The 115,343-nt window shown below is 44.0% G+C and carries 122 protein-coding genes and 1 other annotated feature (2 of these 123 running past the window's edge); of the genes, 118 read left to right on the top strand and 4 right to left on the bottom strand.

The genetic code is table 11. From position 1 onward, the window contains the following. On the top strand, positions 1 to 143 hold the end of the coding sequence (locus tag K1I43_RS01170; protein WP_009373503.1) for a SepM family pheromone-processing serine protease. It extends 871 nt beyond the left edge of the window; only the last 143 of its 1,014 coding nucleotides appear in the window; its start codon lies beyond the left edge, outside the window; the stop codon is at positions 141 to 143. Here K1I43_RS01170 and K1I43_RS01165 read toward each other — a convergent pair. Next, positions 135 to 1,340 (bottom strand): nucleotidyltransferase, encoded by a 1,206-nt coding sequence (locus K1I43_RS01165; RefSeq protein ID WP_019418333.1) that lies wholly within the window; start codon positions 1,338 to 1,340, stop codon positions 135 to 137. The genes K1I43_RS01170 and K1I43_RS01165 overlap by 9 nt on opposite strands. Positions 1,341 to 1,481: 141 nt before the next feature. Here K1I43_RS01165 and K1I43_RS01160 point away from each other — a divergent pair, with 141 nt between their 5' ends. The 46 genes from K1I43_RS01160 (at position 1,482) to pyrE (ending at position 47,306) form a co-directional block, all read left to right on the top strand. Continuing rightward, positions 1,482 to 1,997, top strand: coding sequence for a YceD family protein (locus K1I43_RS01160; protein ID WP_009373506.1), 516 nt, complete (start codon positions 1,482 to 1,484; stop codon positions 1,995 to 1,997). Between the two features lie 63 nt (positions 1,998 to 2,060). After that, complete coding sequence (gene rpmF, locus K1I43_RS01155; protein ID WP_003395111.1) at positions 2,061 to 2,234, top strand: 50S ribosomal protein L32; 174 nt, start codon at positions 2,061 to 2,063, stop codon at positions 2,232 to 2,234. Positions 2,235 to 2,339: 105 nt separating this feature from the next. After that, positions 2,340 to 3,092 (top strand): enoyl-CoA hydratase/isomerase family protein, encoded by a 753-nt coding sequence (locus K1I43_RS01150; protein WP_026011800.1) that lies wholly within the window; start codon positions 2,340 to 2,342, stop codon positions 3,090 to 3,092. A 60-nt stretch (positions 3,093 to 3,152) separates the two neighbouring features. After that, positions 3,153 to 3,599 carry an RsfA family transcriptional regulator gene (locus K1I43_RS01145; protein WP_019418335.1) on the top strand — a complete coding sequence of 149 codons (447 nt, stop codon included), beginning with the start codon at positions 3,153 to 3,155 and terminating at the stop codon, positions 3,597 to 3,599. 67 nt (positions 3,600 to 3,666) lie between these two features. Beyond that, positions 3,667 to 4,560, top strand: coding sequence for a 2-dehydropantoate 2-reductase (locus K1I43_RS01140; RefSeq protein WP_019418336.1), 894 nt, complete (start codon positions 3,667 to 3,669; stop codon positions 4,558 to 4,560). Continuing rightward, positions 4,557 to 4,952 (top strand): DUF3397 domain-containing protein, encoded by a 396-nt coding sequence (locus K1I43_RS01135; protein ID WP_019418337.1) that lies wholly within the window; start codon positions 4,557 to 4,559, stop codon positions 4,950 to 4,952. Before K1I43_RS01140 ends, K1I43_RS01135 begins: the two co-directional genes overlap by 4 nt. 19 nt (positions 4,953 to 4,971) lie before the next feature. Beyond that, positions 4,972 to 6,582 (top strand): bacillithiol biosynthesis cysteine-adding enzyme BshC, encoded by a 1,611-nt coding sequence (gene bshC, locus K1I43_RS01130; protein WP_019418338.1) that lies wholly within the window; start codon positions 4,972 to 4,974, stop codon positions 6,580 to 6,582. 155 nt (positions 6,583 to 6,737) lie between these two features. Continuing rightward, positions 6,738 to 7,670 (top strand): 16S rRNA (cytosine(1402)-N(4))-methyltransferase RsmH, encoded by a 933-nt coding sequence (rsmH, locus tag K1I43_RS01125; RefSeq protein WP_026011801.1) that lies wholly within the window; start codon positions 6,738 to 6,740, stop codon positions 7,668 to 7,670. Positions 7,671 to 7,688: 18 nt separating this feature from the next. Continuing rightward, positions 7,689 to 8,045, top strand: a complete 357-nt coding sequence (ftsL, locus tag K1I43_RS01120; protein ID WP_019418340.1) for a cell division protein FtsL — start codon at positions 7,689 to 7,691, stop codon at positions 8,043 to 8,045. Between the two features lie 6 nt (positions 8,046 to 8,051). Beyond that, entirely contained in the window at positions 8,052 to 10,226 is a 2,175-nt protein-coding gene (locus K1I43_RS01115) for a penicillin-binding protein (protein ID WP_220382594.1), read from the top strand. Positions 10,227 to 10,291: 65 nt separating this feature from the next. After that, positions 10,292 to 12,208: a stage V sporulation protein D gene (locus K1I43_RS01110; RefSeq protein ID WP_035065979.1), complete on the top strand. Its 1,917-nt coding sequence runs from the start codon at positions 10,292 to 10,294 to the stop codon at positions 12,206 to 12,208. 68 nt (positions 12,209 to 12,276) lie between these two features. Beyond that, the gene (locus K1I43_RS01105; RefSeq protein ID WP_026011802.1) at positions 12,277 to 13,743 is read left to right on the top strand and encodes a UDP-N-acetylmuramoyl-L-alanyl-D-glutamate--2,6-diaminopimelate ligase; all 1,467 of its coding nucleotides are present in this window, start codon (positions 12,277 to 12,279) and stop codon (positions 13,741 to 13,743) included. Between the two features lie 23 nt (positions 13,744 to 13,766). Continuing rightward, a complete protein-coding gene (mraY, locus tag K1I43_RS01100; RefSeq protein WP_009373526.1) occupies positions 13,767 to 14,741 on the top strand; it encodes a phospho-N-acetylmuramoyl-pentapeptide-transferase in 975 nt (324 codons plus the stop codon). Then, positions 14,741 to 16,075, top strand: coding sequence for a UDP-N-acetylmuramoyl-L-alanine--D-glutamate ligase (murD, locus tag K1I43_RS01095; protein ID WP_026011803.1), 1,335 nt, complete (start codon positions 14,741 to 14,743; stop codon positions 16,073 to 16,075). Before mraY ends, murD begins: the two co-directional genes overlap by 1 nt. A 32-nt stretch (positions 16,076 to 16,107) precedes the next feature. Further along, positions 16,108 to 17,208, top strand: coding sequence for a stage V sporulation protein E (gene spoVE / locus K1I43_RS01090; RefSeq protein WP_009373528.1), 1,101 nt, complete (start codon positions 16,108 to 16,110; stop codon positions 17,206 to 17,208). A gap of 56 nt (positions 17,209 to 17,264) precedes the next feature. After that, the gene (gene murG, locus K1I43_RS01085; protein WP_019418346.1) at positions 17,265 to 18,356 is read left to right on the top strand and encodes an undecaprenyldiphospho-muramoylpentapeptide beta-N-acetylglucosaminyltransferase; all 1,092 of its coding nucleotides are present in this window, start codon (positions 17,265 to 17,267) and stop codon (positions 18,354 to 18,356) included. A 40-nt stretch (positions 18,357 to 18,396) separates the two neighbouring features. Next, positions 18,397 to 19,305: a UDP-N-acetylmuramate dehydrogenase gene (murB, locus tag K1I43_RS01080; protein ID WP_009373530.1), complete on the top strand. Its 909-nt coding sequence runs from the start codon at positions 18,397 to 18,399 to the stop codon at positions 19,303 to 19,305. A gap of 131 nt (positions 19,306 to 19,436) precedes the next feature. Then, complete coding sequence (locus tag K1I43_RS01075) at positions 19,437 to 20,216, top strand: cell division protein FtsQ/DivIB (RefSeq protein ID WP_009373532.1); 780 nt, start codon at positions 19,437 to 19,439, stop codon at positions 20,214 to 20,216. Further along, positions 20,200 to 20,892: a DUF881 domain-containing protein gene (locus K1I43_RS01070; protein ID WP_033383606.1), complete on the top strand. Its 693-nt coding sequence runs from the start codon at positions 20,200 to 20,202 to the stop codon at positions 20,890 to 20,892. Before K1I43_RS01075 ends, K1I43_RS01070 begins: the two co-directional genes overlap by 17 nt. Before the next feature lie 11 nt (positions 20,893 to 20,903). Beyond that, positions 20,904 to 21,620: a DUF881 domain-containing protein gene (locus K1I43_RS01065; RefSeq protein ID WP_019418348.1), complete on the top strand. Its 717-nt coding sequence runs from the start codon at positions 20,904 to 20,906 to the stop codon at positions 21,618 to 21,620. A gap of 5 nt (positions 21,621 to 21,625) precedes the next feature. Further along, the gene (locus tag K1I43_RS01060) at positions 21,626 to 21,985 is read left to right on the top strand and encodes a small basic family protein (RefSeq protein ID WP_019418349.1); all 360 of its coding nucleotides are present in this window, start codon (positions 21,626 to 21,628) and stop codon (positions 21,983 to 21,985) included. Between the two features lie 80 nt (positions 21,986 to 22,065). After that, on the top strand, positions 22,066 to 23,346 hold the full coding sequence (gene ftsA, locus K1I43_RS01055; protein WP_019418350.1) for a cell division protein FtsA: 1,281 nt from the start codon (positions 22,066 to 22,068) through the stop codon (positions 23,344 to 23,346). 28 nt (positions 23,347 to 23,374) lie between these two features. Beyond that, the gene (gene ftsZ, locus K1I43_RS01050; protein ID WP_009373543.1) at positions 23,375 to 24,493 is read left to right on the top strand and encodes a cell division protein FtsZ; all 1,119 of its coding nucleotides are present in this window, start codon (positions 23,375 to 23,377) and stop codon (positions 24,491 to 24,493) included. A 153-nt stretch (positions 24,494 to 24,646) separates the two neighbouring features. Then, a complete protein-coding gene (spoIIGA, locus tag K1I43_RS01045) occupies positions 24,647 to 25,540 on the top strand; it encodes a sigma-E processing peptidase SpoIIGA (RefSeq protein ID WP_019418351.1) in 894 nt (297 codons plus the stop codon). 48 nt (positions 25,541 to 25,588) lie between these two features. Continuing rightward, positions 25,589 to 26,308, top strand: a complete 720-nt coding sequence (gene sigE, locus K1I43_RS01040) for an RNA polymerase sporulation sigma factor SigE (RefSeq protein ID WP_009373545.1) — start codon at positions 25,589 to 25,591, stop codon at positions 26,306 to 26,308. A 65-nt stretch (positions 26,309 to 26,373) separates the two neighbouring features. After that, a complete protein-coding gene (gene sigG / locus K1I43_RS01035; RefSeq protein WP_009373546.1) occupies positions 26,374 to 27,153 on the top strand; it encodes an RNA polymerase sporulation sigma factor SigG in 780 nt (259 codons plus the stop codon). A gap of 103 nt (positions 27,154 to 27,256) precedes the next feature. Further along, on the top strand, positions 27,257 to 27,499 hold the full coding sequence (locus K1I43_RS01030; RefSeq protein WP_009373547.1) for a YlmC/YmxH family sporulation protein: 243 nt from the start codon (positions 27,257 to 27,259) through the stop codon (positions 27,497 to 27,499). A gap of 69 nt (positions 27,500 to 27,568) precedes the next feature. Then, positions 27,569 to 28,372 carry a peptidoglycan editing factor PgeF gene (gene pgeF / locus K1I43_RS01025; RefSeq protein WP_009373548.1) on the top strand — a complete coding sequence of 268 codons (804 nt, stop codon included), beginning with the start codon at positions 27,569 to 27,571 and terminating at the stop codon, positions 28,370 to 28,372. Positions 28,373 to 28,376: 4 nt separating this feature from the next. Then, complete coding sequence (locus tag K1I43_RS01020) at positions 28,377 to 29,060, top strand: YggS family pyridoxal phosphate-dependent enzyme (RefSeq protein ID WP_026011804.1); 684 nt, start codon at positions 28,377 to 28,379, stop codon at positions 29,058 to 29,060. Between the two features lies 1 nt (position 29,061). Continuing rightward, positions 29,062 to 29,484, top strand: a complete 423-nt coding sequence (locus K1I43_RS01015; protein WP_009373550.1) for a cell division protein SepF — start codon at positions 29,062 to 29,064, stop codon at positions 29,482 to 29,484. Positions 29,485 to 29,486: 2 nt separating this feature from the next. Beyond that, positions 29,487 to 29,759 (top strand): YggT family protein, encoded by a 273-nt coding sequence (locus tag K1I43_RS01010; RefSeq protein WP_026011805.1) that lies wholly within the window; start codon positions 29,487 to 29,489, stop codon positions 29,757 to 29,759. Then, positions 29,759 to 30,532 carry a YlmH family RNA-binding protein gene (locus tag K1I43_RS01005; RefSeq protein WP_019418355.1) on the top strand — a complete coding sequence of 258 codons (774 nt, stop codon included), beginning with the start codon at positions 29,759 to 29,761 and terminating at the stop codon, positions 30,530 to 30,532. The genes K1I43_RS01010 and K1I43_RS01005 overlap by 1 nt, the downstream gene beginning before the upstream one ends. A 63-nt stretch (positions 30,533 to 30,595) precedes the next feature. Continuing rightward, positions 30,596 to 31,099: a DivIVA domain-containing protein gene (locus K1I43_RS01000; RefSeq protein ID WP_026011806.1), complete on the top strand. Its 504-nt coding sequence runs from the start codon at positions 30,596 to 30,598 to the stop codon at positions 31,097 to 31,099. A gap of 44 nt (positions 31,100 to 31,143) precedes the next feature. Beyond that, positions 31,144 to 31,359: a binding site (T-box leader), on the top strand. 49 nt (positions 31,360 to 31,408) lie between these two features. Continuing rightward, positions 31,409 to 34,162 carry an isoleucine--tRNA ligase gene (gene ileS / locus K1I43_RS00995; RefSeq protein WP_019418357.1) on the top strand — a complete coding sequence of 918 codons (2,754 nt, stop codon included), beginning with the start codon at positions 31,409 to 31,411 and terminating at the stop codon, positions 34,160 to 34,162. A gap of 74 nt (positions 34,163 to 34,236) precedes the next feature. Further along, positions 34,237 to 34,725 (top strand): signal peptidase II, encoded by a 489-nt coding sequence (gene lspA, locus K1I43_RS00990; protein ID WP_026011807.1) that lies wholly within the window; start codon positions 34,237 to 34,239, stop codon positions 34,723 to 34,725. Beyond that, positions 34,700 to 35,611 (top strand): RluA family pseudouridine synthase, encoded by a 912-nt coding sequence (locus tag K1I43_RS00985; RefSeq protein ID WP_019418359.1) that lies wholly within the window; start codon positions 34,700 to 34,702, stop codon positions 35,609 to 35,611. Before lspA ends, K1I43_RS00985 begins: the two co-directional genes overlap by 26 nt. 153 nt (positions 35,612 to 35,764) lie before the next feature. Beyond that, a complete protein-coding gene (gene pyrR, locus K1I43_RS00980) occupies positions 35,765 to 36,301 on the top strand; it encodes a bifunctional pyr operon transcriptional regulator/uracil phosphoribosyltransferase PyrR (RefSeq protein WP_021094892.1) in 537 nt (178 codons plus the stop codon). 120 nt (positions 36,302 to 36,421) lie between these two features. Further along, the gene (locus K1I43_RS00975) at positions 36,422 to 37,714 is read left to right on the top strand and encodes a solute carrier family 23 protein (protein WP_009373558.1); all 1,293 of its coding nucleotides are present in this window, start codon (positions 36,422 to 36,424) and stop codon (positions 37,712 to 37,714) included. A gap of 143 nt (positions 37,715 to 37,857) precedes the next feature. Continuing rightward, on the top strand, positions 37,858 to 38,784 hold the full coding sequence (locus K1I43_RS00970) for an aspartate carbamoyltransferase catalytic subunit (RefSeq protein ID WP_220382593.1): 927 nt from the start codon (positions 37,858 to 37,860) through the stop codon (positions 38,782 to 38,784). Continuing rightward, positions 38,750 to 40,033 carry a dihydroorotase gene (locus tag K1I43_RS00965; protein WP_019418363.1) on the top strand — a complete coding sequence of 428 codons (1,284 nt, stop codon included), beginning with the start codon at positions 38,750 to 38,752 and terminating at the stop codon, positions 40,031 to 40,033. Before K1I43_RS00970 ends, K1I43_RS00965 begins: the two co-directional genes overlap by 35 nt. Next, positions 40,033 to 41,127 (top strand): carbamoyl phosphate synthase small subunit, encoded by a 1,095-nt coding sequence (locus K1I43_RS00960; protein WP_220382592.1) that lies wholly within the window; start codon positions 40,033 to 40,035, stop codon positions 41,125 to 41,127. The genes K1I43_RS00965 and K1I43_RS00960 overlap by 1 nt, the downstream gene beginning before the upstream one ends. Beyond that, on the top strand, positions 41,120 to 44,311 hold the full coding sequence (carB, locus tag K1I43_RS00955) for a carbamoyl-phosphate synthase large subunit (RefSeq protein ID WP_220382591.1): 3,192 nt from the start codon (positions 41,120 to 41,122) through the stop codon (positions 44,309 to 44,311). The genes K1I43_RS00960 and carB overlap by 8 nt, the downstream gene beginning before the upstream one ends. Continuing rightward, positions 44,308 to 45,072: a dihydroorotate dehydrogenase electron transfer subunit gene (locus K1I43_RS00950; RefSeq protein ID WP_220382590.1), complete on the top strand. Its 765-nt coding sequence runs from the start codon at positions 44,308 to 44,310 to the stop codon at positions 45,070 to 45,072. Before carB ends, K1I43_RS00950 begins: the two co-directional genes overlap by 4 nt. After that, positions 45,069 to 46,007, top strand: a complete 939-nt coding sequence (locus K1I43_RS00945) for a dihydroorotate dehydrogenase (protein ID WP_009373564.1) — start codon at positions 45,069 to 45,071, stop codon at positions 46,005 to 46,007. The genes K1I43_RS00950 and K1I43_RS00945 overlap by 4 nt, the downstream gene beginning before the upstream one ends. Next, the gene (pyrF, locus tag K1I43_RS00940; RefSeq protein ID WP_220382589.1) at positions 45,979 to 46,692 is read left to right on the top strand and encodes an orotidine-5'-phosphate decarboxylase; all 714 of its coding nucleotides are present in this window, start codon (positions 45,979 to 45,981) and stop codon (positions 46,690 to 46,692) included. Before K1I43_RS00945 ends, pyrF begins: the two co-directional genes overlap by 29 nt. Continuing rightward, positions 46,692 to 47,306: an orotate phosphoribosyltransferase gene (gene pyrE / locus K1I43_RS00935; protein WP_026011809.1), complete on the top strand. Its 615-nt coding sequence runs from the start codon at positions 46,692 to 46,694 to the stop codon at positions 47,304 to 47,306. Before pyrF ends, pyrE begins: the two co-directional genes overlap by 1 nt. Positions 47,307 to 47,345: 39 nt before the next feature. Here pyrE and K1I43_RS00930 read toward each other — a convergent pair whose 3' ends face one another. Continuing rightward, entirely contained in the window at positions 47,346 to 47,822 is a 477-nt protein-coding gene (locus K1I43_RS00930) for a hypothetical protein (protein ID WP_019418369.1), read from the bottom strand. A gap of 224 nt (positions 47,823 to 48,046) precedes the next feature. On the opposite strand from K1I43_RS00930, the gene K1I43_RS00925 reads away from it, so the two are divergent. Further along, positions 48,047 to 48,190, top strand: a complete 144-nt coding sequence (locus K1I43_RS00925) for a hypothetical protein (protein ID WP_019418370.1) — start codon at positions 48,047 to 48,049, stop codon at positions 48,188 to 48,190. Positions 48,191 to 48,274: 84 nt separating this feature from the next. On the opposite strand, the gene K1I43_RS00920 is transcribed toward K1I43_RS00925, so the two are convergent. Continuing rightward, on the bottom strand, positions 48,275 to 49,987 hold the full coding sequence (locus K1I43_RS00920) for an Rqc2 family fibronectin-binding protein (RefSeq protein WP_019418371.1): 1,713 nt from the start codon (positions 49,985 to 49,987) through the stop codon (positions 48,275 to 48,277). Between the two features lie 102 nt (positions 49,988 to 50,089). Here K1I43_RS00920 and K1I43_RS00915 point away from each other — a divergent pair, with 102 nt between their 5' ends. From K1I43_RS00915 to spoVM, 16 genes are all read left to right on the top strand, one after another. Then, complete coding sequence (locus K1I43_RS00915) at positions 50,090 to 52,759, top strand: calcium-transporting P-type ATPase, PMR1-type (RefSeq protein WP_019418372.1); 2,670 nt, start codon at positions 50,090 to 50,092, stop codon at positions 52,757 to 52,759. Positions 52,760 to 52,861: 102 nt separating this feature from the next. Then, positions 52,862 to 53,740, top strand: a complete 879-nt coding sequence (locus K1I43_RS00910; protein ID WP_009373571.1) for a YicC/YloC family endoribonuclease — start codon at positions 52,862 to 52,864, stop codon at positions 53,738 to 53,740. A gap of 24 nt (positions 53,741 to 53,764) precedes the next feature. Further along, the gene (gmk, locus tag K1I43_RS00905) at positions 53,765 to 54,385 is read left to right on the top strand and encodes a guanylate kinase (RefSeq protein ID WP_009373572.1); all 621 of its coding nucleotides are present in this window, start codon (positions 53,765 to 53,767) and stop codon (positions 54,383 to 54,385) included. Position 54,386: 1 nt separating this feature from the next. Beyond that, positions 54,387 to 54,593: a DNA-directed RNA polymerase subunit omega gene (gene rpoZ, locus K1I43_RS00900; protein ID WP_026011810.1), complete on the top strand. Its 207-nt coding sequence runs from the start codon at positions 54,387 to 54,389 to the stop codon at positions 54,591 to 54,593. A 69-nt stretch (positions 54,594 to 54,662) separates the two neighbouring features. Next, entirely contained in the window at positions 54,663 to 55,865 is a 1,203-nt protein-coding gene (gene coaBC / locus K1I43_RS00895; protein WP_019418374.1) for a bifunctional phosphopantothenoylcysteine decarboxylase/phosphopantothenate--cysteine ligase CoaBC, read from the top strand. Further along, positions 55,862 to 58,276: a primosomal protein N' gene (gene priA, locus K1I43_RS00890; protein WP_019418375.1), complete on the top strand. Its 2,415-nt coding sequence runs from the start codon at positions 55,862 to 55,864 to the stop codon at positions 58,274 to 58,276. Before coaBC ends, priA begins: the two co-directional genes overlap by 4 nt. Positions 58,277 to 58,293: 17 nt before the next feature. Beyond that, entirely contained in the window at positions 58,294 to 58,767 is a 474-nt protein-coding gene (gene def / locus K1I43_RS00885; protein WP_019418376.1) for a peptide deformylase, read from the top strand. Beyond that, positions 58,764 to 59,708, top strand: coding sequence for a methionyl-tRNA formyltransferase (fmt, locus tag K1I43_RS00880; protein WP_019418377.1), 945 nt, complete (start codon positions 58,764 to 58,766; stop codon positions 59,706 to 59,708). Before def ends, fmt begins: the two co-directional genes overlap by 4 nt. Next, a complete protein-coding gene (gene rsmB, locus K1I43_RS00875) occupies positions 59,701 to 61,047 on the top strand; it encodes a 16S rRNA (cytosine(967)-C(5))-methyltransferase RsmB (RefSeq protein ID WP_019418378.1) in 1,347 nt (448 codons plus the stop codon). Before fmt ends, rsmB begins: the two co-directional genes overlap by 8 nt. Further along, the gene (gene rlmN, locus K1I43_RS00870; RefSeq protein WP_009732843.1) at positions 61,044 to 62,093 is read left to right on the top strand and encodes a dual-specificity RNA methyltransferase RlmN; all 1,050 of its coding nucleotides are present in this window, start codon (positions 61,044 to 61,046) and stop codon (positions 62,091 to 62,093) included. Before rsmB ends, rlmN begins: the two co-directional genes overlap by 4 nt. A 41-nt stretch (positions 62,094 to 62,134) precedes the next feature. Beyond that, positions 62,135 to 62,884 (top strand): Stp1/IreP family PP2C-type Ser/Thr phosphatase, encoded by a 750-nt coding sequence (locus K1I43_RS00865; protein ID WP_019418379.1) that lies wholly within the window; start codon positions 62,135 to 62,137, stop codon positions 62,882 to 62,884. Positions 62,885 to 62,890: 6 nt separating this feature from the next. Next, positions 62,891 to 64,819, top strand: coding sequence for a Stk1 family PASTA domain-containing Ser/Thr kinase (gene pknB, locus K1I43_RS00860; RefSeq protein ID WP_019418380.1), 1,929 nt, complete (start codon positions 62,891 to 62,893; stop codon positions 64,817 to 64,819). Positions 64,820 to 64,832: 13 nt separating this feature from the next. Next, positions 64,833 to 65,714, top strand: a complete 882-nt coding sequence (rsgA, locus tag K1I43_RS00855) for a ribosome small subunit-dependent GTPase A (protein WP_009732846.1) — start codon at positions 64,833 to 64,835, stop codon at positions 65,712 to 65,714. Positions 65,715 to 65,716: 2 nt separating this feature from the next. Next, the gene (gene rpe, locus K1I43_RS00850) at positions 65,717 to 66,373 is read left to right on the top strand and encodes a ribulose-phosphate 3-epimerase (protein WP_020424595.1); all 657 of its coding nucleotides are present in this window, start codon (positions 65,717 to 65,719) and stop codon (positions 66,371 to 66,373) included. Between the two features lie 32 nt (positions 66,374 to 66,405). Next, complete coding sequence (locus tag K1I43_RS00845) at positions 66,406 to 67,044, top strand: thiamine diphosphokinase (RefSeq protein WP_026011811.1); 639 nt, start codon at positions 66,406 to 66,408, stop codon at positions 67,042 to 67,044. 74 nt (positions 67,045 to 67,118) lie between these two features. Further along, positions 67,119 to 67,199: a stage V sporulation protein SpoVM gene (gene spoVM / locus K1I43_RS00840; protein WP_003394991.1), complete on the top strand. Its 81-nt coding sequence runs from the start codon at positions 67,119 to 67,121 to the stop codon at positions 67,197 to 67,199. Positions 67,200 to 67,228: 29 nt separating this feature from the next. On the opposite strand, the gene rpmB is transcribed toward spoVM, so the two are convergent. After that, positions 67,229 to 67,414, bottom strand: a complete 186-nt coding sequence (gene rpmB / locus K1I43_RS00835) for a 50S ribosomal protein L28 (protein WP_003394988.1) — start codon at positions 67,412 to 67,414, stop codon at positions 67,229 to 67,231. A 220-nt stretch (positions 67,415 to 67,634) separates the two neighbouring features. Between rpmB and K1I43_RS00830 the strand changes: the two genes are divergently transcribed. The 54 genes from K1I43_RS00830 to fliP all read left to right on the top strand — a co-directional run. Continuing rightward, positions 67,635 to 67,997, top strand: coding sequence for an Asp23/Gls24 family envelope stress response protein (locus K1I43_RS00830; RefSeq protein WP_006323120.1), 363 nt, complete (start codon positions 67,635 to 67,637; stop codon positions 67,995 to 67,997). Positions 67,998 to 68,014: 17 nt separating this feature from the next. Next, the gene (locus tag K1I43_RS00825) at positions 68,015 to 69,673 is read left to right on the top strand and encodes a DAK2 domain-containing protein (RefSeq protein ID WP_019418385.1); all 1,659 of its coding nucleotides are present in this window, start codon (positions 68,015 to 68,017) and stop codon (positions 69,671 to 69,673) included. Positions 69,674 to 69,757: 84 nt separating this feature from the next. Beyond that, positions 69,758 to 70,420 (top strand): L-serine ammonia-lyase, iron-sulfur-dependent subunit beta, encoded by a 663-nt coding sequence (sdaAB, locus tag K1I43_RS00820; RefSeq protein WP_009732851.1) that lies wholly within the window; start codon positions 69,758 to 69,760, stop codon positions 70,418 to 70,420. Between the two features lie 23 nt (positions 70,421 to 70,443). After that, the gene (gene sdaAA / locus K1I43_RS00815) at positions 70,444 to 71,331 is read left to right on the top strand and encodes an L-serine ammonia-lyase, iron-sulfur-dependent, subunit alpha (protein WP_009732852.1); all 888 of its coding nucleotides are present in this window, start codon (positions 70,444 to 70,446) and stop codon (positions 71,329 to 71,331) included. Continuing rightward, the gene (gene recG / locus K1I43_RS00810; RefSeq protein ID WP_020424596.1) at positions 71,324 to 73,372 is read left to right on the top strand and encodes an ATP-dependent DNA helicase RecG; all 2,049 of its coding nucleotides are present in this window, start codon (positions 71,324 to 71,326) and stop codon (positions 73,370 to 73,372) included. Before sdaAA ends, recG begins: the two co-directional genes overlap by 8 nt. A 75-nt stretch (positions 73,373 to 73,447) precedes the next feature. Continuing rightward, on the top strand, positions 73,448 to 74,032 hold the full coding sequence (gene fapR, locus K1I43_RS00805) for a transcription factor FapR (RefSeq protein ID WP_026011812.1): 585 nt from the start codon (positions 73,448 to 73,450) through the stop codon (positions 74,030 to 74,032). Next, positions 74,029 to 75,018 carry a phosphate acyltransferase PlsX gene (gene plsX / locus K1I43_RS00800; RefSeq protein ID WP_019418389.1) on the top strand — a complete coding sequence of 330 codons (990 nt, stop codon included), beginning with the start codon at positions 74,029 to 74,031 and terminating at the stop codon, positions 75,016 to 75,018. Before fapR ends, plsX begins: the two co-directional genes overlap by 4 nt. A gap of 11 nt (positions 75,019 to 75,029) precedes the next feature. Beyond that, positions 75,030 to 75,971: an ACP S-malonyltransferase gene (fabD, locus tag K1I43_RS00795; protein WP_026011813.1), complete on the top strand. Its 942-nt coding sequence runs from the start codon at positions 75,030 to 75,032 to the stop codon at positions 75,969 to 75,971. Next, positions 75,968 to 76,711: a 3-oxoacyl-[acyl-carrier-protein] reductase gene (gene fabG, locus K1I43_RS00790; RefSeq protein ID WP_009732857.1), complete on the top strand. Its 744-nt coding sequence runs from the start codon at positions 75,968 to 75,970 to the stop codon at positions 76,709 to 76,711. Before fabD ends, fabG begins: the two co-directional genes overlap by 4 nt. A 58-nt stretch (positions 76,712 to 76,769) precedes the next feature. Next, a complete protein-coding gene (gene acpP, locus K1I43_RS00785; RefSeq protein ID WP_003394967.1) occupies positions 76,770 to 77,006 on the top strand; it encodes an acyl carrier protein in 237 nt (78 codons plus the stop codon). A gap of 69 nt (positions 77,007 to 77,075) precedes the next feature. Then, positions 77,076 to 77,792 carry a ribonuclease III gene (gene rnc / locus K1I43_RS00780; RefSeq protein ID WP_009732858.1) on the top strand — a complete coding sequence of 239 codons (717 nt, stop codon included), beginning with the start codon at positions 77,076 to 77,078 and terminating at the stop codon, positions 77,790 to 77,792. A gap of 59 nt (positions 77,793 to 77,851) precedes the next feature. Beyond that, positions 77,852 to 81,412, top strand: coding sequence for a chromosome segregation protein SMC (gene smc / locus K1I43_RS00775; RefSeq protein WP_019418392.1), 3,561 nt, complete (start codon positions 77,852 to 77,854; stop codon positions 81,410 to 81,412). A 6-nt stretch (positions 81,413 to 81,418) separates the two neighbouring features. Continuing rightward, positions 81,419 to 82,417, top strand: a complete 999-nt coding sequence (gene ftsY / locus K1I43_RS00770; RefSeq protein ID WP_019418393.1) for a signal recognition particle-docking protein FtsY — start codon at positions 81,419 to 81,421, stop codon at positions 82,415 to 82,417. A gap of 71 nt (positions 82,418 to 82,488) precedes the next feature. Next, entirely contained in the window at positions 82,489 to 82,821 is a 333-nt protein-coding gene (locus K1I43_RS00765) for a putative DNA-binding protein (protein ID WP_019418394.1), read from the top strand. A 12-nt stretch (positions 82,822 to 82,833) separates the two neighbouring features. Then, positions 82,834 to 84,174, top strand: coding sequence for a signal recognition particle protein (gene ffh, locus K1I43_RS00760; RefSeq protein ID WP_019418395.1), 1,341 nt, complete (start codon positions 82,834 to 82,836; stop codon positions 84,172 to 84,174). Between the two features lie 95 nt (positions 84,175 to 84,269). Then, positions 84,270 to 84,542 (top strand): 30S ribosomal protein S16, encoded by a 273-nt coding sequence (rpsP, locus tag K1I43_RS00755; protein WP_004891099.1) that lies wholly within the window; start codon positions 84,270 to 84,272, stop codon positions 84,540 to 84,542. 3 nt (positions 84,543 to 84,545) lie between these two features. Then, positions 84,546 to 84,773 (top strand): KH domain-containing protein, encoded by a 228-nt coding sequence (locus K1I43_RS00750; RefSeq protein ID WP_009732863.1) that lies wholly within the window; start codon positions 84,546 to 84,548, stop codon positions 84,771 to 84,773. Positions 84,774 to 84,821: 48 nt separating this feature from the next. Beyond that, the gene (locus K1I43_RS00745; protein WP_009732864.1) at positions 84,822 to 85,205 is read left to right on the top strand and encodes a YlqD family protein; all 384 of its coding nucleotides are present in this window, start codon (positions 84,822 to 84,824) and stop codon (positions 85,203 to 85,205) included. Beyond that, a complete protein-coding gene (rimM, locus tag K1I43_RS00740; protein ID WP_284438257.1) occupies positions 85,205 to 85,726 on the top strand; it encodes a ribosome maturation factor RimM in 522 nt (173 codons plus the stop codon). Before K1I43_RS00745 ends, rimM begins: the two co-directional genes overlap by 1 nt. Beyond that, positions 85,723 to 86,460 carry a tRNA (guanosine(37)-N1)-methyltransferase TrmD gene (trmD, locus tag K1I43_RS00735; protein WP_019418397.1) on the top strand — a complete coding sequence of 246 codons (738 nt, stop codon included), beginning with the start codon at positions 85,723 to 85,725 and terminating at the stop codon, positions 86,458 to 86,460. Before rimM ends, trmD begins: the two co-directional genes overlap by 4 nt. Before the next feature lie 125 nt (positions 86,461 to 86,585). Further along, on the top strand, positions 86,586 to 86,930 hold the full coding sequence (gene rplS / locus K1I43_RS00730; protein ID WP_003394943.1) for a 50S ribosomal protein L19: 345 nt from the start codon (positions 86,586 to 86,588) through the stop codon (positions 86,928 to 86,930). 72 nt (positions 86,931 to 87,002) lie between these two features. Continuing rightward, positions 87,003 to 87,554, top strand: a complete 552-nt coding sequence (lepB, locus tag K1I43_RS00725) for a signal peptidase I (protein ID WP_009732867.1) — start codon at positions 87,003 to 87,005, stop codon at positions 87,552 to 87,554. A gap of 15 nt (positions 87,555 to 87,569) precedes the next feature. Next, the gene (gene ylqF, locus K1I43_RS00720; RefSeq protein WP_019418399.1) at positions 87,570 to 88,424 is read left to right on the top strand and encodes a ribosome biogenesis GTPase YlqF; all 855 of its coding nucleotides are present in this window, start codon (positions 87,570 to 87,572) and stop codon (positions 88,422 to 88,424) included. A 73-nt stretch (positions 88,425 to 88,497) separates the two neighbouring features. Next, positions 88,498 to 89,262: a ribonuclease HII gene (locus K1I43_RS00715; RefSeq protein WP_033383618.1), complete on the top strand. Its 765-nt coding sequence runs from the start codon at positions 88,498 to 88,500 to the stop codon at positions 89,260 to 89,262. A 1-nt stretch (position 89,263) separates the two neighbouring features. Continuing rightward, positions 89,264 to 90,430 carry a hypothetical protein gene (locus tag K1I43_RS00710; protein ID WP_019418400.1) on the top strand — a complete coding sequence of 389 codons (1,167 nt, stop codon included), beginning with the start codon at positions 89,264 to 89,266 and terminating at the stop codon, positions 90,428 to 90,430. Next, on the top strand, positions 90,427 to 90,693 hold the full coding sequence (locus K1I43_RS00705; protein ID WP_009732871.1) for an EscU/YscU/HrcU family type III secretion system export apparatus switch protein: 267 nt from the start codon (positions 90,427 to 90,429) through the stop codon (positions 90,691 to 90,693). Before K1I43_RS00710 ends, K1I43_RS00705 begins: the two co-directional genes overlap by 4 nt. Positions 90,694 to 90,816: 123 nt before the next feature. Then, positions 90,817 to 91,977 (top strand): ADP-forming succinate--CoA ligase subunit beta, encoded by a 1,161-nt coding sequence (gene sucC / locus K1I43_RS00700; protein WP_009732872.1) that lies wholly within the window; start codon positions 90,817 to 90,819, stop codon positions 91,975 to 91,977. A 19-nt stretch (positions 91,978 to 91,996) separates the two neighbouring features. After that, positions 91,997 to 92,899 carry a succinate--CoA ligase subunit alpha gene (sucD, locus tag K1I43_RS00695; protein ID WP_019418402.1) on the top strand — a complete coding sequence of 301 codons (903 nt, stop codon included), beginning with the start codon at positions 91,997 to 91,999 and terminating at the stop codon, positions 92,897 to 92,899. A gap of 59 nt (positions 92,900 to 92,958) precedes the next feature. Continuing rightward, entirely contained in the window at positions 92,959 to 93,846 is an 888-nt protein-coding gene (dprA, locus tag K1I43_RS00690) for a DNA-processing protein DprA (protein ID WP_019418403.1), read from the top strand. A 104-nt stretch (positions 93,847 to 93,950) separates the two neighbouring features. Next, positions 93,951 to 96,020, top strand: coding sequence for a type I DNA topoisomerase (gene topA, locus K1I43_RS00685; protein ID WP_019418404.1), 2,070 nt, complete (start codon positions 93,951 to 93,953; stop codon positions 96,018 to 96,020). A gap of 45 nt (positions 96,021 to 96,065) precedes the next feature. Next, the gene (gene trmFO / locus K1I43_RS00680) at positions 96,066 to 97,364 is read left to right on the top strand and encodes an FADH(2)-oxidizing methylenetetrahydrofolate--tRNA-(uracil(54)-C(5))-methyltransferase TrmFO (protein WP_019418405.1); all 1,299 of its coding nucleotides are present in this window, start codon (positions 96,066 to 96,068) and stop codon (positions 97,362 to 97,364) included. A 60-nt stretch (positions 97,365 to 97,424) separates the two neighbouring features. Beyond that, positions 97,425 to 98,327, top strand: a complete 903-nt coding sequence (xerC, locus tag K1I43_RS00675; protein WP_019418406.1) for a tyrosine recombinase XerC — start codon at positions 97,425 to 97,427, stop codon at positions 98,325 to 98,327. A 15-nt stretch (positions 98,328 to 98,342) separates the two neighbouring features. Continuing rightward, positions 98,343 to 98,885, top strand: coding sequence for an ATP-dependent protease subunit HslV (hslV, locus tag K1I43_RS00670; protein WP_009732878.1), 543 nt, complete (start codon positions 98,343 to 98,345; stop codon positions 98,883 to 98,885). A 13-nt stretch (positions 98,886 to 98,898) separates the two neighbouring features. Next, positions 98,899 to 100,281, top strand: coding sequence for an ATP-dependent protease ATPase subunit HslU (gene hslU / locus K1I43_RS00665; RefSeq protein WP_009732879.1), 1,383 nt, complete (start codon positions 98,899 to 98,901; stop codon positions 100,279 to 100,281). A gap of 12 nt (positions 100,282 to 100,293) precedes the next feature. Beyond that, positions 100,294 to 101,073, top strand: coding sequence for a GTP-sensing pleiotropic transcriptional regulator CodY (gene codY / locus K1I43_RS00660; protein WP_019418408.1), 780 nt, complete (start codon positions 100,294 to 100,296; stop codon positions 101,071 to 101,073). 146 nt (positions 101,074 to 101,219) lie between these two features. After that, positions 101,220 to 101,600: a flagellar basal body rod protein FlgB gene (gene flgB / locus K1I43_RS00655; protein WP_019418409.1), complete on the top strand. Its 381-nt coding sequence runs from the start codon at positions 101,220 to 101,222 to the stop codon at positions 101,598 to 101,600. 3 nt (positions 101,601 to 101,603) lie between these two features. Continuing rightward, positions 101,604 to 102,041 carry a flagellar basal body rod protein FlgC gene (flgC, locus tag K1I43_RS00650; protein ID WP_019418410.1) on the top strand — a complete coding sequence of 146 codons (438 nt, stop codon included), beginning with the start codon at positions 101,604 to 101,606 and terminating at the stop codon, positions 102,039 to 102,041. 11 nt (positions 102,042 to 102,052) lie between these two features. Continuing rightward, a complete protein-coding gene (gene fliE / locus K1I43_RS00645; RefSeq protein ID WP_019418411.1) occupies positions 102,053 to 102,340 on the top strand; it encodes a flagellar hook-basal body complex protein FliE in 288 nt (95 codons plus the stop codon). 28 nt (positions 102,341 to 102,368) lie between these two features. Continuing rightward, positions 102,369 to 103,955: a flagellar basal-body MS-ring/collar protein FliF gene (gene fliF, locus K1I43_RS00640; RefSeq protein WP_019418412.1), complete on the top strand. Its 1,587-nt coding sequence runs from the start codon at positions 102,369 to 102,371 to the stop codon at positions 103,953 to 103,955. A gap of 13 nt (positions 103,956 to 103,968) precedes the next feature. Then, positions 103,969 to 104,988 (top strand): flagellar motor switch protein FliG, encoded by a 1,020-nt coding sequence (fliG, locus tag K1I43_RS00635; protein ID WP_019418413.1) that lies wholly within the window; start codon positions 103,969 to 103,971, stop codon positions 104,986 to 104,988. Continuing rightward, entirely contained in the window at positions 104,972 to 105,751 is a 780-nt protein-coding gene (gene fliH / locus K1I43_RS00630) for a flagellar assembly protein FliH (RefSeq protein WP_019418414.1), read from the top strand. The genes fliG and fliH overlap by 17 nt, the downstream gene beginning before the upstream one ends. Beyond that, entirely contained in the window at positions 105,748 to 107,061 is a 1,314-nt protein-coding gene (gene fliI / locus K1I43_RS00625) for a flagellar protein export ATPase FliI (protein WP_019418415.1), read from the top strand. Before fliH ends, fliI begins: the two co-directional genes overlap by 4 nt. 7 nt (positions 107,062 to 107,068) lie before the next feature. Next, entirely contained in the window at positions 107,069 to 107,512 is a 444-nt protein-coding gene (fliJ, locus tag K1I43_RS00620; protein WP_019418416.1) for a flagellar export protein FliJ, read from the top strand. A 6-nt stretch (positions 107,513 to 107,518) separates the two neighbouring features. Further along, the gene (locus K1I43_RS00615; protein WP_019418417.1) at positions 107,519 to 108,121 is read left to right on the top strand and encodes a MotE family protein; all 603 of its coding nucleotides are present in this window, start codon (positions 107,519 to 107,521) and stop codon (positions 108,119 to 108,121) included. 19 nt (positions 108,122 to 108,140) lie between these two features. Further along, positions 108,141 to 109,331 (top strand): flagellar hook-length control protein FliK, encoded by a 1,191-nt coding sequence (locus tag K1I43_RS00610; protein WP_019418418.1) that lies wholly within the window; start codon positions 108,141 to 108,143, stop codon positions 109,329 to 109,331. Between the two features lie 12 nt (positions 109,332 to 109,343). After that, a complete protein-coding gene (locus K1I43_RS00605) occupies positions 109,344 to 109,811 on the top strand; it encodes a FlgD family protein (RefSeq protein ID WP_019418419.1) in 468 nt (155 codons plus the stop codon). A 260-nt stretch (positions 109,812 to 110,071) separates the two neighbouring features. Continuing rightward, positions 110,072 to 110,884 (top strand): flagellar basal body rod protein FlgG, encoded by an 813-nt coding sequence (flgG, locus tag K1I43_RS00600; protein ID WP_019418420.1) that lies wholly within the window; start codon positions 110,072 to 110,074, stop codon positions 110,882 to 110,884. 41 nt (positions 110,885 to 110,925) lie between these two features. Next, on the top strand, positions 110,926 to 111,153 hold the full coding sequence (locus K1I43_RS00595; protein ID WP_019418421.1) for a flagellar FlbD family protein: 228 nt from the start codon (positions 110,926 to 110,928) through the stop codon (positions 111,151 to 111,153). Next, complete coding sequence (fliL, locus tag K1I43_RS00590) at positions 111,122 to 111,568, top strand: flagellar basal body-associated protein FliL (protein ID WP_019418422.1); 447 nt, start codon at positions 111,122 to 111,124, stop codon at positions 111,566 to 111,568. Before K1I43_RS00595 ends, fliL begins: the two co-directional genes overlap by 32 nt. 32 nt (positions 111,569 to 111,600) lie before the next feature. Then, positions 111,601 to 112,599, top strand: coding sequence for a flagellar motor switch protein FliM (fliM, locus tag K1I43_RS00585; RefSeq protein ID WP_026011816.1), 999 nt, complete (start codon positions 111,601 to 111,603; stop codon positions 112,597 to 112,599). Then, on the top strand, positions 112,589 to 113,740 hold the full coding sequence (fliY, locus tag K1I43_RS00580; protein ID WP_019418424.1) for a flagellar motor switch phosphatase FliY: 1,152 nt from the start codon (positions 112,589 to 112,591) through the stop codon (positions 113,738 to 113,740). The genes fliM and fliY overlap by 11 nt, the downstream gene beginning before the upstream one ends. A 17-nt stretch (positions 113,741 to 113,757) precedes the next feature. After that, the gene (locus K1I43_RS00575; protein WP_019418425.1) at positions 113,758 to 114,117 is read left to right on the top strand and encodes a chemotaxis protein CheY; all 360 of its coding nucleotides are present in this window, start codon (positions 113,758 to 113,760) and stop codon (positions 114,115 to 114,117) included. A 12-nt stretch (positions 114,118 to 114,129) separates the two neighbouring features. After that, entirely contained in the window at positions 114,130 to 114,756 is a 627-nt protein-coding gene (gene fliZ / locus K1I43_RS00570) for a flagella biosynthesis regulatory protein FliZ (RefSeq protein ID WP_220382588.1), read from the top strand. Then, positions 114,749 to 115,343: the 5' portion of a flagellar type III secretion system pore protein FliP gene (gene fliP, locus K1I43_RS00565; RefSeq protein ID WP_019418427.1), read on the top strand. Its footprint extends 71 nt past the window's final position; the window shows 595 of its 666 coding nt (coding positions 1-595); its start codon is at positions 114,749 to 114,751; the stop codon falls past the right edge of the window. The genes fliZ and fliP overlap by 8 nt, the downstream gene beginning before the upstream one ends.

Genomic DNA, 115,343 nt, shown 5'->3' with positions numbered 1-115,343 from the left:
TTTTCGCTCCGAACGAACGCGGAGCGAAACGTTCAAACTATAAAGAAGCGGTGAAAACGGCAAAAGACATCGGAACAAAGATGAAAATTGTCCCTGTCGATACGTTCGATGATGCCGTTCAATTTTTGCGAAAGTTATCGTAACGGAGGTGTGGCGTATTCACGTTGCAACGCTTCCGTTCGAAGCGGCTCAGGCAATATACACATATATGCTTGCGCCGCTTTTTTTTCGATATGATATACAGGATCGTCATATATATGTTTCACGTTTGTCACGATCGGCAATGTTGTTTGTTTTTTCACTTTTCGCACATACGCTCTCCCGATTTCATTCATTGCTAGCAGGCGAATGTATGTCGCTTTTTTATTTTTATGCGCTTGCGCCATTTCTTTTTTCGTGACGTTCGTCAATATGTGCGTACATATGCGTTGCAATCGCGTCCACGTATATCGTTTCGTTTTGATCGCCGAAAGAAAACCGTGAAACGATGTCGCATGTGCAATCGCCTTTTGCAACCGATGTTCAATTCCTTCTTCGACTTCGGCGATGTGACGAATATCCTCTCGTTCCATCGTCAATAAACGATATTTTAAAAGCGGAAAATATGTTTCCCAATCGTGCCATATCGTATATGTATGTCGATACGTTTGTAACGTTTCGTATGTCGTTTTAGGAACGTAGCGTACGACATCGTCATGACCGGACTGTAAAAAACGGCGAATGCTCGTGGCACTCGCGATGCTTTCATTTGCAGGGAGCGTCTGATCGTGATAATGGGCAACCGTTCGTTGAATCGTCTCCGGTATCATTTTGCTTTGTTGCTCAATGATCGCTTTGACGTAATGCAGTCCTAAAATGTTGTTTGGTTGCGACATATCAAGTATATCGTGACCGATATCATTCAGCGCTAACGCGTATGCTTTCGCATAGCTCATCCCTTGTTTCATATAATGTTTCACTTTTTCGTCATGTTGCTCTTTTTCATTTATCAGCAATTGAGCGATTTCGATAAATGCATCGATGTTTCCGTGTTCGCTTCCGAAACATAATTGTTCACAAAAAAGAGCATCAAGAATCGAAATGGCGCCATGGGCGAACCATTCGGCCGTTTGTACCGCAAACGGATAAGGAAGTTCGACGACGAGATCGACACCGCCTGCAATCGCCATGCGAGCCCGTTCCCATTTTGGCACGATGGCAGGTTCCCCGCGTTGCGTAAATGAGCTGCTCATGACAGCGATGATGCAATCCGCCTTCGTTTTTTTTCGCGTTTGTTGCACATGATATAAATGCCCGTTATGAAACGGATTGTATTCGACCACGATGCCGACCGCTTTCATTTGTCGTCCACCTTTCTTTTTTGTTTAAAACGTGATACAGTGAGTATAAGTCGATTATAATGGAAGTAGTGTAAAGAAAAAATATTGACAAAACGGGTGTTCAAACGTATAATTTTCTTTGTTGTCTTGAGGTGATTATCATTGAGATGGTCTATTCATCAACTTCATCAGTTGCAGCATAAAGGGCTGACGATTGACGAAATGGCCGATGTGTCCGAGCTAAAAGAAGTGGACGCTTCCATTCGCGACATTTCTCCTGTTCATATTTCTGGACGGGCAGATATAAGCGCGAAAAAATTTACGTTCCACTTAACAATTGAGGGAACGATGAAGCTTCCTTGTTCTCGTACGCTTGTGGACGTATCGTATCCATTCGCGATCGAAAGCACAGAAACGTTTTTTCTAAACGATTATGACGCAACAGATGAAGAGTCGCACATTGTTCAAGGAGAAGCGATCGACTTAATGCCGATCGTCAAAGAACTTATTCTTCTTGAAATTCCAATGCAAGTGTTTAGCGAGCAGCCGGATCATCCCGATGCCGTTCCGCAATCAGGAAAAGATTGGACGGTCCTTTCAGAAGAAGAGTATGAAAATAAAATCGATCCGCGCCTTGCGAAGCTAGCAAAGTTTTTCGAAAACAAAAATGAATCTTAAGGGAAGATCCGGAACTACACCGGCCTCCATATTCGCCTAAATCTCTTTAAGGAGGTGGAAATGATGGCAGTACCTTTTAGAAGAACATCGAAAATGAAAAAGAGACTACGTCGTACGCACTTCAAATTGCGCGTACCTGGTATGGTAGAATGCCCAAACTGCGGTGAAATGAAACTTGCTCATCGCGTATGTAAAGTTTGTGGAACATACAAAGGAAAAGACGTTGTAAACAAATAAGAGAAGCGTAAGGGTCGTTCCCTTGCGCTTTTCTTATTTTTAAAAGGAAAACAGCATAAAAAAGCGAATAAACATGACGTACATGCAATAAAGGGGAGAGAGATGATGATTGAAAAACAACATGGGATTGTTTGGTTTACCATTTGTCGTCCGACAAGACGAAATGCAATTGATTATGCGGTCATGGATGAACTTGAACAGGCACTTCAGCTTGTTGAATTAGATGATGAAGCGAAAGTGCTCGTCATTACTGGCGAAGGGGAAGAGGCATTTTGTGCTGGTGGCGACTTACAAGTATTTCATCAGCTGACGACAAAAGAGGAAGCGCATGCGATGCTATGGAAAATGGGAAACATTTTATATCGTTTATTGACGTTATCGAAGCCAACCGTTGCGCTCATAAACGGTACAGCGATCGGCGGAGGTTGTGAATTGGCGACAGCGTGTGATTTTCGCTTCGCCCGTGCTGGTGCACGCCTAGGATTTGTCCAAGCGAATTTAGCCATTACAACAGGTTGGGGCGGCGCAGCGATGTTATTTGAAAAAATGGCGTATGACAAAGCGCTCGATTTATTGTTACACGCGCAAACGATCACAACTGAGGAGGCGGAGCGCATCGGTTTCGTTCACCGCATTTTCTCTGACTCGTTGCGTGAACGATGCGAAAAACAATTAAGTTGTTATACGAATAAACCGACTGCGGTATTGCGCGCCTATAAAGAAGCGGCGATCGGACGTTGGAAAACAGAGGAGTTTCGCCAACGCTTTTTCGCTGAAATTGAACGATGTGCGTATTTATGGGAAAGCGAAGAGCACGATCGAGCGGTGCAATCATTTTTAGCAAAACGAAACAAATAATCTTCTATCTTCTCTATTAGCTGCATACGCATATAGTAAATGCAGCGAGGAGGGATAGAAATGATGCGTCAAGATGCGTGGACAGAAGAAGAAGATATGTTGCTTGCTGAAACGGTGTTATCTTTTGTGAGAGAAGGTGGCACACAATTACGAGCGTTTGAAGAAGTAGGGAAAAAACTATCGCGAACGGCAGCGGCTTGCGGATTTCGTTGGAACGCGTACGTGCGCAAAAAATATGAACAGGAGCTAGAGCTTGCAAAACAGCAGCGGAAAAAGAAAAAAGAGCCGCAACCCCCCGAGCGCGATATGACGTTACAAGATGTCATTTCTTTTTTACAAACGTTGCAACAGCGCGGAGAAGGGCAACAAGAAATCGAACGATTGCGAGAGCAAGTATGGACGCTCCAAAAAGAAAAAGAAGCGCTTGAAAAACAACTGCAAGCGGTGCAGCAAGAATATCAAGCCGTCATGCACATTTTAGAGCGCGCCCGCCAATTGTCTGTGTAGTAGCTGATAGACGACAGCTACTTTTTTTTATACAATAAAACATAGTAAGAAAAGAGGAGGACGTGCGGTGCGCATCGGAATTGTAGGGGGCGGAGCGATTGGATTGTTGACGGCGGCATATTTTTGTGGCGACCATGACGTCACGATTTATACACGCCGAAATGAGCAAGCGAAAGAGCTATGCACACATGGGCTGACGGTCATATGCGGAAACGAACGGACGACGCACCGCGTACATGCGGAACCGTTCGTTCGTGAAATTGAAGAAGAGATGTTGTTTATCGCAGTGAAACAATACGATTTGGCAAACATATTGCAGACGCGCATACATATGCTTCAAGCCAACGCGATTATGTTTTTACAAAACGGCATGGGACATGTGTCGTATTTGCCGCATGTGCCGCATCATCATATTGCGCTCGCTGTCGTCGAACATGGCGCCTTAAAAATCGATGATACGACCGTTTCTCATACCGGGGTCGGTCAAACGAAATGGAGCGTATGGCGAGGGGAAAAAGAAGCGTTTTCGTTTTTATCATTGACAAACAATCGCTTTCCGTTTCAATATGTCGACGATTGGGAAGCGATGTTGCTTGAAAAATTAATGGTAAACGTAGCGATTAATCCGCTCACCGCTTTATTGCGCGTCCCAAACGGTATGTTAGTGACACATGAACCGTATCGACAAGCGATGAAACAGTTGTTTCAAGAAGTGGCGTCCGTTTTCCAACTCGAACAACGAGAACGCATCTGGAAACATATTGAAACGATCTGTCATCAAACGGCCGCCAATCGTTCGTCAATGTTGCGTGACATCGAGTCGGGGCGAAAGACGGAATTAGACGCGATTTTACGTTATGTGATCGAGCGAGCGAACGAGCGATGCGTCCCAGCGCCCATTAGCACGTTTTTATATGCGCTTGTGAAAGGGAAACAATTAGAGGGGGAGAAGGAGAGATGAAAGATATACTCGCCTCTTTCGTTGCGATCATGATTGTGATGCCGTTTTTTTCGTTTTTTTTTATGTTTACGCTCGCAAAAATCGTGTTTAAGCGGAAAGGAAAGCGTGCGTTTCATCTTGCGGTGAACGGCTCGACCATTTTTTTTATTTTCGCCGTTCACATTCTATTGCAAGCGATTTTTCAACGGTCGTATATCGTTGAACTGCTCGTGTTTTTTATTGTTACATTTATGATTGGGCTCGTTTTATATTGGAAAAAAACAGGCGATGTATCGCTGCCACGAACGTTTAAATTGTATTGGAAAATGCAATTTTTATTATTTACAACCGCTTATATTGGATTGTTCATATATGGGATCATTCATCGTGTCATGATCGCATTTTCATCATGAATCGGAAAGGAAGTTTACAATGGAAGTGATTGAGCTGTCATTGCCAGCAACAAACCGTTTAGCAACGGAATATATCGAGGGGAAGTTTCCTGTAAGCGAAGCGTTTCACCCTTGTTCATTTGAACAACGTTTGCATGAATTGCAAACACGAACGTACGCTCGTGAAGCGATTGTAGACCATTTATTGACATATCACCAAACGTTTCGAGCCAGCCGAGAAACGATCGCAAACATTGAAAAACTGCGTCAGCCAGAAAGTGTCGTTGTCATCGGCGGACAACAAGCAGGGCTTTTAACGGGACCGTTATATACCATATATAAAATCATTTCGATTATCGTATTAGCCAAACAACAAGAACAACAGCTTGGCGTTCCTGTCGTGCCGATGTTTTGGATGGCGTCTGAAGACCATGATATTGCAGAAATGAATTATGTACATATCGCTGAACATGGAAAAGTGAAAAAATATGTATATCCGCCATTAGCGAAAGAAAAGCGAATGGCTGCTCATATTCATATCGATGCGGATGCGTTGAAGCATTGGATTGACGATGTGTTAAAAACGTATGGTGAAACGGATGTGACAAACGAATTGCGCGCATACATACATGAATGTATCGCACAATCCGATACGGTGACGGACTTTTTTGCGGCTATCATTTTAACGTTGTTTGCAAAAGAAGGGATCGTCGTTGTTGATGCTGCTCATCCACAGCTTCGGGCCATTGAGCGCCAATGGTTTATGACGCTCGCTGATGAGCATAAAGCGATTACAAACGCGCTTCAAACCCAACAACGCCATCTTGCACAACTAGGCTATGCACAGGCGATTGATGTATCGCCGCTGTGCGCTCATTTGTTTTATGATGACGGTCAACGGCGGTTATTATATTACGATGATGACAAGCAACATTTTTACACGAAAGATGGGGCATATCGTTTTACGCCAGATGAATTAAGACAACGAATCGAAAGCGAACCGCAATCGATTAGCAACAACGTCGTTACACGACCGATCATGCAAGAGTGGCTATTTCCGACGCTTGCTTTTATTGCTGGTCCGGGCGAAATTGCTTATTGGGCAGAGTTAAAACGTGTGTTTGAGTATTTTCATTGGCATATGCCGCCCATTGTGCCGCGCCTTTCTTTCACGCTTGTTGAGCGCCATATTGCTGCCGATTTAGCGGATGTGCGCATGACGGTAGAAGAGGTGTTGACAAAAGGAACGAAGGAGGTGCTAGACACATGGGTGCGCACAAATCAACCTGCATCATTTGATGAAACATTTTCTGAAGCGAAAAAACAAATGGCCAACATTCATGAACAACTGCGTCAACTCGGCATGCAAATTGATCCTCATCTGGAGGGAGTGATGTTGAAAAATGCCGAACGGATCGAGACACAAATCGATTATCTTCAACAATTGATTACAAGACGCATGTTGCAAAAACATGATGTGCACGTGCGCAAATATGAGCGCATTGAACTGTCGCTTCGCCCGAACAATATGCCACAAGAGCGCGTCTGGAACATCATTTATTATATGAATCGCTATGGACTAGACTTTGCCTCCCGCCTTCTTCATGTCGATTATCATTGGAATGGGATGCATAAAATTGTATATATTTAACTGTTTTCGTCGATAAAAAAATCCTGTCGCGCACAGGATTTTTTTTATGTACAATAGAATAGTTCGGAAGTAAGTAGTGAATTTAGTGAAATGATGGTACAATACAATTGCACTCATTTTTTATAAAGCAAGTGGAATCGAGGTAGGTGACATCGTTGTTTCATCATGTAACGGTATTATTAAAAGAAACGGTTGACGGATTAAATATTAAAAAAGACGGTACATATGTAGATTGTACGCTCGGTGGAGCTGGACATAGCGAATATTTATTATCGCAATTATCGCCAGAAGGAAGATTGTTCGCCTTCGATCAAGACGATGTAGCGATCCGTCATGCACAACAAAAACTTGAACGATATAGCGGTCAGTTTACGATTATTAAAAGCAACTTTCGCTATATGAAACAACAGCTAGCCCTTTACGGTGTGCATGAAGTAGATGGCATTTTGTTTGATCTTGGCGTATCATCTCCGCAGTTAGATATGCCAGAGCGGGGATTTAGTTATCAACATGAAGCGCCGCTTGATATGCGCATGGACCGCGAGCAAACGTTAACGGCGTATGATGTCGTGAACACATGGCCGTATGAGCAGCTTGTAAAAATTTTCTTCGAATATGGCGAAGAAAAGTTTTCAAAAGCGATCGCTCGTAAAATTGAGCAAACGCGCAAGCAAAAGCCGATTGAAACGACGACCGAGCTTGCCGAAATCATTAAAGAAGCCATTCCGGCACCAGCGCGCCGAACGGGAGGACATCCGGCAAAACGGGTGTTTCAAGCGATTCGCATCGCGGTCAACGACGAGTTGCGCGCGTTTGAAGAAGCGATTAAACAAGCGATCGACTTACTCAAACCTGGAGGGCGAATTAGCGTCATTACGTTCCATTCGCTTGAAGACCGCATTTGTAAGCTCGCGTTTAAACAAGCAAGTGAAACGCCGCACTTGCCGCCGGGATTGCCGATCATTCCCGATGAATATAAGCCGAAATTAAAAATCATTACAAAAAAACCGATCGTCCCGTCAGAAGAAGAATTACAACATAATCATCGCGCACGATCTGCCAAATTGCGCATCGCTGAAAAACTGTAAAAAGGAGGAGAAAAAAGAATGGCTGCTGTTCGTATACAACAAAAAGTACAACAACACGAACAACATGTGCAACGCGCGCCGAAGAAAAAGAAAAAACGAAACATACGTTGGACATTCGGGGAAAAAATCGTGTTTGTTTCGTTTCTTGCCTTTGCGTTATATAGTAGCGTCACGATCATCTCTAACCAGTTCACGATTTATCATGTCAATAAAGAAGTGCAACAGTTGCAAGCGGACATTCAAGAGCAACAAAAACAAAACCGCGATTTATACGCACAAGTGCAAGAGTTAAGCACGTATGAGCGCATTTTAGCGAAAGCGAAAGAACTTGGTTTGACATTAAACGAAAACAACGTAAAAGTTGTTCAGGACTGATGCCAAATGAGAAAGCATAAACATACACATAGAGGAGCAGCTATATGTTTCATTTTTTTTAGCTTGCTCTTTTTTACATTGTTTGGGCGTTTCGTTTATTTACAAGCAACAGGCGAAGCGGATGGAAGAGTGTTAGCTGTTGAGGCGCAAAAACGTTATTTAAAAAAGCAAGTGCTTGAAGCGAAGCGAGGAACGATTTTTGATCGGCACGGTGAAGTGATCGCAGAAGACATTCCTTCTTACACGGTCGCTGCCGTTCTTGATCCGAACATGCCGCAACACGTGACCGATCCGGTAGAAACAGCCCGTAAACTAGCCCCGCTATTAAAGATGGATGTAGCAGATGTAGAGCGCATCTTGAAAAAAAAGGCGCATCAAGTCGAGTTCGGTCCGAACGGTCGCAGCATTAGCCAAACGCTTAAGCGAAAAATTGAGTCGTTGCAGCTTCCAGGCATTACGTTTATACGCGATTCAAAACGATTTTATCCGAACGGTACGTTCGCATCATACGTTGTCGGTTATGCGCAAAAAGATGAGGAGACGGGCGAGATTGTCGGAAAAATGGGCATTGAAAAACAGTTTCATGAGCAGTTAAAAGAAAAAGATGGCGAGGTCTATTATAAAGGTGACCAACAAGGGTTTAAGCTGTCTCATTCGGATGAAACCATCGTTCCACCGCAAAACGGAAAAGACGTATATTTGACGATTGATAAAAAAATCCAAACGTTTTTAGAAGATGCGATGAATGCGGTGGAAAAACAATATGCTCCGAAAAAAATGATCGCCATTGTGGCAGATGCGAAAACAGGGGCGATTTTGGCGATGAGCACTCGCCCGAGCTTTAATCCGAACAAAAGAAATATTGAAAACTATTTAAACGATGCCATTGCATATCCGTACGAACCGGGATCGACAATGAAAATTTTTACGCTTGCTGCCGCGGTGAATGAAGGGGTGTTTCAAGCGAATGAGACGTATCAATCCGGTTCTTATCAAATCGGAAGTCACCGCATTCGCGACCATAATAAAGTCGGTTGGGGGAAAATTACGTTTCTTGAAGGGGTGCAACGTTCATCAAACGTGGCATTCGCAAAAATTGTGCGCGAAAAACTAGGAGAAGATCGTTTTTTACAATATTTGCATCGCTTCCATTTTAACGAGCCGACAGGCATTGAATTGCCGGACGAAAAAGTCGGAAACATTTTATATCGTTATCCGATTGAAAAAGTGACGACAGGTTTCGGCCAAGGAACATCGGTGACACCGATCCAACAAATTCAAGCGGCTACGGCGATCGCAAACGGCGGAAAAATGATGAAACCGTACGTTGTCGATCGCATCGTTGATCCAGACAGCGGGAAAACGGTTGTAAAACATGAACCGACCGTTGTCGATACACCGATTTCAAAAGAAACAGCGGAAAAAGTGTTAGATATTTTAGAAACGGTCGTCACATCTGAAAACGGAACAGGGCGCCCGTACCAAATTGAAGGCTATCGCGTAGTAGGAAAAACAGGAACGGCGCAAATTCCAGATCCGAAAGGCGGATATTTAACAGGGCACCAAAACTATATCTTCTCGTTTTTAGGCATGGCACCGCGCGAAAATCCGCGTTTAATTATGTATGTCGCTGTGCAACAACCAAACATTTCATATACGGAAACGGGAGCGGCGCCCGTATCGATGATTTTTAATCCTGTCATGAAAAATAGTTTACAATATTTAAACATTCAACCGACTGTTCAGAAAAAGAGGGAGAAAAAAGATAAAAGCATCGCTCTTCCTTCGTATGTCGGTCAATCGGTTGAACAAGCGGCACAGTCGTTGAAAAAACAAGGATTCAATGTCACGATCATCGGCAAAGGAACAGAAGTGCGTGCGCAGTTTCCGAAAGCAGGGGAACACGTCGTTGCGCCAGATCGCATTTTGTTGCAAACGGACGGACACGCCATGATGCCAGATGTGACCGGCTGGTCGTTGCGCGATGTCATGAAGCTAGCTGACTTGTTGCAGTTGAAGCCGAGCTTTATCGGAAGCGGCTACGTATTTCGCCAAAATATCGCTCCGGGAGCGGTTGTGAAACAACACGACTATATCATTGTCGAGCTTGCGAAGCCGTCACATATCGATGAAAAACAACAAGAAGACTCCGAACAACAAGTAGACGGTCCGGTCGATTAGTTCTATATAGAGCGGTACAAGCATATAGTGGAACGAGCTGAAACATAGTAAGGAGGTTCCGCTATATGCGTGCAGTGACCGTTCGAAAACGATTAACGGCCGTCTTGTTGATCGGATTTCTCATTTTTGCGATTATTGATATACGTCTCGGTTATGTGCAATTCGTTTTAGGAGATATGTTAACGGAACGAGCGAAAGATTTATGGAGCCGAAATATTCCGTTTGAACCTGAGCGCGGAGAAATCGTCGATCGCAACGGGGTGCCGTTAGCGACAAACGTGAGCGCCCCGTCTGTGCTCGTCGTTCCAAGACAAATAGAAAATCCATCTGAAGTCGCGAATGAACTGGCACGCATATTAAATATGCCGGTCGAAAAAGCATATAAACATGTGACGAAAAAAACGTCCATTGAACGCATTCATCCAGAAGGGCGAAAAATTTCAAATGAGAAAGCCAAACAAATTCGCGATTTAGGGATGAAAGGGGTATACATCGCGGAAGACTCGAAACGTTACTATCCGTTTGGAAGCTATTTATCGCACGTACTCGGATTTGCAGGCATTGACAACCAAGGATTAATGGGTCTTGAACTATATTACGATAAACAACTAAGCGGCAAACCGGGGTCGGTCCAATTTTATTCCGATGCAAAAGGAAAGCGCATGCCGGGAATGGCGGACGCATACACGCCACCTGTGGACGGTCTCGATTTAAAATTAACGATCGATACGCGTGTCCAAACGATTTTAGAACGGGAGCTAAGCATCGCCGAAGCGACATATCGCCCAGATGGCATCATTGCGATTGCGATGAACCCGAACAACGGAGAAATTTTAGGGATGGCCAGCCGTCCGACGTTTGACCCTGCCGATTTTCAACACGTTCCTCCTGAAATTTTTAACCGCAATTTACCGATTTGGAGCACGTATGAACCGGGATCGACGTTTAAAATTATTACGCTTGCTGCGGCATTAGAAGAAAAAAAAGTTGATTTATTCAAAGAACATTTTTACGATCCGGGATATGTGAAAGTAGCTGGGGCGACGCTCCATTGTTGGAAGCGTGGCGGTCATGGCGACCAAACGTTTCTCGAAGTTGTGCAAAACTCGTGCAACCCGGGATTCGTTGAACTCGGCGATCGACTAGGCAAAGATAAACTATTTCAATATATTCGCGCGTTCGGTTTCGGTGAAAAAACAGGCATCGATTTACAAGGAGAAGGGAAGGGCATTTTGTTTCCGCTCCATCGCGTCGGACCGGTCGAACAAGCGACGACAGCTTTCGGTCAAGGGGTAGCTGTTACACCGATTCAACAAGTGGCAGCGGTCGCAGCAGCAGTAAACGGTGGCATTTTATATCAACCGTACATTGCAAAAGAATGGCTCGATCCGGTCACAGGAGAGGTTGTGAGCCGTCAAACGCCGAAAGCAAAACGGAGAGTTATTTCCGAGGAAACGTCAAAACAAATTCGTTATGCGCTCGAAAGCGTTGTCGCACAAGGAACAGGTAAGGGAGCGTTTGTCGATGGTTATCGCGTTGGCGGTAAAACAGGTACGGCACAAAAAGCGAAAGATGGTCAATATTTAAAAGATAACCATATCGTTTCATTTATCGGCTTTGCTCCGGCGGACGATCCGCAAATTGTTGTATATGTCGCTGTTGACAATCCGAAAGGAACGGTGCAATTTGGGGGCGTCGTCGCCGCTCCGATTGTTGGAAATATTATGGAAGATAGTTTACGTGCACTCGGGGTAAAACCGCGTAAACAACAAATTGAAAAAGAAACGACGTGGCTCGATGCGCGCTATGTCGAAGTGCCAAATTTAATCGGTTTAACAAAAAAAGATTTGCAACAACAGCTTTTTCACTTAAAATTAGATGGTAGTGGCGAAGGTGATACGGTCATTGAACAGGCGCCGAAGCCTGGAGTCAAAGTAAAAGAAGGAGCGACGATCCGGGTTTATTTTGGAACGAAACGGTAAAGCCTAGAGGAAGTATCCTCATGGCTTCTTTTTCTGTTTATATAAGAAAAAAGAAAGGAACGATCGGCATGAAGTTACAAACGTTGCTTCAATATTTACATAACTTTACACCACGCGTAACAGAAAATCCAACGATTACATCCATTGAGATGGACTCAAGAGAAGTGCAACAAGGTTCGTTGTTTGTATGCATCAAAGGGTTTACTGTAGACGGTCACGATTTTGCTGAACAAGCCGTAGCGCGCGGAGCGGTGGCGATCATTGCGGAACGACCGCTCACATTGCCTGTGCCGGTCATTTATGTGAACGATAGCCGGCGAGCATTAGCGGTATTAGCCGATGCGTTTTACGGTCAGCCGACACATCATCTGCATTTAATCGGTGTAACGGGAACGAACGGAAAAACGTCGACGACGTATTTCATTGAACGCATATGTCGTCACGCGGGAAAAAAAACCGGTCTCATTGGCACAATTCACATGAAAATAGGCGATGAAACGTATGATGTAAACAATACAACACCTGAATCGCTCGTTTTGCAAAAAATGTTTCGTAAAATGGTTGATGCCGATGTGGACGTCGCTGCGATGGAAGTCTCTTCACATGCGCTACATATGGGAAGGGTGCATGGTTGCGATTTTGATGTCGCTGTTTTCACCAATTTGACGCAAGATCATTTAGATTACCATCAAACGATGGACCATTATCGTTGGTCGAAAGGGTTATTGTTTGCACAACTCGGCAACCGTTTTGACCATCAACGGCCAAAATTTGCGATATTAAATGCAGACGATGCGGCTTCCGAAGAGTACAAAAAAAGTACGGCGGCCAATGTTGTCACGTACGGCATTCATCATGAAAGTGACATCATGGCGAAAAACATTGAAATGACAACGAGCGGCACGACGTTTCAGCTCGTTACACCGACCGAAATGGTGGAAGTAAAAACGAAACTCATCGGCATGTTTAACGTGTATAATGTATTAGCGGCTGTGAGCGCTTGTCTCGTCTCGAACATTCCGCTTGCGACGATTGTTGAAGCGATCGCTCATATGGAAGGCGTTCCGGGCCGCTTTGAAGTCGTTGACGCTGGCCAGCCGTTTACGGTCATCGTCGATTACGCCCATACGCCAGATAGTTTAGAAAATGTGTTGCAAACGATTCGGCAGTTTGCGAAAAAGCGCGTATTTGTCGTCGTCGGCTGCGGCGGAGATCGCGATCGGACGAAGCGGCCATTGATGGCACAAATCGCCGTCCAATATAGCGATGTGCCGATTTTTACATCCGATAATCCGCGCTCAGAAGACCCGCTCGCCATTTTAAATGATATGAAACAAGGGGTAACAGAAGACGTCGTATGTATCGTAGATCGAAAAGAGGCGATTACATATGCGATTGAACAAGCTGAAGAAGGCGATGTCGTTTTAATTGCAGGAAAAGGACATGAAACGTATCAAATCATTGGCAAAGACGTGTTATATTTCGATGATCGTGTCGTCGCACGCGAAGCTATTCAACGAAGAAAAGAGAAATAGGAGATGAGGAAGGGGCAACGATCATGAACGAGAAAGTCATTTTGTTTACGGCAGGGCTTGCCTTTATCATTACCGTTGTGTTATCGCCCATTTTCATTCCGTTTTTAAGGCGATTAAAATTTGGGCAAAGCATTCGTGAAGAAGGACCAAAATCACATCAAAAAAAATCAGGGACGCCAACGATGGGCGGACTAATGATTTTACTATCGCTTTCGATCACGACATTTGTCATGAGCGATCTATTTTTTGAACGAACAGCGCAAACGTACTTATTGTTGTTTGTGACGATAGGATACGGATTGCTCGGCTTTGTTGACGATTTCATTAAAGTCGTTATGAAGCGCAACCTTGGCTTAACGAGCAAACAAAAACTAGCCGGACAATTATTCATTGCGCTCGTCTTTTACTTTTTCTTTCAACACTATAGCATCTCAACGGTCGTTTCGATCCCAGGTACAAACGTTTCGATCGATTTAGGCGCTGCGTATATTTTGCTTATTATTTTTATGCTCGTTGGTGGTTCGAACGCCGTCAATTTAACAGACGGCTTAGACGGCTTGCTTGCGGGAACAGCAGCGATCGCGTTTGGTGCATATGCTGTATTGGCGTGGAACCAAGGGCAGTACGATATCGCCATTTTTAGCGTTGCTGTCGTCGGTGCGGTGCTTGGATTTCTCGTATTTAACGCGCACCCTGCGAAAGTGTTTATGGGCGATACCGGCTCACTTGCGCTTGGCGGAGCCATTGTCACCGTTGCGATTTTAACGAAGCTTGAAATATTGTTAGTCATTATCGGCGGTGTATTTGTTATCGAAACGTTATCTGTTATTATTCAAGTCATTTCGTTTAAAACGACAGGAAAACGCGTCTTTCGTATGAGCCCGCTTCACCATCATTACGAATTAATCGGCTGGTCTGAATGGCGCGTCGTTGTGACGTTTTGGGCGGTTGGCTTACTGTTTGCCATCTTAGGAATTTATATTGAGGTGTGGGTATAATGTATAACGGAAAAAAAGTGTTCGTATTAGGTTTAGCAAAAAGCGGATGGGCAGCGGCAAAACGGCTTCGTGAGCTCGGTGCCGATGTCGTCGTCAATGATCGAAATGAACCGAGTGAACAACAAAAACGGGAGCTAGAAGCGCTTGACATTCGTCTCGTATGCGGGGGACATCCGCTTGAACTGCTTGATGAGCCGTTTGATTTCGTTGTAAAAAATCCAGGTATTCCGTACACGAACGAGCTTGTACAAAAAGCGATTGACAAACATATCCCGATCATTACGGAAGTGGAAATTGCGTACGAAACGTCAGAAGCGCCGATTATCGGCATTACAGGTTCAAACGGAAAAACGACGACGACGACGCTCATTTTTCATATGTTGCAAGAAGCGAAACGGCGTCCTTTGATCGCCGGAAATATCGGAACGGTCGCATGCGAAGTCGCGAAACAGGCGACAAAAGATGATGTGATCGTCATGGAATTATCTTCGTTTCAACTGCTTGGGACAATTCGTTTTCGTCCGCACATCGCGGTGTTGTTAAACATTTTCGATGCGCATTTAGACTACCATGGAACGAAAGAAGCGTATGCGGAAGCGAAAGGAAACATCTTTAAAAATCAAACAGAAACCGACTACGCCATCGTCAATGCCGATGATCCCATCGTTATGCAATTGGCGGAGAAAAGCCGCGCGCAAAAAGTGCCGTTTTCCGCTAAAACGCCATTATCATACGGGGCGACAGTGAAAGAAGGAGCCATTTATTTTCACGACGAGCGCATCATCGATATCGCAGATGTGGCGTTGCGAGGAGCGCATAACATAGAAAATATATTAGCAGCTGTTGCGGCAGCAAAACTAGCAGGTGCAGACAACGACTCGATTCGCCGCGTATTGACGACGTTTACAGGCGTACCACATCGATTGCAATTCGTCGCTGAAATCAACGGGCGAAAATTTTATAACGACTCGAAAGCGACAAACATATTAGCGACACAAAAAGCGTTAAGCGCTTTTCATGAACCGGTCATTTTACTGGCGGGCGGCTTAGATCGCGGCAATGAATTTGATGAGCTATTGCCGTACTTAAACCATGTAAAAGCGGTCATTACGTTCGGACAGACGGCACCGAAAATTGAACGCGTTGCGCGCGAAGCAGGAATACAGCAAGTGAAACGTGTCGATAATGTGGAACAAGCAGCTTTTGCCGCATATGAATGGTCGTCACCGGGCGATGTCGTTTTACTCTCGCCAGCTTGTGCAAGTTGGGATCAATATAAAACTTTCGAACAGCGTGGGGACATGTTTGTACATGCGGTGCATAAGCTTAAATAAGACGAATTTTAAGTAAATTGAGGTGTTCCGCATTGCATGGAAAAAAGTCTGCACCTGATTTTTTGTTAATGATCATCACATTTTCGTTGTTGGCGATCGGGCTCATTATGGTGTATAGCGCAAGCGCCATTTGGGCGGACTACAAGTTTCACGATTCGTTTTTCTTTGCTAAGCGCCAGCTGTTGTTTGCAGGGGTTGGCATTGTAGCGATGTTTTTTTTCATGAACATCGACTATTGGACGTGGCGCACGTGGGCGAAAGTGTTGCTTATCGTTTGTTTCATTCTTCTCGTCCTCGTCTTAATTCCAGGCATCGGCATGGTGCGCAACGGTTCGCGAAGTTGGATCGGCGTCGGCGCGTTTTCCATTCAGCCATCTGAATTTATGAAAATGGCGATGATCGCGTTTTTAGCGAAATATTTATCTGAAAATCAAAAAAAAATCGCGTCGTTTAAACAAGGGTTACTCCCATCATTGACGCTCGTCTTTCTCGCTTTTGGCATGATTATGTTGCAGCCCGATTTAGGAACGGGAACGGTCATGGTCGGCACGTGTGTCGTCATGATTTTTGTCGCTGGCGCGCGCATGAGTCATTTTCTCGTTCTCGGTTTGCTTGGATTGGCAGGGTTTGCTGGTCTCGTGTTATCTGCTCCGTATCGCATCAAGCGCATTACGTCGTTTTTAAACCCGTGGGAAGATCCGTTAGGAAGTGGCTTCCAAATCATTCAATCGCTTTATGCGATCGGGCCGGGCGGGCTATTTGGACTCGGGCTAGGGCAAAGCCGACAAAAGTTTTTTTACTTACCTGAGCCCCAAACGGACTTTATTTTTGCTATTTTGGCGGAAGAACTCGGATTTATCGGCGGTTCGCTCGTTTTGCTTTTGTTCAGTTTATTGCTTTGGCGCGGCATTCGTATCGCTTTAGGGGCACCGGACTTGTACGGCAGTTTTTTAGCTGTCGGCATTATTGCAATGGTTGCGATTCAAGTGATGATTAATATCGGAGTGGTGACCGGATTAATGCCGGTGACAGGCATTACGTTGCCGTTTTTAAGCTATGGCGGATCGTCTTTGACGCTTATGCTTATGGCGATTGGCGTCTTGTTAAACATTAGTCGTTACGCGCGATATTAAAGGCTGACTTCCATGAAGTCAGCTTCTTCTGTTACTTTCGATGAGGGGGAAAAACAATGAAAATTGTAGTTAGTGGTGGCGGAACAGGCGGACATATTTATCCTGCTCTTTCATTCATTCATGAAGTAAAAAAACAACATCCAAACGTTGATGTATTATATATCGGAACGGAAAAAGGATTAGAAAGTACGATCGTTCCAAGAGAAAACATTCCGTTTTATGCGATTGACATTAGCGGATTCAAGCGTAGCTTATCTTTTGAAAACGTCAAAACAATTGCTCGCTTTATCAAAAGTGTACGCACGTGTCAAACACTGTTAAAACAATATAAGCCAGATGTTGTGCTCGGAACGGGGGGATACGTGTGCGGACCTGTCGTGTATGCGGCAGCTAAACTAGGTATCCCAACAATCATTCATGAACAAAATAGCATTCCGGGACTGACGAACAAATTTTTAAGCCGTTATGTTCATAAAGTTGCCATTTGCTTTGAAGAAACAAAACAATATTTTCCGCATGAAAAAGTCGTGTTAACAGGAAACCCACGCGCTTCAGAAGTCGTAGGAAAAGATGGGCGAGAGGCGAAACGATCGCTCGGATTAGATGAGAAAAAAAAGACGGTGCTTATTGTTGGAGGCAGCCGTGGGGCGCGCCCAATAAACGAAGCATTTTTACAAGTGCTACAACAAGTCGAACAAAAACCGTACCAATTTTTATATGTTACAGGTGACGTTCATTATGATAAAGTAATAAAAGCAGTGAACGATGTCGGCAATCCTTCAAACGTCATCATTCGTCCGTTTATTCATAATATGCCAGAAGTATTGGCCGGAGTCGATGTCATCGTCGCGCGCGCGGGCGCAACGACGCTAGCAGAAATTACGGCGCTCGGCATCCCGAGCATTTTAATTCCAAGCCCATATGTGACAAATAATCATCAAGAAAAAAATGCACGAGCGCTTGAAAAGAAAGGGGCAGCGATCGTCCGTTTAGAAAGTGAATTGACAGGTGTGCACTTACTGGAAGATATCGATCGCATTTTGCTAGACGAACAAACGTTGGCAAAGATGAAAGAAGCAGCATTTCAATTAGGTATTCGCGATGCGGCAGAACGTTTATATCGCGTCATGGTGGAGATGATTTCATAAGTTGCATACGATATAGGAAAGAGGTAGAGGAGGTAGAACATTGGAAAAACTACGTGAAGAGCTACTTGAAGCAAACGTTGGAACGGTGAAAGAGAACGAACGAATGGCAAATCATACGACAATGAAAATCGGCGGACCAGCTGACTTGTTTGTTGAGCCGAAAAATATAGATGGTTTAAAAAAGACGATGGAAATCGTGAAAAAATATCATGTCCGTTGGCGTGCGATCGGCCGCGGTTCAAATTTGCTCGTATTAGACGAAGGGATCGAAGGCGTCGTTATTAAACTTGGCGAAGGGTTGGACGACTTACAAATCAATGGGACAGAGGTAACCGTTGGCGGTGGCTATTCGCTTATTAAACTAGCGACGGTCATTAGTAAACAAGGATTGTCTGGACTTGAGTTTGCTGGTGGCATTCCGGGATCGGTTGGCGGGGCGGTATATATGAATGCTGGCGCTCACGGTTCCGATATGTCGCGCATCGTCAAAAAAGCACAAATTTTATTTGAAGACGGGACGATCGAATGGTTAACGAATGAAGAAATGGAATTTTCGTATCGCACATCTGTGTTACAAACAAAGCGTAAAGGCATTTGCGTGGCAGCAACACTCGAAATGAAAAAAGGAAACCGCGACGAAATTGTCGCAGCGATGCAAAAAAATAAAGATTATCGCCGCGAAACACAACCGTGGAACTATCCGTGCGCCGGCAGTATTTTCCGCAATCCGCTCCCTCAATACGCCGGACAGTTAATTGAGAAAGCAGGATTAAAAGGCTATACGATCGGTGGAGCGAAAATTTCGGAACAACATGCGAATTTTATTGTGAATGCAGGCGGAGCGACAGCAAAAGATGTGCTCGCGCTCATCGATTACGTGAAAAAAACCATTTACGATTTATACGGTGTTTCGTTGCAAACAGAAGTTGAAATTGTTGGGCGGAAGTAATCCATTTTCCCCATCCTAATTTTTTCTATATTATGCTATAATAAAGTTTGAGACAATGAACTAACGGTCGCTAACGTGCACCGTTAGTTTTCTTGTTATTTTGATTTGGTCCATCGACCGAGGTGGAGTGAATGGAAAAAGGAAAAGTTGTTGTTCTTGAAGAACGTGTACCAAAGTTAAAAGAGCAGCGAAGACAGCGCGCAAACCGCTTGCTCATTGTATATATCTCTATCTTTTTTATGCTTTTGTTAGCCGTCATTTATGCCCAGTCTCCGCTTAGCAACGTTGCCGTCATTCACGTCGAAGGGAATCGGCATATCGCTTCTCAAGATGTCATTCAATTAAGCGGTGTGACGAAAAAAACAAGCTTTTGGAAAGTAAAAAAAGACGACGTCGAACAGCGGATTCAACAACATCCAGAAGTGAAAGAAGTAAGCGTGAAAAAACGCATTCCGAATCGCATTGACATCGTGATCGTCGAACGAAAGCGCATCGCTTACATTTTAGACAAGCATTCGTTTCTGCCGATTTTAGAGAATGGAAAAGTGTTAACGGATGCGAAGCGAGCGATTCCGAGCGATGCCCCCATCTTAATTGGATGGAAAGAAGGAGAGGCTATTCAAGATATGGCTACCCAATTGGCACATACGCCAAGTTCGATTTTAAACCTCATTTCAGAAATTCATTACACCCCGAGCCCGTCTGATCGAAGACATATTACCGTCTATATGAATGATGGCATAGAAGTCAGTGCGACGATTGATCGTTTTGCGGAAAAAATCGTCCATTATCCTTCGATCGTCAGCCAGTTGCAACCGGGGATGAAAGGTGTTCTTCATTTAGAGATGAGCACATATTTCAAGCCATACGAAACGGATGAAGGGGATGAAAAAGATGAAAATGAACGGTAGCCACGTCGTTTTATCGTTCGTTTGTTTAGTTTTAGGCTTTATGCTCGTCCTCTCCTACCAAATGACAAAAAAAGAAGCGGTCAATCGCCAATTAGAGCGCCAATGGAATAAAGAGTACGAATATCGCCAGCAGTTAATCGAGCAACAAGAACAAAACCGTAAACTGCAAGCAGAACTATTTGACAAACAACAACGCGTGCGCGAAATTGAAAAAGAGCTAGCAAACGAAGAACAAGTGTATTTTAACCTCGTCGAAGATGCGGAACGGTTGCGCATGTATCTCGGAAAAGTAAAGGTAAAAGGAAAAGGAGTAGAAGTGACGTTATCCGACGCTTCGTACATCCCTTCTGAAGCGAATGCGACAAACTATATTGTTCATGAGCAACACGTATTTCAGGTTGTAAACGAACTATGGATTGCTGGGGCATCGGCGGTGGCAATTAACGGTCAGCGACTATCGAATCGTTCGTACATCGTTTGTAACGGTCCGGTCATTGAAATTGATGGGACACAGCATCCAGCTCCGTTTGTCATTCAAGCGATCGGCGATCCGAACGTGCTCATTCCAGCGTTAACGATTGCCGGTGGCGTCAAAGACCAATTGACGAGCGATCATATTGTTGTAGATATTGTCGAAAAGTCAGAAGTGACGATGGAACCGATTATGCAAAAATAAAAGGAGGAGCGATGTTGGCGCGAAAAACGATATGGCATTTTACGTTTGTTTCGCTTATTATCGGCTTTATGTTAGCTGTCCAATTTCAAACGAGCCAAGAGCCTGATGTGCGCGATACGCGTGACATATGGGAAATACGACGAGATTTACAAAAAGAACAAGAGTTACATAAGCAACTGTTAAATGAAATTCGAAAATATGAAGAGACGTTAGAAAAATACGAACAGCAACGTTCAGAAAATAAAGGGGCTATTCTTCGCCAAACGGTAGAGGAGTTGAAAAAAGAAGCGGGACTGACAGAAGTTGTCGGCGAAGGGGTCGTGCTTTATATTGAGCAAATGTATGATGAATCATATGTTGGTCCCGTTAGCGATACGATATCCGCAGATTTACTCCGTCGGCTCATGAACCAGTTAAATATGTACGGGGCTCAACATATATCGATTGCCGATCAACGCATCGTTAACACAACGGTCATTCGCGACATTAATGGTGTGACGAAAGTTGATTCGTATCCGCTTCGTTCCTTTCCAATTGAAATAAAAGTGATTGCCCCCGATGCTGAAAAAATGTACAACCGACTAAAAGCATCAACCATTGCTGATGATTTTGCGCTTGAAAATTTGCTCCTTACCGTTTCAGAGCCACAACAACGGGTCGTCATCTCTCCATACGATGGTGCGGTGCGTGTGAAACAAATGGAAGCGGTCGAAGACGCTAGGAGGTGAAAAGAATGTGGCTTCCATTGCTCGGTTTACTGCTAGGCATACTGCTCGGATTTTTGACGGATTGGCGCATTCCGAGCGAATATTCGAGCTATTTGTCGATTGCTGTGCTGGCGGCGTTTGATACGCTCATTGGCGGCATTCGTGCCCATTTACAAAATATTTACGATGAGCACGTATTTGTATCTGGATTTTTTTTTAATATTATTTTAGCAACAAGTTTAGCTTTTCTCGGTGTGCATCTTGGTGTAGACTTGTATTTAGCAGCTGTATTTGCGTTCGGTGTGCGCCTGTTTCAAAACATCGCTGTCATCCGCCGAATTTTGCTGACGAAATGGTTAGAAAACCGCCAAAAAAATCGTTTATAAAAAAGGGAATGCTGTTCGAATGTGGAATATAGTGTTGATATACATAGCAACGTTCATTTTGTAAAGGAGGTGCCACCAGAATGAACAGCAACGATTTTTATGTTAGTCTTGACATCGGTACATCTAGTGTAAAAGTGATCATTGGCGAAATGATCAATGATCAGCTAAACATTATCGGTGTCGGCAATGTGAAATCGCAAGGGCTGAAAAAAGGCTCTATTATTGATATAGATGAAACAGTACAATCAATTAAACGAGCGGTTGAACAAGCAGAACGGATGGTCGGCGTAACGATCAAAGGCGCGATTGTCGGAGTGAATGGCAATCATATTCAACTTCAGCCGTGTAACGGGATTGTTGCTGTATCAAGCGAAAATAAAGAAATTACAAATGAAGATGTGACGCGCGTCATTGAAGCGGCACAAGTCGTTTCCATTCCCCCGGAGCGCGAAATTATCGATGTCATTCCGAAACAATTTATCGTCGATGGGCTTGACGGAATTAACGATCCGCGCGGCATGCTAGGCGTCCGTTTAGAAATGGAAGGCACGATGATTACCGCATCAAAAACCGCTTTACATAACGTGCTTCGTTGCGTAGAACGGGCGGGATTACAAGTGCTTGACGTATGTCTTCAACCGCTAGCGGCAGCTTCGATTGCTCTATCGAAAGATGAGAAAAATTTAGGTGTTGCGCTTGTTGACATCGGTGGCGGTTCGACGACGGTTGCTGTCTTTGAACAAGGATTTTTACAAGCAACGACCGTGCTTCCGGTCGGTGGCGAACATATTACAAAAGACTTATCGATCGGCATGCGCACGTCGACAGAAGATGCAGAACGCATTAAACTAAAACATGGACATGCGTTTTACGATCTCGCTTCTGATGAAGAAGTATTCAGCGTTCCGATCATTGGCACCGATCAACATCAACAATTTACCCAGCTAGAAATTGCCGATATGATTGAGGCACGGGTAGAAGAAATTTTACAAATGGTACAAGCAGAAATTCGAAGACGCGGATTTCGCGACTTGCCTGGCGGATATGTACTGACTGGCGGCACAGCAAATATGCCTGGCGTATTAGAACTGGCGGAAGCGATATTTAACCATACCGTTCGCGTGGCGATGCCAGATTATATTGGCGTGCGCGATCCGCAATATACAAACGGTGTCGGTTTAATTCAATTCGCTTATAAAAATGCGAAGTTGCAAGGAAGAGACGTTCCTGTTCTTTCTTCCGGAGCGGCAAACGATTTCCAAGCGGAAAAAAAGGTGCATAAAGCACCAGCGAAACCGAAACAAAAAGAAGAACATTTAGGACATAAAGTAAAGAAATTTTTCGGGTACTTTTTTGAATGACAATTTGAATGGCTAGGAGGATTATGTCATGTTGGAGTTTGACACGACTGTTGATCAGTTAGCGACAATTAAAGTAATCGGTGTCGGCGGCGGCGGAAACAACGCTGTCAACCGCATGATTGAACATGGGGTACAAGGTGTTGAATTTATCGCGGTCAATACAGATGCCCAAGCATTAAACTTATCAAAAGCGCCAATTAAGCTACAAATTGGAGCGAAATTGACGCGCGGATTAGGTGCGGGGGCAAATCCAGAAGTAGGAAAAAAAGCGGCAGAAGAAAGCAAAGAACAAATTGAAGAAGCGCTCAAAGGTGCTGATATGGTATTCGTCACAGCCGGCATGGGCGGAGGAACAGGAACAGGGGCGGCTCCAGTCATCGCTCAAATTGCGCGCGATTTAGGTGCGCTTACTGTTGGCGTCGTGACGCGGCCGTTTACGTTTGAAGGAAGAAAGCGTGCGATGCAAGCGGCAAGCGGTATAGCAGCGATGAAAGAAGCGGTCGATACGCTCATCGTCATTCCGAACGATCGTTTATTAGAAATTGTTGACAAAAATACGCCGATGTTAGAAGCGTTCCGTGAAGCAGACAACGTGCTTCGTCAAGGCGTACAAGGCATCTCCGACTTAATTGCTGTGCCGGGATTAATTAACTTAGACTTCGCTGATGTGAAAACGATTATGTCAAATAAAGGTTCCGCTCTTATGGGAATCGGCGTAGCGACAGGGGAAAATCGTGCGGCAGAAGCTGCGAAAAAGGCGATTTCAAGCCCGCTATTAGAAACGTCGATCGACGGTGCGCAAGGGGTGTTAATGAACATTACAGGCGGCACGAATTTAAGCTTGTACGAAGTGCAAGAAGCAGCCGACATCGTCGCATCCGCTGCGGACCAAGATGTAAATATGATTTTCGGTTCCGTCATTAACGAAAACTTAAAAGACGAAATTATCGTTACTGTCATCGCGACAGGATTTAACGAAGAAGTTAACCAAGCCAAAGCAACGCGACAAGCAGTTGTCAAACCAACTGTTGGCGTCAAGCGCGAGAAAAAAGAAGAACCAGTCGACTACCCGCCAACACGCGGTCAACAAGTAGAAGATCCGCTTGACATTCCAGCCTTTTTGCGCAACCGCAATCGTCGCCGTTAAAAAAAACGCTCACGACTCGTGGGCGTTTTTTTATGTCTGCTTTTCTTATTCATCATTTGACAAAATCTCTAAAGAAATGACGTCATCGTTTGACACACTTTTCTATTGGAAGTGCTATATACTAGTTTCAAGATGTTTCAAGATAAGGAGGGGATGCCGCTGATTTATGCCGATGTCGTATGGTTATTAAATTTTTGTTTCGATGCGATGTTGCTATGGCTTGCAGCGATCATGCTAAAGCGTCGCGTGCGCTTATGGCGCCTTATGCTTTCTGCGTTATTCGGCTCGTTGCTCGTCTTGCTCGTATTCACTCCTTTTGCTTATATGACATCTCATTTCGTAACGAAACTCGTCATCTCTTTTGTCATCGTTTGGATTTGTTTCGGTTTTCATCGCTTTCGTTTTTTTATCGAAAATGTGCTTGCTTTTTATTTTGCAACGTTTATGCTTGGCGGAGGGATGGTCGCCTTTCACTTTTTGCTGCAAAGTGAAATGACGCCTTATTCATCCGGATGGCTCACACATTCGACTTCCATTAGTTGGTTGTTTGTTATCATCATGTTTCCGATTTTATGGCTACTATCAAAAGTGCAAATGGGAACGATTCGCGAAAAAAAGTTGCGGTTTGAACATGTCATTCCTGTCCGTGTGACATGTTTTGGACAAACGGTATCGTTGCAAGGATTAGTCGATAGCGGAAATCAATTGCGTGACCCGTTAACAAATACACCGGTGATGATTGTTGAATTGCAATCGTTCGCACACATCTTCCCTCCAGCTGTTTTACAAATGATTCAAAAACGGACGTACACAGATGACATCCCGAGCGAATGGGTGAGCCGGATACGTTTCGTCCCGTATCGTGCCGTTGGCGTCGAGCAACAGCTACTAGTAGCGATCAAGCCAGACGAAGTGCAATGGTCGGACGGAAAACAATGGACATCTGTCAAAAAAGTGCTCATTGGCTTTTATCCGTCATCGCTGTCAGCAGACGGTGAGTACAACTGCATCGTTCATCCGCATATTGTGATGTCGCAAGCTTCGTAATTATTATGATTATACGGCCGATCGTGCCGAAATAGAAGGAGGTTTTTTATGAAGTTATTCAAATTACGTCTCACATATGTATGGTACAAACTATTAAAAAAATTAGGGCTTAAAGCGGACGAAATTTATTACATCGGTGGAAGTGAAGCGTTGCCGCCGCCGCTTACAAAAGAGGAAGAAGAAATGTTGCTTCAAAAACTTCCTTCTGGAGATGAAACTGCGCGCTCGCTACTTATTGAACGAAACCTTCGTCTCGTCGTTTACATTGCACGAAAGTTTGAAAATACCGGCATTAACATTGAAGATTTAATTAGCATCGGTACGATCGGATTAATTAAAGCAGTCAATACGTTTAATCCGGAGAAAAAAATTAAACTCGCTACATATGCGTCGCGCTGCATTGAAAATGAAATTTTAATGTATTTACGGCGCAACAATAAAGTGCGCTCCGAAGTGTCATTTGACGAACCGTTAAACATTGACTGGGACGGCAACGAATTGTTATTGTCGGACGTATTGGGGACAGAAGATGACGTCATTACGAAAGATTTAGAAGCGAATATTGACCGCAATTTACTATTTCGCGCACTCGATCAATTAAGCGACAGAGAAAAACAAATTATGGAACTTCGCTTCGGTTTAACCGGAGGAGAAGAAAAAACGCAAAAAGATGTCGCAGACTTACTAGGCATTTCCCAATCATACATTTCCCGTTTAGAAAAGCGAATTATTAAACGATTGCGAAAAGAGTTTAACAAAATGATGTAATGCATATTTTTCCCTTCGAAGGAGATACTGAAAGCTGACAGCATCTCCTGCAAGGAGGGAAAGACATGACAAGAAACAAAGTTGAAATTTGCGGCGTTGATACATCGAAACTTCCCGTGCTGAAAAACGAAGAAATGCGTGAATTATTTCGGCAAATGCAAGCCGGTGACATATCGGCACGCGAAAAGCTCATTAATGGGAATTTACGGCTCGTATTAAGCGTCATTCAACGATTTAACAATCGTGGTGAATATGTCGACGATTTGTTTCAAGTAGGCTGTATCGGACTTATGAAATCAATTGATAACTTTGATTTAAGCCAAAACGTGAAATTTTCCACGTATGCCGTGCCGATGATTATCGGTGAAATTCGCCGATATTTACGTGACAATAATCCGATTCGCGTGTCCCGCTCGCTGCGCGACATTGCGTATAAAGCGCTTCAAGTGCGAGAAAAAATCATGAGCGAAACAGCAAAAGAACCGACGGCAGAAGAAATTGCGAAAATATTAGACGTGCCGCATGAGGACATTGTATTTGCGTTAGATGCGATTCAAGATCCTGTTTCGCTTTTTGAACCGATTTATAACGACGGTGGCGATCCGATTTATGTGATGGATCAGCTAAGCGATGAGAAAAATCGCGATACAAATTGGATTGAAGAAATTGCGTTGAAAGAAGGGCTTCGCCGTTTAAACGAGCGCGAAAAAATGATTATTCGCAAACGATTTTTCCAAGGAAAAACGCAAATGGAAGTCGCTGAAGAAATCGGCATTTCCCAAGCGCAAGTATCCCGTTTAGAAAAAGCCGCCATTAAACAAATGAATAAAAACATTCAATGGTAAACGACGCCTCCACCAAAAACGGTGGGGGCTTTTTATGTCGTGACTACAACAACTCGCTCATGCATACATATAAGTACATAAAATGAAAAAGGAGCGGAGAAACATGGTGAAAATTTCTGAATTACAACAAAAAGATGTCGTCAATGTCGCAAACGGCAAGCGGCTCGGAAATATTGGAGACATCGATATTAACTTAACGACCGGTCAAATTGAAGCAATCATTATTATCGGTACGGGAAAAGTGCTCGGTTTATTTGGACGTGCGGATGAAATCATCATTCCGTGGCGAGATATTGTGAAAGTGGGCGCTGACGTGATTCTCGTTCGATTAGATGGCGAGGAATAATTCACGTTTTCGGCAAGCTGTGATAAAATAGGAAAAAAAGTGATAAAATTGTACAAAGGATGTCGAATCATGAATGATATATTTCGCCAAGCGAGCGAATCATTGCTTTTATTTGATCAATGGGAACATGTCGTCGTCGCCTTTACAACAAAGCGAGGGGGAGTGAGCACCGGACCGTTTGCGACGTTAAACGTCGGCATGCACGTGCAAGATGATCAAACTGTTGTGTATCACAATCGAAAAAAAGTAGCCGACGAACTGAACGTTTCGCTCGATCGTTGGGTATGTGCCGACCAAGTGCATGGCGTGCATATAGAAAAAGTGACGAACGAGCATGCGGGAAAAGGTGTGCGCACGTACGACACCGCTTTGCCGCATACAGACGGGCTGTATACGAACGAGCAAGGAATCATGTTGGCGCTTTGTTTTGCGGATTGTGTTCCGCTTTACTTTTTTGCGCCAAATAAAAAATGGATTGGGGTAGCACACGCCGGTTGGAAAGGAACCGTTCACAACATCGCAGGCGAAATGGTTAAGCGATGGAACGAAGAAGGGGTAGATGCGCGCGATATTCACGTTGTCATCGGTCCATCGATCGGCCGTTGTTGTTACGTCGTCGATGATCGCGTCATTGAATTCGTCCAAAAGGCGCTAGTCAACTCGCCTCAATCTCTTTATAATGAAACAAGTAAGGGACAATATGCGCTCGATTTAAAAGAAATGAATAAACAACTACTGCAACAAGCAGGTGTTCCGAGCGAGCATATCGCTGTTTCATCGTATTGCACGAGCTGTGAGCCGTCATTATTTTTCTCTCACCGTCGCGATGGCGGAAAAACAGGAAGAATGATGGCGCTTATTGGCTGGAGGTGATGATATGACTGTTACACAACGTTTACAAACGATTCAACAACATATTGCTGAAGTGTGTGAAAAAACAGGACGAAACGCATCAGATGTTCAAATTGTGGCAGTAACCAAATACGTAAGCATCGCACGGGCAAAAGAGGCGCTCGAAGCGGGCATCGTTCATTTAGGCGAAAGCCGGGCCGACGGTTTTTTACACAAATACGAAGCGATCGGAAAAGAAGCAACATGGCATTTCATCGGCACATTGCAATCGAGAAAAGTGAAACAAATCATTGATGACGTCGATTACATTCATTCGCTTGACCGTCTGTCGTTAGCGGAAGAAATCGACAAGCGAGCCAATCGGACGATCAAATGTTTCGTGCAAGTGAATGTTTCAGGCGAGCAATCGAAACACGGGTTAGCGCCGGAAGATGTATTGCCGTTTATTGAAACATTATCTGCTTTTTCACGTATTCAAGTTGTCGGGTTGATGACGATGGCGCCGTATACGGATGATGAAGCGACGATTCGTCGTTGTTTTCGGACGCTACGTGAGCTAAAAGAACGCGTGCAAGAAAAACAACTACCGCACGCCCCTTGTACACAATTGTCAATGGGAATGTCAAACGATTATGTGATTGCGGTAGAAGAAGGAGCAACGTTTCTTCGACTCGGTACATGTCTTGTTGGTGAAGAGGAGGTGGAGTAAAATGGGATTTGTGAAAAAAATTCGCGATTTTTTTGATTTAGATGAAGAAAAATGGGAAGAAGATGAGTATGAGCAAGAAGAAGTCGCCCAACAACCGAAAGTAGAACAAAAGCAAAACGTCGTCAGTTTGCAAAGTGTGCAAAAATCGTCCAAGCTCGTTTTATTTGAACCGCGCGCTTATGCCGAAGTACAAGAAATTGCTGACCATTTAAAAAATCGACGTGCCGTTGTTGTCAACGTTCATCGTGTCGATCGTGACCAAGCGCGGCGCATCGTTGACTTTTTAAGCGGAACGGTGTATGCGATTGGCGGAGACATTCAACAAGTTGGATCTACGATTTTTTTATGCACGCCAGATAATGTCGATGTCAGTGGATCCATTTCTATTGTTTCTGACGATGAACCGACGATAAAGAGGTGGTAAATTTGTATACAATTGCAAACTTTTTAGCAACAGTCATTGAAGTATATTCGTATGCGATTATTATTTACATTTTAATGTCTTGGTTTCCGAATGCGCGCGAAACGAAAGTGGGACAGTTTTTCGCCAACATTTGTGAGCCGTATTTAGAGCCGTTTCGCCGCTTTATTCCGCCGATTGGCATGATCGATATTTCTCCGATCGTCGCCTTGCTCGTTTTACGCTTTGCGACGGCAGGAGTTTATGGATTAGTAGATATGGTCAGTCGAGGGTTGTAATGGACATTTATCAACATTTTCGAAAGGAAGAGCATCATTTTATTGATCTCGTTTGCGAATGGAAGCGGCTCGTGACGGAACAATATGCTCCGAAACTCACAGATTTTTTAACTCCGCGTGAACAACAAATTGTCCGCTCGATTGTCGGCAATCACGATGAGGTGCACGTTGCTTTTTTTGGCGGTTCATCGTCTGTAGAGCGAAAGCGTGCACTACTATACCCGCCGTACTTGCAACCGAATGAAGATGATTTTCAATTATCGTTGTTTTCCGTTCGCTATCCGAAAAAGTTTGTGACGCTTGGGCATCGCGATGTGCTTGGTGCCTTGTTGTCGCTCGGTGTAAAGCGCGAGAAGTTTGGCGACATCGTCATCGCTGAAGATGTCATTCAGTTTGTCGTCGCCAAAGAAATTGCGCCGTTTGTAAAAATGAACGTGACTTCGATTGGAAAAGCAAAAGTGTTACTAGAAGAACAACCGCTCTCCAAACTTCTTGATGTGAAAGAAGAATGGGAGGAAGAGACGTTAACCGTTTCTTCTTTGCGGCTTGACGCCATTTTAGCGCAATGTTTCCGCATATCGCGCCAAAAAGCGCAAGCACTTATTGAACAAAGCTTAGCGAAAGTTAATTGGAAAACGGTTGACCAAGCGCATATGGAGTGCCGAGAAGGCGATTTATTGTCGCTGCGCGGGTACGGCCGTTGCCGACTACAAGCGATTGCTGGGCAAACAAAAAAAGAAAAATGGCGCATCGTTGTCGAAAAAGCAAAATAAAAGCAGGATTTTCGCGAGACATGTCGAATGAACACATACGTACATAAGATGGAGGTGGGCCACATGCCGTTAACGCCGTTAGATATTCATAATAAAGAATTTAGCCGAGGCTTTCGCGGATATGATGAAGATGAAGTAAACGAGTTTTTAGATCAAGTCATTAAAGACTATGAAATGATTTTGCGTGAAAAAAAACAGCTTGAAGAAAAGGTGCAAGAGCTGACAGAAAGGCTCAATTATTTTACAAATATTGAAGAAACGTTAAATAAATCGATTTTAATCGCGCAAGAAACAGCGGAAGAAGTGAAGCGAAACGCTCAAAAAGAAGCGAAGCTCATCATTAAAGAAGCGGAGAAAAACGCGGATCGCATCATTAGCGAAGCGCTTGCAAAAACGAGGAAAATTGCGATGGAAGTCGAAGAATTAAAGCGTCAAGCGAAAGTGTTCCGCAATCGTTTTAAAATGTTAATTGAAGCACAGCTTGATATGTTAAACAACGGTGACTGGGACCATTTATTAGATTACAAGCTCGATGATGAAGAGATACAGGAAATAGCAGAGTCTTGACGAGCGGCGTTGTTATTGCCTATAATATCGATTACAGTTATATAAGAAAAACGATGAAGGGGACAGTAGTTCTTTCAACAGCTTATTTCAGCGAGTCGAGGGCGGTGGAAGCTCGGCATAAGCGAAGGAATGAAAATCACCCCAGAGTTCCGTGCTGAACAAATAGTAGGCCACGGCGCGTCATTCCCGTTACGAATGTCGAGTGGACTATGGGAACATAGTCAATAAGGGTGGTACCGCGAGACCTTCTCGTCCCTTTTGGGCATGAGAAGGTTTTTTTATTTTCATACATAAAGGAGGTTAAACATCATGGATTACAAAGATACGTTACTGATGCCAAAAACTGATTTCCCGATGCGTGGCAATCTTCCGCAGCGCGAGCCGGAAATACAAGCGAAATGGGAAGAGATGGACATTTACCGCAAAGTGCAAGAGCGCACGAAAGATCGTCCGCTGTTTGTGCTACATGACGGACCGCCGTATGCGAACGGTGACATTCATATGGGCCATGCGCTCAATAAAATTTTAAAAGATTTCATCGTTCGTTATAAATCGATGAGCGGCTACTGTGCGCCGTACGTGCCAGGGTGGGATACGCACGGGCTGCCAATCGAAACGGCGCTTACGAAAAATAAAGGCGTCAATCGCAAAGAAATGAGCGTTGCTGAATTTCGAAAATTATGTGAGCAATATGCATATGAGCAAATTGACCGCCAGCGCGAGCAATTTAAACGACTTGGCGTGCGCGGCGACTGGGACAACCCTTACATTACATTAACGCCAGAATACGAGGCACAACAAATTAAAGTGTTTGGTGAAATGGCGAAAAAAGGGTTAATTTACAAAGGATTAAAACCGGTATATTGGTCTCCATCAAGCGAATCCGCGCTTGCTGAAGCAGAAATTGAGTATAAAGATAAACGTTCGCCGTCTATTTACGTTGCTTTTCCTGTCAAAGACGGAAAAGGGGTGCTAAATGGTGATGAACATATCGTCATTTGGACGACGACGCCATGGACGATTCCTGCGAACTTAGGCATTGCTGTTCATCCAGAGCTACAATATAGCGTCGTTGAAGCAGACGGTCGTAAATATGTTGTCGCATCCGAGTTGCTTTCATCGGTGCAAAAAGAAATTGGTTGGGAACATGTGACGGTATTAAAAACAGTCAAAGGAAGCGAGCTTGAGTACGTCGTGGCGAAACATCCGTTTTACGACCGCGATTCGCTCGTTATTTGTGGTGAACACGTCACAACGGACGCTGGAACAGGTTGCGTTCATACGGCCCCAGGACACGGGGAAGACGACTTTATTGTCGGCCAAAAATACGGCTTAGGTGTGCTTTGTCCAGTTGACGAGCGCGGCTATATGACAGAAGAAGCGCCAGGGTTTGCCGGCATGTTTTACGATGATGCGAACAAAGCGATTACGGAAAAACTACAAGAAGTCGGAGCCCTGCTAAAACTATCGTTTATTACCCACTCATATCCGCACGATTGGCGGACGAAGCAACCAACGATTTTCCGAGCGACTGCGCAATGGTTTGCATCCATCGATAAAATTCGCGAGCAACTGTTGCAAGCGGTTGAAGAAACGAAATGGGTGCCAGCATGGGGTGAAATTCGCATTCACAACATGATTCGCGATCGCGGTGACTGGTGCATTTCCCGCCAACGCGCATGGGGTGTGCCGATCCCTGTCTTTTATGCGGAAAATGGCGAGCCAATTATTACAGACGAAACGATTGAACATGTATCGAACTTATTCCGCCAATACGGTTCTAACGTTTGGTTTGAACGTGAAGCAAAAGATTTACTTCCAGAAGGGTTTACGCATCCAGGTAGCCCGAACGGACGCTTTACGAAAGAAACGGACATTATGGACGTATGGTTTGACTCCGGTTCTTCTCATCAAGCGGTATTGGAAGAACGCGCGGATTTACAACGTCCAGCCGACCTTTACTTAGAAGGTTCCGACCAATATCGCGGTTGGTTTAACTCATCGCTTTCTACAGCGGTTGCGGTGACGGGAAAAGCGCCGTATAAAGGCGTTTTAAGCCACGGATTCGTATTAGATGGCGAAGGACGGAAAATGAGCAAATCGCTCGGCAACGTCGTCGTGCCGGCAAAAGTGATGGAACAGCTCGGTGCGGACATTTTGCGCCTTTGGGTTGCTTCTGTCGATTATCAAGCAGACGTGCGCATTTCTGATAACATTTTAAAACAAGTCGCCGAAGTGTATCGAAAAATTCGCAATACGTTCCGCTTTATGCTCGGTAACTTATTCGATTTCAATCCGGCAGAACGCGTGGCGATCAATGAATTGCGCGAAGTCGATCGCTATATGCTCATTAAACTGAATCGTTTAATTGAAAAAGTAAAACAAGCGTATGAAACGTATGAGTTTGCGACCATTTACCATGAAGTGAACAACTTCTGTACCGTTGATTTAAGCGCGTTTTACTTCGACTTCTCGAAAGACGTATTGTACATTGAAGCGGCAAATAGCCATGAGCGTCGCTCCATTCAAACGGTGTTGTACGAAACGCTTGTTGCGTTAACGAAACTTGTTGCGCCAATTTTACCGCATACAGCAGATGAAGTATGGTCATACATTCCGTACGTAAAAGAAGAAAGTGTGCAACTTGTCGATATGCCAGAAGCGGTGCGTATGGATGATGAAGATCGCATCGTTAAAAAATGGGATGCATTTATGGAGTTGCGCGACGAAGTGTTAAAAGCGTTAGAAGTGGCGCGCAATGAAAAACTAATCGGTAAGTCACTCACTGCGCACGTCATTTTATATCCGACAGACGAAACGAAAGCGCTCATCGATTCGATTGAAGAAGATATGAAACAACTATTAATCGTTTCAGCATTTTCGATCGGTGGAACGTTTGCGGACGCACCAAGCGAGGCGCAAACATTTACAAAAACAGCGATCGTCGTCAAACAAGCAGAAGGAAAAACGTGTGCGCGTTGCTGGGTTGTGACACCAACGGTCGGCGAAGATGCCAACCACCCAGAGCTATGTCCACGTTGTGCGGCAATTGTCAAGCAATAACCGACATCCCCCCTCTCTTTAAGGGGGGATTGTTTATGATAAAATGAAAAAGAATTTCGCTTTGGAGGGGTATGATGTTATATTATTTGCTTGCTTTTGTCGTCATTATCATCGATCAATGGACGAAATGGCTCATCGTTCGCTATATGGAATTAGGTGAAAGCATTCGTGTCATCGAAAACGTGTTGTACATTACGTCTCATCGCAATCGCGGAGCGGCATGGGGCATGTTGCAAGGGCAATTTTGGTTATTTTATCTCATTACGATTGTCGTCGTCATTGGGATTATCGTATATATTCAGCGCTTGAAGCCGACAGAGCGGTTATTTGGGATCTCTCTAGGGCTCATGCTTGGCGGGGCGATCGGCAACTTTATTGATCGCGTGTTTCGAAAAGAAGTCGTCGATTTTGTACATACGTATATTTTCGATTACAGCTTTCCGATTTTTAACGTCGCCGATGCCGCATTAACGGTTGGTGTGACGCTTTTGTTTATCCAAACATGGATGGAAGAAAAAAAACGAAAGGGAATGAGCGATGGAGCAAATTCAACTAACGATTGAAGAACAACATGATGGGGAACGCATTGATAAAATTATCGCTGGCTTAAATGAACAATGGTCGCGTTCTCAAGTGCAACAATGGCTAAAAGAAGGACACGTGCTCGTCAACGGGAAAGCGGTAAAGCCGAACTACAAATGCCACGTCGATGATGAAGTCGTCATTTCCATTCCAAACCCTGAGCCGTTAGATGTCGAGCCTGAGTCGATTCCGCTCGACATTTATTACGAAGATGCTGATGTATTAGTCGTCAACAAGCCGCGTGGCATGGTCGTTCATCCAGCGCCAGGTCATATGCGCGGAACGCTCGTCAATGCGTTACTTGCTCATTGTCAAGATCTTTCAGGAATTAACGGCGTATTGCGTCCGGGCATCGTTCATCGCATCGATAAAGATACGTCCGGCTTATTAATGGTTGCTAAAAACGATCTCGCCCACGAATCGCTCGTCAATCAGCTTGTTAATAAAACAGTGACGCGGAAATATCATGCGATCGTTCATGGCGTCATTCCGCACGATTACGGGACGATTGATGCGCCAATCGGACGCGACCCGCGCGACCGACAAAGCATGGCGGTTGTTGAAAACGGGAAAGAAGCGGTGACGCATTTTCGCGTCCTTGAACGGTTTGAACATTATACGTACGTCGAATGTCAGCTCGAAACAGGGCGAACGCATCAAATTCGCGTTCATATGAAATATATCGGCTACCCGCTTGCCGGAGATCCGAAATACGGTCCGCGCAAAACGTTGCCGATTGACGGACAAGCGCTTCATGCGGGCGTATTAGGATTCCATCACCCGCGGACAGGCGAATATTTGCAGTTTGAAGCCCCGCTTCCTCATGAATTTGAACGATTGCTCGATATGTTACGAAATAATCGTTGACAAAACAAAAAAAGAAACGTAAAATGAGTTCAAGTGAACAAGACCTTTAAATTCAGTCCCGTGAGGCTGAGAAGGTGTCGGATTTAGGTGACGTATGCCTACATGTACCCTCTCGCCAAACGGTGAGAGGGTTTTTTGTATGGAGGTGAGACGATGCAAAAGGCAGTTGTCCTTGATGAACAAGCGATTCGACGCGCGTTAACGCGCATTGCTCACGAAATTATTGAGCGCAATAAAGGCATTGATGGCTGCGTGCTCGTCGGCATTAAAACGCGCGGCATTTACTTAGCGAAACGATTAGCCGAACGCATTGAACAAATTGAAGGAACATCCATTCCGGTCGGTGAGTTAGATATTACGTTATACCGTGACGATTTAACGGTAAAAACAGAAGATCGTGAACCGCTTGTGAAAGGAACGGACGTCCCGTTTTCCGTTACAAATCAAAAAGTCATTTTAGTCGATGATGTGTTATTTACAGGACGAACGGTGCGCGCAGCGATGGATGCCGTCATGGATCTCGGTCGCCCGGCGCAAATTCAACTAGCCGTTCTCGTTGACCGCGGTCATCGCGAACTACCGATTCGCGCCGATTTCGTCGGCAAAAACATTCCGACATCTAGCGCAGAAATGATCGTCGTCGAATTAAAAGAAGTGGATGACATCGATCAAGTGAGCATACATGAATAAAGCACCCTTTTTAAAGGCAGTCCAGCGAGGCTGACAAAGGGGATTCGTTTCCTATACCCTCTTTGTGCCTTCGTACGGACAAAGAGGGTTTTTTATTAAATATAGAAAGGGAGAGAGAAAATGAACAAACCGGTTTTAGATGTGAAAGATGTCCCTTCTTTTGGGCAGCTCATGACACTTAGTTTACAACATTTATTTGCGATGTTTGGTGCCACGATTTTAGTGCCATACTTAGTCGGATTAAGTCCAGCGATGGCGCTCATTTCAAGCGGACTTGGCACAATCGCCTTTTTAATCGTTACAAAATGGCAAGTGCCTGCTTACCTCGGTTCATCGTTTGCGTTCATTACGCCAATTATTGCAGCAAAAGCAACAGGCGGACCAGGAGCAGCGATGATCGGCAGCTTTTTAGCAGGGCTTGTATACGGCATCGTCGCTTTAGCGATTAAAAAAGCAGGTTATCGTTGGATTATGAATTTACTTCCGCCGATCGTCGTCGGTCCGGTCATTATCGTCATCGGATTAGGATTAGCAAACGTCGCTGTCAGCATGGCGATGAACGGTCCAGATGGAAAATATAGTTTAACGCACTTTTCTGTTGCTGTTGTCACGCTTGCCGCAACAATTATGTTTTCGATTTTATCAAGAGGAATGTTTAGCCTCGTTCCTGTACTCATGGGAATTATCGTCGGTTACGTATACGCGTTAGCCATTGGTGTGGTAGATTTATCCGGGGTTGCGAAAGCAAAATGGATTGAAATGCCAGATTTCTTATTGCCGTTCGTTCATTACGATGTGCGCGTGACGCTCGATATTGTGCTATTAATGGTCCCTGTCGCCATCGTCACGTTATCTGAACATATCGGTCATCAGCTAGTGTTAAGTAAAGTTGTCGGCCGCGACTACATTAAAGAGCCAGGGTTACACCGCTCGATTCTCGGTGACGGATTAGCGACGATGATTTCAGCTCTCATCGGTGGTCCACCGAAGACGACATACGGAGAAAACATCGGTGTATTAGCGATTACGCGCGTATATAGCGTATATGTGTTAGCTGGTGCAGCTGTGCTCGCCATCGCCTTCGGATTTTTAGGAAAAGTGACGGCGCTCATTAGTTCGATTCCGACACCAGTCATGGGTGGCGTATCGATCTTACTGTTCGGCATTATCGCCTCTTCTGGTTTACGCATGCTTGTCGACAGCAACATCGACTTTGGCGACAAGCGAAACTTAGTGATCTCATCCGTCATTCTCGTCATTGGAATTGGCGATGCGGTCGTGAAAGTATCGGAACAATTTGAAGTGCACGGCATGGCGCTTGCCGCTATAACAGGCATCATCTTAAATCTCATCTTGCCAGGTCGTCCGAAAGTGAATGATAGCGTATTTGAACAAACACACGATGTTGCATAACACACCTTTTAAAAGAAGTCCAGCGAGGCTTACAAAGGTGTGAACGAGGAAATCCGTTTCCCCAAACGGTCTCTTTCCTCATGCTTTCAAACACCTTGCCTCGCTTGGCAAGGTGTTTTTTTACTAAAAAGGAGGAATGTTGCATGAACCATTTACTAATGTTAGCAGAGTTATCGATTGATGATGTGCTTGCCATTTTGCATGAAGCGGAACGATTTGCGAACGGGGAAACGTGGAAAGTGAATAAACAAACGTTTGTCGCCAACTTATTTTTTGAGCCGAGCACGCGGACGCGTTGCAGCTTTGAAATGGCGGAACGAAAACTCGGGCTTGAAGTCATTCCGTTTGATGCAGATATGTCGAGCGTCCAAAAAGGAGAAACGTTGTATGATACGATTCGGACGTTGCAAGCAATCGGCGTGGAAGCCGTTGTCATTCGCCACCCATCCGATCATTATTTTGAACCGCTCCGTCATGCGATTGACATTTCGATCATTAACGCAGGCGATGGGTGCGGTCATCATCCGACGCAATCGTTGCTCGACTTAATGACGATTCGTCAACAATTTGGCACATTTATTGGGCTTGATGTGGCGATCGTTGGTGACATTCGTCATAGCCGAGTGGCGCGTTCTAATGCTGAAATATTAACAAGGCTAGGTGCAAACGTCTTATTTTGCAGCCCGCCGGAATGGCAAGATACAGAAAATGGTTATGGCACATACGTCGATCTTGATACGGCAGTAAAAGAGGCGGATGTCGTGATGCTTCTTCGCATTCAACACGAGCGCCATGACGAAAAAATGGGTTGGACAAAAGAGCAATATCACGAGCAATATGGCTTAACGATCGAACGAGAAAAACAAATGAAGAAAACGAGCATCATTTTACATCCTGCCCCTGTGAATCGCGATGTAGAAATCGCAAGCGAACTCGTTGAATGCGAACGGTCTCGCATTTTTAAACAAATGGAAAACGGCGTATACGTGCGCATGGCTGTATTGAAACGCGCATTACAAAAAGGAGGGACACAAAATGGCTACCATATTCAAACGTGCGCGCTTGCTTAACGAACAAGGCGAGTTCATCTCGGCTGATATAAAAATCGATGAAGGCCGTATTACTCATATCGCTTCTCATATGGATGAGGACGATCATGATGAAGTGATTGATGTAAACGGACAGTTTGTCGCTCCGGGGTTTATTGACGTCCACGTTCATTTGCGCGAACCGGGGGGAGAACATAAAGAAACGATTGCGACAGGTACGCTCGCTGCGGCAAAAGGCGGATTTACAACGATTGCGGCGATGCCAAATACAAAACCTGTTCCAGATACGAAACAACAAATGGAATGGCTCGTCCATCGCATTCGCGAAACAGCGCACGTGCGCGTTTTGCCGTATGCGGCGATTACTGTACGCCAAGCCGGAAAACAGCTTGTCGATTTTGCCGCATTAAAAGAAGCAGGGGCATTTGCGTTTACAGACGATGGCGTTGGCGTACAAAGCGCACGCATGATGTATGAAGCGATGCAACAAGCCGCCGCTCTTGATATGCCGATCGTTGCGCATTGCGAAGATGAAACGTTGACGTATAAAGGGTGCGTGCACGATGGGGCATTTGCGAAACGACATGGGCTTTCTGGCATTCCTTCCGTTTGCGAAGCTGTACATATTGCGCGCGATGTGTTATTAGCGGAAGCAACGGGCTGTCATTATCACGTTTGCCATATCAGTACGAAACAGTCGGTACGCATCGTGCGCGAGGCGAAGCGGGCAGGCATTCGCGTCACTGCCGAAGTAACGCCGCACCATTTGTTGCTTTGTGAGGAACATATTCCTTCGCTCGATGCGAATTTTAAAATGAATCCGCCATTGCGAACGAAAGAAGATCAACAAGCGTTAATCGAAGGATTGCTTGATGGAACGATTGATTTCATTGCTACTGACCATGCACCGCATACGGAAGAAGAAAAAAGTGAAGGGATGGTGCTTGCCCCATTTGGAATTGTCGGATTAGAAACGGCCTTCCCGCTTTTATATACACATTTTGTTGAAAAAGGAGTATGTACGTTAAAACAGCTCATCGATTGGTTGTCGAAAAAACCAGCCGAGACGTTTCGTCTCGATGGCGGACAATTAAAAGTTGGCGCAAAAGCAGATTTCGTTGTCATCGATTTACATACAACACAAGTGATTGATCCGGCTACGTTTGTTTCGAAAGGAAAAAATACGCCATTTGCAGGCTGGACGTGTAAAGGGTGGCCGACGATGACAGTCGTCGACGGAAACATTGTTTGGCAGAAAGGGAGAGAGTGATGAAACGACAACTCATTTTAGAAGATGGTACACGTTTTGTTGGAGAAGCGTTCGGAAGTAAAAGGCAAACAGTTGGTGAAGTCGTTTTTAACACAGGGATGACAGGATATCAAGAAATTTTAACTGATCCGTCGTATTGCGGACAAATTGTAACGATGACATATCCGTTGATCGGCAACTACGGCGTAAACCGCGACGATTTCGAATCGATCGAACCGCACGTGTTCGGGTTTGTTGTGAAAGAAGCGTGCCTATCTCCGTCCAATTGGCGAAGTGAAATGACGATTGACGAATATTTACGTATGAAAAACATTCCCGGGTTAGCAGGAGTAGATACGCGCAAGCTGACGCGCATCATTCGTCAACACGGCACGTTAAAAGGGATGATTTGCGACATGGACGTTTCGGTGACAGAGGCGATCGCGTACTTAAAAGAAACAGAGCTTATACGCGATCAAGTGAAGCGCGTATCGACAAAAAGTGCGTACGCTAGTCCGGGGCGCGGTCATCGCGTCGTTTTAATCGACTTTGGCATGAAGCACGGTATTTTGCGCGAGTTAAATAAACGTCATTGTGACGTCATCGTGCTGCCATACAATGCAACGGCAGAAGAAGTGTTGCAGCTACATCCGGATGGAGTCATGTTATCGAACGGGCCGGGGGATCCGAAAGATGTACCAGAGGCGATTCATATGATTCAAGGCATACTCGGTCACGCTCCACTTTTTGGAATTTGTCTCGGTCATCAACTGTTTGCACTCGCTTGCGGGGCGAATACGGAAAAAATGAAGTTCGGTCATCGCGGCTCGAATCATCCGGTTCAACATATCGAAACAGGAAAAGTCGCCATTACTTCACAAAACCATGGCTACACCGTCACGGAGCAGTCGCTTGCACGCACGCGGTTACAAGTGACACATATCGCTTTAAACGACGGAACGATTGAAGGGCTTCGCCATCGCGACGTTCCGGCATTTACGGTGCAATACCACCCAGAAGCGTCACCGGGACCAGAAGATGCAAACGATTTATTTGATGATTTTATTGCGATGATTGAACAGTTTAAAAAAGAAAGAGGGGTCGTTCATGCCTAAACGCCAAGATATTGAAACGATTCTTGTCATCGGTTCAGGACCGATCGTCATCGGTCAGGCAGCAGAGTTTGATTACGCAGGGACGCAAGCATGTTTAGCATTAAAAGAAGAAGGATATAAAGTCATTCTCGTCAACTCCAATCCAGCAACGATTATGACCGATACAGAAATTGCTGACAAAGTGTATATGGAGCCGTTAACGCTTGAATTTGTCTCGCGCGTCATTCGGAAAGAGCGTCCGGATGCGATTTTGCCGACGCTTGGCGGGCAAACGGGGCTAAATTTAGCGGTCGAATTAGCGAAAGCAGGAGTGCTTGAGGAATGTGGCGTTGAAATTCTCGGCACGAAATTAGAAGCGATTGAAAAAGCAGAAGACCGTGAACAATTTCGCGCGCTCATGAACGAACTTGGCGAGCCGGTGCCGGAAAGCGCCATCGTTCATAGTTTACAAGAAGCGTATGCGTTCGTTGAACAAATTGGTTATCCGGTCATCGTCCGCCCAGCATTTACGCTCGGTGGAACAGGTGGAGGCATTTGTACGAACGAAGAAGAGCTTGTCGACATCGTTTCTAGCGGTTTAAAAATGAGTCCGGTTCATCAATGTTTATTAGAAAAAAGTATCGCAGGCTATAAAGAAATTGAGTACGAAGTTATGCGCGATGCAAAAGACAACGCGATCGTCGTTTGCAATATGGAAAATATTGATCCTGTCGGCATTCATACGGGCGATTCCATCGTCGTCGCTCCGAGCCAAACGTTAAGCGATCGCGAATATCAACTGTTGCGAAACGCCTCGCTTCGCATTATTCGCGCGCTCGGTATCGAAGGGGGATGCAACGTCCAGCTCGCTCTTGATCCGCACAGTTTTCAATATTACGTCATTGAAGTAAACCCGCGCGTCAGTCGCTCATCGGCGCTTGCATCTAAAGCGACGGGGTATCCGATTGCCAAACTAGCAGCAAAAATTGCGGTTGGCTTAACGCTGGATGAAATGATGAATCCGGTCACAGGAAAAACGTACGCTTGCTTTGAGCCAACGCTCGATTACGTCGTTACAAAAATTCCGCGCTTTCCGTTCGATAAATTCGAATCAGCGAACCGCCATCTCGGTACGCAAATGAAAGCGACAGGGGAAGTGATGGCGATCGGGCGCACGTTTGAGGAGTCGCTATTAAAAGCGGTCCGCTCGCTCGAAACGAACGTCTATCATCTCGAGTTAAAAGAACAAGTCGACGACGCCTTGCTGCAAAAGCGTATTCGAAAAGCGGGCGATGAGCGTCTATTTTACATCGCCGAAGCGTTTCGCCGCGGCGTAACGGTCGAACAAGTACATGCATGGAGCCAAATCGACCCGTTCTTTTTAACGAAAATCGCCCGTATCGTCGCTTTCGAAACGGTTTTACGCGACCATGTTGGCGATATGACTGTTCTTCAACAAGCAAAAGAAATGGGCTTTTCTGATGTGGCGATCGCTAACTTTTGGCATATGACTGAACGCGACGTATATGAGATGCGTAAGCGCGCCCAAATCACACCGGTATATAAAATGGTCGATACGTGTGCGGCCGAATTTGAATCCGAAACACCGTATTATTACAGCACGTACGAAGAAGAAAACGAATCGATCGTGACTGCCCGTGAAAGTGTCGTCGTCCTCGGCTCTGGTCCGATTCGTATCGGGCAAGGAATTGAGTTTGACTACGCGACCGTTCATTGTGTATGGGCGATTAAAGAAGCGGGATATGAAGCCATCATTATTAACAACAATCCAGAAACCGTTTCAACCGACTTTAGCATTTCCGATAAGTTGTACTTTGAACCGTTAACGATTGAAGATGTGATGCACGTCATCGACTTAGAACAGCCGATTGGCGTCATCGTCCAATTCGGTGGACAAACGGCCATCAACTTAGCGGCGGAATTAGCGGCGCGCGGCGTGCGCATTCTCGGCACATCGCTTGAAGATTTAGATCGTGCGGAAAACCGCGACAAATTTGAACGGACGCTTGCGCAACTCGGCATTCCGCAACCGAAAGGAAAAACAGCATGTTCCGTACAAGAAGCGGTCCATATTGCGAACGAAATCGGTTACCCTGTTCTCGTTCGACCATCGTACGTGCTTGGCGGTCGGGCGATGGAAATCGTGTATAAGGAAGAGGAATTGCTTCATTATATGGAACATGCGGTCAAAGTAAATCCGCAACATCCGGTACTCATCGACCGTTATTTAATCGGAAAAGAAATCGAAGTCGATGCGATTTCGGACGGGGAAGACGTGTTTATCCCAGGCATTATGGAACATATTGAGCGCGCTGGCGTCCATTCTGGCGATTCGATCGCCGTATATCCGCCACAAACGTTATCAAAAGATATTCAACAAAAAATTGTCGATTATACAATTGCGCTCGCGAAAGGGTTGCGCATCGTCGGACTGTTGAACATTCAGTTTGTATTATATGACGGCGAGGTGTACGTACTAGAAGTGAATCCGCGTTCGAGCCGAACCGTTCCGTTTTTAAGTAAAATTACGAACGTGCCAATGGCGAATATAGCGACAAAAGTCATTTTAGGAGAAACGTTGCAAGCGCTTGGCTACAAAACCGGATTAAAAGAAGAAAGCGACGGTGTATATGTGAAAGCTCCGGTCTTTTCGTTTGCGAAGTTGCGCAACGTCGATATTTCGCTCGGACCAGAAATGAAATCGACAGGTGAAGTCATCGGAAAAGATGAAACGTTTGCGAAGGCGCTTTATAAAGGACTTGTCGCTTCAGGCATTCACATTCGTCCACACGGTGCCGTGTTGTTGACGATCGCCGACAAAGATAAAGAAGAAGCGATCGACATCGCCCGCCGCTTTTACCATATCGGTTACCAGTTGCTTGCGACAAACGGTACAGCACAAACGTTACGGGAAGCAAACATTCCGGTCACTGTCGTCAATAAAATTCATACCGGTTCACCAAACATTCTTGATGTGATTCGTCAAGGCAAAGCGCAAGTCGTCATTAACACATTAACAAAAGGAAAAGAAACGGAAAGCGACGGCTTCCGCATTCGTCGCGAAGCAGTCGAAAACGGCATTCCGTGTTTAACGTCGCTCGATACAGCGAAAGCGATGCTTCTCGTCTTAGAAGCGATGACGTTTTCGACAATGGCGATGACAGAAAAGAAGGTGGGCGTATGAAGGAGAATATGACGATCATCTCTAACCGCCAAATCGCCAAAGGCATTTATGAGTTGACGCTCGCAGGTTCGCTCGTTCAGCGCATGCGTACACCAGGACAGTTTGTGCACATGAAGGTGGCAAACAGCGGACCGCTGCTCAGACGTCCGCTCAGCCTTTGCGACATGAATCTAGAAGCGAATGAATGTACAATTATTTACCGCGCGGAAGGGGCAGGAACGACGCTCCTTTCGCAAAAATTGCCCGGAGACACGGTCGATGTGCTCGGTCCGCTCGGAAACGGTTTCCCGGTTTCTGCACTGTCAAGCGGACAACGCGCGCTTCTTGTCGGTGGGGGCATCGGTGTGCCACCGTTATATGAATTAGCGAAACAACTTGTGAAAAAAGGAGTGTTTGTGACGATTGTGCTCGGCTTTCAAACGAAAGATGTCGCATTTTACGAGGAGCGATTCGCATCGTTTGGCGAGACGTACGTTGCGACCGTAGACGGCTCGTACGGCATGAAAGGATTTGTCACCGACGTCATTCATCACTATCGCCTTTCGTTTGATGTGTTATACGCATGTGGACCGAAGCCGATGTTACGGGCGCTCGCAAACGAGTTTCCACTTCAAGACGTATATTTGTCGCTCGAAGAACGGATGGGATGCGGTGTCGGGGCTTGTTTTGCATGCGTATGTCGCGTGCCGCATAGCGAAACGGCATATAAAAAAGTATGTAGCGACGGTCCGGTATTTCGGGCGGGGGAGGTCGTGTTATGAATCGATTAGCCGTGGAGTTGCCAGGACTTTCATTAAAAAATCCGATTATGCCTGCCTCCGGCTGTTTCGGATTTGGACGAGAATACGCGAAATTTTACGATTTAAGCGTGCTTGGGGCAATCATGATTAAAGCGACAACGCTTGACGCGCGCTTCGGCAATCCGACGCCGCGCGTAGCGGAGACGCCAAGCGGCATGTTAAATGCGATCGGATTGCAAAATCCAGGTGTCGATGTGGTGCTCGCTGAAGAATTGCCATGGTTAGCGCAATATGATGTGCCGATTATCGCCAACGTGGCTGGTTCGACCGTAGAAGAATATGTAGAAGTGGCTCGGCGCATTTCGAAAGCGCCAAACGTTCATGCGCTCGAGTTGAACATTTCATGCCCGAACGTGAAAAAGGGCGGCATCGCATTCGGAACGGTTCCAGAAGTCGCTGCGGAGCTGACGCGGGCGGTCAAAGAAGTGTCGGACGTGCCTGTTTATGTGAAACTATCACCGAATGTCACAAACATCGTTGCGATGGCGAAAGCGGTTGAACAAGCAGGGGCGGACGGATTGACGATGATTAATACGTTATTAGGCATGCGCATTGATGTGAAAACAGCGAAGCCGATTTTAGCGAACCGAACAGGTGGGTTATCCGGTCCAGCGATTAAGCCGATTGCGATTCGAATGATTTATGAAGTGAGTCAAGCGGTATCGCTTCCGATTATCGGCATGGGCGGGATTGAAAGCGCGGAAGATGTCATCGAATTTTTTTATGCCGGTGCGAGTGCGGTCGCGATCGGTACAGCGAATTTCATCGACCCGTACGTTTGTCCAAACATTATTCGCGACTTACCGAATGTTTTAGATGAACTTCGTATCGATCATATTTCACAATGTACGGGAAGGGGATGGAACAATGGACAAACCGTTTATTGTAGCACTTGATTTTGCATCAAAAGAAGAAGTGCGACCGTTTTTACAACCATTTTCCGATACGTCGCTCTTTTTAAAAGTCGGCATGGAGCTATATTTTCAAGAAGGTCCAGCAATAATTGACGAACTGAAACAGAAAGGCCATCATATTTTTTTAGATTTAAAGCTTCATGATATTCCACATACAGTGAAGAAAGCGATGAAAGGGTTAGCAAAACTAGGCGTTGATTTAGTAAACGTTCATGCTTCAGGAGGAAGTGCAATGATGCGCGCGGCGATCGAAGGATTAGAAGAAGGAACACCACACGGGATGAGCCGTCCACGTTGCATTGCCGTTACGCAGCTGACGAGCACAAGCGAGCAAGTTCTCCGCGATGAATTGCTGATCGATCGCCCGATGAAAGAAACGGTCGTTCATTACGCATCTCTCGCTTACCGTAGCGGACTTGACGGTGTTGTTTGTTCCGCCCAAGAAGTGCCGCTTCTTCGCGCATCGTTCGGCACATCGTTTATCACCGTCACGCCAGGCATTCGCTTTGCGGGCGACAAAACAGACGATCAAGTGCGCGTCGTCACACCGTATGAGGCAAAACAGCTCGGAACAAATTATATCGTCATCGGACGAAGCATCACAAAAGCAAGTGATCCATATGCAGCATATGAGCGTCTAAAACGGGAATGGGATGGTGGACAATGATGAAAAAAGAAATCGCAAAACAACTTCTTTCCATTGGCGCAGTATCGTTGCGTCCAAATGAACCGTTTACGTGGTCTTCAGGCATACAATCGCCCATTTATTGCGATAATCGCTTGACGTTAGCGTATCCCGCGGTTAGACAAGCCATTGCCGACGAGATGACATCACTCATTCGCACGCATTTTCCGCATGTAGAAGTCATCGCTGGCACAGCGACGGCAGGCATTCCCCATGCCGCATGGGTGAGCGAGCGGTTGAATATGCCGATGTGCTACGTTCGCAGTCAAGCGAAAGGACACGGAAAAGGAAAGCAAATTGAAGGGAAAGTAGAACAGGGGCAACACGTCGTCGTCGTCGAAGATTTAATTTCAACAGGCGGCAGCTCATTGCATGCGGTGCGCGCTTTGCGTGAAGCAGGATGCAACGTGCTTGGTGTCGTTGCGATCTTTACATACGGATTAGAAAAAGGAAAACGAGCATTTCAACAAGAACAAGTCCCATACTATACCGTTACCGACTACGATACGCTCATGGAAACAGCGAAAGAACTTGGCATCATCACCAAAGAGGAGCAAACAACGTTGCACCATTGGCGTGAACAGCTAGAAGCATAACAATAAGGGTGTCCAACGAAAGCCGGACACCCTTTCTCATTATTTCGTGGAAATTGCGTTTGTTTTTAAATAGTGGATATCGTTTGCTTGTTGAATCGAACGGAGTGAAAGTGCTTGTAGGACCGTTTCTTGATGATCTAACTTCTCAAACCCTTCTTGCATTTGTTGCGACAACTGTTCGATTTGTTGTTTCATCATTGGAATTTCTTGTACATGCAACTCAACAACAGTCATTCGTTCCATTAATTGTCCAACCATTTCACGAATCGCTGGCACAAGCGCCACATCGTCTTTCGTAGCCATGCGCTGCTCGATGCTTGCGATATCGTCTTTTGTGGCCATGCGCTGCTCGATGCTTGCGATATCGTCTTTTGTGGCCATCGTCTGTTCAATATGACTGCCGCGACTTTCTAACGCTCGAATATCATCTTTTAACGCAGCGACGTCTGCTTTCGTTGCCATATTCGCACGCAAAAACGCCAACTCATCAAAAATGCGTTGCAACAACTGCTCCATTTTTTTCACCTCCTTTTTTCCGCTTCTATTATACCACCATTCGACAGAAAGAAGAGAGACGAAACAGAAAATATGACAAAAAATTTTTTGAATTTTTTTCTTTAGGTACATATATTGTCCATGTAAAATAGTAATATATTGTTATAAAAAGTTTTTCATAACTTAAGTGTTTATTAATTGATAAAAAATAAAATATTTGATAATATTCAAACAGGAGGGATTTAATGGACTGGATTGTCGGGATAGCTTTAATTATCATCATTTTTTTTTCAACTAGTACAATAGAAAAAACTCTTAAAACAATAAAAAGCCAAAATGATACAATTATCGAGTTATTAAAGGAGATAAAAAATAAAAAGGAATCGTAAATGCTTAATGGCAGGTGCAAGTACATCTTTTGGTGATGAACCAAATAACAAAATATTTTGATGAAAATGAAAAAACCCGCCTACCTAGACGGGTTTTTTCATCTTCACCACCATCTCCTCATCCGGCGTGACGTAAATCGTCTGCTGGTTTTCGTAAATGACGAAGCCGGGTTTGGCGCCGTTTGGTTTTTTGACGTAGCGAACGCGCGTGTAGTCGACCGGAACGGAGCTGGAGTGGCGCGCTTTGCTGAAGTAAGCGGCTAAGTGGGCAGCTTCGATGATCGTTTGTTCGGATGGCTGTTTGCTGCGAATGACGACGTGCGAGCCAGGGATGTCTTTCGTATGAAGCCAAATGTCGTCTTTGCTTGCGAATTTGTTCGTTAAATAGTCGTTTTGTTTGTTGTTTTTGCCGACGAAAATGTCGGTTCCGTCGCTTGATACGTAGTGTTCCAGTTCAATTGTGCGCGACTTTTGTTTTTTTTGTTTTGTCGCTTTGGCGCGCAAATAGCCTTGTTCGATTAATTCGTCGCGAATGTCGTCAATGTCTTTCGGCGATGCGGTTTCAAGCTGCTGCAACAGCGTATCGAAGTATGTGATTTCTTCTTTCGTTCGCTCGATTTGTTCCTGCACGATGGAAAGGGAATTTTTTGCTTTTTGATATTTTTGAAAATAGCTTTGTGCATTTTCTGACGGCGATTTTTGTTGATCAAGCGGAATGGTGATTGTAGCACCGTTTTCGTCATAATAGTTGACGACTTCGATTTCGCTCATTCCTCGCTTCATAGCATAAAGATTTGCGGTCAACAATTCCCCATATAGTCGATATTGTTCTGCCTGTTTTGCTTCTTCAAGCGTTTGTTGAAGTTTCAACAGCTTTTTTTCATTTTTCGCTTTTTCATTCGCGACAAAGCGTTCTAAATCGTGCGCTTGTTGTTTCACGCGGTCGCGTTCCGCTTTGCCGAAATAAAAACGGTCAAGCATCTCGCTTAACGTAGCAAAATGTTTCACTTCCCCTTCGATATGGGTAAGCGGCAACGCATAAAATACGTCTTTTGTTCCGTTTGTGTATATACACGGAGTAAATTTCTCGCTGCGTACATCTTCCATCAAAGAGATGAAGCTTTTCGGCAACGTCGCTCGGTTAGCAAGCTCTGCGCGATAGATGACTTCGCGCGCAAAAAGCGGCGAAATGCCCGTAAATGTGGCGACGAGTTGATCGGCTAATTTTCCTGCGAGAAAATCGATCTTTTTCAACACCGTCTCTTCCGTCGCATGAAGCGGATTGATTTTGTCGTGCGATGGAGGCAATATATAAGGCGCCCCAGGAAGCACCGTTCGGTATCGGTTCACCGCAGGGGAGAGATGTTTAACGCTGTCGATGATCGTGTTCGTCTGTTCATCAACGAGAATGATGTTGCTGTGGCGGCCCATCAATTCAACGACGAGCTGCTTTGTACATACATCGCCGAGCTCATTTCTTCCTTTGACATGAATGATGATGATGCGATCAAAATCGACTTGCGTAATCGCTTCAATGACGCCTCCTTCAATATGTTTGCGCAGAAGCATACAAAACATCGGCGGCTCATGAGGGTTATCGTACGTCTCGTTCGTCAAATTGACGCGCGCATACGTCGGATGAGCAGATAATAACAATTTATAATTGCTTCCGTGCGAACGAATATGAAGCACTAATTCGGACGGAAACGGCTGATAAATTTTTGAAATGCGCCCCCCGACAAGCGTGCGCTGTAATTCTTTTGTCATCGCATATGTAAATACTCCGTCAAACGACATAAAAAACACCTTTCTCTTTTTTTCTTTTCATTATACCATATCATTTTTTCGTACATGCCTGAATAAGCTGTCATAGATAAGACAAGCGGAAGGGGGAGAGAAATGAGCTGGCACGGATTGCGTATCGAGCAGGTGGAACAACAAGTAAATACAAAGATCGGCTTTGGATTAACGGAAAAAGAAGCGAAAAGACGATTAAAACAATTCGGCAAAAACGAGCTGTCGGAAGAAAAAAAGCCGTCTGCGCTAAAACAATTTTTTAGTCAGTTTCAAGATTTTATGGTGCTCGTCTTATTGGCGGCAACGGCGATTTCCGCCGTATTAGGCGAATACATCGATGCGGTCGCCATCGTGGCGATTGTCATCATGAACGCTTTTTTAGGATTTATACAAGAGCGCCGGGCGGAAAAGTCGCTTGAGGCACTAAAGCAATTATCCGCACCAGAATCGCTCGTTTTACGGGATGGGGAATGGATCAAAGTGCCGTCTGCTCAGTTAGTCGTTGGCGATATTGTCAAATTCGCAAGCGGCGATCGCATCGGGGCAGACGTGCGCATCGTTGAAGCGAAAGGGTTATATATTGAAGAATCGTCGTTGACGGGCGAATCGCTTCCTGTCGAAAAACAAACAGCGCCACTTGTAGATGATGTGCCATTAGGTGATCGCACAAACATGGCGTTTATGGGGACGCTTGTGACAAACGGAAGCGGAATAGGCATTGTCGTAGCGACAGGCATGCATACAGCGATGGGACAAATTGCCCACTTAATCCAGTCGGCGCCAACGATGACGACACCGTTGCAACGAAAGCTCGAACAGCTCGGCAAAATTTTAATTGTCATCGCTTTAGCGCTCACAGCGCTCGTTGTCGTGCTTGGCGTATGGCAAGGACATGCGGTATATGACATGTTTTTAGCTGGTGTGTCGCTTGCGGTTGCCGCCATTCCAGAAGGATTGCCTGCGATCGTTACCGTCGTATTGGCGCTCGGTGTCCAACGCATGATGAAGCGAAACGCCATCGTGCGCAAACTTCCTGCGGTTGAAACGCTCGGTTGTGCCTCGGTCATTTGTTCTGATAAAACAGGAACGATGACGGAAAATCAAATGACAGTCACGCATGTGTGGGTGAATAACCGACTATGGACAGTAAGCGGGACGGGCTATGAACCGAAAGGAACGTTTTTATATAACGGCAAACAAGAAAAGGTAGATGCTGCCTTACAGCAAATCTTATTATTTGGGGCGCTATGCAATCATGCGAACATAAAGAAAAAAGGAAAAACATATATGATTGATGGCGATCCGACCGAAGGGGCCCTCGTTGTTGCGGCGGCGAAAGCGGGATGGACGAAAGAAAAAATCGCTGCCGAGTTTACGATTGAACATGAATTTCCGTTTGATTCGACGCGAAAAATGATGTCGGTCATCGTAAAAGATCGCGCGAATCGGCGCTTTATTGTCACAAAAGGTGCGCCAGATATGTTGCTTGAACGTTGTCGTTTCATATATATGGATGGTCAAGCGAAACGAATGCGCGACCAAGAGCAGAAAATGGTGCAGCAAACGGTCAATACGCTCGCTTCTCAAGCGTTGCGAACGATTGCGATCGCCTATCGGCCGCTTTCTTTGACGGAAACAATGAACGATGAAACGAAAGCGGAAAGCGACTTAACGTTCATCGGTTTACAAGGGATGATCGATCCGCCGCGGAAAGAAGTAAAACAAGCCATCGCGGAATGTAAAAAAGCAGGCATTAAAACAGTGATGATTACAGGAGATCATGTGTTAACGGCGAAAGCGATTGCCCAACAACTGCACATGATGCCACCGAACGGCAAAGTGATGGACGGCAAAACGTTAGCGACGTTATCTGTTGATGAATTAGAAGACGTCGTTGAAGATGTATACGTTTTTGCGCGCGTATCACCAGAACATAAATTAAAAATTGTGCAAGCGTTGCAAAAAAGAGGGCATATTGTCGCGATGACAGGCGATGGCGTCAATGATGCTCCGGCCATTAAAACAGCAAACATCGGCATCGCGATGGGAGTGACAGGAACAGATGTATCAAAAGAAGCCGCATCGCTCGTTTTGTTAGATGATAACTTTGCGACAATTAAAGCGGCGATCGAAGAAGGACGAAACATTTATGAAAACATTCGTAAATTTATTCGCTACTTGCTTGCGTCAAACGTCGGTGAAATTTTAGTGATGTTATTTGCGATGATATTTGCGCTTCCTCTTCCGCTCGTGCCGATTCAAATTTTATGGGTAAACCTCGTCACAGACGGACTACCTGCCATGGCGCTCGGATTAGACCCAGCGGAAGAAAACGTCATGAAGCGGCCACCGCGTCATCCGAAAGAAGGAGTTTTCGCCAGAGGGCTCGGTTGGAAAATTATTAGTCGCGGCTTTCTCATCGGCATGGTGACGTTGATCGCTTTTCTTGTCGTGCATACGCGACATCCGGAAAATTTAACGTATGCCCAGACGGTTGCCTTTGCGACGCTCGTGCTCGCTCAACTCATTCACGTGTTTGATTGCCGAAGCGAACGGTCGGTGTTTGACCGAAATCCGTTTGAAAATATGTATTTAGTGCTCGCCGTGTTGTCGTCGCTTTTCTTGTTGCTTGTCGTCATTTACTATCCGCCGTTACAGCCGATTTTCCATACGGTTTCGTTGCCGCTGACCGATTGGTTGCTTATTGTTGGCTTATCGTCTATTCCGACGTTTTTACTTGCTGGTTCGTTATTTACACGCCGCCGCTCATGAAATGTTTTCGCTATATAGTGATATATGCTATAATGGGAAAAGGTAATGGAGTGAATCTATTACCTTCTTTTATTGTCGATAACGTACAATGGATGTGAGAGTATGATCGTAAGTATGACAGGATTTGGTCGAGGAAAAAAAGAAGGCGAAAACGTGAGCGTTACGGTGGAAATGAAGTCAGTCAATCACCGTTTTTGTGAAATTTCGATCCGCATGCCTAGACAGTGGGTGATGTTTGAAGATAAAATAAAAAGAGTCATTACACAACATATTGCTCGTGGACGTGTCGAAGTGTTTATTACGATTGAAGGGGAACAGCTCGTCGAACGAACGCTTCATGTCGACTGGCAGCTTGTTGATGCGTATTATCGCATGCTTACTGATGTGCGCCGACGGTTTCATTTCGCCGATGATGTGTCGCTTCGAGATGTTGTACATATGCTATCGGATGCGGTTGAAATGACGGAACAGCCGATCGAAAACGATGCCCTTCTTTCTCTTCTTTTAGAAGCGACAAAAGAAGCGGTCGAGCAATTGAAACAGATGCGCGAACAGGAAGGAAACGCGCTATTAGCAGACATGCTGATGCAGCTGGAGACGATTGAGAAAAGCGCACATCGCATTGAACAACTTGCGCCAACAGTCGTCGCTTCTTATCGCGAACGCATACATAAACGAGTGAGTGAATTTGTACAGGGTGTCGTTGATGAACAACGGCTATTGACGGAAGTCGCTTTATTTGCGGAAAAAGTGGATATTCATGAAGAATTAAAACGGATATATAGCCATATTGAACAATTTCGTCGCATCGTTTCTGAAGGAGGAGCGGTCGGACGAAAGCTTGATTTTCTCGTCCAAGAGCTCAATCGTGAAATGAATACGATCGGTTCAAAAGCGAACGATCGCTATATTGCTTCCGAAGTTGTCGAAATGAAAAGCGCCCTTGAAAAAATTAAAGAACAAGTGCAAAATGTAGAGTAGTTTGTTTATCAATAGAAGGTGGGGATGACCGTGAAAGAACGAGGGTTATTAATCGTCCTATCGGGACCGTCTGGCGTCGGAAAAGGGACGGTACGAAAAGCATTATTTTCACAACCAGATATTCAATTGCAATATTCCATTTCTGTGACGACGCGCAAACCACGTGAAGGGGAAGTCGATGGCGTCGATTACTTTTTCAAAACGCGCGAGCAGTTCGAACAAATGATTCGCCAAAATGAGCTGCTAGAGTGGGCGGAATATGTCGGAAACTACTACGGCACGCCAATTGATTATGTAGAAAAAACATTGCAAGAAGGAAAAGACGTATTTTTAGAAATTGAAGTACAAGGAGCGATGCAAGTTCGCAAAGTGTTTCCAGAGGCGCTCTTTATTTTCCTCGCTCCGCCAAGTTTAAGCGAATTGCGTAAACGAATTGAAATGCGCGGAACGGAATCAGAAGATTTAATTCGCGATCGTTTACAAGCGGCGAAAGAAGAATTAGAAATGATGGATGCATACGATTACGTTGTCGAAAATGATCAAGTAGAACTCGCATGCGAGCGCATTAAAGCGATTGTCATGGCAGAACATTGCCGACGCGAACGCGTGGCACAACGATACAAAAAGATGTTGGAGGTGGAGTAATATGTTATATCCTTCCATTGATTTACTCATTACAAAACTCGATTCAAAATATACGCTCGTCACAGTTGCGGCAAAGCGCGCCCGCCAATTGCAAGTAAAAAATGACTTAACGATCGAAAAACCTGTGTCGAAAAAATTTGTCGGCAAAGCGTTAGAAGAAATTGCGGCGGGTCATATTGAAGTCGTTAGCGAAGAAGCAACGCAATAAACTACTTACGACAACCTAGTTTTTAGGTTGTTATTTTTTTACAAATACCGAACGAAAGGGGCAACGTCGATGCTTCAGCAAAAAAACATTTTATTATGTGTTACAGGTGGCATTGCTGTATATAAAGCAGCGGCGCTTACAAGCAAACTTGTGCAAGCGGGGGCGAATGTCAAAGTCGTTATGACGGAAGCTGCTTGTCAATTTGTTACACCGCTTACGTTTCAAGCGTTATCAAAAAACGAAGTATACATTGATACATTCGACGAAAAAAAGCCGAACGTCATTGCACACATTGATTTAGCTGATTGGGCACATCTCGTACTCGTTGCCCCTGCGACCGCAAACACGATCGCAAAACTGGCGCATGGTTTAGCTGATAACATGGTGACAACGATTTTACTTGCGACGAAAGCACCGGTTTGGCTTGCGCCTGCGATGAACGTCCATATGTACGAACATCCAGCGGTACAACAAAATATGCGCACGTTGCAGTCGTATGGCTATCGCTTCATTGAACCAGCGGAAGGGCTGCTTGCGTGCGGTTACGTTGGAAAAGGGCGATTAGAAGAGCCAGAAACGATCGTCGCATTGCTTGAACAACATGTTGCATCAAACGAACTGTTAAAAGGAAAAAAAGTGTTAGTGACAGCCGGTCCGACGCGCGAAAAACTTGACCCTGTCCGCTTTTTCAGCAATCACTCGACAGGAAAAATGGGCTATGCTCTCGCAGAGGCAGCGCGCGATTTAGGAGCGGACGTCATCCTTATTTCCGGCCCGACGTCGCTCGCTCGTCCGGAAGGGGTACAGACGATTCGGGTAGAAAGTGCACAAGACATGTATGAAGCGGTGATGAAGCATTTTCAACATAGCGATATCGTCATTAAAACAGCGGCAGTAGCAGACTACCGCCCTAAATATGTCGCCGACAATAAAATAAAAAAACAACAAGGAGACTACACTGTCGTTCTTGAGCGAACGATCGACATTTTACAAACGCTCGGCGAACAAAAAACGCACCAATTTTTAGTTGGCTTTGCGGCAGAAACGAACGATGTGGAACGATATGCGAAAGAAAAGCTTGCGCGCAAAAATGCCGATATGATTGTCGCAAATAACGTTGTCCAAGAAGGAGCTGGGTTCGGTACGGATACAAATATCGTGACGATATTTAAACGAGACGGAACGGCAAAGCAACTTCCACTCTTGCCAAAATCGGAAGTGGCCAAACAAATTTTATATGAAATTTATCATGAAATTGAGGGACGCCTATGACAGTCGCTTCTGTCATCGTCGATATTCCTACGAGTCAAACGGATCGCCCGTTTGATTACGTGATCCCAGCTGAACTTGTCGGCGTTGTACAACCAGGCATGCGCGTTGTCGTACCATTCGGCACACGTTTTTTACAAGGATTTGTCATTGAGCTGAAAGAAACGACGGACATGCCGCGCGAACAATTAAAGCCCATTCATTCTCTTTTTGACGTTGTTCCTGTATTTAATGAAGAATTGTTGCAACTTGGAAAGTGGCTAACTGAAACGACGCTTTGTTTCATGGTATCGGCGTTTCAAGCGATGTTGCCTGCCGCAATGAAAGCGAAATATGAAAAAGACATTCGACTCATTGAGCAACATATGCCGTTCATACACGAAAAAGTACGTGCGTTGTTTCGCGACCGTCTCGTCATTCCGTGGAGTGAAGTGGCACAAACGCCATACGTGCCGCTGTTGCAAAAAGAAATCGCAAACGGCCATATTGAAGTCGTTTACCGAGTTGAAGAAAAAGGAAAAATAAAAACAGAAAAGTGGGTCGAACTGCGCGCAAGCGACGATGAGATCATACATGCGCTTGCATCGCTTCCGCAGCGTGCCATAAAACAAAAACAAGTGCTTGAGCGTTTGCTTACAGCCCGCTCTCTTCCTTTGAAACAATTGTTAAGTGAAACAAATAGCACGTTTGCTACTGTTCAAGTGCTCATGAAAAAACAGCTCGTCGCTGTGACAGAAAAAGAAATATATCGTGATCCGTATGCCAACCGCTCGTTTACAAAAACAAAACCGCTCCCTTTAACAGACGAACAACGCCAAGCGTTACAGGCGATCGGAAAAGCGATTGACGAAGATGCGCATGACGTTTTTTTAATGTACGGCGTCACAGGAAGCGGCAAAACAGAAGTGTATATGCAAGCGATTGATCTCGTCTTAAAAAAGGGGAAAGAAGCGATTGTGCTCGTACCAGAAATTTCGCTTACACCTCAAATGGTGAAGCGGTTTAAAGAACGATTCGGTTCGCAAGTCGCTGTTCTTCATAGCGGGTTATCGCTTGGAGAAAAGTATGACGAGTGGCGAAAAATTCAACGAAAAGAAGTGCAGCTTGTCGTTGGAGCTCGTTCTGCCATTTTTGCCCCGTTTGAAAACATCGGCATCATCATTATTGATGAAGAACATGAAACGAGCTACAAACAAGAAGAATCACCGCGCTACCATGCGCGCGATGTGGCCATTTTTCGCGGTCGTTACTATCGTTGTCCGGTTGTGCTTGGCAGCGCTACGCCATCGCTCGAATCGTTTGCGCGCGCTCAAAAAGGGGTATATAAACAAGTCACGTTAACGAAGCGAATGAACGATCATGCGATGCCGCCTGTGGCCATTGTGGATATGCGTGAAGAACTGCGCGCAGGAAACCGTTCGATGTTTTCCCGCCTTTTATTTGAAAAATTAACGGAACGTTTACAAAAAGGAGAACAATCCGTTTTATTTTTAAATCGTCGCGGTTATTCTTCTTTCGTCATGTGTCGGGATTGCGGTCACGTCATTCAATGTCCGCATTGCGATATTTCACTGACGTATCATCGCGTTCAACAACAATTGAAATGTCATTATTGTGGATACGAACAGCGAATGTCGTCGCATTGTCCTGCTTGTCAAAGCGAACATATTCGCTTTTTCGGAACGGGAACGCAAAAAGTAGAAGAAGAATTAACAAAGCTGCTTCCAGAAGCGCGCGTCATTCGGATGGACGTCGATACAACGAGCCGAAAAGGAGCACACGAGCGACTGCTTCATCAATTTGGAGAAGGAAAGGCTGACATTTTACTCGGCACGCAAATGATTGCCAAAGGGCTCGATTTTCCAAATGTCACATTAGTTGGCGTATTAGCAGCAGACACGATGCTTCACGTCCCTGATTTTCGCGCGGCAGAAAAAACGTTTCAGCTGTTGACGCAAGTAAGCGGCCGAGCAGGGCGGCATCATTTGCCGGGAGAAGTCGTTATTCAAACGTATACACCTGAACATTACAGCATTCAATTCGCAAGCAAACATCATTATGAGGCGTTTTATGAACGGGAAATGATCAATCGAAAAAAACACGGATATCCACCGTTTTATTATTTAACGCTCATTACGGTGTCGCATATTGATGCGCTAAAAGGAATAAGCATCGCTGAAAAAATTGCTACACATGTGAAAAAACATTTGTCAGCTGAAGCGGTTGTACTCGGACCCGTTGCTTCTCCGATTGCGCGCATGAACGATAGATATCGTTACCAATGCATGATAAAATACAAGCGGGAAGCGAACTTAACGACAGCGCTCCGCACGGTTATGGAACATTATCAGCGCGAGATGGCGCGCGGCGATGTGACGATTACGATTGATTTAAATCCATATATGATGATGTAAATAAGGGAGGAACCATTTTGGCTATTTTACCGATTGTAACATATCCTGCCCCGATTTTAGAAACCGTTTGCCAGCCGGTCACTGTTTTTGACCGCAAGTTGACGAAAATATTAAACGACATGTACGATACGATGATTGCGGCCGATGGGGTCGGATTAGCTGCCCCGCAAGTCGGCATCGATCAACAAATTGCGATTGTTGACATTGGCGACCGCCATGGGCGCATCGAGTTAGTGAATCCCGTCATCGTTGCCCAAAGCGGAGAACAAATCGGACCAGAAGGATGTTTAAGTTTTCCGGGATTATTTGGAGAAGTAAAACGTTCTCAATATGTGAAAGTACGCGCGCAAAATCGGCGCGGTCGTCCGTTTGAAATCGAAGCGACAGGTTTTTTAGCTCGCGCGTTACAACATGAAATCGATCATTTACATGGCATATTATTTACGTCAAAAGTCATTCGTTATTATGAAGAAGGGGAGTTCGAACAATGAACATTGTATTTATGGGAACGCCTGATTTTGCTGTTCCGATTTTAGAACAGTTGATCAAAGACGGATACAACGTTGTTGGTGTCGTAACACAACCGGACAAGCCGAAAGGACGAAAACAACAATTAACCCCACCACCAGTCAAAGTGACTGCACAGTCGTACAACATTCCGGTATTGCAGCCGACAAAAATTCGTGAAAAAGATCAATATGAACAAGTGCTCGCCTTACAGCCGGATATGATCATCACTGCTGCATTTGGACAAATTTTACCGAAACCGCTCCTTGAAGCGCCAAAGTATGGGTGCATTAACGTGCACGCCTCGCTTTTGCCAGAATTGCGCGGAGGGGCCCCTATTCATTACGCCATTTTGCAAGGAAAAGAAAAAACAGGAATTACAATCATGTACATGGTTGAAAAACTCGATGCAGGCGACATATTAACACAAGTGGAAGTGCCGATTGATGAACGCGATACAGTCGGGACGTTGCACGACAAACTTAGCGAAGCAGGGGCGAAACTACTTTCTGAAACGCTTCCGAAACTGCTTCGTGGCGACATTACACCGATAAAGCAAGATGATGAACAAGCGACGTTTGCATACAACATTAAACCAGAACAAGAACGAATCGATTGGACAAAAGCGGGCGAAGACATTTATAACCATATTCGCGGTATGAATCCGTGGCCTGTCGCTTATACGATGCATGGCGATGAACGTTGGAAAATTTGGTGGGGAGAAAAAGTACAAGCATCTTCCCAAGCGAAGCCAGGCACCATTGTTGCTGTTGAACGCGATGGCATTGTTGTTGCAACCGGCAACGAAACAGCGATTAAAATCACTGAATTGCAACCAGCAGGAAAACGGAAAATGAGCGCTATTGACTTTTTACGCGGTGCAACGATTGAAATCGGGACAGTATTAGGAGGAACGAATGAGTAAAAAAAACGTCCGAAACTTAGCGTTAGATGTGTTAATCGATATTGAAAAAAAACGAGCATATAGCAATTTATCATTACATCATGTGATCGAAACAAACGAATTATCCGCCCAAGATGTTGCGCTTTTAACAGAATTAGTATACGGCACGATCCAACGACGCGATACGCTTGACTACTATTTACAGCCGTTTATAAAAGGAAAAATTGAGCTATGGGTGCGCCTATTGCTTCGTCTGTCGCTTTATCAAATGGTATTTTTAGACCGGATTCCTGATCGCGCAGTATTATTTGAAGCGGTAGAAATAGCAAAGCGTCGTGGGCATCGCGGCATCGCCTCGCTCGTAAACGGTGTATTGCGCTCCATTCAGCGCGAAGGATTGCGCTCATTTGATGAAATAAAAGACGACTTCGAACGTCTAGCCGTTGCGACAAGTCATCCGCTTTGGCTCGTGCGTCGATGGGTCGAACAATTCGGATGGGATGAGACGAAACGAATGTGCGAAGCGAACAACTTGCCACCAGAACAAACAGCAAGGGTAAACGCGATGCGTGTAACGGTTGACGAAGCGATCGCCCGCTTAAAAGAAGAAGGGATTGAAGCCGTTCCTTCTTCTGTCGTGCCGATTGGAATAAAAATGGTCAAGGGCAATGCAGCGAAAACGAGCGTGTTTCAAGAAGGGCTTGTGACGATTCAAGACGAAAGCTCGATGCTTGTTGCTTACGCCCTTTCTCCAACCGAAACAGACGTCGTGTTAGATTGTTGCGCGGCACCGGGCGGAAAGACGACGCATATGGCTGAACGAATGAACAATAAAGGCCGCGTCGTTGCGCTAGATATTCATGATCATAAAGTAAAACTGATTGAGCAGCAGGCAAAGCGTCTAGGCTTGTCGAATATTGAAGCGAAACAACTCGATAGCCGTCAAGCGCATACGCAATTTGCTCCTGAAACGTTTGATCGCATATTAGTCGATGCCCCGTGTTCAGGGCTTGGCGTCATTCGGCGAAAGCCGGAAATTAAATATGCGAAAAACGAAAACGATATGGCGCAACTTGCTGCTATTCAACGAAATATTTTGCGGTCGGTCGCTCCGCTTTTAAAACGCGGTGGAACGCTCGTATATAGCACATGTACGGTCGATCGGGAAGAAAACGAACAAGTCATCGCTGCATTTTTAGACGAACATCCACAATATGAGCTCGATGAAACGCTTGCTTCGCGCTTGCCATCATCGGTGGCGCCATATGTACGTCACGGCATGTTGCAATTGCTTCCACATCACGTATATAGCGACGGATTTTTTATCGCAACATTGAAAAAGAAAGGTGAAATGATATGAAACCATCCATTTACTCGCTGCGTTTAGAAGACTTGCAAAGTTGGGTGGAACAGCAAGGGGAAAAGCCGTTTCGCGCCACACAAATTTTTGAATGGTTATATAAAAAACGAGTGACGTCATTTGAAGAGATGACGAATATTCCAAAAGCGTTGCGCGAGCGGCTACATGAACAGTTTGTCATCACGACATTAAAAACGCTCGTACAACAAACGTCAAAAGACGGAACGATGAAGTTTTTATTTGAACTTCATGACGGCTATTCGATTGAAACGGTGCTTATGCGTCATGACTACGGTAATTCGATTTGTGTGACGACACAAGTCGGCTGCCGAATCGGCTGTACGTTTTGTGCTTCGACATTAGGTGGCTTAAAGCGCAATTTACAAGCAGGTGAAATTGTTGCGCAAGTCGTCAAAGTACAAAAAGCGCTCGATGAAACGAACGAACGAGTGAGCAGCATCGTCGTTATGGGAATTGGGGAACCGTTTGATAACTATGATGAGCTCATCAAGTTTTTAAAAATCGTAAACCATCCGAAAGGGTTGCATATTGGCGCGCGTCACATTACTGTATCAACAAGCGGCATCATTCCGAAAATTTATCAATTTGCCGATGAAAATATGCAAATTAACTTCGCCATTTCGCTTCATGCGCCAAATACAGAATTGCGCTCGAAGTTGATGCCGATTAACCGCGCTTATAAATTGCCAGAGTTGATGGAAGCTGTGCGCTATTACATTGAAAAAACAGGGCGGCGCGTGACTTTTGAATACGGTTTATTTGGCGGTGTGAACGATCAAATTGAACATGCCGAAGAGCTTGCTGCGCTTATTAAAGGATTAAAATGTCATGTCAACTTAATCCCGGTGAACTACGTGCCTGAACGCAACTACGTGCGCACGCCGCGCGAGCAAATTTTTGCGTTTGAGAAAACGTTGAAAAAACATGGCATTAACGTAACGATTCGCCGCGAACAAGGGCACGATATTGATGCGGCATGCGGTCAGCTACGTGCGAAGGAGCGGAAAGAAGAAACGAAAGCGTAACGATGTGGACACACAGATCGAAGTAAGGAAGTGATACGTATATGAAGGCGGTATTTCAAACGGATGTCGGGAAAATCCGGTCACATAACGAAGATAACGGTGGCGTTTTTATGAATCAAACAGGCGACTATTTAGCCGTTGTCGCTGATGGAATGGGCGGTCATCTTGCTGGTGATGTGGCAAGCGAAATGACGATGACCCAGCTAAAACAGTTTTGGGAAGAGACGGAAGAAATGACGTCCCCACAACAAGCGGAGACGTGGTTAAAAGAACATATTATGAAAGTGAACGAATCGCTTTTTCAACACTCTCAAACGAACGATCATTGTCAAGGAATGGGCACGACGATCGTTGCCGCCATTTGTACAAAACAGTTTGCTACGATCGGGCACATCGGTGATAGTCGTTGTTATTTACTAAACGCAAACGGATTTCAACAAATGACAGAAGACCATTCTCTTGTCAACGAATTAGTGAAAAGCGGGCAACTATCAAAAGAAGATGCGGAATATCATCCACGTAAACATGTGCTATTGCGCGCGCTCGGAACAGAGCAAGTCATTGAACTCGATGTGAAAACGGTCGCTGTCGATGAAGGAGATATGTTATTGCTTTGCTCTGACGGCCTTTCGAATAAAGTGTCTGAACAGACGATGGTAGACGTATTAACGTCGGATCGCTCGCTTGAAGAAAAAGCGCAAGCGTTAATTGATGTTGCAAATGAGCGTGGTGGAGAAGATAACATTACGTTAGCGATCGTACAATTTTTAGATGTGAGTGAAAGTAGGTGATCGCTCGTGCTCATCGGCAAACGATTAAACGGTCGTTATAAAATATTACAACTCATTGGCGGCGGCGGAATGGCGAACGTTTATTTGGCGAGAGATATGATTTTAGACCGAGACGTTGCCGTAAAAGTGTTGCGTTTAGATTTTGTAAACGATGAATTATTTATTAAACGGTTTCGACGTGAAGCACAAGCCGCGACAAGTTTAAACCATGAAAATATTGTTACGATTTACGATGTTGGAGAAGACGACGGCATTTACTACATGGTCATGGAATATGTGCGTGGCTGCACGTTAAAACAATACATTCAACAACGTGCTCCGCTTCCTGTTCAAGAAGCGTTGCGCATGATGGATGAATTAACAGGAGCGATTGCTCATGCTCATCAAAATGGAGTCATTCATCGCGACATTAAGCCACAAAACATTTTAGTCGCAGAAGACGGAACGATTAAAATTACCGATTTCGGTATAGCTGTCGCGTTAAGCTCGACAACGATTACGCAAACGAATTCAGTTTTAGGATCGGTTCATTATTTATCGCCTGAACAAGCAAAAGGTGGAATGGCGACAGAAAAATCGGATATTTATTCGCTCGGCATCGTCATGTTTGAATTATTAACGGGACAATTGCCGTTTTCCGGTGAATCTGCCGTAGCAATTGTGTTAAAACATTTGCAAACGGAAACGCCGTCTGTACGACGATGGAACCCAAACATTCCACAAAGCGTAGAAAATATTGTGTTAAAAGCGACAGCAAAAAATCCGCTGCATCGTTACAATAGCGCATTAGATATGCAAAAACATATTCGCACTGCTCTGTCGCCTGAACGCATCAACGAACAAAAATTTACGTTGCCAACCGAAGATGACGACGAAGAAACGAAAATCATTCCTATTGTGAAGCCGACCGCTTCTCCACCGTCAGAAAAGAAAGAGGACGTGCCTCCTCCAAAAGAAAAGCGATCAAAAAAATGGCTCATTTTATGGGCGGCATTTCTTTTCTTGCTCGTCGGCGCTGGAGTGAGTGCGGTGACGTGGATTCCTGATTTATTTTTCCCAAAAGATGTGACGGTGCCTGATGTGACGAACAAAAATTACGATGATGCCGTGACGGAATTAACGTCGTTAGGCTTAAAAATCGAAAAGACGGTCGAAGAAGAACACGATGACATCGCCGAAGGATTTGTCATTCGTACGAATCCGCAAGCTGGAAAAGTCGTCAAAGCCGGTACAGCAGTGACGATTTACAGAAGTATAGGAAAGAAAAAAGTAGCGTTTCAAAATTATGTTGGTGAGCCAATTGATGACGTTGAGCGACAATTGCGATCGGAAAACTATTTGCTCATCGACAAAAAAGAAGTATATAGCGACGAACCGGCAGGTACGATTATTGAACAATTCCCGCTTCCAGGCGAAAAAGTTGTGCCAGAAGAAACAGAAGTGCGTTTGACGGTCAGCCTTGGACCAGAAAAAATTATTTTAAAAGATTTAACAGGATACACGGAAAAAAGTGTGCGCGATTATGCTGCAGACCAACAGCTGTACGTCATCGTGAAACAGCAATATTCGGATACGGTCGAAAAAGGGCTCGTCATTTCTCAAACACCACAAGCGAACGCGAGATTAGAAAAAGGGGCAACCGTTACGGTCGTCATTTCTCTCGGAAAAGAACCGGTATTGACAAAAAAAGTGATCCAACAGATTGACATTCCGTATGAACCGCCTGTTGATGTAAACGAACCTGTCATGGCAGAATTATATATAGAAGATGAAAACCATTCATTTGAGCAACCGTACAAACGTTATCGTCTAACAAATGATGTGAAAGAGCGTGTAGAATTTGTTATTCAACAAGGAAAACAAGGGCGTTATCGCGTCGTCGTGAACGGCAAGATGGTGTATGAGGGCATCGTTTCATATCCAACTACACCTTAAAAGGAGGGAAGTCATGGCGGAAGGAAAAATTATTAAAGCGTTAAGCGGCTTTTATTACGTGTTAAGTGAAGGGCGAGTGTATCAATGTCGTGGTCGTGGGGTGTTTCGCAAGCGGAACGTGACGCCGCTTGTCGGCGACTACGTTTCCTTTCAGGCGGAAAATGAACGAGAAGGGTACATATTAGACGTATTTGAGCGGAAAAATGAACTTGTTCGCCCGCCGATTGCAAATATCGACCAAGCGATTTTAGTGTTTTCAGCGGTAGAGCCAGATTTTAGCCCGGCATTGCTCGACCGCTTTCTCGTCTTAATTGAAGCAAAGCACATTCGCCCAATTATTGTTGTAAGTAAAATGGATTTAGTAGACGATGAAACAAAGCCACGCATCGAACAATATATTCGCGATTATCGTCAAATCGGATATGATGTGTTAGAAGTGTCGACGAAAACGCGTGCAGGGGTTGAATCATTACTCCCTTACTTCGAAGGAAACGTATCCGTATTTGCAGGACAGTCAGGTGTCGGAAAATCGTCTTTATTAAATGCGTTACGTCCCGACTTGCAGTTAAAAACGGGCGACATTTCTCACCATCTCGGACGAGGAAAACATACGACAAGACATGTCGAATTAATTGAAATCGGAGGCGGTTTCGTTGCGGATACGCCGGGATTTAGCGCATTAGAATTTAACGGAATCGAACTAGAGCAATTGCCGCTTTGTTTTCCTGAGTTTGTTGCTAGAAGCGGCGATTGTAAATTCCGCGGTTGTACGCATACAGCGGAGCCGAAATGCGCGGTGAAAGAGGCGTTAGCATCCGGAGACATTCCTTCTTACCGTTACGAACATTACGTAAGCTTTATCGAGGAAATCAAAGAACGAAAGCCGAGGTATTGAACATGATTAAAATTGCGCCATCGATTTTATCTGCGAACTTCGCTAAACTTGGGGAAGAAATTGTAGACGTAGAACGGGGAGGAGCGGATTACATTCATGTCGATGTGATGGATGGTCATTTCGTTCCGAACATTACTATCGGACCACTGATCGTAGAAGCCATTCGTCCGGTGACGACACTCCCGCTTGACGTTCATTTAATGATTGAACAACCTGATCGCTATATTCCGACGTTTGCGAAAGCAGGAGCAGATTATTTAACGGTGCATGTCGAAGCTTGCCCACATTTACATCGCACGATTCATTTAATTAAAGAACACGGTGTGAAAGCAGGAGCAGCGCTAAACCCGCATACGCCGATAGCGATGATTGAACACATCATAGAAGATATTGACTTAGTTTTATTTATGACGGTCAATCCGGGCTTTGGCGGACAATCGTTTATTCCAGCTGTGCTGCCAAAAATTCGTGCGTTTTCGACACTCGTTCGCGAACGAGGGCTTTCTGTGGAAATTGAAGTAGACGGTGGCATTCACGCTGAAACGGCAAAGCGTTGTGTGCAAGCCGGTGCGAACGTTCTCGTTGCAGGATCAGCCATTTATAATCAAGCTGATCGCGCTCAAGCGATTCGCGCCATTCGTGAGGGTGTGTCATCTTGACACATCCTTCTTTTATAAAGGGGGGATATCGGTTGATTATTCATATTGTTGCAGGTGGTCCGATTCATTTTTTACCTCATTTACAGGCATATGATGGAGATGATGTATATTGGGTAGGGGTAGATCGGGGGGTTCTCGCATTGCTTCATGCCGGCATCATACCAAAACGAGCGTTCGGAGATTTTGATTCCATCAGCGAACAAGAGCTACAACAATTAAAAATGAAATTACCGCACATCGATATATGGCCAGCGGAAAAAGATCAAACCGATACAGACATTGCACTTGAATGGGCGCTTGAACAACAAGCGACAAACATTCGTTTGTTTGGAGCGACAGGCGGACGACTTGATCATTTATTCGGAAACGTTCAGCTTTTGTTTAAAGGAAAAGATGGACAAATTGAGTTAATCGATCGCCAAAATGTCGTAACGCTGTATCGCAGCGGGGAGCATATCGTTGAAAAGCGAGACGAATACACGTATATTTCATTTATTCCTTTGACCCCGATTCGCGCCTTAACGCTTCGCGGATTTAAATATCCGCTCGATGCATGCGATGTGCCGCTCGGATCAACATTATGCGTAAGCAATGAACTCATCCATCATTTTGGTACTTTTTCATTCACTGAAGGCATATTAATGATGATAAGAAGCAAGGATGAAAAATAAACGCTTCGAGGTACGATTTGTGCGGAGATGAATATATTAGTGGAAGAATGTGCACAGTAGGGGAGGGAATGATCGTGAAATTTTATACGATTAAGTTGCCGAAGTTTTTAGGTGGAATTGTTCGGGCGATGTTAAATTCGTTTAAAAAAGGATAAAAGCACCAAATGATTGGTGCTTTTTTCTATTACACACGTTCTACTTTTCCGGATTTTAATGCGCGAGCAGAAACCCAAACGCGCTTTGGCTTTCCGTCAACTAAAATGCGAACTTTTTGAAGGTTTGCTTTCCATGTACGGCGGCTCGCATTCATTGCATGAGAACGAGCGTTTCCGAAAGATTTTTTCTTACCAGTCACAAAGCATTTTGCCATTTTGTTTCCCTCCTCACTTGCCAAACTACGTGCTCAAAACACTACTATAATTTATCATACATAAAAACGGATTGCAATACTTCTGACATACTCTTTCAAGAAAATAACCTTGACATCTGTTTTCTGTTTCGGGTAAATATACTATGGGTAGAAGCTTTTAAAAATAAGCTGAGTATAGTACAATGGCGTTAGCTACCTAATCAGAAAGGGGACTTGAGCGATGTCCATTGAATTACAAACAAAATACGGTCGTGTTGAAATTAGTAACGATGTCATTGCAGCGATTGCTGGGGGAGCGGCAGTCGATTGCTATGGGATTGTCGGCATGGCATCAAAAAATCAATTAAAAGACGGCATTGCTGAAATTTTACGCCGTGAAAATTTCGCCAAAGGAATTGTTGTCCGTCAAGAAAACGACGAAGTGCACATCGATTTATACGTTATCGTTAGCTACGGTACGAAAATTTCTGAAGTTGCACATAACGTACAAACGAAAGTGAAGTATACGTTAGATCAAACGTTAGGTTTATCTGTTCAGTCAATCAACATCTATGTTCAAGGGGTTCGTGTGACGAATCCGTAGTGAGGAGGAACAAGTCTGTGGTCATGACAACATTAGATGGGAAACGCTTTGCACAAATGGTATTGCAAGGCGCGACACATTTAGCGAACAATGCAAAAACAGTAGACGCATTAAACGTCTTTCCCGTTCCAGATGGCGATACAGGGACAAACATGAACTTGTCGATGACTTCTGGGGCGAAAGAAGTGAAAAACCACGTATCGGACCATATTGGAAAAGTGGCGAGCGCATTAGCGAAAGGATTATTAATGGGTGCTCGCGGAAACTCAGGCGTTATTTTATCGCAACTATTCCGCGGATTTGCGAAAGCGGTTGAACAAAAAAGCGAAATCAATAGCAAAGAGTTTGCTGCAGCGCTTGAAGCGGGCGTGCAAACGGCGTATAAAGCGGTAATGAAGCCGGTTGAAGGAACGATTTTAACCGTTGCGAAAGATGCGGCGAAACGCGCTGTTACCGTTGCGAAAAAAGAAACGGACATCGTCACCGTCATGACGGAAGTGTTAAAAGAGGCAAAAGCGTCGTTAAAGCGCACGCCAGACTTACTTCCTGTATTAAAAGAAGTAGGCGTCGTTGACAGCGGTGGACAAGGTCTCGTGTTCGTATACGAAGGCTTTTTAGCGGCATTAAAAGGGGAAACGATTGCGGAATCAGAAACGTTGTCGATGGAACAACTCGTCCGCACCGAACATCACCGCAATGTACAAAGCCATTTGAGCGCAGATGACATTGAATTTGGATATTGTACGGAATTTATGGTGAAATTTGAGCAAGAAAAAGTAGCCAAACATCCGTTTCAAGAAGAAACGTTTCGCCAAGATTTGAGCCGCTTCGGCGATTCGCTTCTTGTGATTGCGGACGATGAATTAGTGAAAGTGCACATTCATGCAGAACAGCCAGGAGAAGTGCTCACATATGCGCAACGTTACGGAAGTTTAATTAACATTAAAATCGAAAACATGCGCGAACAACATGCGAATATTGTCCACGAAAATGTGCCGCAACCGAAAAAGCAAGAACGTCTCCCGTACGGTATCGTTACGGTAGCGATGGGGGATGGCATTGCTGAATTGTTTAAAAGCATCGGCGCTCATGCGGTCATCGAAGGTGGACAAACGATGAATCCGAGCACAGAAGACATCGTCAAGGCGATTGAAGAAGTGAATGCGGAAACGGTATTTGTTTTGCCAAATAATAAAAATATTATTTTAGCAGCTCAACAAGCCGCTTCGGTCGCTTCATGTGATGTTGTCGTCATTCCGTCAAAAACTGTGCCGCAAGGAATGACTGCATTGCTTTCATTTAATCCTTCTGCGACAAAAGAAGAAAACGAAGAAGCGATGACAGAGGCGCTTCATCGTGTAAAAACAGGACAAGTGACGTTTGCTGTCCGCGATACAAATATTGACGGTGTTGAAATTACGAAAGACGATTATATGGGCATTGCGGATGGGAAAATTGTCGTCTCTCACAAAGAGCTCATGCATGTCGTTGAAACGTTACTTTCCCATATCATTAGCGAAGAAGATGAAATCGTCACCATTCTTTCTGGCGAAGATGCGACGGATGAACAAATCGCACATGTCGTTCAATGGATTGAAAAACAATTCCCGGACGTTGAAGTGGAAACACATCACGGCGGACAACCGTTATATCCGTTTATTTTTGCGATTGAATAAAGCGTGTTGCTGTAATTCACATACGATAAAGAAGGGGAACGTTCCCCTTCTTTTTCATGAAGATGACAAAGGGGAGAATAAAAGGTGAAATATCGGAGTGTATTTGACATCATTGGTCCGATTATGATTGGCCCGTCGAGTTCGCATACAGCCGGGGCGGTGCGCATTGGCAAAGTCGCGCGCAATTTATTCGGGAGAAAACCAGCATGGGCGGACATTTTCTTTTACGGTTCATTCGCTGAGACGTATAAAGGACACGGAACAGATGTCGCTATCGTCGGCGGGTTATTAAACTTTGATACGTTTGATGAGCGGATGAAAACATCGTTACACATCGCCAAACAAGAAGGGATCCGCATTACGTTTCATGAAGAGGAAGCGATTCCCCCTCATCCGAATACAGCAAAAATTCGCCTTGGGGATGAAAAAGGGGAGCTCGAGCTTGTCGGCATTTCTATTGGCGGCGGAAAAATTGAAATTATTGAACTAAACGGCTTTGAGCTTAAGCTTTCTGGCCATCACCCTGCACTTTTAATTATGCATAACGATCGTTACGGGGCGATTGCAGGCGTTGCGAACGTATTAGCGAAATACGCCATCAATATCGGCCATATGGAAGTATCGCGAAAAGAAAAAGGAAAACAAGCGCTGATGACAATTGAAGTAGATCAAAATATTGATGATGCGATTGTGGAGCAATTAAAAACGTTGCCACATATTATTGACGTGACAAAAATTGTGGAGTAAAGCGGCGCAAAGGGGAGACAACGATGTTTCGAAATGTAGCAGAACTTGTAGAACGGGCAGAAAGAGAACAAATAAAAATTGCAGAAGTGATGATTCGTCAAGAAATGGAAGTGACCGAGCGTAGCCGAGAGGATATTGTGGCGCAAATGGAGAAAAACTTACAAGTGATGGAACAAGCCGTTATGCGCGGATTGGCGGGCGTTCGCTCTCATTCTGGATTAACAGGTGGCGATGCGACACGCTTACAACAATATATAGCGCGTGGACAATTTTTATCAGGGGAAACGATTTTAGATGCCGTCAGCAAGGCGATGGCAACGAACGAAGTGAACGCGGCGATGGGGATGATTTGCGCGACACCAACAGCAGGATCAGCCGGTGTCGTCCCGGGCACATTATTTGCGGTGAAAGAAAAACTTCAACCAACACGTGAACAAATGGTTGAGTTTTTATTTACAGCCGGTGCGTTCGGATTTGTTGTCGCAAACAACGCATCCATTTCAGGTGCAGCAGGAGGTTGCCAAGCAGAAGTTGGATCAGCGGCAGGCATGGCGGCAGCGGCGCTCGTCGAAATGGCTGGTGGCACGCCGAGACAAGCAGCAGAGGCGATGGCTATCGCTTTAAAAAATATGCTCGGACTCGTCTGTGACCCAGTCGCAGGGTTAGTTGAAGTACCGTGTGTAAAACGAAATGCGATCGGAGCAGCGAATGCGATGATTGCGGCTGATATGGCGCTTGCTGGCATACAAAGCCGCATTCCGTGCGATGAGGTCATTGAAGCGATGTTTCGCATCGGCCAAACGATGCCGGTTGCATTAAAAGAAACTGCACAAGGAGGGTTAGCGGCAACGCCGACTGCGCGCAAATTAGAAGCGCGCATTTTCGGCAAGCCGAATGAGAAACGTGAGTGACGTATTACAACAAACAGTCACAGCGATTAAAGGAATTGGAGAAGAAACAGCCATATCGCTTCATGAAATGGGAATTGATACGATTGAACAACTGTTGTATCACTTCCCTTTTCGTTATGAAGATTACCGCATATGTGCATTAGAAGAAGCAAAACACGATGAAAAAATAACGATTGTCGGCAAAGTGTACAGCGAGCCTACTCTTACATATTATCAACGCAAAAAGTCGCGCTTAACGTTTCGTGTGCTTGTAGACCGTTTTTTAGTGACGGCTATTTGCTTTAACCAACCTTATTTAAAAAAGAAACTGACTTTACACGAGACGGTGACGTTGACAGGAAAGTGGGATAAACATCGCCAAACGATAACCGTACAGCAGCTTCATATCGGTGAAATGAAGCAACAAAAGGAGATTGAACCGGTCTATTCGACGCGTGGCGACTTAACAGTGAAAGGGATGCGTCGCTTTATTGCCCTTGCGTTACAACAATACGGTCATGCGATTGTCGACCCGTTGCCGAACGAGCTGTTGCAAACATATCGGCTCGTATCGAAACGTGATGCGATACGAGCGATTCATATGCCGCTTTCGCACGAGCAGTTGAAACAAGCGCGACGGCGACTCGTTTATGAAGAATTTTTACTTTTTCAATTAAAAATGCAAGCGTTAAAAAAATATCGCCGTGAACAGTCACCGGGCATCGCGCATCGTTTTTCAGATGAACAACTTCAATCGTTTATTCAATCGCTTCCTTTTCCGCTCACGAATGCGCAACAGCGGGTTGTGCGTGAAATTGTTCAAGATTTAAAGTCGCCATATCGGATGAATCGGCTATTACAAGGCGATGTCGGCTCAGGAAAAACAGTCGTTGCGGCCATTGTGTTGTATGCGGTATACGTTTCAGGATATCAAGGGGCATTAATGGTGCCGACCGAAATTTTAGCCGAACAGCACGCCGAATCGCTTCGTGCGCTCCTTGAACCGATGGGCATTCGTGTCGAACTATTGACGAGTTCTGTGAAAGGAAAAAGGCGGAAACAGCTACTTGAACAATTAGCAGCAGGAGACGTTCATGTTGTTGTTGGGACACATGCGCTCATTCAAGATGACGTTAATTTTGCTCAGCTTGGAGTAGTCATTACAGATGAGCAACATCGTTTCGGTGTCGAACAACGGCGCATTTTACGTGAAAAAGGACAATCGCCTGATGTATTGTTTATGACGGCAACACCGATTCCGCGTACCCTTGCGATTACTGCATTTGGAGAAATGGACGTTTCCGTTATCGATGAAATGCCGAAAGGAAGAAAAAAAATTGAAACGTATTGGGTTAAGCACGACATGCTTGAGCGCGTATTTCAGTTTATTGCCAAACAAGTTGAGGCAGGCCATCAAGCATATGTGATTTGTCCGTTGATTGAAGAGTCGGAAAAGCTTGATGTTCAAAATGCGATCGACGTTCATGCGATGTTAACGCACTATTACAAAGGGCGTTATCGCATCGGATTGATGCACGGTCGGTTATCTTCAGAAGAAAAAGAAGAAGTGATGCGTGCGTTTAGTACAAATGATATTCATATTTTAGTATCTACAACCGTTGTGGAAGTTGGGGTAAACGTTCCGAACGCGACGGTCATGGTCATTTATGATGCTGATCGATTCGGCCTTGCTCAGCTTCATCAATTGCGCGGGCGAGTGGGGCGCGGACAAGCTCAATCGTATTGTATTTTAGTTGCCGATCCAAAGTCGGAAACCGGAAAAGAGCGCATGCGCATTATGACGGAAACGAACGACGGATTTGTGCTGTCTGAAAAAGATTTAGAACTGCGCGGGCCGGGCGACTTTTTTGGCACGAAACAAAGCGGCATGCCGGAGTTTCGTCTCGGCGATCTCGTCCACGACTATCGCATTTTAGAAGTGGCACGACAAGATGCAGCACGCCTCATCGACTCTCCTGCCTTTTGGCGGGACGAAAAATACGCCCTTCTTCGCGAACATTTACAACAATCAGGCATTTTAAGCGGTGAAAAATTAGATTAAAAGTGGTTGAAATGTCATCTTGGGTGTTATATACTACTATTAGTACCTAGTAATAATTCGGATGGTGGATCGAAAATGAGAAGAAATAAACGAGAACGGCAACGATTATTGCAAGCAACGATTGAAGAAAACCCATTTATTACAGACGAACAGCTTGCCGAAAAATTTTCAGTCAGCATTCAAACGATCCGCCTCGATCGCTTGGAACTGTCGATTCCAGAGTTGCGCGAGCGCATTAAACATGTAGCTGAGCGCACATTTGCTGACGAAGTAAAGTCGTTGCCTATTGAAGAAGTGATCGGAGAAATCATTGATATACAGTTAGATGAAAGTGCCATTTCGATTTTTGATGTAAAAACAGAACATGTATTTAAACGAAATCAAATTGCGCGAGGACATCATTTATTTGCACAAGCGAATTCGCTTGCGGTAGCGGTCATTAACGATGAATTAGCTTTAACGGCAAAAGCGAACATTCGTTTTATGCGCCCCGTCAAAGAAGGGGAGCGCGTCGTCGCGAAAGCGAAAGTAAAAAACTTAAATGAACATGGGCGCACAGTCGTTGAAGTGAATAGCTACGTCGGTCAAGAGCTTGTCTTTCAAGGAGAATTTCACATGTATCGTTCAAATGTTGTCAAAAAGGATGGAGAAGAAAAATGAAAATCGCAATCGATGCCATGGGAGGCGATCACGCTCCGAAAGAAGTCGTGATCGGTGCACAAAAGGCGATTGAGCATTTTCACGATATTGAAATTACGCTTGTCGGGAATGAGACGCTCATTCGCCCATACATCACAAACGATGAACGACTATCGATCATTCATACAGAACAAGTCATTGAAGCAACAGACGAACCTGTTCGTGCCGTTCGCCGTAAAAAAGAGGCGTCCATGGTATTAATGGCAAATGAAGTGAGCGAAGGGCGCGCTCATGCGTGTATTTCGGCAGGAAATACAGGAGCTTTAATGGCAGCAGGGTTGTTTATCGTCGGCCGCATAGACGGCATTGATCGTCCTGCCTTAGCTCCGACGTTGCCAACGATTGATGGAAAAGGATTTGTGTTATTAGACGTTGGCGCAAACGTTGATGCTCGCCCAGAACATATATTGCAATATGCGTTGATGGGCGCGGCATATGCCGAAAAAGTGCGCGGTGTTGCTCGCCCGCGCGTCGGTTTATTAAACGTAGGAACAGAAGATCAAAAAGGAAATGAATTAGCAAAAAAAGCGTTTCAACTGATTCAAGAGACACCGCTAAACTTTATCGGCAACGTGGAAGCGCGCGATTTATTAGAGGGAGTAGCTGACGTCGTCGTCACGGATGGGTTTACCGGCAACGTGGCGTTAAAAACAATTGAAGGAACGGCGATCGCTGTTTTTTCGATGTTAAAATCGGCGCTGACAAGCGGAGTAGTAAGTAAAATAGCCGCGCTTGTTTTAAAGCCACAGCTTATGCAATTAAAGAAAAAGATGGATTACGCTGAATACGGTGGAGCAGCGTTGTTCGGGTTACGCGCACCTGTCATTAAAGCGCACGGTTCATCGGATGCCCACGCTATTTTTCATGCCGTACGCCAAGCGCGTGATATGGTCGCCAACGAAGTCGTACAAACGGTGAAACAATCGATCGCGGAAATTACAAAATAAGAGGTGCTATGATGGGGAAAATCGCATTTATTTTTCCGGGACAAGGTTCGCAAACCGTCGGGATGGGAAAAGAATGGGCGGAAAAAGATGAGAAGGTAGCATCGATTTTTCGCCAAGCAGATGAACGATTGCAAATGTCTTTGTCACAACTTATTTTTGAAGGACCACAAGACGTATTAACAAAAACAGAAAACGCTCAGCCGGCATTGCTCACGACAAGCATCGCATTTTTGCAAAAAGTAAAAGAAGCAGGCATTCATCCGCATTATGTAGCGGGACATAGCCTCGGAGAATATAGCGCGCTTGTTGCAGCGTCTGTGTTGTCGTTTGCTGACGGTGTATATGCGGTGCGAAAACGCGGAGAATTGATGGAAAAAGCCGTTCCAGCGCGACAAGGGACGATGGCAGCGGTGCTTGGCATGGATGAGGCGACGTTACAGCACATTGTTGATGAAATCACGACGGAATCATCGCCTGTGCAATTAGCGAACTTAAACTGCCCGGGACAAATTGTCATTTCCGGAGCAAAAGAAGCGGTTGAGCGAGCGTCACAACTGGCGAAAGAAAAAGGGGCAAAACGAGTTATTCCACTTGAAGTAAGCGGACCGTTTCACTCCGTTTTAATGAAGCCGGCGGCAGAGCAGTTTTCATCTGTGCTTGACACATTGTCGTTTCAAGAAAGTGCTGTGCCAGTCATTTCAAACGTAACAGCTGAGCCGATGACAAATCCAACGGAAATAAAACAACGTCTTGTTGAACAATTGTATTCACCTGTTCGTTGGGAGCAATCTGTTCAAACGATGATCGATCTTGGTGTACATACGTTCATCGAAATCGGTCCTGGAAAAGTATTAAGCGGTCTAGTGAAAAAAATAAACCGTCATGTCAACGTCTATTCGATTTTTGATGAAGCTTCGTTTGCAGCGACGGTGACTGCGTTGAAAGGGGAATGAAGATGGAAGGAAAAGTAGCGATTGTGACAGGGGCATCACGTGGAATCGGACGTGAAATTGCTTTACATCTCGCTCGCCTCGGTGCAAAAGTAGCGGTCAATTATGCAGGGAGCGAAGCGAAAGCGAATGAAGTTGTTGCACAAATTGTTGCACAAGGTGGCGAAGCGTTCGCTGTGCAAGCCGATGTGGCAAATAGCGAAGCGGTAGAGCGCATGGTGAAAGAAGTGCTTGAGCGTTGGGGGCGCGTCGACATTTTAGTAAACAACGCAGGCATTACGCGCGACAATTTGCTTATGCGCATGAAAGAAGAAGAATGGGATGCAGTCATTAACACAAACTTAAAAGGCGTCTTTTTATGTACGAAAGCCGTCACACGTCCGATGATGAAACAACGTTACGGACGAATTGTAAACGTTGCATCAATCGTTGGCGTGAGCGGCAATCCCGGTCAAGCGAACTACGTTGCAGCGAAAGCAGGCGTCATTGGTTTGACGAAAACAGCAGCAAAAGAACTGGCGAGCCGAAACATTACGGTAAACGCCGTTGCGCCTGGATTTATTACGACAGATATGACAGACCAATTAAGCGAAGAGGTGCGCCAAGCGATGTTGCAACAAATCCCGCTCGCACGCTTCGGAAATCCAGAAGATATTGCCCATGTCGTCGCGTTTCTTGTTTCAGATGGGGCAAGCTATATGACAGGGCAAACGATTCACGTCGATGGCGGCATGGTCATGTAAAAATTCGTTTTATTTTCTGATATAATTCAGTATAATGACTTGAGGGGAGGTGAATAAAATGGCAGACGTATTAGAGCGTGTAACGAAAATCATCGTAGATCGCCTTGGTGTCGAGGAGTCACAAGTGACGCTTGAATCTTCATTCAAAGAAGATTTAGGAGCAGATTCGCTTGATGTCGTTGAGCTTGTTATGGAGTTAGAAGACGAATTTGATATGGAAATTTCAGATGAAGAGGCGGAGAAAATTGTTACTGTCGGTGACGCAGTAAACTACATAAAAAGCCGTCTATCATAATAAGCAAAGTCCCGTTTTGTAAGCGGGGCTTTCTATGCTTTTTACGTTTATAGTTGGGGGTTCATATGCATGTCGAAGCAACGACCGTACGTGAAGTTTAAACAGTTTCAAGAGCAAATTGGCATTTTTTTTCGCGATGAAAAATTGCTCATCCAAGCATTTACCCATTCATCATATGTGAATGAGCATCGAAAGCGGCTACATGAAGATAATGAGCGCCTTGAATTTTTAGGAGATGCCGTCCTTGAATTGACCGTTTCGCAATATTTATTTGAACAGTTTCCGCAAATGAGCGAAGGGGAATTAACGAAACTGCGGGCAGCGATCGTTTGCGAACCATCGCTTGTTACGTTCGCTCATGCGCTATCGTTTGGCGATCTCGTTTTGCTCGGCAAAGGAGAAGAGCTAACGGGGGGGCGAATGCGTCCATCATTGTTAGCGGACGTGTTTGAAGCTTTTATTGGAGCGCTTTATTTAGATCAAGGTATAGAGGCAGTCGTACAATTTTTAGGGAAAACGATGTTCCCGAAAATTCGCGAAGGTGCTTTTTCTCATGTGATGGATTACAAAAGTCAACTACAAGAGCTCGTACAACGTGATGGCAGCGGCATTTTAGAATATAAAATTTTACAAGAACGAGGTCCTGCACATAATAAAGAGTTCGTATCGCGCGTATCGTTAAACGGGGAAGAGCTTGGCGTTGGCATTGGTCGCTCGAAAAAAGAGGCAGAACAACGCGCCGCACAAATGGCATTAGCTAAGCTAAAACAATCACAACAAGGCTGATCCGGTGCGAAAGGACAGCCTTGCTTATTGTTACATCTTTTACATGAAGGGGGATATATGTGTTCCTCAAACGATTAGAAGCTATCGGATTTAAATCTTTTGCAGATCGCATTTCAATCGATTTTGTTCCGGGGATGACGGCCATCGTCGGTCCGAACGGAAGCGGAAAAAGCAACATTACAGATGCGATTCGTTGGGTGCTTGGGGAGCAATCGGCGAAGTCGCTTCGCGGGGCAAAAATGGAAGACGTCATTTTTTCAGGAAGCGAATCGCGCAAACCGTTAAACGTGGCTGAAGTAACATTAACGCTTGATAATAGCGATCAATTTTTGCCACTTGAATACGAAGAAGTAAGTGTAACAAGACGTGTGTATCGCTCGGGAGATAGCGAATTTTTTATTAATAAACAGCCGTGTCGCTTAAAAGATATCGTTGATTTATTTATGGATTCAGGCGTTGGTCGCGAAGCGTTTTCGATCATTAGCCAAGGAAAAGTCGAAGAAATTTTAAGCAGTAAACCGGAAGACCGTCGCATGATTTTTGAAGATGCAGCCGGTGTGTTAAAATATAAAATGAGGAAAAAAAAGGCTGAACACAAGTTAAGCGAAACAGAAGATCATTTACAACGCGTGCAAGATATTTTACATGAGTTAAACCAACAACTAGAACCGTTGAAACAACAAGCGTCCATTGCGAAAGAATATATCGAGAAAAAAGAACAATTACAAACATACGAAGTCGGGCTAATCGTCTATGAAATTGAACAGCTACATGAAAAATGGGAAGCGTTAAAAGAACAGCTCTCTATACATGAACAAAACGAGATCGAATTAGCAACGACGCTACAAAAAGAAGAAGCGCACATCGCTGAATTGCGCCATGAACTGACGGCGCTCGATGAGTCGATTGACGGCTTACAACAAGTGTTATTGCTTGTGAGCGAAGAGCTTGAAAAAATGGAAGGAAAAAAACAAGTATTAAAAGAGCGAAAAAACAACGCCCATAAGCAACAACACCAAATGGAACAAACGGTGGCCCAACTGGCTGAGCGCGAACGTGTACTGGAAGCGACCATTGCAGAAAAAAAGAAGTTGCTTCAACAGCTTCAAACAAATGTGCAAGCGCTTCAAGCCGAATTAAAAGAAAAAAATAACGTGCTTTCCGCTTACGGTCCGAAAGCAGAGGCTGAAATTGAACGGCTAAAAAGCGAATATATCGATCTCGTTCACGAGCAAGCGACGTTGAAAAATGAACGGACGCACACGGAAGCACAGTTGCAAAAAAACGAAGAGAAACAACGACAGCTGATCGCTGCAAACGACGAGCATATTCGGGCATACGAGCAAATCGTTCAACAATGGGAACAAAAGCAACAGCTTGTTCACCAATTACAGCAGCGCATCGCCGAGCAAGAAGAAGCAGTAAAAACAAAAGAACAACAATTAGCCGTTCAAAAAGAACAATATCGCAAAAAAGAAGCGACGTTATATGAAGCGTACCAATACGTACAAAAAATGAAATCAAAAAAAGAAATGCTTGAAGCGATGCAACAAGAATATGCTGGATTTTTCCAAGGTGTGAAAGAAGTATTAAAAGCAAAAGATCGCCTTCCAGGCATTCATGGGGCTGTCATTGAACTGATGACGGTGCCGTCTGAGCTAGAGACAGCGATCGAAGTGGCGCTTGGCGGAGCAGCGCAACATATCGTCGTAGAGAACGAACAAAGCGCACGCGAAGCCATTCAGTTTTTAAAGCGACATGCGTACGGACGAGCTACTTTTTTACCGCTCAACGTCATTCAAGGAAAATCGCTTCCTCCATCTGTTCGAGCGGATATGATGAAACATCCCGCTTACGTTGGCGTCGCTTCCGAATTAATTTCGTATGAAGCAACGTACGCGCAAGTGATGACAAACATTCTTGGAACGGTCATTATTACGCGCGACTTAAAAGGAGCAAATGAGCTTGCGCGCCAACTGCAATACCGCTATCGTTTCGTCACGCTTGACGGAGATGTTGTGAATCCTGGTGGAGCGATGACGGGAGGAACGGTAAACAAACAGACGAGTTCATTATTAAGCCGCACACGTGAACTTGAAGAAGTGACAGCAAGTTTTCGCGAAATCGAACGAAAAACGATTGAACTCGAACAGCGCATCCAGCGTGAAAAAGAGAAGATCGCCCAAGCAGAACAGCAACGAGAGCATCTTTATGTGGAACTGGAAGCAAACCGTATGGCGCTGCAAGAAGAAAAAAGTGCATGGACGGAACTAGATCTCCGAAAAAAACATATGGATGAGCGACTAGCTGTGTATCGCTATGAACGACAAACGCTTGAAGAAGAAAAACAACAGCTGACCGCTCGACTTCACGATGTCATGCAGCAGCTTAATGAGTTAGAGAAAAACATCGCTCATATTGACGAACAAGTACAGCAATGGACAGAAAAAAAACAGCTCGAACAACAATCAAAAGAACAAATGCAAGAACAGTTGACCGCTTTAAAAGTCGCGCTTGCAGAAAAGCAAGAACATGTAAGAAATGAAGAACAACATGTGCGGCGACTTGTCGAAGAATGGGAAGAAACGAAGCGAACGCGCGCAAAAATGGAAGAAGAGCGGCATCAACTTATTCAGCATATGAACGAGCAAACGGAAGATGAACAACAGCTCGAACGAATATGCAAAGAAAAAACGAAGCAAAAAGAAGAAACGATTCAACTGATCGCTAGCCGCCGTGAACAACGACTACAATACCAAACGAAGCTTGAACAGCTCGAAAAAGAAATAAAAGAGCTGAAACGTCAACATAAACAGTTAACAGATACGTTAAAAGACGAAGAAGTGAAGCTCGCTCGTTTTGATATGGAGTTAGATCACTTGTTAAATCGACTTCGTGAAGAATATAAACTATCGTTTGAAGCGGCGAAAGAAGCGTTCCCGCTTCACATCCCAGCGCAAGAAGCGCGGAAAAAAGTAAAGCTCATTCAATTGGCGATTGATGAGCTCGGGACGGTGAACCTTGGCGCGATTGAAGAATATGAACGCGTATTTGAGCGCCATCGCTTTTTAACGGAACAAAAAGAAGATTTACAACGCGCGAAAGATACACTTTATCAAGTGATTGACGAAATGGACGATGAAATGAAGCGAAGATTTGCGGTGACGTTTGAACAAATTCGTACGCAATTTGCGCGCGTGTTCGTCGAATTGTTTGGAGGAGGAAAAGCGGATTTAAAGCTGACCGATCCGAACGATTTACTTCATACAGGTGTCGATATTGTCGCACAGCCGCCGGGCAAAAAACTGCAACATTTAAGTTTATTATCAGGCGGTGAACGAGCGCTGACTGCCATTGCGCTTTTATTTGCTATTTTAAACGTTCGACCTGTTCCGTTTTGCGTGCTCGATGAAGTGGAAGCCGCACTAGATGAAGCGAACGTGCAACGATATGCGAAATATTTAAAGAAATTTAGCCACGAAACACAATTTATCGTCATTACTCATCGAAAGGGAACGATGGAAGAAGCAGACGTATTGTACGGAGTAACGATGCAACAATCAGGCGTATCGAAACTTGTTTCTGTTCGATTGGAAGAAGCAGCTGGAAAGAAAGGATGAGAAACGGTGAGTTTTTTTAAAAAGTTAAAAGAAAAAATTGCAAAACAAGCGGATACAGTAACGGAAAAGTTTAAGCGCGGCTTAGAAAAAACGCGCGACTCTTTTGCGGGAAAAGTGAATGACTTAATCGCCCGCTATCGAAAAGTGGACGAAGAGTTTTTTGAAGAACTAGAGGAAATTTTAATTGCGTCAGACGTTGGTGTAGCAACGGTCATGGATTTTATTGATGAGTTGAAAATGGAAGTGAAGCGCCGCAACATTCAAGACCCGAAAGAAATGTATAGCGTCATTTCCGAAAAACTCATTGATATATATCAAGCGAGCGACGATGAAACGACAGAACTAAACATTCAGCCAAACGGCTTAACGGTTATTTTATTTGTCGGTGTCAACGGCGTCGGAAAAACGACGACGATCGGAAAGCTCGCATATAAATTAAAAAACGAAGGAAAAAAAGTGATGCTTGCCGCAGGCGATACGTTCCGCGCGGGGGCGATTGAACAGTTAGAAGTATGGGGAGAGCGAGTAGGTGTCGAAGTGATTAAACAGTCAGCAGGCTCCGATCCGGCTGCGGTGATGTATGATGCGATTCAAGCGGCGAAATCGCGCAACGTCGATATTTTGCTGTGCGATACAGCTGGTCGCTTGCAAAATAAAGTGAATTTAATGAAAGAGCTTGAAAAAGTGAAACGCGTCATTGAACGAGAAGTACCTGGTGCACCGCATGAAGTGTTGCTCGTGTTAGATGCAACGACGGGACAAAATGCGATGAGCCAAGCGAAAACGTTTAAAGAAGCAACGAATGTGACCGGTATCGTGTTAACGAAGCTTGACGGAACAGCAAAAGGGGGCATCGTGTTAGCAATCCGCCACGAGCTAAACATTCCGGTGAAATTTGTCGGCTTAGGAGAGAAAATGGACGATTTAGAGCCGTTTAACGCAGAACAATTCGTTTACGGATTATTTTCATCGTTTATGGAGCGTGAAGAAGCGCAAGGAGAATAACTTGACAGCATCGGTTAAAACATATACACTAAAGTCATGTAAAGGCGTTTCACTTAACAGGGGGGAGTTTCATGCTAGAAAAAACAACGAGAATGAATTACTTATATGACTTTTACCAATCGTTGTTGACGCCGAAGCAACGGAACTATATGTCCCTTTATTATTTAGACGATTACTCCCTCGGTGAAATTGCCGAAGAGTACGAAGTAAGTCGTCAAGCTGTATACGATAATATTAAACGGACGGAAGCGATGTTAGAAGATTATGAGCAAAAACTATTGCTCTTTCAAAAGTTTCAACAGCGGCAAAAATTATTAGATGTATTAAAGACGCATATTGCCGAACGCTATCCGAACGATGAAGAGCTGATAAAGCTCGTTGCGGAGTTGGAGAAATTAGAGTAGGGGGCGGTAACGATGGCATTTGAAGGATTGGCCGACCGTCTGCAACATGTCATGAATAAAATTCGTGGCAAAGGCAAAGTCACGGAAGCCGATGTAAAAGAAATGATGCGCGAAGTGCGGCTAGCGCTATTAGAAGCTGACGTCAATTTTAAAGTTGTTAAAGACTTTGTGAAAAAAGTAAGCGAGCGAGCTGTCGGACAAGAAGTGTTGAAAAGTTTGACCCCAGGGCAGCAAGTCATTAAAGTCGTCAAAGAAGAATTGACGGAATTAATGGGAGGAGAAAATAGCAAAATTGCTGTCGCAAGCCGTCCGCCAACCGTCGTCATGATGGTCGGTTTGCAAGGGGCAGGGAAAACGACGACAACAGGGAAATTAGCGAACTTACTGCGCAAAAAACATAATCGCAAACCGTTGCTTGTTGCCTGTGACATTTACCGTCCGGCAGCGATCAAACAGCTTGAAACGCTAGGTAAACAATTGAACATCCCTGTGTTTTCGCTCGGTGATCAAGTGAGCCCGGTCGAAATTGCCAAGCAAGCGATCGCAAAAGCGAAAGAAGAACACTACGATTATGTGTTAATCGATACCGCAGGGCGACTGCACATCGACGAAGCGTTGATGGACGAATTAAAACAAATGAAAGAAGTGACGAAACCAGATGAAATTTTCCTCGTCGTCGATGCGATGACAGGGCAAGATGCGGTAAACGTCGCACAAAGCTTTAACGAACAGCTTGGCTTAACGGGCGTCATTTTGACGAAGCTCGACGGCGATACGCGCGGTGGAGCGGCGTTGTCCATTAAAGCGGTCACAAACACGCCAATTAAATTCGTCGGTATGGGCGAAAAGCTCGATGCGCTTGAACCGTTTCATCCGGAGCGTATGGCATCGCGCATTTTAGGCATGGGCGATGTACTGACGCTCATTGAAAAAGCGCAAGCGGCGGTCGATGAAGAAAAAGCAAAAGAGCTCGAACAAAAAATGCGCACCGCATCATTTACCCTTGACGACTTTTTAGAACAGCTTGGACAAGTGCGCAAACTTGGTCCGCTTGATGAAATTTTAAAAATGTTGCCGGGCGCGAACAAAGTGAAAGGGCTCAACAACTTACAAATTGATGAAAAACAAATTAGCCGCGTAGAAGCGATTATTCGCTCAATGACAAAAGAAGAAAAAATGAACCCAGACATCATTAACTCAAGCCGCAAAAAGCGAATTGCCAAAGGAAGCGGAACGACGGTTCAAGACGTCAACCGCTTGTTGAAACAATTTGACGAAATGAAAAAAATGATGAAAATGATGACAACTATACCAAAAGGGAAAAAGAAAGGGTTCCGTTTCCCGTTCATGTAAACAAAATGATAGTGTTAAGAAAAAACACTTTACAAACAAAACGTTTATTGCTAATATACTATCTTGTGTGAAATATTTTCGGAGGTGCTACAATTATGGCAGTAAAAATTCGTTTAAAACGTATGGGTGCAAAAAAATCACCATTTTATCGTATCGTTGTTGCAGACTCTCGTTCTCCACGTGACGGTCGTTTCATCGAAACAATCGGCACATACAACCCATTAACAGAGCCTGCAGAAATTAAAATTAACGAAGAGCTTGCGTTAAAATGGTTACAAAACGGTGCGAAACCATCTGACACGGTGCGCAACTTGCTTTCAAAACAAGGAATTTTAGAAAAATTCCACAACTTAAAGTACGGAAAGTAATGTATGAAAACGTTGCTTGAGACGATTGTTCGGTCACTTGTCGATCATCCGGAATGCGTCGTCATTCGCGAAACGGAACAACAACAATCGATCACATATTCGATTGCCCTTCATCACGAAGACGTTGGAAAAGTGATCGGAAAAAACGGACGAATCATTCAAGCGATTCGTACCGTTGTTCAAGCAGCAAACGAATCGAAGAAGCGAATAGACGTACGCATCGAAGAGTAAGGGAGAGGGAGATACCTCCCCTTTTTTCGTTCAGAAAGGCGGTGCGCCATGAAAATTATTCAAACGGTTGAAGTAAGACAACGATTAACAGAAAAAAGTAAGCAACAACTCATTCAACAATTGACGGCACAAAAACGACAGCTTGAACAGCAATGTGAACAGCTTATTTTTGAACAAAAACGAATGGAAAAGCAAACATCGTTTCCACCGAAACAAATTAAAGAAAAGTTTGAACGAGAAATGCAAGTTCGACGTCAAAAAATAGCGGAACTTGACTTCCTTCTCGAACAATTGCACATATTACCGATAGGAAGCGAAATAAAAGAACGAGAGGTGGAGGCGATTATCGACGTTCACATCGGTGCGCGTTGGTCGCCTCAAAAAACGATTATTATTGAAGATGGAATTGTTGTTGATATACGCGAGGGGTGATCGTTGTGAAATGGTTTAATGTCGGAAAAATTGTAAATACGCACGGCATTCGCGGTGAAGTGCGCGTCATTTCACGCACAGATTTTGCGCAAGAACGGTATAAAATCGGAAATGTGCTATATATTTTTATGGGAAGCGAGCCGCCAATTGAAGTGAAAGTGGCGGGCCATCGTGTTCATAAGTCGTTTGATTTATTGACGTTTGAAGGATATGACAACATCAATTTAGTTGAAAAATTCAAAGGCGCGATGATTAAAGTGCCAGAAAGCCAACTTCAACCGCTTGATGAAGGAGAATATTATTTCCACGAAATTATCGGCTGCACCGTTGTGACCGAAGAGGGCGAAACGATTGGCGAAGTAAAGGAAATTTTAACGCCAGGAGCAAACGATGTATGGGTCGTGAAACGGAAAAAAGGCGGAGATGTATTTATCCCTTACATTGCAGATGTCGTCAAACAAGTCGATGTCGAAAATAAAACGATTACCATTCATGTCATGGAAGGACTGCTTGACGAATGAAAATCGACGTGCTCACTTTATTTCCAACGATGTTTACTGGCGTGCTTCAAGAGTCGATTTTGAAACGAGCGCAAGAAAAAGGAGCGGTTACTTTTCAACTCGTTAATTTTCGCGAGTTTGCCGATAATAAACACCAAACGGTAGATGACTATCCTTATGGCGGTGGCGCTGGGATGGTATTAAAACCACAGCCGATTTTCGATGCGGTCGATCATTTAACGAAACAGAGCGAACATCGCCCGCGCATTATTTTACTTTGCCCACAAGGAGAACGCTACACACAAAAAAAGGCGGAGGAACTCGCCAAAGAACAACATTTAATTTTCATTTGCGGCCATTATGAAGGATATGATGAGCGCATTCGTGAGCATGTCGTAACGGATGAAATTTCCATTGGAGATTATGTGTTAACGGGCGGAGAACTGGCGGCGATGGTCGTTATTGATAGCGTCGTTCGCTTGCTTCCGGGCGTGCTTGGCAACGAACATTCTTCTGTCCTTGATTCATATAGCTCGGGCTTACTTGAACATCCGCATTATACGCGTCCTGCGGATTTTCGAGGCATGAAAGTACCAGATGTTCTTCTTTCTGGCAACCATCGTTTAATTGAAGAGTGGCGTCAAAAAGAATCGTTGCGTCGTACGTGGTTGCGACGACCAGATTTACTTGAGACGTATGAACTAACAGAACAGCAAAAAAAATGGATTGAACAATGGGAAAAAAATGAGCGGTAACTCTTGCATCCGATACATCTTTATGCTAGTATAAACGTTGTGACTTACGTCGCACGTAAAACGATGTTCCGCTGCTATGAACGATAAACATAAGCATGAGCATCTGTTGGAAGGAGATGAATATGATGCATCATTTAATTCAAGAAATTACAAAAGAACAACTACGTAACGATCTTCCTGAATTCCGCCCTGGTGACACAGTGCGCGTTCACGTAAAAGTAGTAGAAGGAAACCGTGAGCGTATCCAAGTATTTGAGGGCGTTGTCATCAAGCGTCGTGGTGGTGGAATTAGCGAAACATTTACAGTACGTAAAGTATCTTACGGTGTAGGTGTTGAGCGTACATTCCCATTACACACGCCGAAGATTGCAAAATTAGAAGTTGTTCGTCGCGGTAAAGTTCGTCGCGCGAAATTGTACTACTTGCGTCAACTCCGCGGTAAAGCAGCACGCATCAAAGAAATCATCTAACAAAAGACATGATTGCGAGGAGCTTGATCATCAAGCTCCTTTTTCAACATTCATCATATAGGTGGGAGAAGGATGGAAAAACAAAAAAACGAATGGTTTGAATGGCTAAAAGCAATTGTTATTGCGGTGGCGTTAGCAGGAGGTATTCGCTATTTTATTTTTGCCCCGATTATCGTTGAAGGGGAATCGATGATGCCGACATTACATAACCAAGATCGTATGATCGTGAATAAAGTGGCATACAAAATTGGCGAACCAGAACGATTTGATATTATTGTGTTTCATGCAGAAGAAGGAAAAGACTATATTAAGCGCGTCATTGGGCTGCCGGGCGATCGCATTGAATATAAAAATGATACGTTATATGTTAACGGAAAGCCGTATAAAGAGCCTTATTTAGACGAAGAGAAAAAGCAAGTATTTGATGGTCCGCTAACAGAATCGTTTACACTTGAAGAACTATGGGGACGAAAAACGGTTCCAGAAGGTCATTTATTCGTGCTCGGAGATAATCGTCGCTACAGCAAAGATAGCCGTCATATCGGCTTTATTCCAATGGATAAAGTTGTAGGCAAAACGTCGGTCGTCTATTGGCCCCTTTCTGATGCGCGAATTGTTGAATAACATCATACAAAGTAGGTGGCAACGATGACGATTCAATGGTTTCCCGGCCATATGGCGAAGGCGAAACGAGAAGTAACAGAAAAATTAAAGCTCATTGATATCGTATTTGAACTTGTTGATGCGCGCATTCCGATGTCATCTCGCAATCCGTTAATTGACGAAATTGTCGCCAATAAGCCGCGCATGATGTTGTTAAATAAAGCGGATATGGCTGATCCAGACGTCACAAAGCAATGGATTGAATTTTTCGCCACGCAACAAATCGAAGCGATTGCGATCGACTCACAAAGCGGAACGGGCGTGAAGCAAATTGTGACGGTCGCAAAAGAGAAGTTGCGCCCAAAGTTTGAAAAAATGATGGCTAAAGGAATTAAACGTCCTCGCGCGATGCGCGCGTTAATTGTCGGTATTCCAAACGTCGGAAAATCGACGCTCATTAACCGACTGGCTGGAAAACATATCGCGAAAACGGGCGATACACCAGGAGTGACGAAAGCACAACAATGGATTAAAGTCGGCAAAGAACTTGAGCTGCTTGATACGCCAGGGATTTTATGGCCAAAGTTTGAAGACGAAGAAGTCGGATTCAAGCTTGCGACAACAGGGGCAATTAAAGATACGATTTTAAATTTACAAGACGTCGCTGTATATGCGTTACGCTTTTTAGCTGCTTATTATCCTGAGCGTTTAAAAGAACGGTACGCGCTTTCGGATATTCCAGAAGACATCGTTGTATTGTTTGATGAAATCGGAAAAAGACGAGGCTGTTTAGCTGCTGGAGGCGTCGTAGATTACGATAAAGTAGCTGAGCTTGTGTTGCGCGATATTCGCACAGAAAAATTAGGACGGCTCAGTTTTGATCGCCTGTAAGGTTCGCATAAGCGGGCCTTTATTTTTTTGCCAATTTGCCGATATAAGATATAAGGAGTGATCGAGTGTGAATATGCAAGAGATCAAACAACGATTACAAACGATTTGCGATGAAACAGATGAATGGTTTCAACAACTATTACACGATGAGCGAAAAGGCGTCCAACGCCTCGTTCAACAATGGTATAAACAAAAAGAAACAGAAAAACGCGAACGGGAACGTTTTTCGCATATGTTGCAATATGAGCAGGCGCTATATGAAAAAGGCGTGCGCTACATCGCTGGGGTAGATGAAGTGGGACGCGGTCCGCTCGCTGGCCCAGTTGTTGCCGCTGCGGTCATTTTGCCGAAAGACGTTTTTTTACCTCATTTGGACGATTCGAAAAAACTATCGGAAACGAAGCGAGAGCAATTGTTTTCTGTCATTCAGCAAACGGCGCTTGCGATCGGCATCGGCATAGTGAGCGCCCGTGAAATTGACGAGCTAAACATTTACGAAGCGACGAAAAAAGCGATGGTGCAAGCCGTTCAAGCGCTTGCGATCGCTCCCGAACATTTGCTTATTGATGCGATGCACATTCCGCTATCGATTCCGCAAACATCCATCATTAAAGGAGATGCGCATAGTGCATCCATTGCTGCAAGCTCCATTATAGCGAAAGTGACGCGCGATCGGATGATGAAACAGCTAGGTGAGAAATATCCGCAATATGGATTTGAGAAACATATGGGATACGGAACGAAAGCGCATATCCAAGCGATTGAACGATATGGTGTCATTGAAGAACATCGTCGTTCTTTTGCGCCAATTCGTGAGCGAATGAAACGAGGGGAATGAAATGAACGTCCAATGGATGCGCACGTTATTTGACGATAGGCAAACGGTCCGCTTGCCAAAAGGATCGACGTTTCAAGTTGGCGACATGATTTACGGAAAAATCGAAAAAATCAATGAAGATCAAACGGCGCTCGTTCGCATCGGAGGTTATACGCTGACAGCAGAATTGCATTCACCTGTTAAAGAAGGCGGAACATATACGTTTCAAGTGCGAAAGACGATGCCGCTTGAGCTGAACATATTGCCTCGTCCAGCAAAGCTGACAGATGAAGAAAGCGTCATTCGTCATTTTCGTCTACCAGAGAATGAACAAACGAAAGCGCTCGTTCGTTGGATGATGAATGAATCATTTTCGTTTAAAAAGAACGACATGGCGCTCATTCGGCACTGGTTGCGAACAGGCGGTGAAAAAGAGGTGCAAGCAATCAAATGGCTGTTGACGCACGATTTGCCGCTTCATGATGATGTGTTTCGTGCGCTCGTCACTTTACAGCATGATCAGCCGCTATATGAACAGCGGTTTATGCTTGCCGAGCTTATTGATCGCGCTCATCCAAACGGAACGTTAGCGACACTTTCTTCCTATTTACGCCATATGCCGACACTTTCTTCTTTTTCGCCTGAACATATTCAACAACTGCTTGAAAAGATGATGAAACAACAAGATGAATGGCTCGTTTTATTGCAAACAGCAGCAGAAGAAGCAACAGGTGAGTTAAAAGCGGAGATCACCTCATTACTTGATCGGATGAAAGCATATCAGTTGTTATCAACAAACAACCATTCGCTCCAACATATATTTACTCAATTTCCATTATTCATTGGGACGCATGCAACAGATGTGACGATTCAATGGCGCGGAAAACAACGAGAAAATGGACAAATGGATACAGACTATTGTCGCATTTTATTTTATTTGACGATGGCGACGTTAAAAGAAACGATTGTAGACGTTCATATTCAACAACGCATCGTTCATATTTCGATCATTAACGACACGCCCCATGTAGAACTGTACGCATCCGCCCTTGAGCCGTCACTAAAAGAGAAGCTTGCTGAAGATGGCTACACGCTTTCTGCCGTTTCCGTTAAACCGCCAATGAACAAGCGAAGCGAACGGTTACTTGTTGAACCATTTTCTTATAAAGGAGTCGATTATCGCGTATGAAACGAAAACGTGCCGTTGCTTTGTCATACAACGAACAACATATTGCCCCCGTCGTTGTGGCAAAAGGGGAAGGAATGGTTGCTGAGCGTATCATTGAACGCGCGAAACAATACGACGTCCCGATTTACGAAGATCAAACGCTCGCTACAATGCTTAGTCAATTACAATTGAACGAAACGATTCCCGAGGAGCTGTACAAAGTCGTTGCTGAAGTATTTGCGTTTATTTATCAAATAGAAAAAAAGATAGAGGAGCGCTCGTGAAGTGACCGTCGCTTCTTTTTCTTTTGTTAAAGAATTTTCTGTCTAAATGGTAGACAACTGACAAAGTATCATTATACAATGAAAGCGCTAGTACTTTTATTTTTATACATAGGAGGATGGGGTATGAATATTCATGAGTATCAAGGAAAAGAGATCCTCAGAAGCTACGGAGTGAGCGTGCCGAACGGCCGTGTGGCGTTTACGGTTGAAGAAGCGGTCGAGGCGGCGAAAGAGCTTGGCAGTAGCGTTTGTGTCGTCAAAGCGCAAATTCATGCCGGCGGTCGCGGAAAAGCAGGGGGGGTAAAAGTTGCGAAAAGTTTAGAAGAAGTTCGTACATATGCGAGTGAGCTATTAGGAAAAGTGCTTGTTACGCATCAAACAGGTCCAGAAGGAAAAGAAGTAAAACGTCTTCTTATCGAAGAAGGATGCGACATTAAAAAAGAATATTACATTGGACTTGTTGTTGACCGTGCAACATCCCGCGTTGTTTTAATGGGATCTGAAGAAGGTGGAACAGAAATTGAAGAAGTAGCGGCAAAAACGCCAGAGAAAATTTTTAAAGAGTACATTGATCCAGCTGTCGGCTTACAAGCGTTTCAAGCGCGTCGCATGGCGTTTAACATCAACATTCCGAAAGAGCTTGTCAATCAAGCGGTCAAATTTATGTTAGGCTTATATCAAGTGTTCGTCGAAAAAGATTGCTCGATCGCTGAAATTAACCCGCTCGTTGTTACAGGAGACGGAAAAGTTATGGCGCTTGATGCGAAGTTAAACTTTGATTCTAACGCGTTATATCGCCATAAAGACATTTTAGAATATCGCGATTTAGACGAAGAAGATCCAAAAGAAATTGAAGCATCAAAATATGATTTAAACTACATTTCGCTTGATGGAAACATCGGCTGCATGGTAAACGGTGCAGGCTTAGCGATGGCGACAATGGACATTATTAAATATTATGGCGGCGAACCAGCGAACTTTTTAGATGTTGGTGGCGGTGCGACGACAGAGAAAGTAACGGAAGCATTTAAAATCATTTTATCTGATCCGAAAGTAAAAGGCATTTTCGTAAACATTTTCGGAGGCATTATGAAATGCGACGTGATCGCAAACGGTATTGTTGAAGCGACAAAACAAGTCGGTTTAAACCTTCCGCTCGTCGTTCGTTTAGAAGGAACAAACGTCGAATTAGGCAAAAAGATTTTAGAACAGTCTGGACTAAACATTACAGCCGCTGAATCGATGGCAGACGGCGCGCAAAAAATCGTTTCGCTAGTAAGCTAATAGAAGGGATGGGAGAAACGTGAGCGTTTTTGTTAATAAAGATACGAAAGTAATCGTGCAAGGAATTACAGGTTCACAAGGATTGTTCCATACAAAACAAATGATCGAATACGGCACAAACATCGTTGGTGGTGTCACACCAGGAAAAGGTGGAACAGAAGTGGAAGGTGTGCCTGTATTTGATACGGTGTCTGAAGCGGTTGAAAAAACAGGAGCGAACGCTTCTGTCATCTATGTTCCGCCGGCATTTGCTGCGGATGCAATTATGGAAGCTGTTGATGCAGAAATCGACTTAGTTGTTTGTATTACAGAAGGCATTCCTGTATTGGATATGGTGAAAGTCAAGCGCTATATGGAAGGCAAGAAAACGCGCCTCATCGGTCCGAACTGCCCTGGCGTCATCACGCCAGAAGAATGTAAAATCGGCATTATGCCAGGTTACATTCATAAAAAAGGTCACGTCGGTATCGTTTCGCGCTCTGGTACGTTAACGTACGAAGCGGTTCACCAATTAACACAAGCAGGCATCGGTCAATCGACGGCCATTGGCATTGGTGGTGACCCAGTGAACGGGACAAACTTTATCGACGTATTAAAGGCGTTTAACGAAGATGAAGACACATATGCGGTCATTATGATCGGTGAAATTGGTGGAACAGCAGAAGAAGAAGCGGCAGAATGGGTGAAAGCGAACATGACAAAGCCGGTTGTCGGCTTTATTGGTGGACAAACAGCTCCTCCAGGAAAGCGCATGGGACATGCTGGTGCGATCATTTCTGGGGGCAAAGGAACAGCCGCAGAAAAAATTCAAACGATGACAGCATGCGGCATTAAAGTGGCTGAAACGCCATCTGTGATCGGCGAAACGCTCATCTCTGTATTAAAAGAACGCGGTTTATACGAAAAGTGTAAAACACATTAATCGTTCAATCGTCCTAAGGAGCAGACCTTAGGACGATTTTTATACAAAGGAGGGATATGATGTACGATACAGATCGCGAAAGGCTTATTCATTTGCATCATTGTCGTGGGATCGGATGGAAAAGCATCGCGCGCTTACTTGATGTTGATCCATCCCTTGCCTCTATTTTTCATCTTTCTTCTCAGCAACTTCAACGATTACTGACAATCCCCGAAAAACATTTCGCTGCTTTTTTCCATGATTTGCATTGTCACAAATTGAAACGTATGATAAAAACATATGAGGAGCAAAACATTCATATTGTAACAATGAAGGACGACGAATACCCAGGGTGGCTTAAACATATATACGATCCGCCATGGGTACTATATGCGAAAGGAAACGTGCAATTATTGAAGCGAAAAAAATTAATAAGCGTCGTCGGGACACGAACACCAACCCGTCAAGGAATTGCAGCGATGCACATCGTTTTTCCGCCGCTCATTGAACGCGGGTGGGTCATTGTGAGCGGATTAGCGAAAGGTGTCGATGCCGAAGCGCATCGTTTATGTTTACGCCATAACGGTGAAACAATTGCGGTCATGGCAGGGGGATTGCGTTATATATATCCTCCTGAAAATGAATCATTATTTCGACAATTAGCGACAACCCAACTCGTTATTTCTGAGTACCCGCCGTTTGTTCGCCCACAAACATGGCATTTTCCAATGCGCAACCGGATCATTAGCGGTTTGTCTGTTGGCACGGTTGTCGTGCAGGCGAAAGAGCGAAGCGGCTCACTAATTACTGCTCATTTTGCGCTACAACAAGGAAGGGAAGTGTTTGCAATCCCAGGTGACATCACGACAAAAGAAGCGCACGGAACGAATCGCTTAATCCAACAAGGAGCGAAATTAATCTTATCAAGCGACGATATCGAAGAGGAATTTCGACATCTTTTTACATGAGCGAAAGAAAAAATCGAAAAATGATGTTTGACAAATGAACGAATCATCATTAATAATAATGAAGATTTTATTTTACGAATTACCTCTTAAGGGAGGACAAAATGATGTCAGACTACTTAGTCATTGTAGAGTCGCCAGCAAAGGCGAAAACGATTGAAAGATACTTAGGAAAAAAGTATAAAGTAAAAGCATCGATGGGGCATGTGCGCGATTTGCCAAAAAGTCAAATGGGCGTTGATATACAAAACGATTATGAACCGAAGTATATTACGATTCGTGGCAAAGGTTCGGTCATCAAAGAGTTGAAAACAGCAGCGAAAAAAGCAAAAAAAGTATTTCTTGCAGCCGACCCGGATCGCGAAGGGGAAGCGATCGCTTGGCATTTAGCACATTTGCTTGATTTAAATACCGACTCCCCATGTCGCGTTGTATTTAACGAAATTACAAAAGATGCGATTAAACAGTCGTTTGAACAACCGCGCGCCATTAATATGCATTTAGTTCATGCACAACAAGCGCGGCGCGTGCTCGATCGCCTTGTCGGCTACAACATTAGCCCGTTGCTTTGGAAAAAAGTAAAAAAAGGGTTAAGCGCAGGGCGTGTGCAATCTGTTGCGCTTCGCTTAATTATTGATCGTGAAAAAGAAATTCAATCGTTTCAACCAGAAGAATATTGGACGATTCAAGGGACGTTTGTCAAAGGCAATGACACATTTGAAGCGCAATTTTATCGGCTAGACAACAAAACGATCGATTTAAAAGCAGAACAAGATGTACAACATGTGTTAAGCCATATACAAGGGAATGAATTTGTCGTCACAGCGGTAACGAAAAAAGAGCGAAAGCGCAATCCGGTCGCCCCGTTCATTACATCGTCATTACAACAAGAAGCTGCACGGAAGTTGAATTTTCGCACGAAAAAGACGATGATGGTCGCACAACAGCTATACGAAGGAATTGATCTTGGAAGCGAAGGAACTGTCGGTTTAATTACATATATGCGTACAGACTCCACGCGTGTATCAGAAAGCGCTCAACAAGAGGCGATTCAGTATATTGAACAGACGTTCGGTACATCATATGTAGCAACAGAAAAAAGAAAAGAAAAACAAAACGCGAACGCGCAAGATGCGCACGAAGCGATTCGCCCAACATCCGTCTGGCGTCATCCGAGCGCCATTAAACCGCATGTGACACGCGATCAATATCAGCTATACAAACTGATTTGGGAGCGCTTTATCGCTAGCCAAATGGCCCCAGCTGTGCTCGATACGGTCGCGGTCGAGCTTTCAAACGGTTCGGTCGTCTTTCGTGCGACTGGCTCGACAGTCAAATTTCCAGGCTTTATGAAAGTATATGTGGAAGGAACAGACGATCCGAAAGATGAACAACAACGATTACTGCCAGATTTTGTTGAAGGGGAGCGCGTATTTAGTAAAGATATTGAAGGAAAGCAACATTTTACACAGCCGCCACCACGTTATACGGAAGCGCGCCTTGTCAAGACGTTAGAAGAGCTCGGCATCGGTCGTCCATCGACATACGCTCCGACGCTCGATACGATTCAAAAACGCAATTATGTGACGCTTGAGAACAAACGATTCGTTCCAACAGAGCTTGGGGAAATTGTCCTTGATTTAATGATGCAATTTTTCCCGGAAATTTTAGATGTCGAGTTTACAGCAAAAATGGAAAAAAACTTAGATGACATTGAAGAAGGGAAAGTAGAATGGGTACGCATCATTGACGAATTTTATCGCGAGTTTGAAAAGCGGTTAAAAGTGGCTGAAGTTGAAATGGAAAAAGTCGAAATAGAAGATGAATCAGCGGATGTCGATTGCGATGTATGCGGAAGCCCAATGGTGTACAAAATGGGGCGCTTCGGAAAGTTTATCGCTTGTTCAAATTTCCCGCAATGTCGCAATACAAAAGCGATCGTCAAACATATCGGTGTGACATGTCCGCGCTGTCATGAAGGAAATATCGTCGAACGAAAAAGCAAAAAGAAGCGCATGTTTTATGGTTGCGATCGTTTCCCAACATGCGACTTCGTTTCATGGGATAAACCGATCAATCGACCGTGTCCAAAATGCGGTGGCATGCTCGTTGAGAAAAAAGGGAAAAAGAGCGTGCACATTCAATGTACACAATGTGAATATAACGAACAACAGTAAGGTGAGGCGAATACCCTCACCCATTTTATCGAGGAGGGAATATAGATGGAAGTAACAGTCATTGGAGCAGGATTAGCAGGAAGTGAGGCGGCATGGCAACTCGCGAAGCGCGGCATTCGCGTCAAATTATATGAAATGCGCCCGGTGAAACAAACCCCTGCGCATCATACAGACAAGTTTGCAGAACTTGTATGCAGCAATTCTCTTCGCGCAAATACGTTAACGAATGCAGTCGGTGTATTAAAAGAAGAAATGCGTCGGTTAGATTCCGTCATTATGAAAGCAGCGGACTCTTGTTCCGTGCCCGCTGGTGGAGCTTTAGCTGTCGACCGTCACGAATTTGCGGCGAAAGTCACAGACATGGTAGCGAATCATCCGAATGTGACGGTTGTGCGCGAAGAAGTAACAACCATTCTAACAGGCCCAACGATTATTGCGACAGGTCCGTTAACATCGCAGCCGCTTTCGGAACAGCTTAAGGCGTTGACAGGGGAAGAATATTTATATTTTTACGATGCGGCTGCACCGATTGTTGAGAAAGAAAGCATTGATATGGAAAAAGTGTATATAAAGTCCCGCTACGACAAAGGGGAAGCAGCATACATTAATTGTCCGATGACAGAAGAGGAGTTCGACCGATTTTATGATGCGCTCATTTCTGCTGAAACAGTACCTTTAAAAGAGTTTGAAAAAGAAATTTATTTTGAAGGATGTATGCCAATTGAAGTGATGGCGCGACGCGGAAAAAAGACGTTGTTGTTTGGACCAATGAAACCTGTCGGCTTAGAAGATCCGCGTACAGGCAAACGTCCTTTTGCTGTCGTCCAGCTTCGTCAAGATGATGCTGCAGGAACGTTGTACAATATTGTCGGTTTTCAAACGCATTTAAAATGGGGGGCGCAAAAAGAAGTCATTCGCCTCATTCCAGGGCTTGAGCAAGCAGAAATTGTACGATATGGTGTCATGCACCGTAATACGTTTATTAATTCGCCGAAGTTATTAAAACCGACATATCAATATAAAGAAAGAGAAGATTTATTTTTTGCAGGACAAATGACCGGGGTCGAAGGATATGTCGAGTCAGCGGCATCAGGACTTGTGGCGGGGATCAATGCTGCGCACTATGTGCTTGGAAAAGAACTTGTCGTATTTCCACAAGAAACGGCCATTGGAAGCATGGCGCATTATATTACATCGGCGAATCCGAAACATTTTCAACCGATGAATGCGAATTTCGGTTTATTCGCACCGCTCGACGAGCCAATGAAAGATAAAAAGAAAAAGAATGAACGATATGCACAACGGGCATTAGAAACGATTCGGAATTTTTTAAAAAAATGGTGAAATTCGTTGCAAGAGCTACTAAATTGTGCTACTATTTAGTAGCTCTTGTGAGGTGATCGAATGGAAAATGTGAATTTTACGTTAAATTTGTTCATTGAATATTTACAAATAGAAAAAAATTATTCAGAATATACAATTGCGTGTTATAAGCATGATATTGGCGAATTTTTTGAATTTATGGAGCGCGAACAAGTTAAACAGTTGCAAGAAGTGTCTTACAGCGACGTTCGCTTGTTTTTAACAGAGCTTCATAAACGTCAGCAATCAAGCCGTTCGATTGCCCGGAAAATGTCGAGCTTGCGCAGCTTTTATAAATTTTTAATGCGGGAGAAAATCGTTTCTGAAAATCCGTTTGCGCTTGCATCGTTGCCGAAAAAAGAACAGAAAATTCCACATTTTTTGTATCCAGATGAATTAGAACAGTTGTTTGTTGTCAATGATTTGAATACAGCGATCGGTCAACGAAACCAAGCGATCATTGAACTATTATACGCAACAGGTGTTCGTGTAAGTGAATGTTGTAACATTCGCTTATCGCACATTGATTTCTCTGTATGTACCATTTTAATTTACGGAAAAGGAAATAAACAGCGATATGTCCCGTTTGGTACGTATGCAAAAGAAGCGCTTGAACGATATATACAAGACGGACGTCAGCAACTGGTAAGTAAAGCAAAAGCGCCAACGGATGTGCTTTTTTTAAATGCGCGTGGTGGAGCATTAACGCCAAGAGGGGTACGTCACATTTTAAACGACATCGTTGAACAAGCTGCCCTTTCTTTGAAAGTTAGTCCCCATGTGTTTCGCCATACGTTTGCGACGCATTTATTAAATGAAGGTGCTGATTTACGTTCTGTGCAAGAATTGTTAGGTCATGCGCATCTTTCGTCAACACAAGTGTATACACATGTAACGAAAGATCATTTGCGCCACGTTTATTTACATTCTCACCCGCGTGCATAAAAAGGAGGATGGGTTATGAGTCAATTTCATGCGACGACGATTTTTGCGATTCGCCATCAAGGAAAAGGAGCGATGGCGGGCGATGGTCAAGTAACGTTCGGCAATGCCGTAGTAATGAAACATACAGCGCGGAAAATTCGTAAACTTTTTCATGGCAAAGTGTTAGCTGGTTTTGCAGGCGCGGTAGCTGATGCGTTTACGCTGTTTGAAATGTTTGAAGGAAAGTTAGAAGAATACAACGGAAATTTACAACGGGCAGCGGTTGAGCTAGCGAAAGAGTGGCGGAGCGACAAAGTGTTGCGCCGATTAGAAGCGATGTTAATCGTCATGGATGCCACACATATGTTGCTCATTTCTGGAACAGGCGAAGTCATTGAACCAGACGATAACATTTTAGCGATTGGCTCCGGTGGTAACTATGCGTTAGCAGCTGGTCGGGCATTGAAGACGTATGCAGGTGAACATTTAACAGCGAAGCAAATTGCGGAAGCGGCATTAAAAGTAGCGAGCGATATTTGCGTGTACACAAACGATAGCATTATCGTTGAAGAGCTGTAGAGGAGGGAGCGGCATGTTAACGCCAAAACAAATTGTTGAAAAGCTTGATCAGTTTATCGTCGGTCAGCATGAAGCAAAAAAAGCGGTAGCGATCGCATTAAGAAATCGTTATCGCCGCAGTTTATTAGATGAAAAGTTGCGCGATGAAGTCGTGCCGAAAAACATTTTAATGATTGGACCGACGGGTGTTGGAAAAACAGAAATTGCACGTCGATTAGCGAAACTTGTTGGCGCTCCGTTCGTAAAAGTAGAGGCAACGAAATTTACGGAAGTCGGTTATGTCGGTCGCGACGTAGAATCGATGGTGCGCGATCTCGTTGAAACGTCTGTGCGCATCGTGAAAGAGAAAAAAATGAACGAAGTAAAAGAACAAGCAGAGCAATTAGCGAACAAACGGCTTGTTGAACTGCTTGTACCTGGGAAAACAAAACAGCCAATGAAAAATCCGTTTGAACTTTTGTTTGGTGGGGCAGTGGAACAACAAACGACAAACGGCAGCGAAGATCAACAACTCGCCGAAAGACGAAGACAAGTCGCTTGGCAATTGGCCAATGGGCAGTTAGAAAACGAAGTAGTGACGGTTGAGATCGAAGAGCAACAACCGATGATGTTTGACTTATTCCAAGGCGCTGGCATGGAGCAAATGGGCGTAAATATGCAAGATATGTTAAGTAGCTTTATGCCGAAAAAGCGAAAAAAACGAAAATTAAAAGTAAAAGAAGCGCGCCACGTGCTTGCGAACGAAGAAGCGCAAAAATTGATCGATATGGACGAAGTAACGCAAGAAGCGATTCGTCTAGCAGAACAATCAGGCATCATTTTTATTGACGAAATCGATAAAATTGCTCGGAAAGGGCAGGTTGGTTCATCAGCTGACGTTTCGCGTGAAGGTGTGCAACGCGACATTTTACCGATCGTTGAAGGTTCAACCGTCATGACGAAATACGGACCGGTCAAAACGGACTATATTTTATTTATTGCAGCTGGGGCGTTTCATATGGCGAAACCGTCCGACTTAATTCCAGAATTGCAAGGGCGTTTTCCGATTCGCGTTGAATTGACGAAACTTACCGTAGATGATTTCGTGAAAATATTAGTTGAACCGAACAATGCGCTTTTAAAGCAGTATATCGCTTTACTTGCTACAGAAGGTATACAACTTGAATTTTCTGACGATGCTATTCGTAAAATCGCAGAAGTCGCTTTTGAAGTGAATCAACAAACGGATAACATTGGTGCACGTCGCCTTCATACAATTATGGAAAAATTGTTAGAAGACTTATTGTATGAAGCGCCAGACGTACATCTTGAAAAGGTCGTTATTACTCCACAATACGTGGAACAAAAACTAGGGAACATTGTAAGAAATAAAGATTTAAGTCAGTTTATTTTATAAGGAGGATGCGATATGAACTTACTTGAAAAAACGAGAAAAATTAATGCGATGCTGCAAAATGCGGCTGGAAAGCCTGTGAACTTTAAAGAGATGGCAGAAACGCTTTGTGAAGTCATTGAAGCAAACATTTTCGTTGTGAGCCGTCGCGGAAAGTTGCTCGGCTTTGCTATTAAACAAACGATTGAAAATGAACGAATGAAAAAAATGTTAGCGGATCGTCAATTTCCAGAAGAGTATACGAAAAGCTTATTTAATATTACAGAAACATCGCCAAATCTCGATATTAATAGTGAGTATACGGCATTTCCGATTGAAAATAAAGACTTGTTTAAAAATGGCTTAACGACGATCGTGCCGATTATCGGTGGCGGGGAACGCCTTGGAACGCTCATTTTATCTCGATTAGATAAAGAGTTTCACGATGATGATTTAATTTTAGCTGAATATGGAGCGACAGTTGTTGGAATGGAAATTTTGCGTGAAAAAGCAGAGGAAATTGAAGAAGAAGCGCGCAGCAAGGCAGTCGTGCAAATGGCGATCAGCTCTCTTTCATATAGTGAATTAGAAGCAATCGAGCATATTTTCGAAGAATTAGATGGGACAGAAGGCTTGCTCGTTGCAAGTAAAATTGCTGATCGTGTCGGCATTACGCGTTCAGTCATTGTTAACGCACTTCGTAAACTAGAAAGTGCCGGAGTCATTGAATCTCGCTCGCTCGGAATGAAAGGAACGTACATTAAAGTATTAAACGATAAATTTTTAACGGAACTCGAAAAATTAAAACATCATTAAAAAAAGCAGGCATCTTTCTCGCAAAGATGCCTTTTTTGTTAAAGTATGTGAAAAATAGTCCATTCTTCCCTATATACATTCGACAAATAATTTTTTACAATAAAGATGGCTTTGTCGAACGGTGTCTGAATAAGGAGGAATATGCTGTGGAATTGTTTTCGAATACGTTCCAAATATTAGAACAAGGATTGAATTATTCATCATTAAAGCAAAGAGTGATCGCAAACAATATTGCAAATGTTGATACACCAAACTTTCAAGCGAAAGATGTTCAGTTTCGTAATGAATTTCAGCAAGCGTTACAAGCGTATCGTACCGATCCTCGTCACTTTGAGTTTAAAGGGCGCACAAACAAATTTTTCGTGACAACTAAAAATGATCTTGTTTACAATCATAATAAGAATAATGTCGATCTAGATAAAGAAATGTCAGATTTAGCAAAAAATCAAATGTATTATAACGCTTTAGTTGAAAGATTAAATGGAAAGTTTAACTCCTTAAGAACAGTCATTAAGGGGGGGGAATAATACATGTTTCAAAGTTTTAATGTGTCTGCCTCTGCGTTGACTGCTCAACGATTGCGCATGGATGTCATTTCAGCAAATATGGCGAACGTCGATACGACACGTGCCAAAATGGTCGATGGAAAGTGGCAACCGTATCGTCGAAAGATGGTTGTTATGCAACCAAACGAATCGTTTTCTTCTTTTTTGAATCAAGCGATGAACGAGCGATCAACAGGCGGGGTGAAAGTGACGAAAATTATCGAAGATCAGACTCCTTTCAAACTTGTGTATGATCCATCTCATCCCGATGCGGATGAAAACGGATATGTGCAGTTACCAAACGTCGATCCGTTGAAAGAAATGGTTGATTTAATGAGCGCCACGCGTTCATATGAGGCGAACGTGACGGTATTAAATGCCACGAAAGGGATGTTAATGAAGGCGTTAGAAATCGGAAAATAGGAGGAAAAATGATGATTGATCGCATTCAACGCGCATTGCCAGCCGCGCAGCCGCACTCGATAGAGCCTGCGAAAGCACAACAGGCGTTTTCACAATTTTTAAAAGAGGCGATAAATGAAGTAAATAGACAGCAAATTGAATCAGATCAGCTAACGACTAAGTTAGTGAAAGGAGAAAATATTGACTTACATACGGTCATGATTGCCTCTCAAAAAGCGAGTATTTCGCTTCAATTAGCTCTTGAAGTGCGTAACAAAGTGATTGAAGCGTATCAAGAAGTAATGAGAATGCAAGTATAATGACCTCAAGAGATAGCGGAGGAAGCGTATGAACGAACGATTAAAGCAAGTGATAGAACGATTTAAATTGTTTTGGAGCGAAAGAACAAAACAGCAAAAAGCTGTGACAATAGGACTAATTGGGGCGTTGATCGTCGCTGTTGCGCTCACTGCTTTTTTTGCGACGCGAACGAACTTTGTTCCTCTCTATAGCAATTTATCCCCGCAAGAAGCAGGGCAAATTAAAGCGACGCTTGATCAGCGGGGAATTAAGTCACAAATTACCGATAACGGTACGACGATTTTAGTGCCTGAACAGCTTGTTAACACATTAAAAGTTGAATTAGCCGCAGAAGGCATTCCTGATAGCGGAAGTATTGATTATTCATTTTTCGGAAAAAACTCTGGTTTCGGGATGACGGATAATGAATTTAACGTGTTGAAAATTGAGGCGATGCAAACGGAACTCGCTAATTTAATAAAAAGTATCGACGGGGTAGAAGATGCAAAGGTCATGATTAATCTACCCCAGCCGACCATCTTTGTTGGTGACCAACAGGAAGAGGCATCTGCGTCCATTGTGTTGAAAACCAAGGCGGGATATAAATTTAATGAACAGCAAATTAAATCGCTATATCACCTTGTTTCCAAAAGTGTGCCGAACCTTCCTACTGAAAATATCGTTATTATGAATCAATATTTTGAGTACTTTGATTTAAAAAATGAAGAAAATTTTTCGTCAGGCAAAACATTTGCTGAACAATATGAAGTGAAACAACAAATTGAGCGCGACATTCAACGCCGCGTCCAACAAATGTTAGGAACGATGATTGGACAAGATAAAGTTGTCGTTTCCGTTACAGCAGACGTGGATTTTACGCAAGAAAACCGTCAAGAAGAGCTTGTTGAGCCAGTCGATAAAGAAAATATGGAAGGCATCGCAGTAAGCGTCCAGCGCATTACTGAAACGTTTTCCGGCAAAGGAGCTCAAGCAGGTGGTACAGTAGGAACGGGAGAAAACGCCGTACCAGGATATGAAGGAGCAAATGGCGAGACAAACGGGGATTATGAGCGCATTGAAGAAACAATTAATAACGAGGTTAATAGAATAAAAAGAGAAATTGTAGCAAGTCCTTATAAAATAAAAGATTTAGGCATTCAAGTGATGGTTGAGCCACCAAAACCAAACGATCCGAATTCACTTCCTGCCCAGACGGTAGATGATATAACGAAAATTTTAGGTACGATTGTGCGGACATCAGTCGATAAAGATATGGCTCAGCAATGGACAGAAGCGGATTTACAGAACCGCGTCGTTGTTTCGGTTCAACCATTTAATGGGAAAGTGAAGTTTGACGAACAAACATCAATCATTCCGACATGGGCATATATTGTTGGTGGCGGAGTCATCGTGTTGTTGCTTGTTTTGATCATCTTTTTATGGTTGCGTAGAAGAAAAAGAGAGGAAATGGACGATTTATTATTACAAGAAGAACAAGTGGCCATACAAATTCCAGATGTAAATGAGGAAGTGGAGACAGAAGCAACGTTGCGCCGTAAACAACTAGAAAAATTAGCAAAAGAAAAACCAGAAGAGTTCGCTAAATTGCTAAGAACATGGTTAATGGAAGAGTAAAGGGGGGGATTGGATGGCAAAGCGCGATCAAAAAAGTGAATTAACAGGGAAACAAAAAGCGGCCATTCTCCTCATTTCGCTTGGCCCAGATGTTTCTGCATCTGTTTATAAACATTTGTCTGAAGAAGAAATTGAGCAGTTGACACTTGAAATTTCGAATGTTCGCCAAGTTGATGCCGAGAAAAAGGAATTCATTTTAGAAGAATTTCACCAGATCGCTTTAGCACAAGACTATATTTCGCAAGGCGGTATCGCTTACGCCAAACAAGTTCTTGAAAAAGCACTTGGTCCAGATCAAGCGATGAATATAATTAACCGTCTAACGTCTGCGTTGCAAGTACGTCCTTTCGATTTTGCTCGCAAAGCGGATCCGACTCAAATTTTAAACTTTTTACAAAATGAGCATCCTCAAACAATCGCTCTCGTGTTATCGTATTTGGATCCAGCGCAAGCAGGGCAGATTTTATCATCGTTGTCACAAGAAATGCAGGCTGATGTAGCAAGAAGAATTGCTCTTATGGATGGAACTTCACCAGAGATTATTAACGAGGTAGAGCAAATACTAGAAAGAAAACTGTCGGCGACAGTAGTCCAAGATTATACGCAAGCTGGTGGCATCGAAGCGGTTGTTGAAGTGTTAAATGGTGTTGATCGGGCAACTGAGCGCACGATTTTAGATGCGCTTGAAATTCAAGACCCAGAATTAGCAGAAGAAATTAAAAAGCGCATGTTTGTCTTTGAAGATATTGTTACACTTGATAATCGTGCTATTCAGCGTGTTATTCGAGAAGCAGATAACGCTGACTTGTTACTCGCATTAAAGGTATCTAGTGATGAAGTGAAAGAGGTTATTTTCCGAAATATGTCAAATCGTATGGCTGAAACGTTTAAAGAAGAGATGGAATTTATGGGACCAGTTCGCCTTCGCGATGTGGAGGAGGCACAATCACGTATCGTTGCTGTTATTCGTCGTCTCGAAGAAGCTGGAGAAATCGTTATTGCTCGAGGTGGAGGGGATGATATTATTGTCTAAATTGATTAAAGCCCCGTTTGCTAGAACGTGTACAGAACAACGAGCAGTCATTCAAGTGAGAAAAGTGTTGCCAGACGTGCAACAAGAGGAATATGAGCAACATGACGAAGCGATGACAGCACACGTACAAACGATCATTGAACAAGCAGAACAGGAAGCGGCAAACATTCGTCAAGAAGCCGATATGTATTACGCATCTGTTCAACAACAAATTGCGGAAGAACGAAGACAATGGGAAGAAGAACGAAATCGGTGGGTGAAGGAAGCGCGTCAAGAAGGATATACGATCGGGTTAGAACAAGGGCGCCGAGACGGATTTCAACAATACATGGAAAAGATCCAAGAAGCGAAACAAATCGTGCAATCAGCAAATGAACAATTTTATCACATGTTGCAGTCGGCCGATGAAACGATTTTGCTTATCGCGTGCAAAGTGGCGGAACGAATTATCGGTGAACGTCTCGCTGAAAATAAAGAACATTTTCTCGGTCTTGTCAAACAAGTCATGAAAGAAGTTCGTGAACATGAAGAAGTGAAAATGTATGTTCACCCGACTTACTACGATGTTGTCATTCGCCAAAAAGATGAGCTGAAAGCTTTATTTAGTCAAGATGTTCATTTATTTATTTACCCGGATGACACATTGGCTGAAACAAGTTGCATTGTTGAATCGCCTTTTGGTCGCATTGATGCAAGCGTTGACACGCAACTTGAGCAATTGAAGTTACAATTGCTCGAACGAATCGAGGGGGCAAGTGAATGAACTGGCAAGCACTCATCAATGAAATCGAACTGCTCGACCCGTATAAACGATTTGGTAAAGTGACGCGCGTCATCGGCTTAATGATTGAAGCAAAAGGACCAGAAAGTTCCATTGGGGATGTGTGCTACATTCATATTGGTCATAAAAAAAAGAAAAAAATTCAGGCAGAAGTTGTAGGCTTTCGTGACGAGTACGTGCTTTTAATGCCGTATGCAGCCGTTCAAGACATCGCACCAGGGTGCATTGTCGAAGCAACGGGTGCCCCGCTCGAAATCAAAGTCGGTTCAGCGCTTGTAGGACGTGTTATTGACGCATTAGGTGCTCCGCTCGATCATCAGCCGCTTCCGAAAGGGCTGACGGCTGTTCCGATCGATCGCCAACCGCCAAGTCCGATGACGCGTCCACCGATCGCGGAGCCCATTGAAGTCGGCGTGAAAATGATCGACAGTTTGCTTACGGTTGGAAAGGGGCAACGTGTCGGTATTTTTGCTGGGTCTGGCGTTGGAAAAAGTACATTAATGGGAATGATTGCCCGCAACACAAACGCTGATTTAAACATTATTGCTCTTATTGGAGAACGCGGACGTGAAGTGCGAGAGTTTATTGAACGTGACCTCGGTTCAGAAGGGTTAAAACGTTCCATTGTCATTGTTGCCACGTCCGATCAACCAGCGCTCATGCGCATTAAAGGGGCGTATACAGCGACAGCTATTGCCGAATATTTTCGAGATCAAGGATTGAACGTGATGTTTATGATGGATTCCGTTACACGCGTTGCAATGGCGCAGCGTGAAGTCGGACTAGCCGTCGGAGAACCACCGACAACGAAAGGATATACGCCGTCTGTTTTTGCTATTTTACCAAAACTGCTTGAGCGGACGGGAACGAATGAACACGGAACGATTACTGCTTTTTATACGGTGCTCGTTGACGGCGATGATATGAACGAGCCGATTGCAGATACAGTTCGTGGTATTTTGGATGGACATTTCGTATTAGAACGACAACTAGCAAACAAAGGTCAATATCCGGCAATTAACGTATTAAAAAGCGTCAGTCGCGTCATGAACTACATCGTAACGCCAGAACATCGAAAAGTAGCGGAAAAGTTGCGCGAGTTGTTAGCAACATACGTTCAATCTGAAGACTTAATTCAAATCGGTGCGTACAAACGAGGGTCATCGCGGGAAATTGATGAAGCGATTCGTTACTATCCAAAAATTATTTCTTTTTTAAAGCAAGATATGCACGAATCATACACAATAAACGAAAGCGTTCAACAGTTGTTTCAACTTATTGAACAAGGGTGAATAAACGATGACACCATTTAAATTAACAAAAATTCTAAATTTAAAAGAACATGAAAAACAAAAGGCGTTGCATGAATATGAAGAAGCACGTAACCGTTTTGAAGAGGTGGCGGAAAAACTATACCACTTCTTAAAGCAAAAAGAAGATTATGAGGAACAACATAAACAACAATTACACTCTGGGATAGCGATTCAACATATTCGTTCGTTTCAACAATTTATGAGCAATTTGCAACGCGTCATCGACCATTATCAACATCTTGTTATGCAAGCCCGTCAACAAATGGAGTTGAAACAACTGAAGTTAGTTGAATTAAATGTAGAAGTGAAAAAATACGAAAAAATAAAAAAGAGATATGACGAAATGGTTGCGACACAAATGCGAATCGCAGAACAAAAACAGATGGACGATATTTCAATACAGCAATATTGCTATCGAGAGACAAGGTGAACGTCAATGGGACAGTTTGAAAAAGAAGAGATGAAAAAAACAAGTAAGTTTCAATGGTTTCTTTTTGTCGGTTTTATCCCACTGTTATTTACACTTTCAATTGTTTTGCTCGTTTTAACATTCTCTGGTATTAACGTATTTGAACAAGGGAAAAAATATGCAAGTCAATTGCCGTTCGTATCGCAATGGATTGAAGGAACGGAAGCAAACGAAAAAAAGAAGCTGCAACAACAAATCGTTGAACTAAAGGCAACGATTGTTGAAAAAGAGAAGCAGCTGACAAAAGCGAACGATGTGCTTAAAGAAAAAGAATCAGAAATCGATGCATTGAAGCAAGAAATTGCTCGTTTGCAAACGGAAAACGAACAAGTTCAAGATCCAAGGTCGTCGATAGAGCAAACGAACGGTTCACGCGTTGATGTTGTAAAAATGTATGAAACGATGTCTCCGAAAAAAGCAGCAGAAATTATTCCACAAATGTCGGATCAAGAAGCAGTCAATTTATTGTCAAAGTTAAAAACAGATAAAGTTTCATCTATTTTAGAAAAAATGGACGCGGTAAATGCCGCAAAATATACGAGCTTGCTTGCGAAAAAAGCAAACAATTGAATTGAAAGGAGGTGGAAATGTGAACATTACGCCTGTTTCTCCGACAGTTTCATTTGTTGGACAAGACAAGCAAGGAGAAGTTCCAACGGGAGCTGAAAATGTGTTTGCCAGCGTGCTTGCATCATTGCAACAGTTAAAACAACCCGTTTCACAAAATAATTTTGAGCAACAAGAAAACACAGAGTTAATTGATTGGGGAGAATTGCAAAAATGGCTTTGTGAGCTTCCTATTTCCGACGGGTACGCAGATAGGCAAATATTATCCCATGAAATTATTCAATCGTTTCTTTCATTTTTGCCAGAACAAGCGAAAGAATATATCGTTGAACAATTTTCGACCTCTCAGGCTTTTGAAGAGATTTTTTCGCTAAAAGAAGGCCGAAATGAAGAAGTGGATGAGTTTATGCTTTTCATGGCGCTATTTCAGTTGGAGCAAAAGGGATGGTCGATCCCGGAGCAAGTGATGGAGAGCGTGCGTACATTGTTTAGTACCACATTTAAAGTGAACATCGGACAAAGTTGTACGATCAAAGAGATGTTGCAAAAGTTAATGGAAAATGAGCGCGCTTCTTTATCACTCGCCAGTAACGAGAAAACGGTACCTGATGTGAAACGACAGATGACTTTTGCCGGGACGTTGTTGCCAGAGCAACAAACGTGGCATACAGTTCAAAAAAATGTTATGCCCTTGTCAAAAAGTGAACAAATGATTGTTTATATGCCTGAGCATACATTCCAGGTCGCTCAACAAGTTACGGAAAAAGTTGTTCCGTTTGAAATGCAAACGATTGATACGACAAATGAAACCGCATTTGCAGCTCAACTAGATCGGGTAGTGCGCATGAGTAAGTTCACGCAGTTGAGAAACGGAGCACAACAGTTGCTTGTTCGCTTGCATCCTGAACATTTAGGTTTTATGACCATTAAACTTATTCAACAAAAAAATGGTTTAGTTGCTAAAATTATTACGTCGACAGAGATGGCCAAGCAACTAGTGGAACGCCATATCCATCAACTTTCTCATGTAATAGCTACAGATCGTATTACCGTTGAACAGTTTAACGTATTTGAACAAACAAAGTTTCGCGATCATTCATTCCAGCAACAGCAGCAACAGCAAAAACAGCAAGAGAAGCAAAAAGAAGAGAAAAGGCAACCAGATCAATCTTTTGATGAGTGGATAACAGAGTTGTTTCAATCGGAAAGGTAAGAGGTGATATGAATGACAGCGATTGATTCGAGTTTACTTTTGTCAAAGCGACAAGTTGAGCAACGTGAAACAGGGAGAAGCTCATTAGGAAAAGATGATTTTTTGAAAATTTTAATTGCTCAATTGCAACATCAAGATCCATTAAATCCAATAGAAGATCGTGAGTTTATTTCGCAAATGGCGAATTTTTCATCGCTTGAACAAATGATAAATATGTCAAATATGATGAGCAAATTTATCGAAACACAAACAGATACGTCAGAAAAACTTGTGACCACGTTAGATTCGTTACAAAAGTTGATTCAACAACAAGTAACTCCATCTCTTGCTCAGTATAGCGAATGGATTGGCAAAACAGTCACATGGGATGAACAAAGCGGAATTGTGAAAGCTGTCGTTCAAAAAGGAACGGAAGTATGGTTAGAGCTTGAACAAGGGGAAACCGTTTTAGCCTCTCGCGTCACAAAAGTGTCGCAATAAGTAAGCAAGGAAATGAATCGCATTCAATTTTTTACACACTCTGCTTATCTTGCTGAAAAACAACGTGCAGTAGCTTTAACAAGGTATCAATCGTTCCGACATGTGCTTTTTTGGTTAAAAATAAGCAAGTATGCCCAACAGCTTTACAAGAACGATATATAATGATGCTATTATATAAGGCTGAATCTTTTCAGAGGTTCAAAAGCGCGCAGAATAATTGAAGCCTTTTATTTAAAATCGTTAAGAAAGGGAGAGGTTTTATGCTACGTTCTATGTACTCTGGAATCGGAGGAATGAAAAATTTCCAAGTAAAATTAGATGTAATCGGAAATAACATTGCCAACGTAAACACATATGGTTTTAAAAAGGGACGTACTATTTTTAAAGACTTAGTTAGCCAACAAATTTCAGGAGCAAGTGGTGCGTCAGGAGGGAAAGGTGGAGTTAATCCAAAACAAGTGGGTCTAGGTTCTCAATTATCAGCTATTGATACAGTGCATACTCAAGGTAGCTTGCAAACAACAGGCCGCGTTCTTGATTTGGCGATTTCTGGAGATGGATTCTTCGTTGTTGGAAATGTAGCAACTCCACCTGGTGCTGCCACAAATTTAGCATATACGAGGGCGGGGAATTTTTATCTTGATCAAAATGGAGATATTGTAAATGCGGATGGTTTTTATTTAGTAAATACAGCTGGGCAATCAATAAGAATACCATCTACGGCCCAAAGCATGAGTATCGGTGCAGATGGAACAGTTAGTTATGTGGATGCTTCAGGGAACTTGGTGACTGCTGGGACAATACGTTTAGCAAAATTTAATAACAATGAGGGACTAGAGAAAGTAGGGCAAAATCTTTATCGACCAACAACAAACTCTGGTGCAGCGGTTAATACCTCTCCGGGACTGAACGGAGCAGGAATACTAGTCCCAGGTACGTTAGAAATGTCAAATGTTGACTTAGCGGAGGAATTCACGGAAATGATCGTTGCGCAACGAGGATTCCAAGCAAACACGCGTATTATTACGACATCAGACGAGATTTTGCAAGAACTTGTTAACTTAAAACGGTAATTAAAAATAAAAGGAGGTAGGGGGGCTTCCCCTGATACATAATGATTCAATTAACACATTTAAATGGTAAAGCTTTTATTTTGAACGCTATTTACATAGAGCAAGTTGAAGCATTCCCGGATACGACAATTACGTTAACGAATGGTAAAAAGTTTGTTGTGAAGGAATCCGTTGAAGATGTTAAGCGGTTAGTAGAGACATTTTATCGCGACATTTCTGTTCTTGGATTAAGGAGAGATGTGGAGGGATTCGACGTTGAAGGACAATAAACTATTGAAAGCGATGCTCATAATTATGGGGGTTATTACGCTTGTCAGCGTTATTGTACTTGTTATAGTAATGAATTTTACAGGGGGGGAAGATTCAAAAGAACCAACTGTTGATGAAATTGTTGCAAGCTCGTTTGATGTGCCGGAGATGATGACGAATTTAATGGATGGCAGTTTCATTAAAATCGCTTTTAAAATTCAAGCGGATAGCGAAAAGGCGAAAGAAGAAGCGGAAAAGCGTGATTTTCAAATCAAAAATATCATTATTGAAGAATTGTCAGAAATGACGGCAGAACAGTTTAAAGGAAAACAAGGGAAACTACTTTTAGAAAAAAAATTGCAAGAGAGAATTAACAAGCTCATGCAAGAAGGAAAGGTTGAGAGAATTTATATAACCTCCTTTGTTTTGCAATAATGAAATAAAAATACCGATAGGAGGTGAGAGTTGTGGCGGGAGAAGTACTATCACAAAGTGAGATAGATGCCTTGCTTGCGGCATTATCCACCGGAGAGATGAGTGCTGATGAGCTGAAAAAAGAAGAAATGGAGAAAAAGGTGAAAGTATATGATTTTAAACGAGCTCTTCGATTTTCGAAAGACCAAATTCGCAGTTTAACGCGTATGCACGAAAACTTTGCTCGTTTATTGACGACTTTTTTTTCCGCTCAATTGCGCACTTATGTGCATATTTCAGTTGCTTCAGCTGATCAGTTACCTTATGAAGAATTTATTCGTTCTATCCCCAAAATGACGATTTTAACTGTTTTTGAGTTACCACCGCTCGATGGAAGGATTTTATTAGAAGTAAATCCTAATATCGCTTATGCTATGTTGGATCGTGTATTAGGCGGACATGGAACAAGTGTAAATAAGATTGAAAATTTAACAGAAATCGAAATGAAAATAATGACAAGCTTGTTTGAAAAAGCGTTTGTAAATTTAAGAGAAGCGTGGGAATCAATCACTGATATCGATCCAATTCTAAAAGATTTCGAAGTCAATCCACAATTTTTGCAAATGGTATCGCCAAACGAAACAGTCGTTGTCATTTCTTTAAATACACAAATTGGGGATGTTAGTGGGATGATTAATATTTGTATTCCACACGTTGTTTTAGAACCAATTATTCCAAAGCTTTCAGTTCATTATTGGATGCAAGCGCAAAAAAAAGAACGTGAGCCAGAAGAAGTAGCAGTATTGCAACAAAGACTAAAAAAGACGGAAATACCTGTTGTCGTGGAGTTGGGCACATCAATGATTTCTGTACAAGAGTTTCTACAACTTTCCGTTGGTGATGTCATTCAACTCGATCAAATGACAAAAGATCCTTTAATAGTAAAAGTGGGAGAAGTACCAAAGTTTACTGGACAACCAGGAAAAGTGAGGAAGAGATTAGCAATACAAATTCTAGACGTCATAAAGGAGGAAGACGGCGATGATGAGTGACGATATGTTATCTCAAGATGAGATTGATGCGTTGTTGGGGGGAATAGATGAAGAGCCGCTGCCGTCTAGCACAATTTCCATTAATGATGTGTTGACACCAATAGAACAAGATGCTCTTGGTGAAATTGGAAATATTTCATTCGGTAGTTCCGCAACGGCGTTATCTATGTTGTTAAATCAAAAGGTGGAAATTACGACTCCGAGTGTATCTTTGATTGAACGTGCGCGTGTTGCAGAAGAGTTCCCACATCCATACGTCGCTATTCAAGTCAGTTACACGGAAGGTTTTTTAGGAACAAATTTGCTTGTCATAGAGCAATCTGATGCAGCCATTATTGCGGACTTAATGATGGGGGGAGACGGAACAAACCCACCAGCATTCATGGATGATATTCAACTTAGTGCTGTGCAGGAAGCAATGAATCAAATGATGGGGTCAGCTGCGACATCAATGTCGACGATTTTCAGTAAAAAAGTTGATATTTCTCCACCGAGCATACATCTTCTCGACTTATCTGAAGGAGAAGGATTAGAGTATTTGCCATCGGATGATATGCTTGTGAAAGTATCCTTCCGTTTAAAAGTAGGAGAATTAATTGATTCAAGCATTATGCAATTATTACCGATTCATTTTGCAAAAGAATTAGTCGAAAATTTATTAAATCGATCTAGTACAAGTACCCCAACATCAGATAAAATAAATACGAATGAGCAACGGCAAGAAGCGCAGCATGTATCGTCGAAAACAACAAGTGTGACAACGCAACAAGTGCAAAAAGAAGCTTCGCAACATGACACTACTGGGGTGATGCAACAGCCGATAAACGTCCAACCTGTTGCTTTTGCAAGTTTTGAACCAACATCTCTATCAGAAACAGAAGCACGCAATTTAGATATGTTATTAGATATTCCGCTTCAGGTGACAGTTGAATTAGGGAGAACGAAGCGGTCTGTGCGGGACATTTTAGCTCTATCTTCAGGTTCTATTATTGAACTTGATAAGCTTGCTGGAGAACCGGTTGACATTTTAGTAAACAATAAATTAATTGCCAAAGGTGAAGTCGTTGTTATTGATGAAAACTTTGGGGTACGTGTCACAAGTATTATTAGCCAAAGTGATCGATTAAATAAATTGCGGTGAAAGGGAGGAACTAAAAAATGGCAAGAATTTTAATTGTTGATGATGCTGCATTTATGAGAATGATGATTAAAGATATTTTAACGAAAAATGGGCACGAAGTGGTGGCAGAAGCAGCAGATGGTATGCAAGCTGTCGAAAAATATAAAGAACTTCGTCCGGATCTAGTGACAATGGATATTACAATGCCAGAGATGGACGGGATTACAGCACTTAAAGAGATTAGAAAAATTGATAGTAATGCTAAGGTGGTCATGTGTTCAGCAATGGGACAACAAGCAATGGTCATTGATGCGATTCAAGCGGGAGCAAAAGATTTCATTGTCAAACCGTTCCAAGCAGATCGCGTCATTGAAGCAATTAATAAAACACTCGGTTAGAGGTGGGATTCATTGCGCTATATTCGCATCATGATGTTGTGCGCGTTCGTTGTTCTGCAGGCAGTTTCCCCTGCTTTTGCAGAACAAACGAATAGCGTCAAAGAATGTGTAGAGCATCCAGAAAGGTGTAAAGAACAACAAATGAATGAGGCAAGCAAAGCGGAAACGGTTGTTCAGCCAGATCCAATTACGTTTTGGGATTTTGCGAAACTGATCGCTGCAACTGTTTTTGTTGTGTTTTTGTTATATGCGCTTTTAAAATGGTTGAATAAACAAAACCGATTTTATGAGCGAAAAGGACTCATTCAACATTTAGGTGGGACAAGTTTAGGAACAAATCGAACGATTCAAATTGTGAAAATTGGTCGACGTGTGTTTGTTGTCGGTATAGGGGAATCGATTCACTTATTGAAAGAAATTACGGACGAACAAGAAATTGAAGAATTGCTTAAGCAACATGAAGCGCGGCTTGATTCATTGCTTGATACGAGCGTATGGAAATCGCTGCAATCGTTTTGGCAGCGGAAAGCGAGCGAACCTCGTTTTCGTCAGTTGATGGATCGCGAGTTACAACGGTTGGCTGAAGAGCAAAAAAAAGCGATGAGAGCGCTAGAAAAAGAAAGGGATCCAGATGAATGAAGTGATGCAATTTTTTAACAATAGCGCCCCTGAAAATGTAGCGACATCTGTGAAGTTGTTATTGTTGTTAACCGTGTTGTCGATTGCGCCAGGCATTTTAATTATGGTGACGTCGTTTACGCGCATCGTCATCGTCTTATCGTTTGTCAGAACAGCGCTCGGCACGCAACAAATGCCGCCAAACCAAGTGATCATCGGGCTATCGCTATTTTTAACATTTTTTATTATGGCACCGACATTTCAACAAATTAATCAGGACGCATTACAACCGTTATTTGATGAAAAAATTAACTTAGAGCAGGCATACGAGCGAGCCGAAGCACCATTAAAAGAGTTTATGAGTAAACATACGCGCCAAAAAGATTTAGCTTTATTTTTAAGCTATGCAGGGGCTGAACAGCCAAAAACAATGCAAGATATTCCAATGTCAGCACTTGTCCCTGCTTTTGCGATTAGCGAATTAAAAACGGCTTTTCAAATCGGCTTTATGTTATTCATCCCGTTTTTAGTGATTGATATGATTGTTGCAAGCGTATTAATGTCGATGGGGATGATGATGTTGCCGCCAGTCATGATTTCGTTGCCGT

Source organism: Anoxybacillus sp. ST70 (assembly GCF_019553625.1).
GTDB lineage: Bacteria > Bacillota > Bacilli > Bacillales > Anoxybacillaceae > Anoxybacillus > Anoxybacillus gonensis.
Note: the sequence above shows the minus strand (reverse complement) of the source record. Positions and strands in the feature narration are given on the sequence as shown.

What these genes read in the sequence shown, in the direction of transcription:
- rsmB (WP_019418378.1), top strand. Translation starts at nt 59,701, where the DNA reads ATGAGTAAAAAAAACGTCCGAAACTTAGCGTTAGATGTGTTAATCGAT.
- topA (WP_019418404.1), top strand. Translation starts at nt 93,951, where the DNA reads ATGTCAGACTACTTAGTCATTGTAGAGTCGCCAGCAAAGGCGAAAACG.
- dprA (WP_019418403.1), top strand. Translation starts at nt 92,959, where the DNA reads ATGTACGATACAGATCGCGAAAGGCTTATTCATTTGCATCATTGTCGT.
- sdaAA (WP_009732852.1), top strand. Translation starts at nt 70,444, where the DNA reads ATGTTTCGAAATGTAGCAGAACTTGTAGAACGGGCAGAAAGAGAACAA.
- K1I43_RS01005 (WP_019418355.1), top strand. Translation starts at nt 29,759, where the DNA reads ATGGACATTTATCAACATTTTCGAAAGGAAGAGCATCATTTTATTGAT.
- mraY (WP_009373526.1), top strand. Translation starts at nt 13,767, where the DNA reads ATGAACGAGAAAGTCATTTTGTTTACGGCAGGGCTTGCCTTTATCATT.
- K1I43_RS00950 (WP_220382590.1), top strand. Translation starts at nt 44,308, where the DNA reads ATGAAGGAGAATATGACGATCATCTCTAACCGCCAAATCGCCAAAGGC.
- lepB (WP_009732867.1), top strand. Translation starts at nt 87,003, where the DNA reads ATGGAAAAACAAAAAAACGAATGGTTTGAATGGCTAAAAGCAATTGTT.
- K1I43_RS00595 (WP_019418421.1), top strand. Translation starts at nt 110,926, where the DNA reads ATGATTCAATTAACACATTTAAATGGTAAAGCTTTTATTTTGAACGCT.
- ffh (WP_019418395.1), top strand. Translation starts at nt 82,834, where the DNA reads ATGGCATTTGAAGGATTGGCCGACCGTCTGCAACATGTCATGAATAAA.
- spoIIGA (WP_019418351.1), top strand. Translation starts at nt 24,647, where the DNA reads ATGCCGCTGATTTATGCCGATGTCGTATGGTTATTAAATTTTTGTTTC.
- K1I43_RS01060 (WP_019418349.1), top strand. Translation starts at nt 21,626, where the DNA reads ATGTGGCTTCCATTGCTCGGTTTACTGCTAGGCATACTGCTCGGATTT.
- sucC (WP_009732872.1), top strand. Translation starts at nt 90,817, where the DNA reads ATGAATATTCATGAGTATCAAGGAAAAGAGATCCTCAGAAGCTACGGA.
- K1I43_RS00945 (WP_009373564.1), top strand. Translation starts at nt 45,069, where the DNA reads ATGAATCGATTAGCCGTGGAGTTGCCAGGACTTTCATTAAAAAATCCG.
- pgeF (WP_009373548.1), top strand. Translation starts at nt 27,569, where the DNA reads ATGAATGATATATTTCGCCAAGCGAGCGAATCATTGCTTTTATTTGAT.
- fliH (WP_019418414.1), top strand. Translation starts at nt 104,972, where the DNA reads ATGATATTATTGTCTAAATTGATTAAAGCCCCGTTTGCTAGAACGTGT.
- K1I43_RS00960 (WP_220382592.1), top strand. Translation starts at nt 40,033, where the DNA reads ATGAAACGACAACTCATTTTAGAAGATGGTACACGTTTTGTTGGAGAA.
- gmk (WP_009373572.1), top strand. Translation starts at nt 53,765, where the DNA reads ATGACCGTGAAAGAACGAGGGTTATTAATCGTCCTATCGGGACCGTCT.
- ileS (WP_019418357.1), top strand. Translation starts at nt 31,409, where the DNA reads ATGGATTACAAAGATACGTTACTGATGCCAAAAACTGATTTCCCGATG.
- sigG (WP_009373546.1), top strand. Translation starts at nt 26,374, where the DNA reads ATGACAAGAAACAAAGTTGAAATTTGCGGCGTTGATACATCGAAACTT.
- fliE (WP_019418411.1), top strand. Translation starts at nt 102,053, where the DNA reads ATGATTGATCGCATTCAACGCGCATTGCCAGCCGCGCAGCCGCACTCG.
- K1I43_RS01070 (WP_033383606.1), top strand. Translation starts at nt 20,200, where the DNA reads ATGAAAATGAACGGTAGCCACGTCGTTTTATCGTTCGTTTGTTTAGTT.
- fliJ (WP_019418416.1), top strand. Translation starts at nt 107,069, where the DNA reads ATGACACCATTTAAATTAACAAAAATTCTAAATTTAAAAGAACATGAA.
- rnc (WP_009732858.1), top strand. Translation starts at nt 77,076, where the DNA reads ATGTCGAAGCAACGACCGTACGTGAAGTTTAAACAGTTTCAAGAGCAA.
- K1I43_RS01015 (WP_009373550.1), top strand. Translation starts at nt 29,062, where the DNA reads ATGGGATTTGTGAAAAAAATTCGCGATTTTTTTGATTTAGATGAAGAA.
- trmFO (WP_019418405.1), top strand. Translation starts at nt 96,066, where the DNA reads ATGGAAGTAACAGTCATTGGAGCAGGATTAGCAGGAAGTGAGGCGGCA.
- bshC (WP_019418338.1), top strand. Translation starts at nt 4,972, where the DNA reads ATGGAAGTGATTGAGCTGTCATTGCCAGCAACAAACCGTTTAGCAACG.
- murG (WP_019418346.1), top strand. Translation starts at nt 17,265, where the DNA reads ATGAAAATTGTAGTTAGTGGTGGCGGAACAGGCGGACATATTTATCCT.
- carB (WP_220382591.1), top strand. Translation starts at nt 41,120, where the DNA reads ATGCCTAAACGCCAAGATATTGAAACGATTCTTGTCATCGGTTCAGGA.
- K1I43_RS00615 (WP_019418417.1), top strand. Translation starts at nt 107,519, where the DNA reads ATGGGACAGTTTGAAAAAGAAGAGATGAAAAAAACAAGTAAGTTTCAA.
- K1I43_RS00975 (WP_009373558.1), top strand. Translation starts at nt 36,422, where the DNA reads ATGAACAAACCGGTTTTAGATGTGAAAGATGTCCCTTCTTTTGGGCAG.
- K1I43_RS00705 (WP_009732871.1), top strand. Translation starts at nt 90,427, where the DNA reads ATGAAACGAAAACGTGCCGTTGCTTTGTCATACAACGAACAACATATT.
- rplS (WP_003394943.1), top strand. Translation starts at nt 86,586, where the DNA reads ATGCATCATTTAATTCAAGAAATTACAAAAGAACAACTACGTAACGAT.
- K1I43_RS01020 (WP_026011804.1), top strand. Translation starts at nt 28,377, where the DNA reads ATGACTGTTACACAACGTTTACAAACGATTCAACAACATATTGCTGAA.
- K1I43_RS01030 (WP_009373547.1), top strand. Translation starts at nt 27,257, where the DNA reads ATGGTGAAAATTTCTGAATTACAACAAAAAGATGTCGTCAATGTCGCA.
- K1I43_RS00605 (WP_019418419.1), top strand. Translation starts at nt 109,344, where the DNA reads ATGACAGCGATTGATTCGAGTTTACTTTTGTCAAAGCGACAAGTTGAG.
- rpsP (WP_004891099.1), top strand. Translation starts at nt 84,270, where the DNA reads ATGGCAGTAAAAATTCGTTTAAAACGTATGGGTGCAAAAAAATCACCA.
- rpmF (WP_003395111.1), top strand. Translation starts at nt 2,061, where the DNA reads ATGGCAGTACCTTTTAGAAGAACATCGAAAATGAAAAAGAGACTACGT.
- fabD (WP_026011813.1), top strand. Translation starts at nt 75,030, where the DNA reads ATGGGGAAAATCGCATTTATTTTTCCGGGACAAGGTTCGCAAACCGTC.
- K1I43_RS00930 (WP_019418369.1), bottom strand. Translation starts at nt 47,822, where the DNA reads ATGGAGCAGTTGTTGCAACGCATTTTTGATGAGTTGGCGTTTTTGCGT.
- rpoZ (WP_026011810.1), top strand. Translation starts at nt 54,387, where the DNA reads ATGTTATATCCTTCCATTGATTTACTCATTACAAAACTCGATTCAAAA.
- fmt (WP_019418377.1), top strand. Translation starts at nt 58,764, where the DNA reads ATGAACATTGTATTTATGGGAACGCCTGATTTTGCTGTTCCGATTTTA.
- K1I43_RS00830 (WP_006323120.1), top strand. Translation starts at nt 67,635, where the DNA reads ATGTCCATTGAATTACAAACAAAATACGGTCGTGTTGAAATTAGTAAC.
- K1I43_RS00915 (WP_019418372.1), top strand. Translation starts at nt 50,090, where the DNA reads ATGAGCTGGCACGGATTGCGTATCGAGCAGGTGGAACAACAAGTAAAT.
- K1I43_RS00920 (WP_019418371.1), bottom strand. Translation starts at nt 49,987, where the DNA reads ATGTCGTTTGACGGAGTATTTACATATGCGATGACAAAAGAATTACAG.
- K1I43_RS00575 (WP_019418425.1), top strand. Translation starts at nt 113,758, where the DNA reads ATGGCAAGAATTTTAATTGTTGATGATGCTGCATTTATGAGAATGATG.
- ftsL (WP_019418340.1), top strand. Translation starts at nt 7,689, where the DNA reads ATGGCTGCTGTTCGTATACAACAAAAAGTACAACAACACGAACAACAT.
- K1I43_RS00925 (WP_019418370.1), top strand. Translation starts at nt 48,047, where the DNA reads ATGGACTGGATTGTCGGGATAGCTTTAATTATCATCATTTTTTTTTCA.
- K1I43_RS01150 (WP_026011800.1), top strand. Translation starts at nt 2,340, where the DNA reads ATGATTGAAAAACAACATGGGATTGTTTGGTTTACCATTTGTCGTCCG.
- fliL (WP_019418422.1), top strand. Translation starts at nt 111,122, where the DNA reads ATGTGGAGGGATTCGACGTTGAAGGACAATAAACTATTGAAAGCGATG.
- rpmB (WP_003394988.1), bottom strand. Translation starts at nt 67,414, where the DNA reads ATGGCAAAATGCTTTGTGACTGGTAAGAAAAAATCTTTCGGAAACGCT.
- rpe (WP_020424595.1), top strand. Translation starts at nt 65,717, where the DNA reads ATGATTAAAATTGCGCCATCGATTTTATCTGCGAACTTCGCTAAACTT.
- pyrF (WP_220382589.1), top strand. Translation starts at nt 45,979, where the DNA reads ATGGACAAACCGTTTATTGTAGCACTTGATTTTGCATCAAAAGAAGAA.
- K1I43_RS00745 (WP_009732864.1), top strand. Translation starts at nt 84,822, where the DNA reads ATGAAAATTATTCAAACGGTTGAAGTAAGACAACGATTAACAGAAAAA.
- K1I43_RS01145 (WP_019418335.1), top strand. Translation starts at nt 3,153, where the DNA reads ATGATGCGTCAAGATGCGTGGACAGAAGAAGAAGATATGTTGCTTGCT.
- priA (WP_019418375.1), top strand. Translation starts at nt 55,862, where the DNA reads ATGACAGTCGCTTCTGTCATCGTCGATATTCCTACGAGTCAAACGGAT.
- fliG (WP_019418413.1), top strand. Translation starts at nt 103,969, where the DNA reads ATGGCAAAGCGCGATCAAAAAAGTGAATTAACAGGGAAACAAAAAGCG.
- rsgA (WP_009732846.1), top strand. Translation starts at nt 64,833, where the DNA reads ATGGCGGAAGGAAAAATTATTAAAGCGTTAAGCGGCTTTTATTACGTG.
- trmD (WP_019418397.1), top strand. Translation starts at nt 85,723, where the DNA reads ATGAAAATCGACGTGCTCACTTTATTTCCAACGATGTTTACTGGCGTG.
- ftsA (WP_019418350.1), top strand. Translation starts at nt 22,066, where the DNA reads ATGAACAGCAACGATTTTTATGTTAGTCTTGACATCGGTACATCTAGT.
- K1I43_RS00750 (WP_009732863.1), top strand. Translation starts at nt 84,546, where the DNA reads ATGAAAACGTTGCTTGAGACGATTGTTCGGTCACTTGTCGATCATCCG.
- fliF (WP_019418412.1), top strand. Translation starts at nt 102,369, where the DNA reads ATGAACGAACGATTAAAGCAAGTGATAGAACGATTTAAATTGTTTTGG.
- pyrR (WP_021094892.1), top strand. Translation starts at nt 35,765, where the DNA reads ATGCAAAAGGCAGTTGTCCTTGATGAACAAGCGATTCGACGCGCGTTA.
- K1I43_RS00765 (WP_019418394.1), top strand. Translation starts at nt 82,489, where the DNA reads ATGCTAGAAAAAACAACGAGAATGAATTACTTATATGACTTTTACCAA.
- pyrE (WP_026011809.1), top strand. Translation starts at nt 46,692, where the DNA reads ATGAAAAAAGAAATCGCAAAACAACTTCTTTCCATTGGCGCAGTATCG.
- K1I43_RS01000 (WP_026011806.1), top strand. Translation starts at nt 30,596, where the DNA reads ATGCCGTTAACGCCGTTAGATATTCATAATAAAGAATTTAGCCGAGGC.
- K1I43_RS01105 (WP_026011802.1), top strand. Translation starts at nt 12,277, where the DNA reads ATGAAGTTACAAACGTTGCTTCAATATTTACATAACTTTACACCACGC.
- hslV (WP_009732878.1), top strand. Translation starts at nt 98,343, where the DNA reads ATGAGTCAATTTCATGCGACGACGATTTTTGCGATTCGCCATCAAGGA.
- coaBC (WP_019418374.1), top strand. Translation starts at nt 54,663, where the DNA reads ATGCTTCAGCAAAAAAACATTTTATTATGTGTTACAGGTGGCATTGCT.
- plsX (WP_019418389.1), top strand. Translation starts at nt 74,029, where the DNA reads ATGAAAATCGCAATCGATGCCATGGGAGGCGATCACGCTCCGAAAGAA.
- K1I43_RS00970 (WP_220382593.1), top strand. Translation starts at nt 37,858, where the DNA reads ATGAACCATTTACTAATGTTAGCAGAGTTATCGATTGATGATGTGCTT.
- K1I43_RS01165 (WP_019418333.1), bottom strand. Translation starts at nt 1,340, where the DNA reads ATGAAAGCGGTCGGCATCGTGGTCGAATACAATCCGTTTCATAACGGG.
- acpP (WP_003394967.1), top strand. Translation starts at nt 76,770, where the DNA reads ATGGCAGACGTATTAGAGCGTGTAACGAAAATCATCGTAGATCGCCTT.
- ftsZ (WP_009373543.1), top strand. Translation starts at nt 23,375, where the DNA reads ATGTTGGAGTTTGACACGACTGTTGATCAGTTAGCGACAATTAAAGTA.
- K1I43_RS01115 (WP_220382594.1), top strand. Translation starts at nt 8,052, where the DNA reads ATGAGAAAGCATAAACATACACATAGAGGAGCAGCTATATGTTTCATT.
- K1I43_RS00910 (WP_009373571.1), top strand. Translation starts at nt 52,862, where the DNA reads ATGATCGTAAGTATGACAGGATTTGGTCGAGGAAAAAAAGAAGGCGAA.
- fapR (WP_026011812.1), top strand. Translation starts at nt 73,448, where the DNA reads ATGAGAAGAAATAAACGAGAACGGCAACGATTATTGCAAGCAACGATT.
- K1I43_RS01135 (WP_019418337.1), top strand. Translation starts at nt 4,557, where the DNA reads ATGAAAGATATACTCGCCTCTTTCGTTGCGATCATGATTGTGATGCCG.
- K1I43_RS00715 (WP_033383618.1), top strand. Translation starts at nt 88,498, where the DNA reads ATGCAAGAGATCAAACAACGATTACAAACGATTTGCGATGAAACAGAT.
- K1I43_RS00865 (WP_019418379.1), top strand. Translation starts at nt 62,135, where the DNA reads ATGAAGGCGGTATTTCAAACGGATGTCGGGAAAATCCGGTCACATAAC.
- xerC (WP_019418406.1), top strand. Translation starts at nt 97,425, where the DNA reads ATGGAAAATGTGAATTTTACGTTAAATTTGTTCATTGAATATTTACAA.
- fabG (WP_009732857.1), top strand. Translation starts at nt 75,968, where the DNA reads ATGAAGATGGAAGGAAAAGTAGCGATTGTGACAGGGGCATCACGTGGA.
- K1I43_RS01110 (WP_035065979.1), top strand. Translation starts at nt 10,292, where the DNA reads ATGCGTGCAGTGACCGTTCGAAAACGATTAACGGCCGTCTTGTTGATC.
- K1I43_RS00985 (WP_019418359.1), top strand. Translation starts at nt 34,700, where the DNA reads ATGGAGCAAATTCAACTAACGATTGAAGAACAACATGATGGGGAACGC.
- sigE (WP_009373545.1), top strand. Translation starts at nt 25,589, where the DNA reads ATGAAGTTATTCAAATTACGTCTCACATATGTATGGTACAAACTATTA.
- hslU (WP_009732879.1), top strand. Translation starts at nt 98,899, where the DNA reads ATGTTAACGCCAAAACAAATTGTTGAAAAGCTTGATCAGTTTATCGTC.
- K1I43_RS00710 (WP_019418400.1), top strand. Translation starts at nt 89,264, where the DNA reads ATGAACGTCCAATGGATGCGCACGTTATTTGACGATAGGCAAACGGTC.
- fliI (WP_019418415.1), top strand. Translation starts at nt 105,748, where the DNA reads ATGAACTGGCAAGCACTCATCAATGAAATCGAACTGCTCGACCCGTAT.
- codY (WP_019418408.1), top strand. Translation starts at nt 100,294, where the DNA reads ATGAACTTACTTGAAAAAACGAGAAAAATTAATGCGATGCTGCAAAAT.
- rlmN (WP_009732843.1), top strand. Translation starts at nt 61,044, where the DNA reads ATGAAACCATCCATTTACTCGCTGCGTTTAGAAGACTTGCAAAGTTGG.
- flgG (WP_019418420.1), top strand. Translation starts at nt 110,072, where the DNA reads ATGCTACGTTCTATGTACTCTGGAATCGGAGGAATGAAAAATTTCCAA.
- flgC (WP_019418410.1), top strand. Translation starts at nt 101,604, where the DNA reads ATGTTTCAAAGTTTTAATGTGTCTGCCTCTGCGTTGACTGCTCAACGA.
- K1I43_RS00965 (WP_019418363.1), top strand. Translation starts at nt 38,750, where the DNA reads ATGGCTACCATATTCAAACGTGCGCGCTTGCTTAACGAACAAGGCGAG.
- lspA (WP_026011807.1), top strand. Translation starts at nt 34,237, where the DNA reads ATGTTATATTATTTGCTTGCTTTTGTCGTCATTATCATCGATCAATGG.
- fliY (WP_019418424.1), top strand. Translation starts at nt 112,589, where the DNA reads ATGATGAGTGACGATATGTTATCTCAAGATGAGATTGATGCGTTGTTG.
- murD (WP_026011803.1), top strand. Translation starts at nt 14,741, where the DNA reads ATGTATAACGGAAAAAAAGTGTTCGTATTAGGTTTAGCAAAAAGCGGA.
- K1I43_RS01075 (WP_009373532.1), top strand. Translation starts at nt 19,437, where the DNA reads ATGGAAAAAGGAAAAGTTGTTGTTCTTGAAGAACGTGTACCAAAGTTA.
- K1I43_RS01065 (WP_019418348.1), top strand. Translation starts at nt 20,904, where the DNA reads ATGTTGGCGCGAAAAACGATATGGCATTTTACGTTTGTTTCGCTTATT.